The sequence below is a fragment of the Pseudomonas cerasi genome (assembly GCF_027983475.1).
In the GTDB taxonomy this organism is placed as follows: Bacteria; Pseudomonadota; Gammaproteobacteria; order Pseudomonadales; family Pseudomonadaceae; genus Aquipseudomonas; species Aquipseudomonas cerasi.
The window spans coordinates 457,886-573,228 of the sequence record NZ_JAQJVM010000001.1; the positions used below are offsets into that span (position 1 = coordinate 457,886).

98 protein-coding genes (1 of these 98 cut by a window edge) are annotated in these 115,343 nt (G+C 59.3%); 70 read left to right on the forward strand and 28 right to left on the reverse strand.

Features of this window, described 5'->3' with window-relative positions; translation table 11 throughout:
• The first annotated feature begins 12 nt into the window (after window positions 1–12).
• The 4 genes from PI739_RS02125 (at window position 13) to PI739_RS02140 (ending at window position 7,969) form a co-directional block, all read left to right on the forward strand.
• Window positions 13–1,317 carry a homoserine dehydrogenase gene (locus PI739_RS02125; RefSeq protein ID WP_003364985.1) on the forward strand — a complete coding sequence of 435 codons (1,305 nt, stop codon included), beginning with the start codon at window positions 13–15 and terminating at the stop codon, window positions 1,315–1,317.
• A gap of 98 nt (window positions 1,318–1,415) precedes the next feature.
• Window positions 1,416–2,825: a threonine synthase gene (thrC, locus tag PI739_RS02130; protein ID WP_003433427.1), complete on the forward strand. Its 1,410-nt coding sequence runs from the start codon at window positions 1,416–1,418 to the stop codon at window positions 2,823–2,825.
• Between the two features lie 183 nt (window positions 2,826–3,008).
• The gene (locus PI739_RS02135; protein WP_058398140.1) at window positions 3,009–6,575 is read left to right on the forward strand and encodes an ATP-binding protein; all 3,567 of its coding nucleotides are present in this window, start codon (window positions 3,009–3,011) and stop codon (window positions 6,573–6,575) included.
• Window positions 6,576–6,688: 113 nt separating this feature from the next.
• Window positions 6,689–7,969, forward strand: a complete 1,281-nt coding sequence (locus PI739_RS02140; RefSeq protein WP_072365658.1) for an EAL domain-containing response regulator — start codon at window positions 6,689–6,691, stop codon at window positions 7,967–7,969.
• Here PI739_RS02140 and PI739_RS02145 read toward each other — a convergent pair.
• Entirely contained in the window at window positions 7,942–8,604 is a 663-nt protein-coding gene (locus PI739_RS02145) for a response regulator (RefSeq protein WP_003364962.1), read from the reverse strand. The genes PI739_RS02140 and PI739_RS02145 overlap by 28 nt on opposite strands.
• A 289-nt stretch (window positions 8,605–8,893) precedes the next feature.
• Between PI739_RS02145 and PI739_RS02150 the strand changes: the two genes are divergently transcribed.
• Window positions 8,894–9,190 carry a DUF3509 domain-containing protein gene (locus PI739_RS02150; protein WP_003433423.1) on the forward strand — a complete coding sequence of 99 codons (297 nt, stop codon included), beginning with the start codon at window positions 8,894–8,896 and terminating at the stop codon, window positions 9,188–9,190.
• 171 nt (window positions 9,191–9,361) lie between these two features.
• On the opposite strand, the gene PI739_RS02155 is transcribed toward PI739_RS02150, so the two are convergent.
• Window positions 9,362–10,201 (reverse strand): TIGR02285 family protein, encoded by an 840-nt coding sequence (locus PI739_RS02155; RefSeq protein WP_003364958.1) that lies wholly within the window; start codon window positions 10,199–10,201, stop codon window positions 9,362–9,364.
• A 325-nt stretch (window positions 10,202–10,526) separates the two neighbouring features.
• On the opposite strand from PI739_RS02155, the gene PI739_RS02160 reads away from it, so the two are divergent.
• The 3 genes from PI739_RS02160 to PI739_RS02170 all read left to right on the forward strand — a co-directional run bounded on the left by PI739_RS02160 (window position 10,527) and on the right by PI739_RS02170 (window position 14,066).
• The gene (locus tag PI739_RS02160) at window positions 10,527–11,069 is read left to right on the forward strand and encodes a YaeQ family protein (RefSeq protein WP_003314240.1); all 543 of its coding nucleotides are present in this window, start codon (window positions 10,527–10,529) and stop codon (window positions 11,067–11,069) included.
• A 62-nt stretch (window positions 11,070–11,131) separates the two neighbouring features.
• A complete protein-coding gene (gene recJ, locus PI739_RS02165; RefSeq protein ID WP_003364955.1) occupies window positions 11,132–12,847 on the forward strand; it encodes a single-stranded-DNA-specific exonuclease RecJ in 1,716 nt (571 codons plus the stop codon).
• A gap of 112 nt (window positions 12,848–12,959) precedes the next feature.
• Entirely contained in the window at window positions 12,960–14,066 is a 1,107-nt protein-coding gene (locus tag PI739_RS02170; RefSeq protein WP_003391177.1) for an NADH:flavin oxidoreductase/NADH oxidase, read from the forward strand.
• A gap of 65 nt (window positions 14,067–14,131) precedes the next feature.
• On the opposite strand, the gene PI739_RS02175 is transcribed toward PI739_RS02170, so the two are convergent.
• Window positions 14,132–16,219, reverse strand: coding sequence for a response regulator (locus PI739_RS02175; protein ID WP_058398149.1), 2,088 nt, complete (start codon window positions 16,217–16,219; stop codon window positions 14,132–14,134).
• A gap of 299 nt (window positions 16,220–16,518) precedes the next feature.
• Between PI739_RS02175 and PI739_RS02180 the strand changes: the two genes are divergently transcribed.
• Complete coding sequence (locus tag PI739_RS02180) at window positions 16,519–17,265, forward strand: tellurite resistance TerB family protein (protein ID WP_054080746.1); 747 nt, start codon at window positions 16,519–16,521, stop codon at window positions 17,263–17,265.
• A 59-nt stretch (window positions 17,266–17,324) separates the two neighbouring features.
• Here PI739_RS02180 and PI739_RS02185 read toward each other — a convergent pair whose 3' ends face one another.
• The gene (locus PI739_RS02185; protein ID WP_271351455.1) at window positions 17,325–23,297 is read right to left on the reverse strand and encodes an NEL domain-containing protein; all 5,973 of its coding nucleotides are present in this window, start codon (window positions 23,295–23,297) and stop codon (window positions 17,325–17,327) included.
• Window positions 23,298–23,592: 295 nt separating this feature from the next.
• Between PI739_RS02185 and PI739_RS02190 the strand changes: the two genes are divergently transcribed.
• The 13 genes from PI739_RS02190 to PI739_RS02250 all read left to right on the forward strand — a co-directional run bounded on the left by PI739_RS02190 (window position 23,593) and on the right by PI739_RS02250 (window position 38,584).
• Window positions 23,593–25,215, forward strand: a complete 1,623-nt coding sequence (locus PI739_RS02190) for a methyl-accepting chemotaxis protein (RefSeq protein WP_044309239.1) — start codon at window positions 23,593–23,595, stop codon at window positions 25,213–25,215.
• Between the two features lie 7 nt (window positions 25,216–25,222).
• Window positions 25,223–25,759 carry a chemotaxis protein CheW gene (locus PI739_RS02195; protein WP_003364934.1) on the forward strand — a complete coding sequence of 179 codons (537 nt, stop codon included), beginning with the start codon at window positions 25,223–25,225 and terminating at the stop codon, window positions 25,757–25,759.
• Window positions 25,756–27,024 (forward strand): CheR family methyltransferase, encoded by a 1,269-nt coding sequence (locus tag PI739_RS02200; RefSeq protein WP_096108151.1) that lies wholly within the window; start codon window positions 25,756–25,758, stop codon window positions 27,022–27,024. The genes PI739_RS02195 and PI739_RS02200 overlap by 4 nt, the downstream gene beginning before the upstream one ends.
• Window positions 27,024–27,713, forward strand: coding sequence for a chemotaxis protein CheW (locus tag PI739_RS02205; RefSeq protein WP_003433418.1), 690 nt, complete (start codon window positions 27,024–27,026; stop codon window positions 27,711–27,713). Before PI739_RS02200 ends, PI739_RS02205 begins: the two co-directional genes overlap by 1 nt.
• Entirely contained in the window at window positions 27,710–30,079 is a 2,370-nt protein-coding gene (locus PI739_RS02210) for a hybrid sensor histidine kinase/response regulator (RefSeq protein WP_054080748.1), read from the forward strand. The genes PI739_RS02205 and PI739_RS02210 overlap by 4 nt, the downstream gene beginning before the upstream one ends.
• Window positions 30,076–31,086, forward strand: coding sequence for a chemotaxis response regulator protein-glutamate methylesterase (gene cheB / locus PI739_RS02215; RefSeq protein ID WP_003433416.1), 1,011 nt, complete (start codon window positions 30,076–30,078; stop codon window positions 31,084–31,086). The genes PI739_RS02210 and cheB overlap by 4 nt, the downstream gene beginning before the upstream one ends.
• A 45-nt stretch (window positions 31,087–31,131) precedes the next feature.
• Window positions 31,132–32,136 (forward strand): response regulator, encoded by a 1,005-nt coding sequence (locus tag PI739_RS02220; protein ID WP_003364923.1) that lies wholly within the window; start codon window positions 31,132–31,134, stop codon window positions 32,134–32,136.
• A 116-nt stretch (window positions 32,137–32,252) separates the two neighbouring features.
• Window positions 32,253–33,348 (forward strand): peptide chain release factor 2 gene (gene prfB, locus PI739_RS02225; RefSeq protein WP_096105039.1). Its coding sequence is split into 2 segments (ribosomal slippage): window positions 32,253–32,324 and window positions 32,326–33,348, totalling 1,095 coding nucleotides; the frame shifts between segments, so codons are not numbered across the junction.
• A gap of 69 nt (window positions 33,349–33,417) precedes the next feature.
• Window positions 33,418–34,920 carry a lysine--tRNA ligase gene (lysS, locus tag PI739_RS02230; protein WP_003364921.1) on the forward strand — a complete coding sequence of 501 codons (1,503 nt, stop codon included), beginning with the start codon at window positions 33,418–33,420 and terminating at the stop codon, window positions 34,918–34,920.
• A gap of 92 nt (window positions 34,921–35,012) precedes the next feature.
• Complete coding sequence (locus tag PI739_RS02235; RefSeq protein ID WP_003364919.1) at window positions 35,013–35,738, forward strand: TetR/AcrR family transcriptional regulator; 726 nt, start codon at window positions 35,013–35,015, stop codon at window positions 35,736–35,738.
• A gap of 134 nt (window positions 35,739–35,872) precedes the next feature.
• Window positions 35,873–37,150: a flavohemoglobin expression-modulating QEGLA motif protein gene (locus PI739_RS02240; RefSeq protein WP_003433414.1), complete on the forward strand. Its 1,278-nt coding sequence runs from the start codon at window positions 35,873–35,875 to the stop codon at window positions 37,148–37,150.
• 220 nt (window positions 37,151–37,370) lie between these two features.
• Window positions 37,371–38,267, forward strand: coding sequence for an alpha/beta hydrolase (locus tag PI739_RS02245; protein ID WP_003364915.1), 897 nt, complete (start codon window positions 37,371–37,373; stop codon window positions 38,265–38,267).
• The gene (locus PI739_RS02250) at window positions 38,264–38,584 is read left to right on the forward strand and encodes a PA3694 family proteiin (protein ID WP_003364912.1); all 321 of its coding nucleotides are present in this window, start codon (window positions 38,264–38,266) and stop codon (window positions 38,582–38,584) included. The genes PI739_RS02245 and PI739_RS02250 overlap by 4 nt, the downstream gene beginning before the upstream one ends.
• Before the next feature lie 80 nt (window positions 38,585–38,664).
• On the opposite strand, the gene PI739_RS02255 is transcribed toward PI739_RS02250, so the two are convergent.
• Both PI739_RS02255 and PI739_RS02260 read right to left on the reverse strand, forming a co-directional pair.
• Window positions 38,665–39,447: a lipotoxin F family OmpA-related lipoprotein LptF gene (locus PI739_RS02255; protein WP_003364910.1), complete on the reverse strand. Its 783-nt coding sequence runs from the start codon at window positions 39,445–39,447 to the stop codon at window positions 38,665–38,667.
• Window positions 39,448–39,506: 59 nt separating this feature from the next.
• Entirely contained in the window at window positions 39,507–39,920 is a 414-nt protein-coding gene (locus PI739_RS02260; RefSeq protein WP_003409265.1) for a DUF4398 domain-containing protein, read from the reverse strand.
• A 380-nt stretch (window positions 39,921–40,300) separates the two neighbouring features.
• Here PI739_RS02260 and ppc point away from each other — a divergent pair, with 380 nt between their 5' ends.
• The 6 genes from ppc to PI739_RS02290 all read left to right on the forward strand — a co-directional run bounded on the left by ppc (window position 40,301) and on the right by PI739_RS02290 (window position 46,878).
• Entirely contained in the window at window positions 40,301–42,937 is a 2,637-nt protein-coding gene (gene ppc / locus PI739_RS02265; RefSeq protein ID WP_003433410.1) for a phosphoenolpyruvate carboxylase, read from the forward strand.
• Between the two features lie 282 nt (window positions 42,938–43,219).
• Window positions 43,220–43,867 carry an adenylate kinase gene (gene adk / locus PI739_RS02270; RefSeq protein ID WP_003364903.1) on the forward strand — a complete coding sequence of 216 codons (648 nt, stop codon included), beginning with the start codon at window positions 43,220–43,222 and terminating at the stop codon, window positions 43,865–43,867.
• Between the two features lie 92 nt (window positions 43,868–43,959).
• Window positions 43,960–44,634 carry a tRNA (adenosine(37)-N6)-threonylcarbamoyltransferase complex dimerization subunit type 1 TsaB gene (tsaB, locus tag PI739_RS02275; RefSeq protein ID WP_003433409.1) on the forward strand — a complete coding sequence of 225 codons (675 nt, stop codon included), beginning with the start codon at window positions 43,960–43,962 and terminating at the stop codon, window positions 44,632–44,634.
• A gap of 243 nt (window positions 44,635–44,877) precedes the next feature.
• Window positions 44,878–45,189, forward strand: a complete 312-nt coding sequence (locus PI739_RS02280; RefSeq protein ID WP_003364898.1) for a hypothetical protein — start codon at window positions 44,878–44,880, stop codon at window positions 45,187–45,189.
• A gap of 2 nt (window positions 45,190–45,191) precedes the next feature.
• Window positions 45,192–46,055: a DUF72 domain-containing protein gene (locus PI739_RS02285; RefSeq protein ID WP_054080750.1), complete on the forward strand. Its 864-nt coding sequence runs from the start codon at window positions 45,192–45,194 to the stop codon at window positions 46,053–46,055.
• Window positions 46,056–46,188: 133 nt separating this feature from the next.
• Complete coding sequence (locus PI739_RS02290) at window positions 46,189–46,878, forward strand: extensin-like domain-containing protein (protein ID WP_054080751.1); 690 nt, start codon at window positions 46,189–46,191, stop codon at window positions 46,876–46,878.
• Window positions 46,879–46,889: 11 nt separating this feature from the next.
• On the opposite strand, the gene PI739_RS02295 is transcribed toward PI739_RS02290, so the two are convergent.
• Entirely contained in the window at window positions 46,890–47,513 is a 624-nt protein-coding gene (locus PI739_RS02295; protein ID WP_003364895.1) for a hypothetical protein, read from the reverse strand.
• 96 nt (window positions 47,514–47,609) lie between these two features.
• Here PI739_RS02295 and PI739_RS02300 point away from each other — a divergent pair, with 96 nt between their 5' ends.
• The gene (locus PI739_RS02300) at window positions 47,610–48,419 is read left to right on the forward strand and encodes a class I SAM-dependent methyltransferase (RefSeq protein ID WP_003364894.1); all 810 of its coding nucleotides are present in this window, start codon (window positions 47,610–47,612) and stop codon (window positions 48,417–48,419) included.
• A gap of 70 nt (window positions 48,420–48,489) precedes the next feature.
• Here the strand turns inward: PI739_RS02300 and PI739_RS02305 are convergent, their stop codons facing one another.
• From PI739_RS02305 to PI739_RS02330, 6 genes are all read right to left on the reverse strand, one after another.
• Window positions 48,490–49,179, reverse strand: coding sequence for a DUF4197 domain-containing protein (locus tag PI739_RS02305; RefSeq protein WP_003364891.1), 690 nt, complete (start codon window positions 49,177–49,179; stop codon window positions 48,490–48,492).
• A gap of 317 nt (window positions 49,180–49,496) precedes the next feature.
• Entirely contained in the window at window positions 49,497–51,998 is a 2,502-nt protein-coding gene (gene plsB / locus PI739_RS02310; RefSeq protein WP_003364889.1) for a glycerol-3-phosphate 1-O-acyltransferase PlsB, read from the reverse strand.
• Window positions 51,999–52,175: 177 nt separating this feature from the next.
• On the reverse strand, window positions 52,176–52,553 hold the full coding sequence (locus PI739_RS02315) for a hypothetical protein (protein ID WP_003433406.1): 378 nt from the start codon (window positions 52,551–52,553) through the stop codon (window positions 52,176–52,178).
• Window positions 52,554–52,572: 19 nt separating this feature from the next.
• The gene (locus PI739_RS02320; protein ID WP_003433405.1) at window positions 52,573–53,382 is read right to left on the reverse strand and encodes a putative RNA methyltransferase; all 810 of its coding nucleotides are present in this window, start codon (window positions 53,380–53,382) and stop codon (window positions 52,573–52,575) included.
• Window positions 53,382–54,533, reverse strand: a complete 1,152-nt coding sequence (gene dapE / locus PI739_RS02325) for a succinyl-diaminopimelate desuccinylase (protein ID WP_044309249.1) — start codon at window positions 54,531–54,533, stop codon at window positions 53,382–53,384. Before dapE ends, PI739_RS02320 begins: the two co-directional genes overlap by 1 nt.
• Before the next feature lie 99 nt (window positions 54,534–54,632).
• Window positions 54,633–57,128, reverse strand: a complete 2,496-nt coding sequence (locus tag PI739_RS02330; protein WP_080377295.1) for a glycosyltransferase family 2 protein — start codon at window positions 57,126–57,128, stop codon at window positions 54,633–54,635.
• Window positions 57,129–57,429: 301 nt separating this feature from the next.
• On the opposite strand from PI739_RS02330, the gene tcdA reads away from it, so the two are divergent.
• Entirely contained in the window at window positions 57,430–58,260 is an 831-nt protein-coding gene (gene tcdA, locus PI739_RS02335) for a tRNA cyclic N6-threonylcarbamoyladenosine(37) synthase TcdA (protein ID WP_044309251.1), read from the forward strand.
• Here tcdA and PI739_RS02340 read toward each other — a convergent pair.
• Genes PI739_RS02340 through PI739_RS02355 form a run of 4 tightly spaced genes read right to left on the reverse strand, consistent with a single transcriptional unit; the run spans window position 58,251 to window position 61,349 of the window.
• Window positions 58,251–58,658 (reverse strand): SufE family protein, encoded by a 408-nt coding sequence (locus PI739_RS02340; RefSeq protein WP_003364878.1) that lies wholly within the window; start codon window positions 58,656–58,658, stop codon window positions 58,251–58,253. The two genes, tcdA and PI739_RS02340, sit on opposite strands and share 10 nt — an antisense overlap.
• Window positions 58,655–59,860: an aminotransferase class V-fold PLP-dependent enzyme gene (locus PI739_RS02345; RefSeq protein WP_003364876.1), complete on the reverse strand. Its 1,206-nt coding sequence runs from the start codon at window positions 59,858–59,860 to the stop codon at window positions 58,655–58,657. The genes PI739_RS02340 and PI739_RS02345 overlap by 4 nt, the downstream gene beginning before the upstream one ends.
• A gap of 59 nt (window positions 59,861–59,919) precedes the next feature.
• Complete coding sequence (gene dapD / locus PI739_RS02350; RefSeq protein WP_003364873.1) at window positions 59,920–60,954, reverse strand: 2,3,4,5-tetrahydropyridine-2,6-dicarboxylate N-succinyltransferase; 1,035 nt, start codon at window positions 60,952–60,954, stop codon at window positions 59,920–59,922.
• A gap of 47 nt (window positions 60,955–61,001) precedes the next feature.
• Entirely contained in the window at window positions 61,002–61,349 is a 348-nt protein-coding gene (locus PI739_RS02355) for an ArsC family reductase (RefSeq protein ID WP_003364871.1), read from the reverse strand.
• Window positions 61,350–61,581: 232 nt separating this feature from the next.
• On the opposite strand from PI739_RS02355, the gene PI739_RS02360 reads away from it, so the two are divergent.
• Entirely contained in the window at window positions 61,582–61,812 is a 231-nt protein-coding gene (locus tag PI739_RS02360) for a hypothetical protein (RefSeq protein WP_003314288.1), read from the forward strand.
• A 94-nt stretch (window positions 61,813–61,906) separates the two neighbouring features.
• Here the strand turns inward: PI739_RS02360 and PI739_RS02365 are convergent, their stop codons facing one another.
• From PI739_RS02365 to map, 4 genes are all read right to left on the reverse strand, one after another.
• Window positions 61,907–62,752 carry a matrixin family metalloprotease gene (locus PI739_RS02365; protein ID WP_054080753.1) on the reverse strand — a complete coding sequence of 282 codons (846 nt, stop codon included), beginning with the start codon at window positions 62,750–62,752 and terminating at the stop codon, window positions 61,907–61,909.
• 131 nt (window positions 62,753–62,883) lie between these two features.
• Complete coding sequence (gene dapC / locus PI739_RS02370; RefSeq protein ID WP_003433390.1) at window positions 62,884–64,077, reverse strand: succinyldiaminopimelate transaminase; 1,194 nt, start codon at window positions 64,075–64,077, stop codon at window positions 62,884–62,886.
• A 51-nt stretch (window positions 64,078–64,128) separates the two neighbouring features.
• Window positions 64,129–66,825, reverse strand: a complete 2,697-nt coding sequence (locus PI739_RS02375; protein WP_003364865.1) for a [protein-PII] uridylyltransferase — start codon at window positions 66,823–66,825, stop codon at window positions 64,129–64,131.
• Window positions 66,826–66,890: 65 nt separating this feature from the next.
• Entirely contained in the window at window positions 66,891–67,673 is a 783-nt protein-coding gene (map, locus tag PI739_RS02380) for a type I methionyl aminopeptidase (RefSeq protein ID WP_003391089.1), read from the reverse strand.
• A gap of 313 nt (window positions 67,674–67,986) precedes the next feature.
• Here map and rpsB point away from each other — a divergent pair, with 313 nt between their 5' ends.
• The 23 genes from rpsB to ispD all read left to right on the forward strand — a co-directional run bounded on the left by rpsB (window position 67,987) and on the right by ispD (window position 94,282).
• Window positions 67,987–68,730 carry a 30S ribosomal protein S2 gene (gene rpsB / locus PI739_RS02385; RefSeq protein WP_003314293.1) on the forward strand — a complete coding sequence of 248 codons (744 nt, stop codon included), beginning with the start codon at window positions 67,987–67,989 and terminating at the stop codon, window positions 68,728–68,730.
• A gap of 190 nt (window positions 68,731–68,920) precedes the next feature.
• On the forward strand, window positions 68,921–69,784 hold the full coding sequence (gene tsf, locus PI739_RS02390) for a translation elongation factor Ts (protein ID WP_003364858.1): 864 nt from the start codon (window positions 68,921–68,923) through the stop codon (window positions 69,782–69,784).
• A gap of 205 nt (window positions 69,785–69,989) precedes the next feature.
• On the forward strand, window positions 69,990–70,730 hold the full coding sequence (gene pyrH / locus PI739_RS02395) for a UMP kinase (RefSeq protein WP_003364856.1): 741 nt from the start codon (window positions 69,990–69,992) through the stop codon (window positions 70,728–70,730).
• Window positions 70,730–71,287, forward strand: a complete 558-nt coding sequence (gene frr, locus PI739_RS02400; RefSeq protein ID WP_003433381.1) for a ribosome recycling factor — start codon at window positions 70,730–70,732, stop codon at window positions 71,285–71,287. The genes pyrH and frr overlap by 1 nt, the downstream gene beginning before the upstream one ends.
• 16 nt (window positions 71,288–71,303) lie before the next feature.
• On the forward strand, window positions 71,304–72,059 hold the full coding sequence (gene uppS / locus PI739_RS02405; protein ID WP_003433380.1) for a polyprenyl diphosphate synthase: 756 nt from the start codon (window positions 71,304–71,306) through the stop codon (window positions 72,057–72,059).
• Window positions 72,059–72,874, forward strand: coding sequence for a phosphatidate cytidylyltransferase (locus PI739_RS02410; protein ID WP_003415535.1), 816 nt, complete (start codon window positions 72,059–72,061; stop codon window positions 72,872–72,874). The genes uppS and PI739_RS02410 overlap by 1 nt, the downstream gene beginning before the upstream one ends.
• A complete protein-coding gene (gene ispC, locus PI739_RS02415) occupies window positions 72,871–74,061 on the forward strand; it encodes a 1-deoxy-D-xylulose-5-phosphate reductoisomerase (protein WP_003364848.1) in 1,191 nt (396 codons plus the stop codon). Before PI739_RS02410 ends, ispC begins: the two co-directional genes overlap by 4 nt.
• A gap of 117 nt (window positions 74,062–74,178) precedes the next feature.
• Window positions 74,179–75,531, forward strand: coding sequence for a sigma E protease regulator RseP (rseP, locus tag PI739_RS02420; RefSeq protein ID WP_003364845.1), 1,353 nt, complete (start codon window positions 74,179–74,181; stop codon window positions 75,529–75,531).
• Window positions 75,532–75,605: 74 nt separating this feature from the next.
• The gene (bamA, locus tag PI739_RS02425; protein WP_054080755.1) at window positions 75,606–77,981 is read left to right on the forward strand and encodes an outer membrane protein assembly factor BamA; all 2,376 of its coding nucleotides are present in this window, start codon (window positions 75,606–75,608) and stop codon (window positions 77,979–77,981) included.
• Window positions 77,982–78,026: 45 nt separating this feature from the next.
• Window positions 78,027–78,530 carry an OmpH/Skp family outer membrane protein gene (locus PI739_RS02430; protein WP_003364839.1) on the forward strand — a complete coding sequence of 168 codons (504 nt, stop codon included), beginning with the start codon at window positions 78,027–78,029 and terminating at the stop codon, window positions 78,528–78,530.
• 2 nt (window positions 78,531–78,532) lie between these two features.
• A complete protein-coding gene (lpxD, locus tag PI739_RS02435) occupies window positions 78,533–79,588 on the forward strand; it encodes a UDP-3-O-(3-hydroxymyristoyl)glucosamine N-acyltransferase (protein WP_054080756.1) in 1,056 nt (351 codons plus the stop codon).
• Between the two features lie 109 nt (window positions 79,589–79,697).
• On the forward strand, window positions 79,698–80,138 hold the full coding sequence (gene fabZ / locus PI739_RS02440; protein WP_002554719.1) for a 3-hydroxyacyl-ACP dehydratase FabZ: 441 nt from the start codon (window positions 79,698–79,700) through the stop codon (window positions 80,136–80,138).
• Window positions 80,135–80,911 carry an acyl-ACP--UDP-N-acetylglucosamine O-acyltransferase gene (lpxA, locus tag PI739_RS02445; RefSeq protein ID WP_003364836.1) on the forward strand — a complete coding sequence of 259 codons (777 nt, stop codon included), beginning with the start codon at window positions 80,135–80,137 and terminating at the stop codon, window positions 80,909–80,911. Before fabZ ends, lpxA begins: the two co-directional genes overlap by 4 nt.
• Before the next feature lie 2 nt (window positions 80,912–80,913).
• Window positions 80,914–82,056, forward strand: coding sequence for a lipid-A-disaccharide synthase (lpxB, locus tag PI739_RS02450; RefSeq protein WP_003364834.1), 1,143 nt, complete (start codon window positions 80,914–80,916; stop codon window positions 82,054–82,056).
• Window positions 82,057–82,067: 11 nt separating this feature from the next.
• Window positions 82,068–82,721, forward strand: a complete 654-nt coding sequence (rnhB, locus tag PI739_RS02455) for a ribonuclease HII (protein WP_003433370.1) — start codon at window positions 82,068–82,070, stop codon at window positions 82,719–82,721.
• Between the two features lie 68 nt (window positions 82,722–82,789).
• On the forward strand, window positions 82,790–86,311 hold the full coding sequence (gene dnaE / locus PI739_RS02460) for a DNA polymerase III subunit alpha (protein WP_003433366.1): 3,522 nt from the start codon (window positions 82,790–82,792) through the stop codon (window positions 86,309–86,311).
• Window positions 86,312–86,439: 128 nt separating this feature from the next.
• Window positions 86,440–87,387 (forward strand): acetyl-CoA carboxylase carboxyl transferase subunit alpha, encoded by a 948-nt coding sequence (accA, locus tag PI739_RS02465; RefSeq protein ID WP_003364825.1) that lies wholly within the window; start codon window positions 86,440–86,442, stop codon window positions 87,385–87,387.
• Between the two features lie 135 nt (window positions 87,388–87,522).
• Entirely contained in the window at window positions 87,523–88,860 is a 1,338-nt protein-coding gene (tilS, locus tag PI739_RS02470; RefSeq protein WP_054080757.1) for a tRNA lysidine(34) synthetase TilS, read from the forward strand.
• 263 nt (window positions 88,861–89,123) lie between these two features.
• Window positions 89,124–90,755 carry a CTP synthase gene (locus PI739_RS02475; protein ID WP_054080758.1) on the forward strand — a complete coding sequence of 544 codons (1,632 nt, stop codon included), beginning with the start codon at window positions 89,124–89,126 and terminating at the stop codon, window positions 90,753–90,755.
• Window positions 90,756–90,769: 14 nt separating this feature from the next.
• Window positions 90,770–91,615, forward strand: a complete 846-nt coding sequence (kdsA, locus tag PI739_RS02480) for a 3-deoxy-8-phosphooctulonate synthase (RefSeq protein WP_003314314.1) — start codon at window positions 90,770–90,772, stop codon at window positions 91,613–91,615.
• Window positions 91,616–91,754: 139 nt separating this feature from the next.
• Complete coding sequence (gene eno, locus PI739_RS02485; RefSeq protein ID WP_003364816.1) at window positions 91,755–93,041, forward strand: phosphopyruvate hydratase; 1,287 nt, start codon at window positions 91,755–91,757, stop codon at window positions 93,039–93,041.
• Between the two features lie 190 nt (window positions 93,042–93,231).
• Window positions 93,232–93,510: a cell division protein FtsB gene (gene ftsB / locus PI739_RS02490; RefSeq protein WP_003314315.1), complete on the forward strand. Its 279-nt coding sequence runs from the start codon at window positions 93,232–93,234 to the stop codon at window positions 93,508–93,510.
• A gap of 13 nt (window positions 93,511–93,523) precedes the next feature.
• Entirely contained in the window at window positions 93,524–94,282 is a 759-nt protein-coding gene (gene ispD / locus PI739_RS02495; protein ID WP_003364815.1) for a 2-C-methyl-D-erythritol 4-phosphate cytidylyltransferase, read from the forward strand.
• Here ispD and PI739_RS02500 read toward each other — a convergent pair.
• On the reverse strand, window positions 94,242–95,138 hold the full coding sequence (locus PI739_RS02500) for a LysR family transcriptional regulator (RefSeq protein ID WP_003433355.1): 897 nt from the start codon (window positions 95,136–95,138) through the stop codon (window positions 94,242–94,244). The genes ispD and PI739_RS02500 overlap by 41 nt on opposite strands.
• Before the next feature lie 104 nt (window positions 95,139–95,242).
• Here PI739_RS02500 and PI739_RS02505 point away from each other — a divergent pair, with 104 nt between their 5' ends.
• From PI739_RS02505 to rpoS, 8 genes are all read left to right on the forward strand, one after another.
• Window positions 95,243–96,355, forward strand: a complete 1,113-nt coding sequence (locus PI739_RS02505) for an S-(hydroxymethyl)glutathione dehydrogenase/class III alcohol dehydrogenase (RefSeq protein WP_003391047.1) — start codon at window positions 95,243–95,245, stop codon at window positions 96,353–96,355.
• A 96-nt stretch (window positions 96,356–96,451) separates the two neighbouring features.
• Window positions 96,452–97,297 (forward strand): S-formylglutathione hydrolase, encoded by an 846-nt coding sequence (gene fghA / locus PI739_RS02510; RefSeq protein ID WP_003364809.1) that lies wholly within the window; start codon window positions 96,452–96,454, stop codon window positions 97,295–97,297.
• Window positions 97,298–97,350: 53 nt separating this feature from the next.
• On the forward strand, window positions 97,351–97,824 hold the full coding sequence (gene ispF, locus PI739_RS02515) for a 2-C-methyl-D-erythritol 2,4-cyclodiphosphate synthase (RefSeq protein ID WP_003433353.1): 474 nt from the start codon (window positions 97,351–97,353) through the stop codon (window positions 97,822–97,824).
• Window positions 97,821–98,879 carry a tRNA pseudouridine(13) synthase TruD gene (gene truD / locus PI739_RS02520; RefSeq protein ID WP_003433352.1) on the forward strand — a complete coding sequence of 353 codons (1,059 nt, stop codon included), beginning with the start codon at window positions 97,821–97,823 and terminating at the stop codon, window positions 98,877–98,879. The genes ispF and truD overlap by 4 nt, the downstream gene beginning before the upstream one ends.
• Complete coding sequence (gene surE / locus PI739_RS02525; protein ID WP_003364800.1) at window positions 98,867–99,616, forward strand: 5'/3'-nucleotidase SurE; 750 nt, start codon at window positions 98,867–98,869, stop codon at window positions 99,614–99,616. Before truD ends, surE begins: the two co-directional genes overlap by 13 nt.
• A gap of 41 nt (window positions 99,617–99,657) precedes the next feature.
• Window positions 99,658–100,293 carry a protein-L-isoaspartate(D-aspartate) O-methyltransferase gene (locus PI739_RS02530; protein WP_003364797.1) on the forward strand — a complete coding sequence of 212 codons (636 nt, stop codon included), beginning with the start codon at window positions 99,658–99,660 and terminating at the stop codon, window positions 100,291–100,293.
• Between the two features lie 207 nt (window positions 100,294–100,500).
• A complete protein-coding gene (locus PI739_RS02535; RefSeq protein ID WP_003433348.1) occupies window positions 100,501–101,367 on the forward strand; it encodes a peptidoglycan DD-metalloendopeptidase family protein in 867 nt (288 codons plus the stop codon).
• Window positions 101,368–101,470: 103 nt separating this feature from the next.
• On the forward strand, window positions 101,471–102,478 hold the full coding sequence (gene rpoS, locus PI739_RS02540; RefSeq protein ID WP_003364793.1) for an RNA polymerase sigma factor RpoS: 1,008 nt from the start codon (window positions 101,471–101,473) through the stop codon (window positions 102,476–102,478).
• 544 nt (window positions 102,479–103,022) lie between these two features.
• On the opposite strand, the gene fdxA is transcribed toward rpoS, so the two are convergent.
• Window positions 103,023–103,346, reverse strand: a complete 324-nt coding sequence (gene fdxA, locus PI739_RS02545; RefSeq protein ID WP_003433347.1) for a ferredoxin FdxA — start codon at window positions 103,344–103,346, stop codon at window positions 103,023–103,025.
• 259 nt (window positions 103,347–103,605) lie between these two features.
• On the reverse strand, window positions 103,606–106,173 hold the full coding sequence (gene mutS / locus PI739_RS02550; protein WP_195843816.1) for a DNA mismatch repair protein MutS: 2,568 nt from the start codon (window positions 106,171–106,173) through the stop codon (window positions 103,606–103,608).
• A gap of 472 nt (window positions 106,174–106,645) precedes the next feature.
• Here mutS and PI739_RS02555 point away from each other — a divergent pair, with 472 nt between their 5' ends.
• From PI739_RS02555 to recX, 3 genes are all read left to right on the forward strand, one after another.
• The gene (locus PI739_RS02555) at window positions 106,646–107,161 is read left to right on the forward strand and encodes a CinA family protein (RefSeq protein ID WP_003433344.1); all 516 of its coding nucleotides are present in this window, start codon (window positions 106,646–106,648) and stop codon (window positions 107,159–107,161) included.
• A 93-nt stretch (window positions 107,162–107,254) separates the two neighbouring features.
• The gene (gene recA / locus PI739_RS02560; protein WP_002554688.1) at window positions 107,255–108,319 is read left to right on the forward strand and encodes a recombinase RecA; all 1,065 of its coding nucleotides are present in this window, start codon (window positions 107,255–107,257) and stop codon (window positions 108,317–108,319) included.
• 5 nt (window positions 108,320–108,324) lie between these two features.
• On the forward strand, window positions 108,325–108,792 hold the full coding sequence (gene recX / locus PI739_RS02565; RefSeq protein WP_003433342.1) for a recombination regulator RecX: 468 nt from the start codon (window positions 108,325–108,327) through the stop codon (window positions 108,790–108,792).
• A 13-nt stretch (window positions 108,793–108,805) separates the two neighbouring features.
• Here recX and PI739_RS02570 read toward each other — a convergent pair whose 3' ends face one another.
• Both PI739_RS02570 and PI739_RS02575 read right to left on the reverse strand, forming a co-directional pair.
• A complete protein-coding gene (locus tag PI739_RS02570; RefSeq protein WP_054080761.1) occupies window positions 108,806–109,921 on the reverse strand; it encodes an LOG family protein in 1,116 nt (371 codons plus the stop codon).
• 192 nt (window positions 109,922–110,113) lie between these two features.
• Entirely contained in the window at window positions 110,114–110,530 is a 417-nt protein-coding gene (locus tag PI739_RS02575; protein ID WP_003364781.1) for a quorum-sensing-regulated virulence factor family protein, read from the reverse strand.
• Between the two features lie 254 nt (window positions 110,531–110,784).
• Between PI739_RS02575 and PI739_RS02580 the strand changes: the two genes are divergently transcribed.
• The 4 genes from PI739_RS02580 (at window position 110,785) to PI739_RS02595 (ending at window position 112,834) form a co-directional block, all read left to right on the forward strand.
• Entirely contained in the window at window positions 110,785–111,495 is a 711-nt protein-coding gene (locus PI739_RS02580; protein WP_248685298.1) for a tRNA-uridine aminocarboxypropyltransferase, read from the forward strand.
• Window positions 111,496–111,541: 46 nt separating this feature from the next.
• The gene (locus PI739_RS02585; protein ID WP_072365702.1) at window positions 111,542–111,724 is read left to right on the forward strand and encodes a hypothetical protein; all 183 of its coding nucleotides are present in this window, start codon (window positions 111,542–111,544) and stop codon (window positions 111,722–111,724) included.
• Between the two features lie 15 nt (window positions 111,725–111,739).
• The gene (erdR, locus tag PI739_RS02590; RefSeq protein ID WP_003433336.1) at window positions 111,740–112,387 is read left to right on the forward strand and encodes a response regulator transcription factor ErdR; all 648 of its coding nucleotides are present in this window, start codon (window positions 111,740–111,742) and stop codon (window positions 112,385–112,387) included.
• An 81-nt stretch (window positions 112,388–112,468) separates the two neighbouring features.
• The gene (locus PI739_RS02595; RefSeq protein ID WP_003364775.1) at window positions 112,469–112,834 is read left to right on the forward strand and encodes a diacylglycerol kinase; all 366 of its coding nucleotides are present in this window, start codon (window positions 112,469–112,471) and stop codon (window positions 112,832–112,834) included.
• A 20-nt stretch (window positions 112,835–112,854) separates the two neighbouring features.
• Here PI739_RS02595 and PI739_RS02600 read toward each other — a convergent pair whose 3' ends face one another.
• A complete protein-coding gene (locus PI739_RS02600) occupies window positions 112,855–113,781 on the reverse strand; it encodes a LysR family transcriptional regulator (RefSeq protein ID WP_003339525.1) in 927 nt (308 codons plus the stop codon).
• A gap of 123 nt (window positions 113,782–113,904) precedes the next feature.
• Between PI739_RS02600 and fpr the strand changes: the two genes are divergently transcribed.
• Window positions 113,905–114,684 carry a ferredoxin-NADP reductase gene (fpr, locus tag PI739_RS02605; protein WP_002554680.1) on the forward strand — a complete coding sequence of 260 codons (780 nt, stop codon included), beginning with the start codon at window positions 113,905–113,907 and terminating at the stop codon, window positions 114,682–114,684.
• 96 nt (window positions 114,685–114,780) lie between these two features.
• On the opposite strand, the gene tsaA is transcribed toward fpr, so the two are convergent.
• Window positions 114,781–115,343 carry the 3' portion of a tRNA (N6-threonylcarbamoyladenosine(37)-N6)-methyltransferase TrmO gene (gene tsaA, locus PI739_RS02610; RefSeq protein WP_271351731.1) on the reverse strand. The gene runs 130 nt beyond the window's last position, so 563 of the gene's 693 nt are visible here — the last part of the coding sequence; its start codon lies off the right edge, out of view; it ends in the stop codon at window positions 114,781–114,783.

The following is a 115,343-nucleotide window of genomic DNA, read 5'->3' on the forward strand; positions in this document are numbered from 1 at the left end:
GGGAGTTCATCAGTGAAACCGGTCAAAGTAGGCATATGTGGGCTGGGTACTGTCGGTGGCGGTACCTTCAACGTACTTAAGCGTAACGCCGAGGAGATTGCCCGCCGTGCCGGGCGTGGAATCGAAGTTGCGCAAATTGCGGTTCGTACACCAAACCCCAATTGCCAGATTACCGGTACGCCTACCACCAGCGATGTGTTTGCCATTGCGACCAACCCTGAAATCGACATCGTCGTGGAGCTGATCGGCGGCTACACCGTTGCCCGCGAACTGGTACTCAAGGCCATCGAGAATGGCAAGCACGTGGTGACCGCCAACAAGGCGCTGATCGCGGTGCATGGCAACGAGATCTTTGCCAAGGCGCGTGAGAAGGGCGTGATCGTTGCTTTTGAAGCCGCTGTTGCCGGTGGTATTCCGGTCATCAAGGCCATTCGTGAAGGCCTGTCGGCGAACCGTATCAACTGGGTGGCCGGCATCATCAACGGCACCGGCAACTTCATCCTCACTGAAATGCGCGAGAAGGGCCGCACCTTTACCGATGTTCTGGCCGAGGCTCAGGCCCTGGGTTATGCCGAAGCCGATCCGACCTTCGACGTCGAAGGTATCGACGCTGCGCACAAGCTGACCATCCTCGCCTCCATTGCCTTCGGCATTCCGCTGCAGTTCGACAAGGCCTACACCGAAGGCATCACCAAACTGACGACTGCAGACGTCAACTATGCCGAAGCGCTGGGCTATCGCATCAAGCACCTGGGCGTTGCACGCAGCACGGCTCAAGGCATCGAACTGCGTGTACACCCGACGCTGATCCCGGCCGATCGCCTGATCGCCAACGTCAACGGCGTCATGAACGCGGTGATGGTCAATGGCGATGCGTCCGGCTCGACGCTGTTCTACGGCGCGGGTGCCGGTATGGAGCCTACGGCTTCTTCCGTGGTGGCCGATCTGGTCGATGTGGTCCGTGCGATGACCTCGGATCCGGAAAACCGGGTCCCTCATCTGGCCTTCCAGCCCGATTCGTTGTCAGCCCACCCGATCCTGCCGATCGAAGCCTGCGAAAGCGCCTACTACCTGCGCATTCAGGCCAAGGATCACCCGGGCGTGCTGGCCCAGGTCGCGAGCATCCTGTCCGAGCGTGGCATCAACATCGAATCGATCATGCAGAAGGATGTCGAAGAACACGATGGCCTGGTGCCGATGATCCTGTTGACTCACCGGGTAGTGGAGCAGGGTATCAATGACGCCATTCAAGCCCTGGAAGCCCTGCAGGATGTCGTTGGCCCGGTGGTTCGTATCCGCGTCGAGCACCTTAATTAACATCAACTGCAAGCTGTCAGTTCCAGGCCGCAAGCCGATCGTTTCGACCTTGCAGCCCTGGAGCCCTGGCTTTCAGCCCAGACCAAAGGTTTGATCCCATGCGCTATATCAGTACTCGCGGCCAGGCGCCGGCCCTGAATTTCGAAGACGTGCTGTTGACTGGTCTGGCCAGCGATGGTGGCCTCTATGTGCCGGAAAACCTGCCACGCTTCACGCAGGAAGAGATCGCTTCCTGGGCAGGTCTGCCTTATCACGAACTCGCCTTCAGGGTGATGCGCCCCTTCGTGGCTGGCAGCATCCCGGATGCCGACTTTAAAAAGATTCTCGAAGAGACCTACGGCGTGTTTGCCCACAGCGCTGTTGCGCCGCTGCGCCAGCTGCATGGCAACGAGTGGGTGCTTGAGCTGTTCCATGGCCCGACGCTGGCCTTCAAGGACTTCGCACTGCAACTGCTTGGCCGCCTGTTGGACTATGTACTGGCCAAGCGTGGCCAGCGTGTCGTGATCATCGGCGCGACCTCGGGCGACACCGGTTCTGCGGCCATCGAAGGCTGCCGTCGCTGCGACAACGTCGACATCTTCATCCTCCACCCGAACAATCGTGTATCCGATGTACAGCGTCGGCAGATGACCACGATCTTCGGCGACAACATCCATAACATCGCGGTCGAAGGCAACTTCGACGACTGCCAGGAAATGGTCAAGGCCAGCTTTGCTGACCAGAGCTTCCTGAAGGGCACACCGCTGGTCGCGGTCAACTCGATCAACTGGGCGCGGATCATGGCTCAGATCGTTTACTACTTCCACGCCTCGCTGCAGTTGGGCGGACCTGCGCGTTCGGTATCGTTCTCGGTACCGACCGGTAACTTCGGCGATATCTTTGCCGGTTATCTGGCGCGCAACATGGGGCTGCCGATCAACCAGTTGATCGTCGCCACCAATCGCAACGACATCCTGCACCGCTTCATGAGCGGCAATCAGTACGTCAAGGAAACCCTGCACGCCACGCTGTCGCCTTCCATGGACATCATGGTGTCGTCCAACTTCGAGCGCCTGCTGTTCGACATGCACGGTCGCAATGGCGCTGCCATTGCCGGGCTGATGAGCACGTTCCGCCAGGGTGGCGGTTTCAGCGTCGAAGAAGAGCGCTGGACCGAGACCCGTAAACTGTTCGATTCGCTGGCAGTCAGTGATGAGGATACCTGCACGACCATTGCCGAAGTGTTTGCCAGCACCGGCGAGCTGCTCGACCCGCATACCGCTATCGGGGTAAAGGCCGCGCGCGAATGCCGCCGCAGTCTGGACACGCCGATGGTGATTCTGGGCACCGCGCATCCGGTCAAGTTTCCGGAAGCGGTGGAGAAGGCCGGTGTAGGAAAAGCGCTTGAGCTACCTGCACATTTGTCTGATTTGTTCGAGCGTGACGAGCGCTGCACTGTTCTGCCAAATGACCTGAAAGCCATACAGGCGTTTGTCAGCCAGCACGGCAATCGCGGTAAACCGCTCTGACAGAAGCGTCGTGTAACAACTTTAGGCCCGCCACTTGGCGGGCCTTTCTGTTTCTACGTGCCAAACTTCGCTGGTTTTTCGAACCACTGAGTTGAGTCATTCGTAGTGAAGCAGGCAAGTATGCAAGGCGTAGTCAGGGAGGCAGGCAACACATCGAGATGCCGCGCATGGCGCAGGGTATGGGTGTTGCTGGCGCTGGTTTTTGCCGGGGCAGCCAATGCGGCGCAAAGCTTGCCGTTTTCACTGACAGCCCCTTTTGTGGCTTCGGCGGATCTGATCCTCGAAGATCAGGACCGGGCCTGGCTCGACCAGCGCAAGGTTCTTCGGGTCGGCATTGCGATCGCAGACTACGAGCCGATCGATATCACCAGTGACCGCAACCGTTATCAGGGCATCAGTGCCGACTACCTGGGGCTGGTCAGCGACCAGTTGAACCTCCCGGTGCAGGTCACCGGGTTTGCCAAGCGTTACGAGGCTATCGATGCGCTGCGCGACGGCAACATAGACCTGCTGACCAGTGCCAACGGTTTCGAGCGCGGTGTGAAAGGACTGTCCTTCTCGACCGAATACATGCCTGATCGATCGGTGGTCGTTGGCCGCGGCAACGATTTGAGCCCGTTGTCGAGCCTGGCCGGCAAGAAGGTCGTACTGCTTGACGGCTATGCCGATTCGGACGTGGTGCATCGCGTTTACCCTGACAGCCAGATCATTATCGCGCCTAACCTCTACAGTGCTCTGGAAGCGCTAAGTCAGGGTGAAGTGGACGTGTTCATCGGCAACGAAGTCATCGTCCGTACCTATACCGCCCTGCGGCCCTACCTCGATTTGCAGATCAAATTCGAAAGTCGTTTGCCCCCGGTGGGGTTCTCCTTTGCGGTGCGTGACGACGAGCAGCGCCTGTTGACCTTCATCAATCGGGCCCTGGACAGCATTGCACCTTCGACCAGTCGTGAAGTGCTCGGCCGCTGGACCATGGGTCTGGGCGCTGACGTGGAGGGGCAACGCATTCGCCTTACCAGTGCTGAGCGACGCTGGCTGCTCAAGCATCCGAGTGTAACCATTGCGACCGTGCAGCACCCACCGTATATCTACAAAGACAGTAACGGCCACTGGGTGGGATTGAACGCAGATGTGCTGTCACGTATCTCGCGCATGACCGGATTGCAGTTCGTCCATCAGGAATCGCCTTCCACGCAGCAGTCCATCGACATGCTGCGCGCCGGTCAGGCCGACATGAATACCACGCTCGCGGAAAATGCCGAGCGTCGCCGGTTTCTGGACTTCACTTATTCGTTCGGCGGCAATAGCTGGATGTTCGTGGTGCGCTCCGACCGCTCGTCGCGCATATCGCTCGACAGTCTGGCCGGGAAAGTACTGGCCCTTCCGGCCAGGCATGCGCTCGAGGACCTCATCAGGCGCGAGCACCCCTCGATCCAGCTGCGACTGGTGGACACCTACGATCAGGCCCGTGCGCTGGTGGAAAGTGGTGCTGCCGATGCGACCATTCAGAATGAAGTGGGGGCCTACCTGTTTCCGTCCGGACAATTGAAGGTTGCCAGAAGTGTCGAAGGCCAGTGGTCGCCCGACAGATTTTCAGTGATCAAGACCCAACCCGAACTGCTGGGGATTCTGAACAAAGCGCTGGAAGAGTTCCCGGTAGCCGAATTGCGTTCAGTCCGTCTGAAGTGGCTGGGATCGGCGCTGCCTCAGCCGTCGCTCTGGGCGCGCATACCGCAATGGGTATTCTGGGTAGTGTCCCTGGCGTTGCTGACCGGTCTGGTGTCGCTGATTTGGAGCAGTCGCCTCAAGGTGCAGATTCGCCAGCGCCAAAGGGCGCAACGACAGCTCAATGATCAACTGGCCTTCAAACACGCTCTGCTCGACGGTATCCCCAATCCGATTTATGTACGCGATCTCAAAGGGCGTCTGATTTCCTGCAACCGTAGCTACGAGCAGAGTCTGGGCATCAGTTTCGAACAGATGAATGGCCGACGCCTCACGGACGTCAATCTGATCCCGCGCGCGCTGGCCGAGCAGATGCACACCGATTACCTCAATCTGCTGGAAAATCATCAGCCGGTCTTTTCCGATCGCACCATCGAACTGCCTGGCAAACGCATGGACGTCTGGCAATGGACGGTCCCGTTCTTCGCCGCCGATGGACAGTTGCAGGGGCTGCTTGGCGGCTGGATCGATATCACCGAGCGCAAGCAACTGGAGCAGCAGCTTCAGGAGGCCATGCATCTGGCCGCTCAGGCCAACGAGGCAAAAAGCGCTTTCCTGGCCAGCATGAGCCATGAAATTCGCACGCCGATGGGGGCAATCATTGGTTTGCTGGAACTGGAATGCGAACAGGCCTTGCGCCTGGGCAGGATTCCCTCGCAAGGCCTGCAAGTGGCCCACCGCTCAGCTACGGAGCTGGTAGCGCTGATTGGCGAAAGCCTTGATCTGGCCAGAATCGAAGCGGGCGGCATGCAGTTGTCACTGGCTGTCACTTCCCTGGAAGGGCTTTTCGACGGGGTGATCGAGCTTTTTTCCGCGCAGGCTCGGGAAAAGGGGGTGGAACTGCGCCTGGAGTTCTCCGGGCAGGCGCGGGGCGACTACTGGCTGGATCCCTTGAGGTTGCGTCAGGTGCTGCACAATGTGCTGGGCAACGCGTTGAAGTTCACTCGGCAAGGTGCGGTGGTCGTGACGCTTGATGTGACCAGTGACTCGCCTGAGTCCACGCGTCTGCGCATTGGCATTCAGGACAGTGGCGAAGGGATCGATCCGCAGCGTCAGCAGCAGGTATTTCAGCCTTTCACCCAGGCAAATGACGACACGGCCGCACACTACGGGGGCAGCGGGCTGGGGTTGAGTATCACCCGGCAACTGGTTGAACTGATGAAGGGCGACATCAGCCTGCACAGCGAGCCGGGCAAAGGGACGCTGGTCACCATCGACCTGCCGCTGACCAGGGTGAGCGAGCCGGTTTTGCCCGCGGACGATGTTGCGGATGCGCCCGTCGACACGCGTAGCCTTCATCTGCTGGTGGTCGATGACATGTCGGCCAATCGTCTGGTATTGACCCGGCAGCTGGAGTTTCTTGGCCATCAGGTAACGGCGGTCGAGGACGGCAGGGCGGCGTTGTCGAGCTGGTGTGAAGGGGCGTTTGATGCGGTTATCACCGACTGCAACATGCCGGGTATCAGCGGCTACGCATTGACCCAGGCCATTCGCCAGATCGAAGAGAAAGAGCAACGTCAGCGATGCCCGGTCATAGGCTGTACCGCCAACGCGATGAGTGACGAGGCGGCACGTTGCGAGCAGGCAGGCATGGACGGCCTGCTGATCAAGCCGCTGTCACTGGCGCGTCTGGCCCAGGAGCTGGCGGATCGGGTGCGTGAGCCGACGTTCGACATCGGCACGCTGCAAACCATGACTCAGGCTAATCCGCAACAGATGCAACGGTTGCTGGGCGAGTTATGGAAGAATCTGAGGCACGAATACGCTTTGCTGGAGCCTGCGGTGTCGGCCAATGACTGGAAGATGCTGAGCGCCTGTCTGCATCGCCTCAAGGGGGCGGCGAGCCTGGTTGACGCAGTGCCGCTTGCCAAGGCGTGTGCCGCGCTGGACGACAGTGTCCGGCTGCAGAGCACGGCCAGTCTGGCGGAACGCTGGCAGGCACTGGAGGTAGCCATGACCCGTCTGCGCGCTGATATCGAAGTGCAACTGGTGGTCGTGCCGGAGACTGCGGTGCCAGGCGGTTGAATCTTGCGAACAACGTGTGGCGGGTTTAGGACATGTCCTATGGGGCGGGTGTCCGGGACCCGCTACAGTAAGTGTTATCCCGGGCCGCTGGCTCTGACTCCGCAGGCGTGATCGTGCACTCACTCAAGGTTCTGATTCTCGAGGATCATCCCTTCCAGCTGATGGCTCTGCATCAGATGCTCAACGCCAATCAGGTGTTCGATGTGCTGACGGCCGATAGCGTGGAAGTCGCCAGGCTTTCCCTGCAAAGCCGTGGTCCGGTCGACATCGCGATCTGCGACTTGCAGATGGAAGGGCCTGACGGCCTGGAATTGATCCGCTTCATGGCTGAGAACGGTTTGGCGCGTGCGCTGATCATCGTCAGCTGTTCCGCCGCCTGCGTGCTGGAAGGGGCCGCGCAACTGGCGCTCGCCCAAGGCCTGAACGTTCTGGGGTATGTGCAGAAACCTGCGTCCGCCGGGGCGTTGTACGAGTTGCTTGAGGCGTATGGGCCCGGTCGGACAGACTGTGTAGAGCAGGCCCCGACGGGCAGCGCGTTTAGAGCTCTTTCCGCCATCGAATTGTTTGACCCGACGCGCAGCGGACCGATAGACGTGGCGTCCATTGCCGAACAATGGATCACCTATTTTCAACCCAAGGTCAGTCTGCAGGGCGAGTTGCTGGGTGCCGAAGCGCTGGTTCGCTGGCAGCACCCCGTGTATGGGCTGCTGGCACCCGGGCGATTCATCGACGTCATCGAGGCTGAAGGGCTGACCGTTGCATTGACCTGGCGGGTCCTGGATCAGGCCCTGCAGTTCTCTGCGCAGGTCATGCGCGAGCGGGGTGAGCCGCTGTCGGTTGCCGTCAACATTGACCCGCAAGTGCTGCAGCAGCTGGATTTCGCCGAGCAGATCATGCAAGCGCTTGCCCGGCATGGCGTACCGGCCACCGCGCTGACCCTGGAAATCCTCGAGCAGGACGCCGCGCGCCCGGAAACCTGGCAGCTCGAAGGCCTGCTGAGGTTATGCATGCAGGGTTGCAAGTTGTCTATCGATGACTTTGGCATGGGCGCTTCGAACATCGACCGCCTTCTGCAATTACCTTTCAGCGAGCTGAAAATACCAACCGAGTTCGTGCGCGGCATGGCCGACGACGCGCGTAAATCGGCGGTCGTGGCCGGTGCTTTGTTCATGGCGCAGCGGCTGTCGATGTCGGTGGTGGTTGAAGGTGTCGAGACGATTGAAGACGTTGACAGTCTGCTGGCGCTGGGCGATCCCGCCATTCAGGGGTATTTCATTGCCCGCCCGATGCCGGCCTCGGCCTTCATGCGCTGGGTGGCGGAGCGTGACAGCGGCCATCTGCAAGCTGTTTCCAGAGACAACCCGCCTCAGGACAGACCGCTTTCCTGCAAATAAATGAACAGAGCAGCGTCATTGGCCAGTCCGAGCTTGCGCATGGCGGCGACTTTCTGGGCGCTGACGGTCTGTTTGCTGCGATTGAGTTGCGCCGCGATCTGCCCCACCGTGTGGCCAGCCGAGAGCAGGCGTAACACTTCCAGCTCCCTTGGCGACAAGCGATCTGCCTGCAGCAGCGCGTCGGGCCCATGCTGGCGTGCTTCTCTGAGTACCCTGCGTACCGAATCGGCGACAAAAAGCCCACCGCGCCTGACCCCCTTGATGGCAGCAGGCAGTTCTCCGGCAAGGCTGGCCTTGCTCAACAAACCCCGGACACCCAGGTCCAGCATGGACTGAAACAGTCCGGCATTGCTCAGGGTGGTGACAACGATCACTGGCAGCGCCGGGAAATCCCGGCGAATACGTTGCAGCAGACGCAGGCCGTCGTTCTGCCGTTCGACGGGCATCATGAAGTCAGTCACCAGCACATCGCAGGCGTGGCGTTCGAGTACCTGGAGCAGTTCGTCCGGATTGCAGGCCTCGGCGACGACGCTGGCCAGATTGTCCTGCTCCAGTACAACGCGCAGGCCGATGAGAAAAATCGGGTGGTCATCAGCCACGATGACCCGCAACCGGCGATCAGCGGAATCGCTCAAGGGATGGCTCCGTCAAAAGGGCTATACGGGTATTGCACGCGATGGAATTGTTTAACGCAGTGATCAAGAGCATAGGCACCTTGTAGGACGCGTAGCGGAATTGTGTTGGATTCTTCCTACAAGCTCACTTTCGGCTGGCATCGGCGTCCGGTTTTTTCCTTGTCACATTCAGCAGGCATGCTCGAAATGACAGACAGGTGCTGCGATCTGGCGATAGAAAGAACTTTCTGCTGTCGCCGATGGTCATTGGTTAGCACCTTTGCATTCAAACTGTTGAGTGGTGATCCGGATGGAAAATATCAGCTTACTGCTAAGCGAAGCGCTGGCTCCCTATCAGGCCAGTATTGGCCCGGCCGGTTCTCGGGGCGAACGTCTGGTGACTCTGAAAGATAAAGCGGGCACCTGTGTGATCGAGCGCGCATTCAGCGCTGATCAACTGAGCGACAAACGTCAGCTCACCGACGTGGTAGACGGTCTGCGCCGCGATCTTATGGTTGCCGAGGGGCGAATCGAACCCTGCGTCATTGCCGCCATGCGCAATGCTGCAATCAGCCGTACGTTTGTCGGCACCCCATCTTTTGCTTAACAGTTGCTTAACCGGCGTTAAAGGAACTGGAACCTGAAGGGTTCGCTGCACTCCTATGCATTACGTCAGTTTTGATCATTGTGCTCCGGTGATCAACGGCTGACGTCATGACCGATAAGGTCACGTTTACCCCGAGCAGGTCCCCCTCTGCCCGGGGTTTCTTTTGTCCGGTCATTCCTTGTCCAGCAGTGCCTTGACGTCTTCCAGGTAGCTGGCCCGTTGCGCGGGCTCCAGCCACTGCGCATAAAAGCCCATCAGGCTGGTTTCACGCAGCACGCGCATCTCGCGGTTGATCAGTTCAATGGCCTGCTTGCCCTTGGGCGAGTTGCTGCAACTGACATAGACGAACTGGTATGCAGGATTGTCCTTGATCGGCAAGAAGGCCAGTTCCTCCGGCCTTATGCCTTGTTGCATGGCCTGATAGCGCGCTTCCGGCCAGAAGCTGATAAAGGCTTGCAGACGCCCCAGACGCTCCATTTGCAGCAGGCTGCCGACCGCATCGTTACCGTAGTGCGGCACGAGGATATCTTCATCGACGTCGTGCAGCGTGTGGTCGATCATTTCTCCATAGCTGCGTTCGGCAACGATGCCCAATTTGATCGTCCGGCTGGCCATCAAGGCCGCGAAGTCTAGCTTTCCGTCCTCCACGTAGGGCTCGAACTTCGACATCTCCTCCTTGCGCACAATCAGGCCGCTGCTGAGGATGGCGCCGATCGGTATGGAAAAAAGCAGGGTTCTGGCTCTTTCTGCCGTCCACAGCATGGTGGGATCACAACTGAGAGACGTGTCGTCGCTCAGCATTTGCAGAGCCCTGGCGCGGTTGACCCGCATCAGCACGTGGTTGTACTCGGGCATTCGTGCTGTCAGCAAGGGCATCAACTGATCAATTGCACCTTGGCCGCGCATGGCGCCGGAAAAAATCGTTGAAGGGGGGATGTCGCGCATCAGCCAGGTCAGCGTCTCCCTGGCCTGGCTGACGCACGACATGGCAGCCAGCGACAGGGCGAGCATCAATCGAGCCGTTGTACAGCACGAGGCAGGAAGGGGCATTCGCGGGTGTCATCCTCGAAAAGGGTTCAACAGTCTGAGGTAGGGTTGGCAGCTCTTTGAATGGTGCTGCGCCAGTGGCGTCACATTCAGGTGCCCCGGTTGGGAGTTCGGGTGCTCGCTGCAGATCGTCTTTAGCACAGATATGTATCAGAAATTTGTTTCAAATTATCGATTTTTGTTCGTCCTGCAAATGGGGGGCAAGCACATCCTTGCGCGAGCAAGTTCGTTCACAGGCCCGGCATCGGGTAGACTTGCTGTCTTCCCTCCAGACTCTAGAAGCCCGTTCATGGCCCAGCCGTCCACGACCTACAAATTCGAACTCAACCTCACCGACCTTGATCGCGGCGTGTACGAGAGCGTCAAGCAGACCATTGCCCGTCATCCTTCGGAAACCGAAGAGCGCATGACCGTGCGTCTGCTGGCCTATGCCTTCTGGTACAACGAACAGTTGTCGTTCGGTCGCGGCCTGTCTGATGTGGACGAACCCGCGCTGTGGGAAAAAAGCCTCGATGACCGCGTTCTGCACTGGATCGAAGTCGGCCAGCCGGACGCCGACCGACTGACCTGGTGCTCGCGCCGTACCGAACGCACCAGCCTGCTGGCCTATGGCAGCCTGCGCGTCTGGGAAGGCAAGGTCATCCCGGCGATCAAGAACCTGAAAAACGTCAATATCGCCGCCGTCCCGCAGGAAGTGCTGGAAGTGCTGGCCAAGGACATGCCGCGGGTCATCAAGTGGGATGTGATGATCAGTGAAGGGACGGTGTTCGTCACTGACGACCGCGGCCAGCATGAAGTCCAGTTGCAATGGCTTGCGGGCGAGCGCGGCTGATAGCCGCCGGTTCCGATCGAAAACACATTCATCGACACTGCAAAGAGAATCAGCTGACCCGCATGCGCATCGAACCTCGTCTATTGCCCGACACCTTGCCGTTCCTCGGCGACCTGCCGCCCTTGCTCACTCGACTGTACGCAGCACGAGGTGTGGCCTGCGAGGCCGAACTGGACAAAAGCCTGGCGCGGCTGATTCCTTATCAGCAACTCAAGGGGATCGATGCTGCGGTGGACCTGCTGGTGACTGCGCTACGCGAGGGCCAGCGTATGCTGATCGTCGGCGATTTCGACGCCGATGGCGCGACCGCCAGCACCGTGGGTGTTCTGGGCCTGCGTCTGCTGGGCGCGGCGCATGTGGATTATCTGGTGCCCAACCGGTTTGAATATGGCTACGGCCTGACGCCGGAAATCGTCGAAGTGGCGTTGCAGCGCGAACCTCAGCTGTTGATCACCGTGGATAACGGTATTTCGAGCGTCGAGGGCGTGGCGGCGGCCAAGGCGGCCGGCTTGCAGGTACTGGTGACCGATCACCATTTGCCTGGTCATGAGCTTCCTGCCGCAGACGCCATCGTCAACCCGAACCAGCCAGGCTGTACCTTTCCCAGCAAGTCGCTGGCCGGTGTCGGGGTCATTTTCTATGTATTGATGGCCTTGCGTGCGCGTCTGCGCGAGACCGGCTGGTTCGAGAGCAATCAGCGTGCCCAGCCCAATCTGGGCGAGCTGCTGGACCTGGTTGCGCTGGGCAGCGTGGCCGATGTGGTGCCGCTGGATGCCAACAACCGCATTCTGGTTCATCAGGGGCTGATGCGTATCCGTGCCGGGCGTGCCCGACCCGGGCTGCGCGCCATTCTGGAAGTGGCCCGGCGTGAACCTTCGCGCATCACCTCCACCGACCTGGGGTTCATCCTCGGGCCACGCCTGAACGCGGCAGGGCGTCTGGATGACATGAGCCTGGGCATCGAATGCCTGCTCTGTGACGACCCGACACTGGCGCGGGAAATGGCCGTGCAACTGGACGAGTTGAACCAGGATCGCAAATCCATCGAGCAGGGCATGCAGCGTGAAGCGCTCGCCCAGCTCAAGGACCTGCCGGTAGAGTCGATGCCGTTCGGCCTCTGCCTGTTCGATGCCGAATGGCATCAAGGGGTCATCGGCATCCTCGCTTCGCGTCTCAAGGAGCGTTACCACCGACCTACCATCGCGTTCGCCAGCGCCGGGGAGGGTGTGCTCAAAGGTTCGGCCCGCTCGGTGCCGGGGTTTCACATTCGCGATGCGCTGGACGCTGTGGCGGCCAGCCATCCGCATCTGATCAGCAAGTTTGGCGGCCACGCGATGGCGGCAGGTCTTTCGCTGCCTGAAGAGAACTTCCCGGCGTTTGCCGAAGCGTTCGATCTGGAGGTGCGTCGTCAACTCGATGAGCAGGACCTGACCGGACGTCTGCTGTCCGACGGCTCGCTGGCCGTTGAGGAATTCCACCTGGAACTGGCCCGCGCGCTGCGCAATGCCGGTCCCTGGGGGCAGCACTTCCCCGAGCCCCTGTTCCACGGCGTGTTTCAGCTGGTCGAGCAACGGGTGGTGGGCGAGCGTCACTTGAAGATGGTGCTCAAGACCGAGTGCGGCAGCGTCAAGCTCGATGGCATTGCGTTCGGCGTCGACCGGGATGTCTGGCCCAATCCGAATATCCGCTGGGTCGAGCTGGCCTACAAACTCGACCTCAACGAGTTTCGCGGCAACGAAACCGTGCAGCTGATGGTGGTGCATATCGCACCGCGTTGACGATAGCAGGAACCCCGCTCTCCACCGGGTTGTCGACACTACACGGTTTGCCAAACCTGTTCTTTGAATGAACGGAACCTGGACACCTGAATTTTCATTACGAGAGGTTGCCATGAGCCTGCTGCTTGAACCCTATACCCTGCGCCAATTGACCCTTCGCAATCGCATCGCAGTGTCGCCGATGTGCCAGTATTCCAGTGTCGACGGCCTGGCCAATGACTGGCATCTGGTTCACCTTGGAAGCCGTGCCGTCGGCGGTGCCGGACTGGTCATCACCGAAGCGATGGCGGTGACGCCGGACGGCCGCATCACTCCCGAAGACCTTGGGCTGTGGAACGACGAACAGATCGAACCGCTGCAACGCATCACGCGCTTTATCAACGCTCAGGGCGCAGTTGCAGGCGTCCAGCTGGCGCACGCCGGCCGCAAGGCCAGCACCTGGCGCCCGTGGCTTGGCAAGCATGGCAGTATTTCTCTCAATGAAGGCGGCTGGACGCCAGTCGGGCCTTCAGCGATTGCATTCGATCCGCAGCACACGACCCCTGTGCAATTGAGCGAAACGCAGATTCAGGAGTTGATCAAGGCGTTTGTCGATTCTGCGCGGCGTGCCTTGGAGGCGGGCTTCAAGGTAGTGGAAATCCACGCCGCCCATGGCTATTTGCTGCATCAGTTCCTGTCGCCTCTGAGCAACCAGCGCACCGACGAGTACGGTGGTTCATTCGAGAACCGCATTCGCTTCACACTGCAAGTGACCGAAGCCGTGCGTGCGGTATGGCCTGCAGAGCTGCCAGTGTTCGTTCGCGTGTCCGCCACCGACTGGGTGGAAGACGGCTGGAACGCCGATGAAACCGTCGAGCTGGCGCGTCGCTTGAAAGCAATCGGGACGGACCTGATCGATGTCTCATCGGGCGGTACGTCAGCCAATGCGGAAATTCCGGTTGGCCCAGGCTACCAGACGCGCTTTGCCGAGCGGGTTCGCAAGGAGTCCGACATCGCGACGGGCACGGTGGGCATGATTACCGATCCGGCTCAGGCAGAACATATTCTGCGCACCGGGCAGGCCGATATCATCCTGCTGGCGCGTGAGCTGCTGCGTGATCCGTACTGGCCACTGCGCGCCGATGAAGACCTGGGTGGCCGCCTGGCAACCTGGCCTGCGCAGTATCAACGCGCTACGCATCGTGATCAGCCCATTCATGAGTCTGACCTGCGCGACTGATCGCCAATCGATTCTCTGCTGGCAATACCCGATAAATGAGCGCCGCACGGCGCTCAATTTTTTTGTTACTCGCCTTCCAGCAGTTCGGTGACGCGGCCGATCAGTTCGGCAATCGCGAACGGCTTGGGCAGCACATGCATGCCAGGCTCAAGCGTGTCATGCGCCAACGCGGCGTTTTCAGCATAACCAGTCACGAACAGGATTTTCAGGTCGGGCCGGACATCCCGCGCCGCGTCTGCGACCTGACGACCATTCATGCCGCCCGGCAGACCGACGTCGGTGATCAGCAGGTCGATCGCCGCTTTGGACTGCAGAATGGCCAGGGCATCGGCACCCCGTTCAGCCTGCAAGACAATATAGCCAAGGTCTTCAAGCAACTCGGCAATGAGCAAGCGCACGGCGGGCTCGTCATCGACGACCAGAATGGTTTCGTCACTCGTGCTGGAAGCGGGGACTTGCAACGGGCTGTCATCGAAGACCACCGTTTCAGCTTCGCCTTCGTGCATCGGCAGCAGAATGCAGACTTTCGAACCCTCGCCAACCTTTGATGTAATGTAAACGCCGCCACCGGACTGCCGTGCAAAACCGTAAATCATCGACAGCCCCAGCCCGGTGCCCATGCCTGTCGGTTTGGTGGTGAAGAACGGGTCGAAGGCCCGCGCCATGACGTCGTTGCTCATGCCGGTGCCGGTGTCGCTGACGGACAGTTCCACATAACGGCCTGCGGGCAGTTGATACTTGGTCGCCATGACTGCCGTCAGGTGGCGATTGCCCGTCTGGATCAGCAGTTTTCCGCCATCGGGCATGGCGTCCTTGGCGTTGATGCACAGGTTGAGCAGCGAATTTTCCAGTTGATGCGGATCAACCAGGGTCGCCCATAGCCCGCGTGAGGTATTGACCTGCATATCGATGGCCGGACCTACGGTGCGCCGAATCAGCTCGTCCATGCCCGCGACCAGAAGATCGATATCCGTGGCCTTGGGGGCCAGCGTCTGACGGCGCGAGAATGCCAGCAGCCGATGTGTCAGGGATGCCGCGCGTCTCGAGCCTTCCAGCGCTGCGTTGATGTAGCGGTCCAGTTCCGTGAAGCGTTCCTGTCTGATCCTCGACAGCAGCAGCTCCATGTTGCCGGTGACGCCCATCAGCAGGTTGTTGAAGTCATGAGCCAGCCCGCCGGTCAGTTGCCCGACCGCTTCCATTTTCTGCGATTGAATCAAGGCCTCTTCGGCAATACGCAATGCTTTGATGCGGTCCTTTTCGTGGGTCAGGTGCTTGCCCAGCGCAAAAATGATTCCGTTGCCGGGTGCCGCAGTCCAGCCGAACCAGTGGTAGCTGCCGTCGACATGCTGATAACGATTTTCAAACAGCGGCAGTACATGGTTGACAGTGTGTTTCAGAGCATTCTGGGTGTTGCTGACATCATCCGGATGCAGCAGGGTCATGATGGAGGTGCCCAGCAGCTCTTGTTCCGGGTGGCCCAGCAGCGCTGTCCAGGCCGGGTTTACCCGCAGAAAGATACCGTTGAAATCGAGTATCGCCAGCGGGTCAGGAGATATTTGCCAAAACGTGTCCAGCTCCAGCGTCCGTTGTTCAAGTCTGGCGGTCTGCTGTCGTTCCAGACTGACCAGATCATCAATCAGTTTCAGGCGTTTGCGCTCGCTTTCCTGCAGCGCTTGCTGATTGAGAACATGCGCAGTGGTTTCGTTGGTAATGCAGAACATGCCGACTACCACGCCATGCTCGTCGATGACCGGTGAAAACGAGAATGACCACCATGTCTGCTCGACCTCGCCGTAGCGTGCCATGGACAGCGGCAAGTCCTGGTAGTGGCAGGGCTTGCCGGCGAGGGCGTCGATCACCAGCGGCGCGACCTGGTCCCAGACGTCTGCCCACAGATCCGGAATGAGTGCGCCGATAGCGTCGTCCTTGCGCGGGCCGAGGATCGGGGTATAGGCGTCATTGTGGAAAAACACCAGATCCGGTCCCCAGAGCAGGTACATGGACTCCGGAGAATTGAGGATCAGATTCAGGGTGTTTTTCAGCGATACCGGCCAATGCTCGATCGGTCCGAGTGAAGTCTGACTCCAGTCCCTGGATCGGATAATCCCGGCGGCCTTGCCGTTGGCGGTCGGGAAACCAGTGGGCGATATCACTTCGGACAAGCTCCTGAAAATCTGCATGAAGAGGCAAGGGTATTCATATGAATAGGGATGTGTGTTTGCTCAGTTCAGGAAAGGGGCTGCATACCTGCTTTTACCTGCAGCCTGTACTTTATTGACTCTTCGCCACAGGTGCGGGTTGCACGCAGTTCGCCAATAGGCGGGGCAGATTGACGAACGGGTATCTGCTCAAACCCGTAACATCCGGAAGCACACCGGTAATAGCCAGACAGTGACTTCTCTTCAACTTGTTGGTCAATGACTCATCTGACAAACCTTGTAGGAGGCTTCCTGTGAATACGCGTGGTTTACTCGATCAATTGCTCAAGTCCGGACAAAGCATGTTGCAGGACAAGAACAAAGGCAAATCCGGCAAGCAATCGTCGGGCAGCGACTCACTGATCAATGGCCTCGGCAGCCTGCTTGGCGGTGGCAAAGGACAGGGCGGTTCCCAGAATGGACTGGGTGGTCTGCTGTCCGGCGCCGGTGGTGGCGCCCTGGCCGCAGGTGCCATGAGTCTTCTGCGCGGCAAGCGTACCCGCGGGATGGGCGGCAAGGTGTTGACCTACGGAGGCCTGGCGGCGCTAGGAGTACTGGCTTACAAGGCATACAACAACTGGCAGTCCAGCCAGGGGCTTGCCGCTCAACGTGAACCGCAAACCATCGACCGGCTGCCCGAGGCTGAAGCCGAGCAGCACAGCCAGGCAATCCTGCGCGCATTGGTCGCCGCCGCAAAGGCCGATGGCCATGTCGATGAGCGTGAGCGCGAACTGATCGAAGGTGAGTTCACCAAACTGAACAACGATCAGACGCTTCAGCAATGGCTTCACGCCGAGCTTAACAAGCCGCTGGACCCGGCAGAGGTGGCCCGGGCCGCGACCACGCCGGAAATGGCGGCGGAAATGTACATCGCCAGTGTGATGCTGGTGGATGAAGAGCACTTCATGGAACGCGCCTACCTCGATGAGTTGGCGCGTGAGTTAAAGCTGGAACCCGGCCTCAAGACCGAGCTTGAAGGCCAGGTGCGGAACGCTGAGTAAACCGGCTCTCCGGCCAGTGAGTTGCCTGGCACGCCTTGTGTGCCAGGCAACTGCCCCGATCAGGGGTGTTCCATTCCTTCGGCGTTGGTCAGTTCCCTGATCAGCGCTGTCTGCTGCTCCTTGAATGTGGCTTCGAACTCTACAATCCGTTCTTCATACTCCGGGTCTTCGAGACTGATATTGCGTTGTTCGAACTCGTCGGTGAGCTGGTTCAGTTCAGTCCTGTAGGTACGTTCGAGTGCTTCGAAGCGTCCAGTGTGGGTTTCACGCAGGTAGCTGATCCAGTAATCCTGCTGCTGAGCGAAGCGCAGGAAGGGCTCGCCGCGTTCTCCGTTTTGCACGCGAAGCATTGCAGTGTCGAACTCCCCGGGTCTGATGGCTGCGTGAGCCTGGAAAAGCATGCCTTCCGGTGGTACTGGCAAGTCCAGCGCGCTGGCCCAGTGCGTGCGATACGCCAGACGCACCTCGGCTTCATCACGGCCCCCGGACTGTTCGCGGGCTGCGGCATCCAGCTCGGAGAGGCGATACAGCCGGACGGTCAGCCGATACAACAGGGCGCCGCGCTGCTCCGCTACGACGTCCTGCAACGACTGCCGGACGAACACCAGCACCTCCATCTGGTTGAATTCCAGAAGAATGCCGTCCGGGCAAGTGTCGTTGTCACGAAACAGCCTGAGCGGTTCTTCGGCGATGGCGTTGAGGGTCTCTCCAAGTTGAGGCTCCTGACTCACTGCGGTCAGTACCCGCCAGACGCGCTCGCGCAGTGCTGTGCGGCTGGTGATGTTGCGATAATCGGCGCTGCGACGCAGCGAGTCGATCAGGTCGAGCAGGTTGCGGGTGTGCTCGCTGGCCTCCAGTTGCTCCCACATCTCACGCCGCCCGGCGCTCAACGGGTTGCTGTCGTCCAGCCAGGGCTCGACGGTGACGGGCTCCGGAGTCGATGCCCGACTGTCATCTGATGACAGATAATCAGAGATCGATGCGTCCGAGTCATGGTGTTCCGTCCAGTCCATCGCGCTGAGCTCGGGCGGCAGATCCATGTCGAAGGTGAAAGAGCGTCCATAACGTTCTGACAGATGTGCCCGGCGCATGGTGTCTTCGGAAAGCGGATTGCTCAGCAGGCTTATTTCCGTGTGCGAAAACTCGCTGCCGGGATTGGCGAGTATGTGTTCTGGCAGTTCGCTGATCAGATTGCCTTCCAGCAACAGTGTCCTGATCTGGGCTGGGACCATGCTCTCCACCCAGGTTGGCCATTCGACCAATCCGATGTTGTTCAGTGACAGCCAGTTAAGTGCTGTGCCACTGAGGCTGGCCAGGTCGCTGATGGCACCGATCCGGTTGCCATCCAGCTCCAGCCTTTCAAGCGTCGCAATCCGGCCGAAGAAATCGATGTGCTGTTGCTCTACCAGCATCCCTTGATCCATCAGCGATAGTGTACGAAGAGATCGAAGCTCGAGCAGCGCCGGTGGCAGTTGCAGCAGGGGGGCGACATGCCCGCTTATTTCCAGCGAGGTCAGATCCGTCATGCGGCGCAACAGTTGATCCAGATCAGCGGCTGTGCCAATGATTCTGCTCAGATGCAGATAGCGTACCTGGCGATAAAAGAAATCCGGCAGGTGTCGGGGAAAGTCGGCCAACGCAATGTCTGCGAGGCGCAGTGGACTGTGGATTTGCCCCAGGCTGAAGGTTCGCCAGTGATCGGTCAGAAGCCTGCCGATCTGACGGCGTGATTCGAGGGTCTGCTCGCTCGGTAAGGCCATCGAGCTGGAGGCATGCGTCCACCGATCAACGGCGGCAAATAATTCTGCACCTTCGTTCAATTGCCTGTTTACAGCGGCCTGCACGGCAACCGGAGTGTCCATGACAAAACTGAAGGAACTGCCGGCTACCGCTTCATTGATACGTGCATGCATCGCAGTGTGTCGGGACAGGATGTTGCCGCGCAAGTCAATCACTGTCCGATGCTCAGGGCTGGGAGGATTGTCGAGGATCCACCCGGGCAGTTCCGTCAGGTTATTGTGCGCCACCGACAGTTCGCGAATGTTGTTCGGGATTATGTCGGTCAGCCAGGACGGCCAGCGGTGCATGCTGACCCGCTCCAGCACCAACCGGTCGAGGTGCAGCCAGCTCAGGTCCATGGGCAGCACGCTGATCAGGCGATTGCCACTGAGGTTCAGCATCCTCAGGCCAGGCATGCTGCGCAAGGGGTCCATTTGCGCCTGGTCCAGAAAAATGCCCTGGTTGATCAGCCCCAGTTCGGTCAGTTGGGGCAGCACACGGGACACTTGCTGAGGCAGGTTGAGAAAGATCGAGGGCTCGGGGGCCAGACGGGAGGCGGGCTCACTGATCAGGTTCAGTGCGCGGGTATGCGGGAAGCGCTGCAGGAAGGCGCCAAGTTCGACGCTGTTGGTCGACTGTCGGGGCAGGTTCATGCCTGCTGGCGTTATATCCGCTGGATCGAGTCGCGCTCCGGACTCGACCGATATGTTTTCCAGGTGCAGTGCGGTAACGCGGTTGAAGACGAAGTCCGGCAGATGTTGCGGAAAATCACTCAGCGAGACATGGTGCAGGCGCAGCGGCTCAAGCGTCCGTCCTATCTCGGGGAGGTTGTTGAGGCGCCAGTGGCTCCAGATCGCTTCGTGGATGCGCGTGCGACTGTCGATATGAGCCTGACTCATGGGGGGCATTGCCACGGATTCATAGGTCCAGGCGTCGAGACTTGCGCGCAACAGCATTTGCTCGCCCAGCAGGTCGTTGAGTCGCGTATCGATGGTTCTGTTGTCCCAGCCGGCGTGGCGCAGACGGTCGAGGATGTCTTCGGGAAACGCATCCTCCAGCTCAAGTGTGCGGATCTTGTCCAGCAGACTCTCGTCGGTCATGTGCCAGTCGACTCTGCCGCTACCGCTCAGAGGGTAGCCAAGGCGACCGTCAGCCAGGCGCATGGGGGATTTCGAGCCTGGCTTGATCGCCTGCATTTTCAGCAATGGTGCCAGGTGCTGGCGGGGCAGGGGATTGTCCTGAATCAGCGCTGCCAGCGTCTGGCCCTCGCTGGTCCGGGCAAAGCCCAATTGCTTGCGTTGGGCATCGGGCAGGGCGTGCAGCACGGACGAGTACAGATCGTCCAGCCCGTGCAGGTGCTGGTCCTCAGCGTCACGGGCCTGGTAACGATTGCCGTCCTTGATCAGTACTTTGCGTACGGGGGCATCCTCGGGGCCGATGCTGTCGATCAAGCGGCCACCGAAATACCGGTCATGGACCTCAAGTCTGACCTGGGGCGGCCATTGCGGCAGGGCTTCAAGGCTGTGCAATGCAAGGCAGTCAGTGTCGGCACTGTAGACCGAGGTCAGATAAAGCCCTTCATAGGCCCGCGCCAGCCTTACCTGTTGTAAATAGGCGCTGGCCTCTTCGGCAATGGTCAACGGTACACGTCGTTCTGCCACGAGTTGCAGTCTTTCGGCAGGCGAGGCATGGCTGGCCAGTTCCTCGGTTACCAAAGGCGGCAGACCGGGAAATGCCTTCTGCAGGGTTTGCGCACCTTGCGCCTCGGTGGTGTTCAATGCGCGGTAATGAGACTCGAACAGCCAGCCCCGCGTGGTACGGGCGCGTGCCGCCAATTGCGCCCGTAACGTGATCAGTCGCGGTGACATGCCAAGCTGGCCTGCACCGAACTCTTCGTTGAGCAGGGTGCGGATTTCGTTGTTGCTCAGCTTTTCCAGCACCTGGCGCAGGGCATCCGGCTGGTCGGCATGAACAGTGATGTTGAGGGTGTCAGACACGACCGGCTGATAGGCCGGAGCGAATGTCTGCAGCGTGCGGCCCTCGGCATCCACCAGTACCAAGGCGCGATTGCTCGGCCAGCCACGGTCCTGGCTCAACAGTTCAAGTTGAAGGGGCGCCGCGGCGTTCGTATCGTTGGCTTCCAGCTGTTCGATGAAACACTCGATCTCCTGGTCCAGCCTGAACCGGCGCGCCGTGTCCTCAAGCAATGCCGGAGGACGACGCTGATCGGTCAGTGCCTCGCGCATCACGGATTCAGGCGTGTTGCTGACCTTGACGATGCGCCTGGCGGTACTGTCCGAAAACGTTTCACTGGAATAGCCCAACCGTCGAAACAGGTTCAGGCCTTCCATCTCCAGCGGCTGATCGAGCTCATGCAGCCATGCGCCTGCGCCGTTGTGCCGCAAGGCGGGCCGATAGCTGTCCGCGCGGGTCGGGTGCTCGATCAGGTAACCGTCGCCGCTCGTGGCAGGGCTGACTGAATAGGTACGTCCTTCAAGTGGCAACCACTGCTTGCCTTGCCAGGTGTACAGCCCGGTAGCGTCGGGCTGCAGACCCTTGGGCAGTACGATGTCATGGGCAAAGGGCGTCAGGTCAGGCTTCCACAGGCGGGTCGTGCCGCCCGGCAAATCCACGGGCTTGAGGCTGTTTACGAACTCGGGCGCCTGTACCGCCGGGATACCTGCGGCGCCCGTCGATGCAGCGCCAAGAGCCGATATCAGGGCAACGTTCTCGACTACATCGAACAGGTAGGCGAACGCCTGCTGTTTCTCGTCCTTGGCCCAGCTTTCCACGCCCTCATACACTTCGTGAACCAGCTGAATGGCGGTGACGGCCATCATCACTTCGCCCAATACCGGAACGACGAAGCCTGCGATATTCAGGACATTGAAGGCGGTGTCCATGAAGTACTGCACGCGCTCATCGAAGGTTTTCTGATCCTGTTCTGCTGTAGGCACACCATGAAACAGTGCGTCGTCGCGCAAAGCCTCGCGTTTGCGCTCGTGCAGGTTGTCCAGCAGTGGACCTTGCAGCACGGTTTCTCTCAGGTGGAGTCGGGCGTTTCGGTCCGCCTCACGCTCCAGCCACTTGCGCTCGAAAATGCCGCCTTTCTTGACTTTGGGGTATAGGCGCTCGGATAACTTTTCAAACAAGGCACTTCGATGGCGCGCCGGTATGAAGCGCATGAAGAAGTTCAGGTAGTCGTTGATGAACATCCGGTCGCGTAATTCATTTATGAAGACTTCGACCGAGTCGTATTCCTTCAACGGCGCAACGGGATCATCCGGGATATACACCACAATCCGCTCTGCCTGAGTGGCAATATCCCGGTCCTTGCCAATAACCAGAAGACCGCTCAGTTCGATATCGCCCAGGCACACAACGCTGCAGTTGACTGGCCGGTTATCGAGGCGGACTTGTTGCTTGCCATCGAGAAGCTCCAGTAATGCGCCTTGCAAATCCGGGCTGATCTGTTGTTGCAGGGATGCAATCTGCAACTGCAGCCGGATCGACGATGCTTCCAGCTGCATGAAGGTCTGGCGCAGCCTCGATGCCGCAGCGTCTTCCGTTTCGTCAGGGGTCGAAGGCGTGCTGAAGGCGGTCTGGATATGCGCTTGATATTGGCCGCCCAGGTCCAGCTCACGGCACAGCGCCGCAAAGCCGGCCGGGGAAATAGGCAGGGACTTGCCGGTGATCTGTGGGCCGAGGATTTCAAAGGAAGAAAACACCTGGGCCTTGATACCGGTGCTGGCGTCCATTGCGCCCGGTGCGGTTTCCCAGGCTTCGAAATTCTGTAGCGCAGCCTTGAGCAGGCTCTGGGTCGCGGCCCTCAGTGCAATGTTTGCCTGCGTTAGAGGGTCTCTGGATGCCGTATTGAACGATTGATCGACCCGCGCCCGACTGGCGTGGAACAGCCAGGTGTCGGTGACGTCCACCTCCAGCCCGAAGCGGTCCTTGATGGCGGCTGTCAGCAAGGGCCTTGCGAAGTCCTCCAGCGTCGACAGGCGATCCAGCGTCGGGCGAACCAGGTGCTCGTGCTTTCGGTGCTCGGCATACAGGCGCTGCAGTTCGGCGACCTGATCAGGGCTGGACTTGCGTGCGCCTTTCAGCCATTGCACGGGGCGCCGAGAGGCCTTGCGCAAGGCCGCATGGGTTGGCGGCTCAGCCTGAAGCAGCCACTCCGGGGCTTTGTCTTTTATCAGTTGCAGATGCGGGAGTGCAGAAGCCTTGCCCGACAGAGATAGATCCAGCATTTAAGTGCCTTGTCGTGAATGAACAACGACAAAGCTTACGGTCGTGACTTGCCGTACAAGTGCTAACTATCTATGTGCTTTCGCTGTTTCTGAAGACCATCGCTCAAGTAGTGGTGGCGATGGCCGACAAGACATTGGATGGGTGAAGGAGCGGTGATCGATAGCGGCCGTGACTTCGTTCTGTATTACCCATGTAACGTTTTACGGCTGGGCTATACTCACGCCGTTTGGACCGTCCGTCGGTCCACTTCTTGAACACGGCCCGACGCCGTCGTTGAACTCTTGAGGGCTGACTGTGAAGAACTGGACCTTGCGCCAACGGATTCTGGCGAGTTTCGCCGTCATCATCGCAATCATGCTGTTGATGGTCGTTGTATCTTATTCACGGTTGTTGTCCATCGAGTCCAGCGAGGAAGATGTGCGTCTGGATGCGTTGCCCGGCGTGTATTACAGCACCCTGGTGCGCAGTGCCTGGGGCGAGAGTTACATCCGCACGCTGGAGCTGATTGCCGAAGGGCAGGCGCGGCCGTTGACCAAGCAGGAAAAGGACCAGTTTCAGGGCTTTGACGAAAACCTGCAGGCACAGATGGACGGCTACAAAAAGTCCATCTTCGATGATGCAGACAGAGACAGCTTCGCGCTCTTCGAAAAGCGCCGCGAAGCCTATTCGCGCATGCTCGCCGATGTTCACGCCAAGTACGATAGCGGCGACTACGCAGGCGCGCGCGCCGAATTCTATGGCGAAGTGAACCCGGTCTGGCTCACGGGACGCAAGCAGCTCAATGATCTCATTGTGGCCAATAAACAGCTGGCTGATCAGGCCACCGCCAACATTGTCAACGCCGTGCTGGCTGCCAAGATCAGCATGATCCTGTCGCTGCTGGTCGCCGTGCTGGCGGCTGCGGCCTGCGGTCTGCTGTTGATGCGTTCGATCACGGCACCGATGCAATTGATCGTTCGGATCCTGGACGTCATGCGTACCGGCGACCTGAGCACTCGATTGAACCTGTCGCGCAAGGACGAGTTCAATGCGGTCGAGACCGGCTTCAACGACATGGTCACCGAGCTCACCGCGCTGGTTGCCCAGGCGCAGCGCTCCTCGGTACAGGTCACTACCTCGGTCACCGAGATCGCTGCAACGTCACGCCAGCAGCAGGCTACCGCCACCGAGACCGCTGCAACCACCACCGAGATCGGCGCCACGTCGCGGGAAATCGCCGCCACCTCGCGGGACCTGGTGCGCACCATGACCGAAGTCACTTCGGCGGCGGATCAGGCGTCGGTTCTCGCCGGTTCCGGCCAGCAGGGCCTGGCACGCATGGAAGACACCATGCATCAGGTGATGGGCGCTGCCAATCTGGTCAACGCCAAGCTGGCGATCCTCAACGAGAAGGCCGGCAACATCAATCAGGTCGTCGTCACCATCGTCAAGGTCGCCGACCAGACCAACCTGCTGTCGCTCAATGCCGCCATCGAGGCCGAGAAGGCCGGTGAATACGGTCGCGGGTTTGCAGTGGTTGCCACCGAGGTCCGTCGCCTGGCCGACCAGACTGCCGTCGCCACTTATGACATCGAGCAGATGGTGCGGGAAATCCAGTCTGCGGTGTCTGCGGGTGTGATGGGCATGGACAAGTTTTCCGAAGAGGTGCGCCGTGGCATGTTCGAGGTCACCCAGGTCGGTGAGCAGCTGTCGCAGATCATCCATCAGGTTCAGGCGCTGGCACCTCGTGTGCTGATGGTCAACGAAGGTATGCAGGCCCAGGCCACCGGCGCCGAACAGATCAATCAGGCGCTGGTACAACTGGCGGATGCCAGCAGCCAGACCGTCGAATCACTGCGCCAAGCCAGTTTCGCGATCGACGAGTTGAGTCAGGTCGCGGTCGGGCTGCGCAGCGGCGTTTCGCGTTTCAAGGTCTGAAGGATCAATGAGCGATCAATCGCCGAGGCGCAATGGCACGCCACTGACCGCCAGCAAGCTTTTTCTGCTGTTTTGCATCGGCGAAGACCGCTATGCGCTGGACGCGACCGAGATCGCCGAAATCCTGCCGCGGGTAAAACTCAAGGCGATTGCCCAGGCACCGCACTGGGTGGCGGGAATCTTTGCTCATCGCGGCGAGATTGTCCCGGTGATCGACATCAGCGCGCTGAATTCCGGTCAGCCAGCGCGCTCGCGTACCAGTACGCGCATGGTGCTGGTGCATTATCGCTACGACGACGCGCACCCGGCTCAGTTGCTCGGGCTGATTCTGGAGCAGGCGACCGAAACGCTGCGCTGCCCGGTTGCGCAGTTCAAGGCGTACGGGCTGGACAATCGCCTGTCACCTTACCTGGGGCCGGTCCGCGAGGACGAGCAGGGCCTGCTGCAGTGGATTCATGTTCACGAACTGTTGAGCGAGCCGGTCCGCGAGTTGTTGTACCCGGTGCCGCCGATTGACCTTGAGCTGCTCGAGGACGCGCGATGAAGGTGGATGATTCGCGCTTCTTCAGCTTTCTCAAGGAGCGTATCGGACTGGATGTGACGTCCGTCGGCGAAGCGATCATCGAGCGCGCCTTGCGTCAGCGTGCGACGGCTGTCAATTGCCCTGACAGTGATGCGTACTGGCATCTTCTGGTCTCGTCGCCGCAGGAGCAGCAGGCGCTCATCGAAGCGGTGATCGTTCCCGAGACCTGGTTCTTTCGTTATCCCGAATCATTTGTCACCCTGGGTATGCTGGCCCGCGAGCGTATCGCCGGTATTGCCGGTGCGCGCCCCTTGCGCATTCTCAGCCTGCCGTGCTCGACCGGTGAGGAGCCGTATTCCATTGCCATGGCGTTATTCGACGCCGGTGTCGACGCCCGGCAATTCAAGGTCGATGCCATCGATATCAGCCCTGTTTCGATTGCCAAGGCCGAGCACGGTGTCTACGGCAAAAACTCGTTTCGTGGCAGCGACATCAGTTATCGCGAGCGCTATTTCAGTCCTGTCGCTGACGGCTTTGAAATCGCTGACAGTGTTCGCGACTCTGTGAGTTTTCAGCCGGGTAACCTGCTCGACCCGAAACTCGCTTCACAAGTGGCCTATGACATCGTCTTCTGCCGCAACCTGGTGATCTATTTTGATCGGCAGACCCAGCAACATGTATTCAAGGTCCTCAAACAACTGACCCGTGAAGACGGCCTGCTGTTTATCGGTCCGGCGGAGGGCAATCTGCTGGCGGGTATCGGCATGCGCTCGACGGGTATCGCCCAGTCCTTCGCCTTCCGGCACGCGCCCGTCGATGCGGTGGTGCCGGTGCCTGTCGCTGCACCGATGGCATCGCGTCCGGTGGTCGAGGCACCTGCCAGAGCGGTCGCGCCACGACCTGCGCCGCGAACATCCGCAGCTTTTGCGCCCGTCGCGAAACCCGTCGCTGCGGCAGGCAACAGCGATGTTTCGGCCTTGCTCGACAGGATCGCGGGGCTGGCCAACGAAGGTAAAAGTGCTGAGGCTCGGGCTGCGTGCGAGCGTTACCTGCAGCAGCATGAGCCGGTCGCGCAGGTGTTTTACTGGCTGGGTCTGCTCAGCGAAGTGGAAGGCCAGGTGCCACAGGCGCAGGGCTTCTATCGCAAGGCGCTGTATCTGCAACCGCAGCACTCCGAATCGCTGGCCCAACTGGCAGCATTGCTGGCTGCCCAAGGTGACACTGCTGGCGCCCGGCGCTTGCAGGACCGCGCAGCACGTGGCACGAATAAACAAGGAAACCAATGATGGCGGGCGTGTCCGGTTTTTCCAGTCTGACCCATGATCAGGCCCTGGATATCGATGATTGCTGGAACCGCATCGGCATTCACGGCGATCGCTCCTGCCCGTTGCTTGCAGAGCATATCCACTGCCGCAATTGCGCGGTTTATTCGGCTGCCGCCACCCGTCTGCTGGACCGCTACTCGCTGGTCCAGGAGTCGCCTGAGCAGTTTCAGGGTTCGGTGTTGCTGCGCGACATCGAGACGCGCTCGATTCTGGTATTCCGGCTTGGTGAAGAGTGGCTGGGGCTGGCGTCGCGCTGCTTCTCGGAAGTCGCTCCCAGTCAGACCATCCATTCACTGCCACACCAGCGTTCGCGTGCATTGCTGGGTGTCGCCAATGTACGCGGCGCTCTGGTAGCGTGCATCTCGCTGGTCGAGCTGCTCGGGCTGGACAGCACCGCGGTGAGTACCCCGTCGACGCGGGTGGTACCGCGCATGTTGATCGTCAGCGTCGAAGGCGGCCCGGTCGTGGTGCCGGTCGACGAGGTGGACGGTATTCACGCCATCGACGAGCGTGAGCTGGAAGCTGCTTCGGCATCCGGCACGCATGCCAATGCCCGTTTCACCCGTGGCGTGCTGCAATGGAAGGGCCGCAGCCTGCGCTGGCTGGACGAAGAAGAGTTGTTGTCGGCGGTGTATCGGAGCCTCACATGACGCCAGATCAAATGCGTGACGCCTCGCTGTTCGAACTGTTCACGCTGGAAGCCGACGCGCAGACCCAGGTATTGAGTGCGGGCCTGCTGGCACTCGAACGTAACCCGACCCAGGCGGATCAGCTGGAAGCCTGCATGCGTGCTGCTCACTCGCTCAAGGGCGCAGCGCGGATTGTCGGCGTCGATTTCGGCGTGAGTGTCGCGCATGTGATGGAAGACTGTCTGGTCAGCGCTCAGGAAGGGCGCCTGCTGCTTCAGGCCGAGCATATCGACGCGCTGCTGTCGGGGACCGACCTGTTGATGCGTATCGCCACGCCCGGCAGCGACGGTATTGGTCAGCCTGATATCGACAGTTATGTCGAAAGGCTCAATACGTTGCTGGCTTCCGGCGCTGGCACGGCGCGTACGGTCAGTACACCACTGCCGGATCCAGCCTCGGAGGCCTTGCTGGCCAGCGCGATGCTGCAGCTTGAGACGTCAAGCGGGTCGGTTGCGCCAGCGCCTGAGTCTGTCGCAGCGCCGTCGGCCGCCGCGTCGCCTGCCAGTCCAGCCGCCATGCCGGCTTCGGAACCAGAGGCACCGTTCACGCCCTTGCGTGAACGCCGTGTGGCCGAGGGCGGCGAACGCGTGTTACGAGTCACCGCCGAGCGCCTCAACGGGCTGCTGGACATGTCCAGCAAATCGCTGGTCGAGACTCAGCGCCTCAAGCCTTTGCTGGCTGGTATGCAGCGTCTCAAGCGCCTGCAAAGCAGCAGCGACCGTGCGCTGGAGGTATTGGGGGCCAGCTTTGGTGAAGAAGGTCCTTCGGCCGATGTGCAAAAAGCCCTGGAGGACGCGCGCAACCTCCTGTCCCAGGCGCAGCAGGTGTTGGCCCGGCAGACTGCCGAGCTGGATGAATTCGGCTGGCAGTCGGCACAACGTGCGCAACTGTTATACGACACGGCACTCGCGTGCCGCATGCGACCCTTCGCCGACGTACTGAATGGTCAGGCGCGCATGGTCCGGGATCTGGGGCGTGAGCTGGGTAAACAGGTCCGCTTGCAGATCGAAGGCGAGAAGACCCAGGTCGATCGCGATGTGCTGGAAAAGCTCGATGCACCCTTGACTCACCTGCTGCGCAACGCCGTGGACCACGGCATCGAGTCGCCCGAAAAGCGCGTGGCGTCCGGCAAGGACCCTGAAGGTCTGATTCGTCTGCAGGCGTCGCATCAGGCTGGCTTGCTGGTCGTTGAGTTGAGCGATGACGGTGGCGGCGTGGACCTTGAACGTCTGCGCCAGAACATTATCGACCGCAAGCTTTCGCCGGCCGAGACCGCTGCGCAGCTGAGCGAGGAGGAACTGCTGAGTTTTCTGTTCCTGCCGGGCTTCAGCATGCGCGACAAGGTCACGCAGATCTCCGGCCGTGGTGTCGGCCTCGATGCCGTGCAGCATATGGTTCGCCAGATGCACGGCAGCGTCGAGCTGCAGCAATGGGCGGGCGAGGGCAGTCGCTTCAGGATAGAAATGCCGCTGACGCTTTCAGTGGTACGCAGCCTGGTCGTGGAAGTGGGCGGTGAAGCGTATGCCTTCCCGCTGGCTCATATCGAGCGCATGCGCGACCTGCAGCCTGACGACATTCTGCAACTGGAAGGGCGTCAGCATTTCTGGGATGAAGAGCGCCATGTCGGTCTGGTTTCGGCCAGTCAGCTGTTGAATCGACCGGCTGCGCAGAAGGCCGGAGAAACCCTCAAGGTTGTGGTGATTCGTGAGCGTGATGCTGTTTATGGCGTGGCCGTTGAACGCTTCATCGGTGAGCGCACGCTGGTGGTGATGCCGCTCGATGCGCGCCTGGGCAAGGTTCAGGACGTGTCGGCGGGGGCCTTGCTCGACGACGGTTCGGTGGTGCTGATCATCGATGTCGAAGACATGTTGCGCTCGGTGGAAAAACTTCTGAATACCGGCCGCCTGGAGCGCATCGACCGACGCACTCGTCAGGCAGACCAAGTGTCACGCAAACGCGTGCTGGTCGTCGATGATTCTTTGACCGTGCGCGAGCTGGAGCGCAAGCTGCTGCTCAGTCGCGGCTACCAGGTGTCGGTGGCCGTGGACGGAATGGACGGCTGGAACGCGCTGCGCGCCGAGGACTTCGACCTGCTGATTACCGACATCGACATGCCGCGTATGGACGGTATCGAGCTGGTGACCCTGTTGCGCCGCGATACCCGCTTGCAGTCCCTGCCGGTCATGGTCGTGTCCTACAAGGACCGTGAAGAGGACCGGCGTCGCGGCCTGGACGCTGGCGCCGATTATTACCTGGCCAAGGCCAGTTTCCACGATGATGCCTTGCTCGACGCTGTCGTCGAATTGATAGGAGACGCGCAAGGATGAAGATTGCCATCGTCAACGATATGCCCATGGCCATCGAAGCCCTGCGCCGTGCACTGGCTTTCGAGCCCGCGCATCAGATCATCTGGGTGGCGTCCAATGGTGCCGACGCCGTGCAGCGTTGCGTCGAGCAGACCCCGGACCTGATCCTGATGGATCTGATCATGCCGGTGATGGATGGCGTCGAAGCCACCCGCCGGATCATGGCCGAAACACCCTGCGCTATCGTTATCGTGACCGTCGACCGCGAGCAGAACATGCGCCGCGTGTTCGAAGCGATGGGGCACGGCGCGCTGGATGTGGTGGACACGCCGGCCATTGGTGGCCCCAATCCAAAAGAGGCGGCGGCGCCCCTGCTGCGCAAGATCCTCAATATCGACTGGCTGATCGGCCAGCGTGTCGGCGTTGAACGGGTCGCGGTTGCGCCGGTTTCCGCGCCGTCGAAACGTGACCGGCTCGTGGCGATCGGTTCCTCGGCAGGCGGGCCTGCAGCGCTGGAGATTCTGCTCAAGGCGCTTCCGGTGAGTTTCCCGGCAGCGATTGTCCTTGTACAGCACGTCGACCAGGTCTTCGCCGCCGGTATGGCCGAGTGGTTGAGCTCGGCCTCCGGCCTGCCGGTACGTCTGGCAAGGGAAGGCGAAACGCCACAGCCGGGTGTGGTGTTGCTGGCAGGCACCAATCATCATATCCGTTTGCTCAAGGACGGCACGCTGGCGTACACAGCGGAGCCGGTGAATGAAGTTTACAGGCCCTCGATTGATGTGTTTTTCGAGAGCGTTACCCGATATTGGAGTGGCGAGGCGGTCGGCGTTCTGCTGACCGGGATGGGGCGCGACGGTGCACAGGGACTCAAGGCCATGCGTGAGCGGGGGTTTCTGACCATCGCTCAGGATCAGGCCAGTTCTGCTGTTTATGGCATGCCCAAGGCTGCCGCAGCCATTGATGCTGCCGTGGAAATCTGCCCATTGCCCGCCATAGCACCTCGCTTGATCGAGGTATTTACTCAATGACTGCTCTGCTGAACTCAGTGGCAGTCGGCGATCAGGAGAAAGATCATGAATGACCTGCAAACGGATGAGCTCAAGACGCCGGATGAAAACAGCGCAATGGTGCTTTTGGTGGATGATCAGGCCATGATTGGTGAAGCCGTACGACGCGGCCTGGCCGGCCATGAGTCCATCGACTTTCATTTTTGTGCCGACCCGCATCAGGCGATTGCACAGGCCGTGCAGATCAAGCCGACGGTGATTCTGCAGGACCTGGTGATGCCGGGCCTGGACGGGCTGACGCTGGTTCGCGAGTACCGCAGCAACCCGCTGACCCGCGATATCCCGATCATCGTGCTGTCCACCAAGGAAGACCCGCTGATCAAGAGCGCGGCGTTCACGGCCGGGGCCAACGACTATCTGGTCAAGCTGCCGGACAACATCGAGCTGGTGGCGCGCATTCGCTATCACTCGCGCTCGTACATGACCCTGTTGCAGCGCGACGAGGCCTATCGGGCCCTGCGCGTCAGCCAGCAACAACTGCTCGATACCAATCTGGTTCTGCAGCGCCTGATGAATTCCGATGGCCTCACGGGGCTGTCGAACCGCCGCCATTTCGACGAGTATCTGGAACTGGAGTGGCGCCGTGCAGTTCGCGAGCAGACCCAGTTGTCGTTGCTGATGATCGATGTGGACTACTTCAAACCCTACAACGACAACTTCGGGCATCTTGAGGGTGACGAGGCCCTGCGTCAGGTCGCCAAGGCAATCCGCAACAGTTGCAGTCGCCCGTCGGACTTGCCGGCTCGCTACGGCGGCGAGGAGTTCGCCATGGTCCTGCCCAACACCTCGCCGGGAGGGGCGCGTCTGCTGGCTGAAAAGCTGCGCCAGAGTGTCTCCGGCATGAATATCCCGCATATGGCGCCAGCGCCTGGCTCCAGCCTGACGGTGAGTATCGGCGTGGCAACCGTGACGCCGCAGCTCGGAATGCACAGCCGTCAGCTGATTCTGGATGCCGACAAGGGGCTTTATCAGGCCAAGAATAACGGGCGCAATCAGGTCGCGGCAGGCTGACGCCGGCAGCGACCGGTAAATAGGCCTCACAACGCCCGCTCGACGGGCTGCTTTCGTGGCCTTGCCTGGGGTATACTCTCCGGCTTTGAAAATTTCGCCTGCGAGTGCTGCCTACCATGGAAATCAACCCGATCCTAAACAGCATCAAGGATTTGTCCGAGCGCTCCGAAACCATTCGGGGGTATCTTTGACTACGATCACAAACATGATCGTCTGACCGAAGTCAACCGCGAGCTCGAAGATCCAAACGTCTGGAACAACCCGGCCTACGCCCAGGAACTGGGGCGCGAGCGCTCCCTGCTGGCGCAGATCGTAGAAACCCTGGACGAAATGTCCTCGGGTCTGGTCGATGCCAAAGACCTGTTGCTGATGTCTGCCGAAGAAGAAGACCAGGCTGCCGTCGATGACGTCGCCGCCGAAGTCGAGCGCCTGCGCGAATCGCTGGAAAAGCTCGAGTTCCGCCGCATGTTCAGCGGCGACATGGACCCCAACAACGCTTATCTGGACATCCAGGCCGGCTCCGGTGGCACCGAAGCGCAGGACTGGGCGAACATCCTGCTGCGCATGTACCTGCGCTGGGCTGACAAGCGCGGTTTCGACGCTACCATCATGGAACTGTCTGCCGGTGAAGTCGCCGGTATCAAGGGCGCTACCGTGCACATCAAGGGCGAATACGCCTTCGGCTGGTTGCGTACCGAGATCGGCGTTCACCGTCTGGTGCGCAAGAGCCCGTTCGACTCCGGCAACCGTCGCCACACCTCGTTCTCGGCCGTATTCGTTTCGCCGGAAATCGATGACAACATCGAAATCGACATCAATCCGGCGGATCTGCGCATCGACACCTACCGTTCTTCCGGGGCCGGTGGTCAGCACGTAAACACCACTGACTCGGCGGTGCGGATCACCCACGTTCCGACCAATACCGTGGTCAGCTGCCAGAACGAGCGTTCCCAGCATGCGAACAAGGACACCGCCATGAAAATGCTGCGGGCCCGTTTGTATGAGCAGGAAGTGCAGAAGCGCAATGCAGCGTCCCAGGCACTCGAAGACACCAAGTCCGATATCGGCTGGGGTCATCAGATTCGCTCCTACGTACTGGACGCCTCGCGTATCAAGGACCTGCGGACCAACATCGAACGCAGCGACTGCGACAAGGTGCTTGATGGCGATATCGACGAATACCTGATCGCGAGCCTCAAGCAAGGGCTGTAAACCGTCAGCCGACACCTCAAGTCCCTCGTCGCAAGGCGAGGGCGAACCTGTGATGGAATCTTTAAAGACATGAGCGACCAACAACTCGACCCGCAAGCCCTGCAACAGGAAGAAAACACCCTGATCGCCTTGCGCAAGGAAAAGCTTGCAGCAGGCCGTGCCAAGGGTCAGGCCTTCCCCAACGACTTCCGCCGCGACAGCTACTGCAATGACCTGCAGAAACAGTACGTCGACAAGACCAAGGAAGAACTGGCAGAGGCAGCGATTCCGGTCAAGGTTGCCGGTCGCATCATGCTCAACCGTGGCTCGTTCATGGTGATCCAGGACATGACCGGGCGCATCCAGGTCTACGTCAACCGCAAGACCCTGCCTGAAGAAACCCTGGCCGAGGTGAAAACCTGGGACCTGGGCGACATCATCGCTGCCGAAGGTACTCTGGCACGCTCCGGCAAGGGCGATCTGTACGTCGAGATGACCAGCGTTCGTCTGCTGACCAAATCTTTGCGTCCGCTGCCCGACAAGCACCATGGCCTGACCGATACCGAACAGCGCTACCGTCAGCGTTACGTCGACCTGATCGTCAACGAAGACGTGCGCGAGACCTTTCGCGTGCGCTCGCAGGTTATCGCTCACATCCGCAGCTTCCTGATGAAGCGCGACTTCCTCGAAGTCGAAACGCCGATGCTGCAGACCATTCCCGGTGGCGCGGCGGCCAAGCCGTTCGAAACCCATCACAATGCGCTGGACATGGAAATGTTCCTGCGTATCGCCCCGGAGCTGTACCTCAAGCGATTGGTGGTCGGTGGTTTCGAGAAGGTCTTCGAGATCAATCGCAACTTCCGTAACGAAGGTGTTTCGACCCGGCACAACCCCGAGTTCACCATGCTCGAGTTCTACCAGGCCTACGCCGATTACGAAGACAACATGGACCTCACCGAGGAACTGTTCCGCGAACTGGCGCAACTGGTTCTGGGTACCACCGACGTGCCTTACGGCGACAAGGTGTTCCACTTCGGCGAACCGTTCGTGCGCCTGTCGGTGTTCGACTCGATCCTCAAGTACAACCCCGAGCTGACCGCTGCCGACCTGCAGGACATCGACAAGGCCCGCGCCATCGCGAAAAAGGCCGGTGCCAAGGTGCTGGGCTTCGAAGGTCTGGGTAAATTGCAGGTGATGATTTTCGAAGAGCTGGTCGAGCACAAGCTGGAACAGCCTCACTTCATTACCCAGTACCCGTTCGAAGTGTCGCCACTGGCGCGCCGCAATGACGAAAACCCGAATGTTACCGACCGTTTCGAGTTGTTCATCGGCGGTCGCGAAATCGCCAATGCCTACTCCGAGCTCAACGACGCCGAAGATCAGGCTGAACGCTTCCAGGCTCAGGTGGCCGACAAGGATGCCGGTGACGACGAAGCCATGCACTACGACGCCGACTTCGTCCGCGCGCTGGAGTACGGCATGCCGCCGACGGCAGGCGAGGGGATCGGTATCGACCGGTTGGTGATGCTGCTCACCGACTCGCCATCGATCCGTGATGTGATCCTCTTCCCGCACATGCGCCCGCAAGCGTAATCAGTGGAAAAACAGCCGCCTTCATTGGGCGGCTTTTTTTTAAGTGTTTTTTCAGATCGACTCATTTCAGAGCGACTTATAAGGAAGCTGTCGTGACGATTGCCAGAGAAGGGGCCGCCGGAGTAGCGAGCGCGGTGGCCAAAAGTGTCAAGTATCAGGGGCGCAAGGCTGCGCGTGAGGGCAGTGAGCAACGCAGGCAGGTCATTCTCGATGCCGCCATGCGTATCGTGGTGCGTGACGGCGTACGCGCCGTACGCCATCGTGCAGTGGCCGCCGAAGCCAGCGTACCGCTGTCGGCAACCACCTATTACTTCAAGGACATCGATGATCTGCTGACCGATGCCTTCGCCCAGTATGTACAGCGCAGTGCCGACTATCTGGCGCGGCTGTGGCAAAACACTGAAGGCATTCTGCGCGAGATGATGAGCCGCAGTTCCGGGAGCCCGACTGACCGGTTTCGTCTGGCGGACGACATTGCGCGTATGGTGACGGAGCATATTCGCCATCAATTGCTGACCCGGCGTGACTATCTGATCGCCGAGCAGGCGTTCTACCACGAAGCATTGATCAACCCGCGCCTGACGCCGCTGGTCATGGCCCATCAGGAAATTCTTCTGCAAGGCAGTTGTCAGTTCTTTCAGGTGATCGGTTCCCTGCAGCCCTATCAGGATGCTCAGGTGTTGACGGGGCTTATTCGCCGCATTGAGTATCAAGGTCTGCTGCATGGGCCACAGCGTCAGGCGGACGAAGAAATGCTCTGTATCCTGACGCGGCAGATGCGTCTGGTCCTGGGGACCCCGCAGCCGCTTCGAGGGTGACTATACTGCTGCGCGAGTGCCTGGGATCGGCTGTTCAGATGGCTTGACGATCCTGCCGGTTTCGATATTTTCCAGAGGTGGCGTGTTGTTCGGCGCCGCCATGCAGTAGCGTGACAGCCAGCCAAGGAGTACCGGTGGACGAGTATCAACAGACTATTCGTGCTTTATCGGATCGGATCGTCGTTGCACAGACGCCGATTCGCATTCTGGATGCAGTTAAATGGGATGAGAACGTCCGCAAGGAGTTTCTGGCCGCCAAGGGCAAGGCGCTTCCTGCCGTGGACCGCGCCTACTACGAAAACCGTCCGCTGGGTTTCGACTCTTCCGCCTTGAAGCAGGAGTTTCAGAACATCGAGCGCGACGTCACGCGTCAACTGGGGCAGTTCAATCCGGTCGGTCAGATCATGCGCCGCATGTGCCGTGAGTACCGCATGGTGGTGCGTATGCTCGAGGCCCGCGGTACGTCCGACTTCGGCCTGATTTCTCAGGAACTGTACGGCGCGGCATCCGACGCCTTTCATGCGGGTGACCCGACGCTGGCCGATCTTGGCTTGATGCTTTCGGATTACCTGAACAACATTGCCGGACGCGGCGACCTGAAGGACGAGCCGAAAACGCTCACCGCCAAGGACGCCGTTTCGCTGCTGCAATCGCGTTTGAACCGCGTGTTCGGTGAGGCCGAGGAGACCATCCGGGTTTTCGAATCCGATGGGATCGTCGCTGATGCGGCTGCCGGTGCCGACTACATCAAGATCCGCACCGACGCCATGTTCAACGAGCGCGACGTCCGTGCGCTGGAAGTGCACGAAGGGCTGGTGCACGTGGGTACCACGCTGAACGGGCAAAACCAGCCGATCTGTACGTTCCTGTCAAAGGGGCCGCCGTCATCGACGGTGACGCAGGAAGGCCTGGCGATTCTCATGGAAGTCATCGCCTTTGCATCCTATCCCAGCCGCCTGCGCAAGCTGACCAACCGCACGCGCGCCATTCACATGGCCGAGCAGGGCGCTGATTTTCTGCAGGTGTTTGAGTTCTATCGCGAGCAGGGTTTTGGCATGTCGGAGAGCTACGGCAATGCCAGTCGCGTCTTCCGCGGCTCGGTGCCCAACGGCTTGCCGTTCACCAAGGACCTGTCCTATCTGAAAGGCTTCATCATGGTCTACAACTACATTCAGCTCGCCGTGCGCAAGGGCAAGCTTGAACAGGTGCCGCTGCTGTTCTGCGGCAAGACCACGCTGGAAGACATGCGTACCCTGCGCCAACTGGTGGACGAAGGGCTGGTGGTTGCACCCAAGTACCTGCCCGAGCAGTTCCGGGACATGAACGCCCTGTCGGCCTGGATGTGCTTCTCCAACTTCCTCAACCACCTGAGCCTGGACCGCATCGAAGCGGACTACTCGAATATTTTGTAGGCCGAACTGACTATCGTGCCAATGCTCCGCGTTGGCACGCAGTGGGTGACGCTCGGCGTCACAAATCTGCGCCGCGCTGCACAGTCAGGATCGGACGCAGAGCGTCCAGAACGGCATTCCCACGCTGGAGCGTGAGGAACGATAATCTTGTAACTATCGTGCCATTGCTCTGCGCCAGCACGGCGGTGATGTGGCGATGAAAACAACAAGGAAACCTCATTTGAAACTGCTCGGCATCTTCACCCTGATCCTTGCGCTCACCGGTTGCAGTTCGATGTTGTTCTACCCCGAACCAGGTGTTCCGTTCACGCCTGACAAGGCGCGCCTGCAGTATCAGGACGTGAACCTCACTGCGGCCGACGGTACACGCCTGCATGGCTGGTGGCTGCCCGCCAGGGAAGGCGTGCCGGTGAAGGGTACGGTGCTGCATCTGCATGGCAACGGTGGCAACCTGTCCTGGCACCTTGGTGGCGTCTGGTGGTTGCCCGAGCAGGGTTATCAAGTGCTGATGCTGGATTACCGCGGCTATGGCGAGTCGCAGGGCGAGCCGAGCCTGCCGGCGGTCTATCAGGATGTTCAAGCCGCTTTCGACTGGTTGAACACTGCACCGCAAGTGCAAGGCAAACCCCTTGTGGTTCTGGGACAAAGTATCGGTGGAGCACTGGCGGTGCATTATCTGTCCGAACACCCGCAGGAGCGCTCGCGGCTCAAGGCATTGGTGCTGGACAGCGTGCCGGCCAGCTACCGCAGCGTCGCGCGAAACTCGCTGAGTAAATCGTGGCTGACCTGGCCATTGAAAACGCCCTTGTCCTGGCTGATCCCGGAGGCAGACAGTGCCGTCAACGGCCTGCCACGATTGGCCGGCACACCGATGCTGATCTTTCACAGCATGGACGACACACTGGTGCCACTCGCCAACGGCATCGAGCTGTACAAGGCCGCGCCGCCACCGCGCGTATTGCAATTGACCCGGGGCGAGCACGTACAGACATTCGCAGACCCTCTCTGGCGTCAGGTGATGCTGCGCTATCTGGACGATCCGACGCATTTCAACGGCCTGCGCCGCCTTGCGGAAGTGCCCAACTACCCGACCCCCGCCACACCGCCAGCGCCATGAGTGGCGACCGTAACCTCAATGGCATGATCCTCAGCGCTGTCGGTGCAGTCATCGGCACGGTGGGCTGCCTGTGGTTTTACGGTTACCTGCACTTCGCAAAGCCAGAAGATGCGCTGCTGCTCGGTGAATTCACACTGCTAAAAACCGTACCCGGCGAGGATTACAAAGTCGCTGCCACGCCCGCCGCCGAGGTGGCGCAGTGCGTTGATGGCGTACTGGTGTTGTTCGATACATCACGAAAAGGTCTGTCGGGCGTATTGATCGATGATCGCAGGCAGGCAGTACGCTGCCTGGGTCAGCAAACGCCTCGGCAATAAAGACAGCGGTAAAAACCCTCGCCCATGAAAAAGCCCCGCCTGTATGCGCAGGCGGGGCTTCGGTGCAGCAGCTCAGTCGCTTATTTCATCGAAGAGCGTGGTGCAACAGGCTGGTTGTCGTTGGAGATGGTGACTTCCACACGACGGTTCATGGCGCGGCCCGAGTTGCTGGAGTTGTCAGCAACCGGGTATTCCTTGCCATAACCCATGGTCACAACGCGCGCTGGGTCTACACCCATGCGTACCAGAGCCATGCGCACCGAGTTGGCGCGACGCTCGGACAGCGACTGGTTGTAGGAAGCCGAACCGGTGCTGTCGGTATAGCCTTCGACAATCACTTTACGGTCCGGGTTTTCCTGCAGGAAGCCAGCCAGCTTGCCAATGTCGCCCTGGGCGGTTGGCTTCAGTTCGGCCTTGTTGTAGTCGAACAGTACGTCACCGAAAGTCACCAGCGTACCGCGTTCGGTCTGCTTGGCGTTCAGGCTGTTTTTCAGTGCAGCGATCTGCGCGTCACGCGCTTCCAGACGGGCCTTGGCGCGGTCGGCAGAAGCGTTTTGCAGAGCTGCTTCAGAGGTACGCAGAGCGATGGTCTGCTTGGCCAGCTCGATACGCTGGTTGGTCAAGTACGACAGTTGATCGACTTTCTGTACGTCTTCATCGTTACGGAAGGCCTGTTCTGCCTTGGTCAGCCATTCGCTGGCGTCCTTGGTTTCCAGGGCTGCGACTTGAGTGGCCTGAGGGTTGGTCTGCAGCGCGGTGAAGTTGCTGCGAGCCTGTTCCAGGTTAGGGTTCGGCTTGGTTGCACAGGCTGCCAAGGCAACGCTCATGGCCAGCAGAGCAGGGATCATCAATTGTTTACGCATAATAGGGTCGTCCTTTAATCAGTTACGAATTCATGAAAACAGAAGGGGGCGCAGGGCAATCACTGCACCTGGCGCAGGCCTTCTTCACGGAGTTCGTTGACGCCTTGACGAGCGTCCTGCACGGCCTTGGCAGCTTTGGCGGCCTGAGATTTACGTTCTGCTACGCGAGCGTCCCACTCGGCTTGTTCAGCCAGACGGCGTGCTTCATCGTATTTGTGATCCTGCATGGCCAGATCAGCAGCTTTGAGCTTGTCCTGAGCCGACTTCATTTCTACCGCCGCGAACTCGGTACCGCCAGCGCTGACAGCGCTGTTGACGGCCGATTGCGAAACCGCGTACTGCTCGGAGGGCGGGTTACCGGCACAACCGGCCAGGATAAAGGTGCTACCGAGTGCCAGCGCAGCCAGCTTGAGACCGCGCAGGCCTTTGAACTTGGTTTTGGCAGTTAGGGTGTTCATGTTGATCAACTCCAATGTCTGACTCCAACGTGGTTATCCATGACAGTCGTTGCATCAAGTCCGGGCATCAGGTTGTACAACCGCCTACTGCCTTTCGGGCTTTCCTGTAATGGTTAATCGTTCCGACCTGCGCGGTTTTTGAATAGTTCAGATAAATATCTACTGAGCGGTCAGGATTTTTCAGAGGCCTTCAGATGAATGCCAATATGTTGTCCATCATATGAAGGGGCGTGAAGCCACGATCAATAACCCTGATGGCGTTCAGGTTTTTGCTGAAGCATTTGTCCAATTGCAGGCTTTTGGTGCACTGTTGGCACAGCGGATTTGAATTCACGTATGCCCGTGCTGCCGAGCGGGTACGCAACTGAGCCCAGATAAAAAACGGGAGAGGAACGATGGCCGATATCGATGCGCGTCTGCGCGAAGACGTTCACCTGTTGGGTGAGCTGTTGGGGAATACGATTCGTGAGCAGCGGGGCGCTGAATTTCTCGACAAGATCGAGCGTATTCGCAAAGGTGCCAAAGCGGGCAGGCGCGGTTCCGCAGAAGGGGCCGAGCAACTCAGTTCCAGCGTCGACGGGCTGGGTGATGACGAGCTTCTGCCGGTTGCACGTGCGTTCAACCAGTTTCTCAACCTGGCCAATATTGCCGAGCAATATCAGCTCATGCACCGCCGCGACGATAAACAGCCGCTGCCGTTCGAGTCGCGAGTACTGCCCGAGCTGCTTGATCGCCTGAAGGCCGAAGGCCATTCACCTGCTGCCCTGGCACGTCAGCTGAGCAAACTGGAAATCGAGCTGGTGCTGACTGCGCACCCCACCGAGGTCGCACGCCGTACGCTGATTCAGAAATACGACGCCATCGCTGCGCAGTTGGCAGCACTCGATCATCGCGATCTCAACAGCACCGAGCGCACACAGATTACTTCGCGCCTGCAGCGGCTGATCGCCGAGGCCTGGCACACCGAAGAGATTCGGCGCATCCGACCTACGCCGGTCGATGAAGCCAAATGGGGTTTCGCGGTCATTGAACACTCGCTCTGGCACGCCATTCCAAACTACCTGCGCAAGGCTGACCATGCGCTGCATGCGGCCACCGGCCTGCATTTGCCGCTGGAAGCCGCGCCGATCCGTTTTGCCTCCTGGATGGGCGGCGACCGTGACGGTAACCCGAATGTCACGGCTGCGGTCACCCGCGAAGTGCTGTTGCTGGCGCGCTGGATGGCGGCTGACCTGTATCTGCGTGACGTGGACAATCTCGCCGCAGAACTGTCGATGCAGCAAGCCAGTGACGCTTTGCGTGCCAGCGTGGGTGACAGTGCCGAGCCCTATCGGGCGGAGCTCAAACGTCTGCGCGAGCGTTTGCGTGCGACGCGCAACTGGGCCAATGCCTCATTGAGCGAAACCTTGCCTGCGCCGGAAGCGGTGCTGCGGGACAACCGTGAACTGCTGGACCCTTTGCTGCTGTGCTTCCAGTCGCTGCACGAATGCGGCATGGGTGTGATCGCCGACGGGCCGCTTCTGGATTGCCTGCGTCGCGCAGTCACATTCGGTCTGTTTCTGGTGCGTCTGGATGTTCGCCAGGATTCCAGCCGTCACTGCGCAGCGATGACCGAAATCACTGATTACCTGGGGCTGGGTCGTTACGAAGAGTGGGATGAGCAGGCCCGCATCGACTTTCTATTGCGTGAATTGAATAACCGCAGGCCGCTGCTGCCGAGCTACTTCAAGCCGGCAGCCGACACCGCAGAGGTGCTGGCAACCTGCCGGGAGGTGGCAGCCGCTCCAGCGGCGTCCCTGGGGTCTTATGTGATCTCGATGGCCGGCTCGGCCTCGGATGTGCTGGCCGTGCAGCTGCTGCTCAAGGAGTCGGGGCTGCAGCGGCCCATGCGTGTGGTGCCGTTGTTCGAGACACTGGCCGATCTGGATAACGCCGGGCCAGTGATCGAGACGCTGCTCGGGCTGCCGGGCTATCGCTCGCGTCTGCACGGCCCGCAAGAGGTGATGATCGGCTATTCCGACTCGGCCAAGGATGCCGGCACGACGGCGGCGGCCTGGGCGCAGTACCGCGCTCAGGAAAGGCTGGTGGAGATCTGTCGCGAGCAGCAGGTCGAATTGCTGCTGTTCCACGGCCGTGGCGGTACAGTCGGTCGTGGCGGCGGTCCCGCGCACGCGGCGATCCTGTCGCAACCGCCGGGTTCTGTGGCCGGGCGTTTTCGGACCACCGAGCAAGGGGAAATGATTCGTTTCAAATTCGGCCTGCCGGACATCGCCGAACAGAACCTCAATCTTTATCTGGCCGCCGTGTTGGAAGCGACCCTGTTGCCGCCGCCACCTCCACAACCGGCGTGGCGGACGATGATGGACCAGATGGCCGGCGACGGAGTCAGCGCCTATCGCGCGGTGGTGCGTGAGAACCCTGAATTCGTCGAGTATTTCCGCCAGGCGACACCCGAGCAGGAACTGGGGCGTTTGCCACTTGGCAGTCGTCCGGCCAAGCGCCGCGAGGGCGGTGTAGAGAGTCTTCGTGCCATTCCGTGGATCTTCGCCTGGACGCAGACGCGTCTGATGCTGCCCGCCTGGCTGGGTTGGGAAGCGGCACTGAGCAAAGCCCTGGAGCGCGGCGAAGGTGAGGTGCTGGCACAGATGCGTGAGCAGTGGCCGTTCTTCAGAACCCGTATCGACATGCTGGAAATGGTCCTCGCCAAAGCCGATGCGGACATCGCCCGACTCTACGACGAACGTCTGGTCAGCGCCGAGCTGCAACATTTGGGCGCACATTTGCGCGACCTATTGTCGCAGGCGTGCAATGTGGTTCTGGGGTTGACCGGCCAGAAGCAACTGCTGGCCCACAGTCCTGAAACACTGGAATTCATCAGTCTGCGCAACACCTACCTTGACCCGTTGCATTTGCTTCAGGCAGAGCTGCTGTCGCGCTCGCGTAATCGTGAAGCCAGTCTGGACAGTCCTCTGGAACTGGCGCTGCTGGTGTCTGTAGCGGGGATTGCTGCCGGTCTGCGCAACACCGGCTGATGGATGAGGCCCATGCCATCGTCTGGCCTTTTCGGTCCGGCGATGGCCAGCGCCGGATTTGCAGGCTGGCCTGCCGTAAACCTTGATACAGGTCATATCACTCTGAAATCAAGGCTGACAAGGCGGTACGCCTGCGCTTACTGCGACTTTCGGCGGCTTGTGCGGCCTCGGTCTGCTGTGTATCTTGATCAGCCTTTCGGCCTATTGGCCTGATTCATTTTTTAGATTGGCCCCCGAGGCGAATCCGATGATTTCACTATAAAAAATTTGAGGAGCATGACGATGCGCGTGATTCTGCTGGGAGCTCCCGGGGCCGGTAAAGGTACTCAGGCAAAATTCATCACTGAAAAGTTCGGCATCCCGCAGGTTTCGACAGGCGACATGCTGCGCGCTGCAGTCAAGGCTGAAACCGAGCTGGGCCTGAAGGCCAAAAGCGTCATGGACTCGGGCGGTCTGGTTTCCGATGACCTGATCATCGGCCTGATCAAGGACCGTCTGGCCCAGCCGGACTGCGCGAACGGCGTGCTGTTCGATGGCTTTCCGCGCACCATTCCACAGGCCGAAGCCCTGTTGAAAGCCGGTCTGGAAATCGACCATGTGCTGGAAATCGCCGTCGATGACGAAGAAATCGTCAAGCGCATGTCCGGCCGCCGGGTTCACGAAGGTTCCGGGCGCATCTACCACACCATCTTCAATCCGCCGAAGGTTGAAGGCATTGATGATGTGACCGGCGAACCACTGCTGCAGCGCAAGGACGACGTCGAAGAGACCGTGCGTCATCGCTTGTCGGTATACCACGCCCAGACCAAGCCGCTGGTCGAGTTCTACAGCAAGCTGGAAGCGAAGAACGGCAAGCCCAAGTGCAGCCATATTCCGGGTGTCGGTTCGGTTGAGGACATCACTGCGAAAGTACTGGAAGCCCTGAAGTAAGGCTCTCGGCCTGAACAATAAATGGCCCGCTTGCGGGCCATTTGTCATTTATACTGCTGCACTTTTTCACATTGACTACGACGGAAACACCGATGACCACCTTGCTGGCCCTGGACACCGCCACTGAAGCCTGCTCGGTCGCTTTGCTGCATGACGGCAAGGTGCTGAGCCACTACGAGGTGATCCCGCGCCTGCATGCCCAGCGGCTGCTGCCCATGATCAAAAGCCTGATGGCCGAGGCGGGCATTGCCATGTCGGCGCTGGACGCCATCGCTTTCGGGCGCGGTCCCGGCGCGTTTACCGGCGTGCGTATTGCCATCGGCGTCGTGCAAGGCCTGGCATTCGCCCTTGAGCGTCCGGTGCTGCCCGTGTCGAACCTCGCCGTGCTGGCGCAGCGCGCCTTGCGCGAACACGGCGTGTCGCAGGTGGCATCGGCTATCGATGCGCGCATGGACGAGGTGTACTGGGGTTGCTATCACGAGGCCGCCGGGGAAATGCGCCTGTTGGGCGAAGAGGCGGTGATGGCGCCCGAATTGGCCGCGCTGCCTGCGCACGCCAGCGGGCAATGGTTTGGCGCCGGTACGGGCTGGGGCTATGCAGAGCGTATTCCGCTCAGTCTGACAGGCCATGATGCAGCCATGCTGCCGCACGCGCAGGATCTGTTGACGCTGGCAACCTTTGCCTGGCACCGCGGCGAAGCCCTGCCTGCGGATGACGCTCAGCCGGTTTACCTGCGTGACAAGGTGGCTACGCCGAAGGCGCGTTGACGCAAGGGCGGGGCTTGCACAACAGCCTGCCGCATTCCATGCAGATGTCTTTCAATACTCGCCAACCGCGCAGCCAGTATTTAAAAATATCAGTTTGCCATCTACCGTTTATCGTCTGAATGGTCTTTAATCTCATTTGGCGATAACAAGTTGCAAGATATGTGGTCTAGTTATCGTTACGCAATTTGCGAACTACAAGGCAGTAACGCTAAATTGCCACTATCGACGCCGAGTACATAATCGATGCGCATAGACGGAACCTCATCACGCTCGTATCCCATCAAGCGAAAGCCGCAGAAAACGCCTTCGACCGTCGAAGGGTCTTTTGAGGAAGTCGTAGTTGATGCCGAGTTGCCGCCGCCCCCAGCGCGCGCTCGCCGTGAAACGGGTGATTCACCGATTGGCAGCACTGCCAACGTGCCTGCGCGTCCGCAAGACATCATTTTCCCACGCTCCATGAGCTCTCGTGTCGCCCACGCGCTGGCCAGTTATATGGCCACTGCCAGTTTTGTCGATTGGGACCTTGAAGTATCGGGGCTCGATCTGCACGTTTGATTGTGTCCCGTCTGCCTTACTACGTTGGTTGTCCGTCATGGAGTGAAAACGCCTGGCGCGATTCGTTGTACCCCGAAGATGCCCGCCCCAATGATTTCCTGAATCTTTACACTCAGGTATTCAACGCTGTCGAAGGTAACACCACTTTCTACGCCCGTCCCGCCGCCACCACGGTGCAGCGCTGGGCAGAAACGATGCCCGACGATTTTCGTTTCACCGCCAAATTCCATAAAGACATCAGTCATAACGGCGACCTTCGTGAGCAGGTCGGCGCCGCTGAGGAATTCATCCGGTTACTTGCGCCTCTGGGCGGGCGGATAGCGCCGTTCTGGCTGCAGTTGCCCGCCAGCTTCACGCCGCAGCGTCTGGCCGAGCTGGCCGGCTTTCTCGACGAACTCAACGTGCCGCTTGCCGTAGAAGTGCGCAATATGGCGTTTTTCCTGAAAGGTGATGAAGAGCGCATGCTCAATCGCCTGCTGCTGGACCGAGGCGTCGAGCGCATCTGTCTCGATTCCCGCGCGTTGTTCAGCTGCGTCTCAAGCGATCCCGCAGTCCTGCACGCCCAATCGAAAAAACCCAAGGTGCCACCTCGTCCGGCCGCGCTGACCCTGTTTCCTCAGGTCCGTTTCATCGGCGGTCCTGACCTGGAGGCCAATGATCAGTTTTTGGTGCAGTGGGTGGAAAAGGTCGCCGTGTGGATCGAAGAGGGGCGCACGCCTTATGTCTTCCTGCACACCCCGGACAACATCAAGGCTGCCGAACAGGCCATGCGCTTTCATCAGCAACTGATGGCGCGATTGCCTGGCCTGCCGGCATTGTTCGAACTGGATCGCGGGCCTCAGGTGGAACAGTTGGGCTTGCTCTGAGGTCTTCCAGGTGTGGGCTGACAGAGTCCGACCTTGTGGAGAGCCCGCTTATGGATTCGCAACTGCGCTGTTTTGTCCCTATCCATAGATTTTCTGTTCGATTCGCACCCGTGGCGCGGGTCAAGGGTTAAGCATGCGCGTGCTGCTGGTATTCCTGCTGCTCTGTGCAATGGGGGCGTTCGCCGTCTGGCGCGGTTGGGTCGATGTACCCGAGCGCTGGAACCCGTGGGCGCCGTTGGATGTGCGGGCCGAGCCCAACTTTCTGACGTCTTACAAGCTGTCGCGACTGCAAAATGATCCCGCGCTGTGCGATCAGGTGCTGAGTTCGTCAGGGTTGCGTTTCAGTCGCCAGGCCGACAGTGATCCTTCTGCCCGTTGCCCCCTGGAAAATACCCTGCGCATTCAGGGTGGCGACGTGGCGCTGAGCAGCAGCTTTCTGGCCAGTTGCCCGTTGGCGGTCGCCTATGCGCTGTTTGATATTCACACCTTGCAACCCGCCGCCCAGGCTGTTTTCGGCCAGCGGGTAGCGCGGATCGATCATTTGGGCAGCTTTGCCTGCCGCAACATCTACAACCGCGCCAATGCTCGGCTCAGCCAGCACGCCACGGCCAATGCGCTGGACATGGCAGGTTTTCGCCTGGCAGACGGTCAGCGCATTGTTGTTCTCAAGGATTGGGGCGACGAGGGGGAAAGGGGGCGTTTTCTGAGGCTGTTACGTGACGGTGCCTGCAAAAACTTCAGCACGGTGCTCGGGCCTGAGTACAACGCGGCGCATCGCGATCATTTTCACGTCGACATGGGGCGCTGGTCGGTGTGCAGGTAAGTGTTCGGGGCTTATGCCGCCATCCGCAGGTTCTGCAGGATCAGCGGACGTGCCCAGCCGTTCTCGTAGTCGAACTGGCGCTGTTGGGCGGCGATGGTCTGCTCATCCAGAGGTTGGGCAGGCTTGTCGGCCAGTTCCCATTCGAATTCGGCAATCGGCAGATGCAGCGGGCGTGGCTGCGGGCCTGGGCCTGGTTTGACGCTATCGTCATAAGGGTTCAGAACGGTAGGGCGTACCCAGTGGCTCTCGAACTCCAGATGGCGTTGCTGTTCGATCATTTCAGCCATGCTGAACGGCTCTGCAGGCGGAGGCAGCAGATCAAGGTCAAACTCGGCAATCGGCAGGAACAGCGGCTCTGGAGGCTTGACCTCGGTATCGGTGACCGGGCAGGTACGTTGCTCGACGATCTTGCTCAGGGTTTTCGCGCCAGCGACCGGCTCGCCTGTTTCTACATCCACCTCAACAGCCGTCGGGTGTACGGGTACTGAAGCGCTTTCACTGACCTGATCCGCCATCGCCCGGGCAAATGCATCCGACCACAGCTGTGTCACACCACCCAGTGTGCGGCTGTTGCGAACGCTAAAGTCGCCTGAGTGCGACAAATAGCCGATGGATGATTGAACAATCTCTGACATAGCGATCAGTACTGGCCTTGGGTCTGGCAAAATGCCGGATACTTGGTTATCGGCAGACTTTGCCGATCATTAACAATTTTTGAGTGTGTAGACGCAATGATTGAGCAGCAAGCAGGCAGTCGTATCCGGGTCGAAGCCCTGGCCGTTGGCGAGCAGGAGCAGGCGGCGCAATGGGCGCAGCGCCTGGGCCTGCCGTTGAGCGATGCGCACGCTGATTTTGCACTGCAACTGACTGACGACGGGCTGCAATTGCAGCAGTTGGGCGATGATGCACCGGGCGCTGTACGTGTCGACTTTGTCGAGGGCGCAGTCGCTCACCGGCGGCTGTTCGGTGGCGGGACCGGGCAGATGATTGCCAAAGCGGTCGGTATTCAGCCAGGCATTCGCCCCAGCGTGCTGGACGCAACGGCAGGCCTTGGCAAGGATGCGTTCGTGCTCGCGAGTCTCGGTTGCGACATGAGCCTGATCGAGCGTCAGCCGATCATCGCTGCATTGCTGGAAGACGGTCTGGCCCGTGGGCGCGGTGATCGTGATGTCGGTTCTATCATCGCCCGGATGCGCCTGTTGACCGGCAACTCGATCGATATCATCCGCGCCTGGACAGGGGAGCCGCCTCAGGTGATCTACCTGGACCCGATGTTTCCGCACCGGGAAAAGACCGCACTGGTGAAAAAGGAAATGCGTCTGTTCCGACCATTGGTCGGTGATGACATGGACGCGCCTGCGTTGCTGGAGGCAGCACTGGCGCTTGCCACCCACCGCGTGGTGGTCAAACGCCCGCGCAAGGCGCCCTGCATCGACGGCCTCAAGCCAGGTTATGCGCTGGACGGCAAATCCAGCCGCTACGACATTTACCCGAAGAAGGCCTTGAAGCCCAAGGCAGCCGCAGAGGAAAGCGGTGCATAGCGCCTGTTCTCAACGGCCTGGGCCCGAGTCAAACGCAGAGGCGCCCGTGAATACAGGCGCAGACTTGCACTCAAAGCGCGCCAAATACCTTCTTCGCCAGGCCCGTAGCGGCAGCAGCAGGGTTGGCGCGGATGCTTTCTTCCTGTTTGGCGATCATTTCGAACAGCCCGTTCAGCGCTTGTTCGGTCACGTAGCCTTCAAGGTTGGCACTTTTGCTGTCAAGCGCGCCAAGCGCCGCCGCTTTGCCGGCAAAGGCATTGTACTTCTGGGCCAGACCCACCTGATCGGTGGACTTCTTGACGATAGGCAGGAACCTGGCGCGGATCTGCTCGCGGCTGGTGCTGCTCAGGTACTGGGTGGCCGAGTCCTTGCCGCCGCTGAGAATGGCCTTGGCGTCGGTTACGCTCATCTTTTTCACTGCATCCACAAGCAGTGCCTGAGCTTGAGGCACGGCGGCTTCGGCGGCCTGGTTCATGCTGGTTTCCAGCTGATCGACCTGAGTGCCCATGCCCAGCATTTTCATCTTCTTCGCGATCTGGCCGAGTTTGCCCGGCAGCTCGATGCGCACCTCTTCATTTTTGCTGAAACCACCGGGAACGCCGAGCTGTTTGACGGCGACCTGTGCGCCCTGAGTCAGGGCATCCTTGAGTCCACCGGTTGCGTCCGATTGCGAGAGGTCGCTCAACGACAGAGCGAAAACGTTGGCCGACAGCAGAAGGCCAGCGCACAGGCCGGCCAGGGAGAACGAAAAACGAAGCATGAGAGCGTCCTTGTTGAAGTGGGTTCTGACCTGAACCCGGGGCGATAGTGGTGCGGTGCGTGAGCAAGCGTATCAGGAAGTCGCGACAGGCACTTGCACCCGTTAGCGATGGACGTCAATCGATGTCGAGGGGATGAAGCTTTGTGAAACGACAACGGCGCGCCGAGGCGCACCGTTGAAGGGAGCATTCAGTGTTGAACGGATCAGCAGGCTGCCTGAGTTGATAGGCACCAGTCATTGGTACACACCCAACCCTGGCAGGGGCCAGACAGCACAAAATACTCGTCTAAAGATCCCTGCCAGATTACGGAAAAGCCCTACGCTGGCTCTTGATCGCTTCCCACGTCCTGCTCCTCTTCATTGCTGTGCAAGGCCACTTGCCGTATCGAAAGACGGATTTCGGCAGGCAATACGCGCTTGGCCGCTCCTTCCGCCAGTTCGCCCAGCATCGGGTGATAGCTCAGCTTGCCAGCACTGTCCTTGCGCAGCACGCCCAGGTCCAGCAGGGTCTGGATGAAGTGCCGGAACAGGCTCTTGTCGAAAAACTCCGGCGCATTGAGGCCGTGCAGAATCGACAGGCGCTGGGCCATGACCGTGCACAGGTCCTCGAGCTGTTCGGGACTCAGCGTGTTCTGCCCGCTGTTGAGCAACAAGGCGATCGCCATGTAGAAGCGCTGCAGGGTCTGGGCGATGGCGCGCGACAACAGGGTCAGCAAGACGAACTCGCGCGAGCTGGGCTCGGGGCGCACGTAGGCGTCCTTTTTGAAGCGCAACAGACCTTGTTCCACGAACGCAGCGAGCCATTGATCGACCACCTCATCCAGTTCGTTCAGCGGCCAGCGAATGAACAGCTCCGATTGCAGGAACGGGTACAGCGCACGTGTGTAGCGCAGGATCTGATCGCGGGTCATGCGCGACGAGCTCTGGAAAAAGCTCGCCAGCAGCGACGGCAGGGCGAAGATGTGCAGAACGTTGTTGCGGTAGTAGGTCATCAACACCGCATTCTGTTCGTTCAGGTACAGAATTTTGCCCAGCGCGTCTTTTTGCTCGGCGAGCAGGTCCATGCCTTTGACATGCTCGATCAGCGAACGGCCGTCGCCTTCGGGCAGCGTTGTGTGCGGGGAGTACGGAACGGCGCGTAGCAGGGTCAGGTACAGGTCGAGAACCCGCTCCATGGCCTGATCGTCCAGCGCCAGCCTTTGCGTCGACAGTAACGCCACGGCAACCAGGTTCATCGGGTTGACGGCAGCGGCTTCGTTCAGGTGCTGGGCCACACGCTCACCCAGGCGGTGCGTGGTCTCGCTCAGCCATTCGGGGCGAAATTGCGGGTCCAGTTGCTGTTCACGCCAGTCCGGTTGCTCGCCATCGAGGAACTCGGCCAGTTTGATGGGCGCACCGAAGTTCACCGAGACCTGGCCGAAGCGCTTTTTCAGCGCGCCAATGACTTTGAAGATATCGAAGATCGACTCTTTCTTCTTGGTTGCCCCGCGCAGCTCGCCCAGGTAGGTGCGGCCCTCCAGAACACGCTCGTAGCCGATGTACACCGGAATGAAGACGATGGGCATCCGCGAGTTGCGCAGGAAGCTGCGCAGGGTGATGGCGAGCATGCCGGTTTTCGGTTGCAGCATGCGCCCGGTGCGCGAACGGCCGCCTTCGACAAAGTATTCGACCGGAAAGCCCTTGATGAACAGCGTGTGCAGGTACTCGGTGAACACCGCCGTATACAGCGGGTTGCCCTTGAACGTGCGGCGCATGAAAAATGCCCCGCCACGTCGCAGCAGGCTGCCGACCACAGGCATATTCAGGTTGATGCCGGCGGCGATGTGCGGCGGCGTGAGGCCGTTGCGAAACAGCAGGTAAGACAGCAGCAGATAATCGATATGGCTGCGGTGGCAAGGTACATAAATGACCTCATGTCCCGGCGCGACTTCCTGAACGCCTTCGATGTGGCTGACCTTGATGCCATCGTAGATCTTGTTCCAGAACCAGCTGAGGACCACTTCCATGAAGCGGATCACCGAATAGGTGTAGTCCGAGGCGATCTCGTTGCCGTAGCTCAGTGCCCGTTCCCGCGCCTTTTCCTGGGTGATGCGTTCACGCTCGGCCTCTTCGATGATCGCCTGCTTGACCAGTGGCTCATCCAGCAGACCCTTGACCACCGTGCGCCGGTGCGAAACGTCCGGGCCGATCACGGCGCTTTTCAGGTTGCGAAAATGCACGCGCAGCAGACGTTGAGTCATGCGCAGCGTCAGTTCGTAACCCTTGTTTTCACCCACCAGTTCGCGCATGTGAATCGGCGCAGAAAACTGCACGCGGGTCTTGCGGCCCAGAATCAGGATGCTGACCAGACGGCGTAAGCGACCGGTCACCGCCCAGCTGTCGGCAAACAGCAGCTTCCAGGCACTGGACTCGCGGTCAGGTGACTGGCCCCAGAACACGCTGACCGGGATGATCTGCGCGTCTTCGCCGGGGTTCTGGCTGATGGCTGCAACCACACGCTCCAGCGTCGGGGGCGCACCGCGCTTGTCCTGGCGACCGAGCCAGTCAGGGGAGGGGGTCAGGTAAAAGAATGCGGCGGGCTCAATCAGGTTACCGACCGCCACCGACAGCACCGGACGAGGCAGACCGGCCTTGCGGCATTCTGTGTCGATCACTGCCAGATCGCTGATCGACGGCGATTGCAGTGCATAGAACACTGGGCGACTGCGGTCCAGATTCAGCGTGAAAGACGATTGATTGATGGTTTCCGAGCGAACCCAGAGATACAACAACCGGCGCAGGGTGCCGAACACAAGACGACGGAATGGAGAACGGGTCATACGGCTTCTGCTGAGTGAGGGGCGGGCGATTGCCCTGGATGGGCGCCAGTGTGACGTATGCCGCAGCGATCGGCAAAAGCGCCGTATGCCGGCTGAACGGATCAAGTCTGAATGACCGCGTACCGAGCCGGGTTCACCTCACGACGGCACGCATCGGCAACGTCGCAGCGAAAAATCCTACGAGGTTCTCCAGGTTATCTCTTCTTCGCCGTCGGCACTCACGCGTATCCAGCGATCGGCAGTCTCGTCGCTTTCTTCTTCAACCCAGGTGCCCGGGGCGCAACGTACTTCAACGTTCAAGGCCTTGAATGCAGCGCGGGCGCAGGCGATGTCGTCTTCCCACGGGGTCTGGTCGCTGTCCAGATGCAGGCTGTTCCATTTGCCGACCGCTTTGGGCAGCCAGGTGACGGCCACAGTGCCCGCTGTGCATTTCCAGGTCTGGCCTTTCTGCTTCCATTCGCTGCAGGAGCCCAGCGCGTCGCCGAGCCATTGGGCGATGGCCTTGTGATCGACGTCTTCGTCTTTCAGGTAAATCTCGATATCGGGTTGGCGCATGGGGGCCTCTGTTGAATGCTTATTGCAGCACGAAATAATCGTAGCGCATGGAAACGGTGACCTTGAAAGGTCCTGGTTGCTCGATGACCGCTGCCCGACGTTCGGCGCTGGCGCGCCAGCCGTGCGGTGTCATGGCCAGCAGATCGGCGCGGGACTGGCCGTCGATCAGCTTCAGCGTGTAGCGCAGGGTTTCGCTGTGTTGCAGCTGCATGCCTTGCGGCACCAGCGACAGGTGCTTGTCATCGGCATAATCGCGCACTTCATCATAGAGCCGCTGACGCAGCTCCATCAGATGCTCATTGGTCGGGCCGACCCGCATCAGTCCGCCGCCTGGGGTCAGCAGGCGTTTGGCTTCCTGCCAGTCCAGGGGGCTGAACACGCTGGCCAGAAACTGGCAACTGGCATCCGGAAGTGGCACACGCGCCATGCTGGCGACCATCCAGGTCAGCGTCGGGTCACGACGGCAGGCGCGCTTGACCGCTTCACGGGAGATGTCCAGCGCATAGCCATCGGCATGAGGCAAGGCTTCGGCAATCTGCGCGGTGTAATACCCTTCGCCACAGCCGATGTCCAACCAATGCGCGGGGGATCGCTCGGCGGCCAGTTCAGCCAGACGCCGGGCTACCGGAGCGTAGTGCCCGGCGTTGAGAAAGTCGCGTCGCGCCTCGACCATGGCCTGATTGTCGCCAGGGTCGCGGCTGTTCTTGTGCTGCACCGGCAACAGGTTCAGATAACCCTGACGGGCGCGGTCGAAGCGATGATTGGCCGGGCACACAACGCCGTTGTCGGCAGTGCTGAGCGGCGCTGAGCAGATCGGGCAGGTCAGCATCAGGCGAGCAACTTGACCAGGGTCTGGTAGTAGATCTCGGTCAGCACATCCAGATCGCTGGCCAGAATACGTTCGTTGACCTGGTGGATCGTCGCGTTGACCGGCCCCAGCTCGACCACTTGGGTACCGAGTGTGGCAATGAAGCGACCATCGGAGGTTCCGCCGCTGGTCGAGGCTTTGGTGTCACGGCCCGTGACGCTTTTGATGCTTGAGGACACGGCGTCCAGCAACGCGCCCGGCTCGGTCAGGAATGGCAGGCCGGACAATGCCCAGTCCACGTGCCAGTCCAGTTCATGCTTGTCGAGGATGTCGGCAACGCGCTGCTGCAAGCCTTCGACGGTAGATTCGGTGGAAAAGCGGAAGTTGAAGACCGCCACCAGATCGCCCGGGATGACGTTGGTGGCGCCGGTGCCAGCGTTCAGGTTGGAGATCTGGAAGCTGGTCGGCGGGAAGAAATCGTTGCCATGGTCCCAGTGCTCGGCGGCCAGTTCGGCCAGGGCCGGCGCGGCCAGATGAATCGGGTTCTTCGCCAGATGCGGGTAAGCCACATGGCCTTGCTTGCCGCGCACCGTCAGCGTGGCCCCCAGCGAGCCGCGTCGACCGTTCTTGACCACATCGCCGACCAGTGTGGTGCTCGAAGGCTCACCGACGATGCACCAGTCCAGACGCTCGTTACGGGCCGCGAGGCGCTCTACGACAGCCTTGGTGCCGTGATGCGCCGGGCCTTCTTCGTCGCTGGTGATCAGAAATGCCACCGAGCCCTTATGATCAGGATGATCGGCGACAAAGCGCTCGGCCGCCACCAGCATGGCCGCCAGACTGCCTTTCATGTCTGCCGCGCCGCGCCCGCAGAGCATGCCGTGCTCGTCGATCAACGCATCGAACGGATCGTTCTGCCAGTTCTGTACCGGACCGGTCGGCACCACGTCGGTATGACCGGCGAAACACAGCACCGGGCCGTCGGTGGTGCCGTGGGTGGCCCAGAAGTTGTCGACGTCTTCGATACGCATTGGCTCCAGCTTGAAGCCGGCATCGCCCAGGCGCTGCATCATCACGGTCTGGCAATCGGCATCGACCGGCGTCACTGAAGGACGGCGGATCAGATCGCAGGCGAGTTGGAGGGTGGGCGAGAGGTCGGCTGGGGCCGTCATGTACAGAACTCCGGTAGCAAGACTTTGGGCGCGAAAAGGCAGATATCTTAAAGCAAAACGACGACCTGAGGCCGTCGTTTATCGTGCGCTGTGAATAGGTCAGGTTGTGGATGGGGCGGGGCGAGTTGCGCGAGCGGACAGGATTGCCATGGTAATGGCTGCCAGATAAGGGAGTGATTGTGCGAACAGCATGGTTATCCAGAAACCGGAATTCGTATCGATGGATGCCCTGCCTGTGAGCAAAAGCACAATCGCGATCCAGGAGATCGCCAAGGTAGACAGTTCTTCCCTTACATCGAGCAGGTTTTGTCCGATCCGGTTTGCAGAGGTATGTTTGGGCGTTCTGTAGAAAGGCATTGCCGAGGTGAAAAGCCCCGCCAGCACTGCCTTGCCCAAGGTCGGATAAAGCGCCATGCCGGCCAGTATCGCCGCCAGTGCCTCTTTGGTATGTGTGCTGACCAACTGCCGGTAGAGCACAATCATCTTTAACGAGCGCAGGGCAAACATCAGTATCAACGACGTGGAAAATATCCATGGCAGCGGCCCGAAAGTCTCGGGCTTAAGGATCATTGCCATCGACCAGGCCAACGCAGCCAGCGTTAACAGATAGTTCATTCCTTCTGCCACCCACGGCATCCACCCCGCGATGAAATGGTAGCGTTGCATCGCGCTCAGGGACTCGCAGTTTCCTGCAATCAGGCTTCCGGCGTGCCGCTTGACGATCTGCATAGCTCCATATGCCCAGCGATATCGTTGTTTCTTGAAGTCCATGAACGTATCGGGAGTCAGCCCTTTGCCATAGCTGATAGCGGCGTAACCCGTGGAGAAACCACTTTCCAGCATACGCAGGCCAAGTTCGGCGTCTTCGCATATACACCATTCCGCCCAGCCCAGTCGGTCCAGTGCTGATCGGCGGATCAGTGTCATGGTGCCGTGCTGGATAATTGCATCGTGATCGTTACGGATCACCATGCCGATGTTAAAAAAACCTTGGTACTCGGCCTGACAGCAATACTTGAACAGGCTTTCGTGACCGTCGCGATAATCCTGCGGCGATTGAATGACTGCAACCTTCGGGTCCGTGAAGTGGGGCACCATATGTTTGAGCCACTGTCGATGGACGCAGTAATCAGCGTCGATGACTGCCACTACTTCTGCGTCTTCAGCGGTATGTCTCAGGAGATAGTTAAGTGCACCCGCTTTGAATCCGGGAAGTGGACTGACATGAAAAAACTGGAACCGAGGGCCGAGCTGCTGACAGTATCGCTCGATAGGCTTCCAGATGGCCGGGTCCTGAGTATTGTTGTCGATGACCAGCACCTCGAAGTCCGGGTAGTCCAGCTTTTGCAGCGAGTCGAGGGTCCGTTTCACCATATCCGGAGGTTCGTTGCAGCACGGAACATGCAGGGAAACTTTCGGGGCGGGACCAACAGGACGATGGACGGGGCGGAAAGACCGTGGGGTTTCCGGTCCCCAGCAGGCTTCGAGGAATTCGTGCGTTTCGATACCCACGTAAGTCAGCACGCTGGCAGCCCAGATAAAGGCGACAGGCAGCGCGAGCCAGGCGGGCAGTGGCTGTGAGTAGTGCATGCCGAACCCTGACAATACGCAATAAGCCAGCACGATTATCAAGGCGCCTGTAGGCCACGACTCCGGTTTAAGGCGGGTGATAAGCCTGAGTATTTCCGAGAGCATGTTGACCGGCATTTTTACCGGGCCGTTGATGTGCAGTTTTAATCTGCGCTTTGCATCGAACAAACCCCAATTAGGCCCGGGCAGACCTTCTTCAGTCTTCCAGTGCTGATCGAAGGCTTCTATCACGAAATAGTCATGGCCGTGCTGATCCAGTAATGGAATCTGGTTGCGCAGGTATATCGAGTGCTCTGCGTCAGAGGTCGTCATCCGCCTCTTGGCGATGGCCTTGCTCGGCCAGCCAATCTCGGAAAGTATGAGGGGGGTGTCGGGGAATCTCGTTCTCAGTTCGTTCGCGTGAGCCAGAGTGATCGCGGTCGCGTCCAGCGCTGAAACGCTTTCCCAGAAAGGCAAAATATGGGCGGCAATGAAGTCGACATGCCTGACGAGTTCCGGCGTCTCGTACCATTGTGTCCATATCTCGGAGGTCGAAACAGGCACATTGACGGCGCGTCGTGCGGTCTGCAGATAGAGAATAAGCAGGTCGATGGGAACATCATCACGAAACAGGACTTCATTTCCCAAGACCAGGCGTTGCACGCTGGAGTAACGGTTGGCGAGTTCGATCCCTGCATTTATTTCCTCGATATTGTGCGTTTCATCCTCTGTTATCCACACGCCAAGCGTGACATTCATGCCAAGTGCTTCGGCGAGTTCGGGGATATGCATCAATGTCCCTCCCACCGAGTAAGTTCTTATATTCCGTGTAATGCTTCGAAGTAGCAGCAGGTCTTCTCTTATCTGATCACGCGTCGGAAAAATCTGTTTGTAGGGGCTTTGGCCCGGTCGAAAAGGGGCGTAGGCCACGCCAGAGATCATTGCAGGCCAGTTGGGCGGATAGTTGAACCTGGTTTTGAACAGGTTTTTCAGCCACGTGCCTGCCTTGTTTGAATATTCATCCATGTCTGCAATGTGCTCCATGCTTGTTGCGCCGGTGCCGCGAGTTCCCTTCGCGTTGATTAACCTTAGTCGTCCTCGTTCATTGCCGTTTGCAATGCTTAGACTCTTTTCCTCGGGCTTTTCCAAAAACGGTATGGCGTTTAAGCAGTCAGCGTTGATCGCGTTCTGAGATCATTATTTTTTACTTCCCTTGAGTCTCTGGGGCAGCTCGTCAACGGACAACGACCTCGCCTGCCGGGAACAAGTCAGGTGTCTTGCCGTCGACAAACCCCTATAATGCGCGCCGGTTTTTGAGGTATTGATCATGAGCGCAGAAGATCCACGGTTCGCGGGTATCGCCCGTCTATATGGCATCGAGGGGTTGGCACGCCTGCGCGCGGCTCATGTGGCGGTGGTGGGTATCGGCGGTGTGGGCTCCTGGGCGGCGGAAGCGATGGCGCGCAGTGGCGTGGGCGAGATTTCGCTGTTCGACATGGACGATGTCTGTGTCAGTAACAGCAACCGCCAGTTGCATGCGCTGAGCGGTACGGTCGGCCAGCCGAAAGTCGAGGTGATGGCTGAGCGTATCCGCGCGATCAACCCAGATTGCATTGTCCACGCCGTGGCTGATTTCGTGACCCGCGACACCATGGCCGAGTGCATTACCCCTGACATGGACTTCGTGATCGACTGTATCGACAGCGTCAATGCCAAGGCTGCGCTGATTTCCTGGTGCAAACGACGCAAGATTCAGATGGTCACCACCGGCGGGGCGGGTGGGCAGATCGATCCGACCCTGATTCAGATCGCCGACCTCAACCGCACCTTCAATGACCCGCTGGCCTCCAAGGTGCGCTCGACCCTGCGTCGGGATTATGGTTTTTCACGTACGCCGAACCGTCACTACAGCGTGCCTTGCGTGTTTTCCAGCGAGCAACTGCGCTACCCCAAGCCGGATGGCAGCATTTGTCTGGAAAAGAAATTTGTCGGCGAGGGCGTAAAGCTCGATTGCGCCGGTGGTTTCGGTGCCGTGATGATGGTGACCGCGACCTTTGGCATGGTTGCCGCCACCCGTGCAGTGGACAAGTTGGTGGCGGGCACGCGACGGCCTTCGGAGCGGGTCAAGCCAGCGGCTGCAACGCCCGATCAGGCTTGAGTCAGATGGCGCATCTTCTGCAGTACGGCATTCAGGCCGTTGCTGCGCGAGGGTGAGAGTTGGCGGGCGAGTCCCAATCGATTGAACCAGTCAGGTAAATCCACGGCTGCCAGTTCTCGTTCCGACAGGCCGTTGACACGCGCCAGCAGCAGCGCTACCAGACCGCGAATCAGTCGAGCGTCGCTCGCAGCTCGAAACAGCCAGGCGTCGTCGCTGACTTCGCCGGTCAGCCAGACCTTGCTTTCACAACCGTGCACCAGATTGTCGTCGGTCCTTTCTTCGTCACTCAACGGCGCCAGTTGATCGCCCCATTGCATCAGCAGGCGCGCGCGCTGTTCCCAGCCTTGTTGCCGGGAAAAACTGTCGAGCGCAGTTTGCGCCAATGCGGGCAGGCTCATCGAAGCAGCTCCAGTGCCTGATCCAGTGCGCTGAAGAACTGCAGCAGATCGTCCGAATCGTTGTACAGCGCCAGTGACACCCGAATTGCGCCGGGCAGGCCAAGGGTCTTGAACAGCGGCATCGCGCAGTGATGACCGGCGCGTACGGCTATGCCCTGTTCGGTCAGCAGGTGGGCCACATCGGCATTGTGAATACCGTCGACGACGAAGCTGACCAGTGCCAGATCCGGCGAGCCCAGGACCTGAATGCCGTCCCGCTGCTGCAGGCCCTCGAGCAGGCGACGGTGCAGTCTGGCTTCATGTTCTGCAACCGCCTGATGGTCGAGACTGTCCAGATAACCCAGCGTAGCGCCCAGACCGATCACGCTGGCGATGGGCGGGGTGCCGGCTTCGAAACCCAGGGGTGCCGGACGAAATTTCGCGTGCTGATAATCGGCCGTCAGCACCATCTCGCCGCCGAACTGCCAATGCGCGAGGCTGGGCAGCGCCTCGTTGCGTCCGTAAAGCACGCCGAGTCCTTCCGGGCCGTACAGTTTGTGGCTGGAAAACACATAAAAATCGCAACCCAGCGCCTGCACATCGTGGCGTCCGTGCACCACGCCTTGTGAGCCGTCCACGACGGTGAGTGCGCCTTGGGTCTTGGCCAGTGCGATGAGGCGGGCCAAGGGTTGCCAGGTGCCGAGCACGTTTGAGAGCTGGGTGACTGCGAGCAGGCGTGTGCGCGGTCCGATCAGGTTGGCTGCCGCATCGCAGTCGATCACGCCATCAATGTCCAGCGGCAGAATTACCAGTTTCAGGCCGCGTCGCTGAGCCAGTTGCTGCCATGGCAGCAGATTGGCGTGATGTTCCAGCGCGCTGATGGCGATTTCGTCGCCCGCAGCGAATTCATGTTCCAGCCCGTAGGCCAGCAGGTTCAGCGCAGACGTTGCGCCGTGGGTGAAGATGATCTGGCCGTGTTCACCGGCATTCAGCCAGTGGGCGACCTTGCCACGGCTGGCCTCGAACGCCTGGGTGGCGTGCGCGCCGGGCAGATGCTGGGCACGATGCACGTTGGCGGCACCGTTGGTGTAGTAATGAGTCAGGGCGTCGATCAGCGCCTGAGGCTTCTGCGTCGTGGCGGCATTGTCCAGATAGGTCTGGCCTTGCCGTTGCAGAGCGGCGAGTGCGGGGAAGTCGCTGCGCCAGGGAGAGAAGAGGGGCATTGTTCGTCCAGCGTGTGGAGGCGGGTTCAACGCCATCGGCCTCGAACCCGCACACAGCATCAGTTATGAGCGTGCAGTGCTTCGTTCAGCTCGATGGCCGACTTGTGGGTTTTGCATTCCACTGCGCCGGTCTGAGAGTTGCGACGGAACAGCAGGTCTGTCTGACCTGCCAGCTCACGGGCCTTGACGATCTTGACCAGCTCATTGTTTTCGTCGAGCAGCGCGACCTTGGTACCTGCGGTCACATACAGACCCGACTCCACGGTGTTGCGATCACCCAACGGGATGCCGATGCCGGCGTTGGCGCCAATCAGGCAGCCTTCACCGACCTTGATGACGATGTTGCCGCCACCGGACAGCGTACCCATGGTCGAGCAGCCGCCGCCCAGATCCGAACCCTTGCCGACGAATACGCCGGCGGAAACGCGGCCTTCGATCATGCCCGGGCCTTCGGTGCCGCCATTGAAGTTGACGAAGCCTTCGTGCATGACGGTCGTGCCTTCGCCGATATAGGCGCCCAGACGCACGCGAGCGCTGTCAGCGATACGAACGCCGCTCGGCACAACGTAATCGGTCATTTTCGGGAATTTGTCGACCGAGAATACTTCCAGCAGCTCGCCCTTGAGGCGTGCTTCGAGTTGACGCTCGGCCAGTTCGACCAGGTCGACCGCGCCCTGGCTGGTCCAGGCCACGTTTGGCAGCAGAGGGAAGATGCCTGCCAGGTTCAGACCGTGCGGCTTGACCAGGCGGTGCGACAGCAGATGCAGCTTGAGGTACGCCTCGGGAGTCGACGTCAGTGTGGCGTCTTCAGCCAGCAGGGTCGCGACCAGCGGCTTCTGGCTTTCGGCCAGGCGAGTCAGCAGTGCGGCTTGAGTCGTGTCCACGGATTTGACCGCTTCGGCCAGCTTGTAGGCCAGATCGACATTGAAGGTGATTGCCTGGTTGCCGCCGGTGTAACCCAGAACCGGTGCGATGGCCGCGACCAGTTCCGCAGAAGGATTGATCAGAGGCTGAGCATAAAATACTTCAAGCCATGCGCCTTGACGATTTTGGGTGCCGACGCCGAAGGCCAGGCTGAACAGGGTGGTGGACATGTAAATACCTCGTGGCTTTATCAAGGGGCTTTCAGTAGCGCTCTGGCTTACTGTAAAGCCGCTGCATACAGGTCAGGCTTGAAGCCGATCAGGGTTTTATTGCCCAGATCAAGCACTGGACGCTTAATCATGGACGGCTGCGCGAGCATCAGTTCTATGGCTTTCGCCTGGTCGAGATCGGCCTTTTGTCCGTCTTCGAGCTTGCGAAAGGTCGTGCCTGCGCGGTTCAGCACAACCTGCCATCCGTGTTCATTGCACCACTGCTCGAGGTGCTCGCGGTCGATGCCCTGGGTCTTGTAGTCGTGAAATTCGTAGCTCGCCGAATGCTCGTCGAGCCAGGTACGGGCCTTTTTCATCGTGTCGCAGGCTTTGATGCCAAACAGAGTGTAAGTCATTGTTTAAGGTGGGGTGGCTGATCTTGCTCGATACTCCCCACGTCCTCTCCTCGCAATTTAGCCGGCTATTATGCCACGTCATTCCGTTCAGTGTTGTGACAGCGCCAGTACGGAGACTGAACGGAAACTAGATAATAAGGCTAACCATCATTAAGAAAACTTCACCCGCTCACGCTTGAGTCGCTGGCTGCTGCGGGCAATTATTACCCGTCATTTGAAGTTTGGGTGCGTTATGTCTGAGCAAGAGAAGAAGCGTCAGGAAGCGCTTGTCCGGCAGCGTTATTACAGGGAGCGTCAACGTGCCGAGGGATTCAAGCAAAGTACCCTCTGGATTCACGGTGAAGCCGAAGCCCAGGGCCGGCTGGCTGCTCGTGAAGGAAAGCCGTTGCTGCCCATGCAGTCTCATGATCCTGTCAGTTGGGCGGTCGGCTGGGTAGCTGAAAAGCTGCGAACCCGAGAATAGTCAGCACTTTTCTCAGGCGGTCACGCCACACGTGCGAAACGTATGGCGCACTGTTGATTGCAGCAGGATCAGCACCTGTTCGAACGCTGTCCTGTCAGGGCGTTTCGAATTTCGAGTTGCTCCGGTCCGCGTAGATGGCGCTCATCACGGCGATATCATTGCTGCTGAGCGTCTTGCCCACATTGATGATCTCGAAATCGCCGAGGGTCAGGCCGTTGGGGATATCGAAATGCATGACCGAATCACGATCGTAAGCCGAATGGTGGAAATCGGCGGCCTCGTACCTGTCGAAGAAATTGATATTGATCTCTTCGTCACTCAACCCGGTTTGCGAAAGCAGTGAGCGCACCAGTGGTTCGTTCCAGGGGATGTTTGCCTGCGGATGTTGATGCTCGTGAACCGCGCCCAATGCGTGTCCGAATTCATGCAGAACGATACGCGTCAGGTCCGGCATTGGTTTCAGGTCCGCCGCGTACAGTTCTTTGACGTTGAACTCCATGGTCGATTCATCAGGCTCGGCCAGCAGGGTATCGGTGCCTATGGCGCTCCAGTTCAGATGTTCATTGAAGCCAATTCGGATATCGCTCGCTCCGTCCGTCACGAACTCGAATTTCAGGTTTATGTGCGGCAGCCATTTGCTTGCCGCTTCCACGATGGGGGCTGTGAGGGTGGCTGGAGGATTCTTAAGGAAAAGAACTTTCAGGGTTCGCCCGCGAGCCCAGTATTTGCTGAACGAAACCAGCAGGCGCGCCTGCTGCCTTGGCTGGCCGGTGTCGTCGGTTTCCGAGTTGTACGCAGGGTTGATAGCCGCGTTGGCGGGATTTTCGTGAATCGCTGCTTCATACGAAGCCTGGTGATTTCCAGCGCTGCGCATGCAGCAGGATGCGGGCAGTTTTACGCCTTTGGGAGCAGTGGATGCGGGCATGGGATTGGCCTTCATGGTGATTCGCTCCGTGTCCGGAAGCATGAAAAATGAAGGTTGAGAGTACGTTCACGCAGCGGGCGGGAGGTGGTAACTAATTACCCCGCCGCACATTGCATGCGGCGGGGTGATTTTTTTGGGTTTGGCTTTTACTTGCTCAGGAAGGCGCGGATACGTTCGGCCGCTTCGATGCATTCCGCCAACGGTGCCACGAGTGCCAGACGCACCCGGCCTGCGCCAGGGTTGACGCCGTCCACTTCGCGGGAAAGGTACGAGCCCGGTACTGCGGTGACGTGCTGATCGACGAACAGATCGCGGCAAAATGCAGCGTCATCGGTACCAACATTCGGCCACAGGTAAAAGCCGCCGTCCGGGCGCTGAACGTCGAGCACCGGGCTCAGGATGTCGAGCACCGCAGCGAACTTCTCGCGGTACAGATCACGGTTGGCGCGTACGTGCTCCTCATCATTCCAGGCCGCGATGCTGGCCAGTTGAGTCTGAACCGGCATGGCGCAGCCGTGGTAGGTCCGATACAGCAGGAAGGCCTTGAGGATCTCCGCGTCACCCGCCACAAAACCGGAGCGCAGGCCCGGCAGATTGGAGCGCTTGGACAGGCTGTGGAAGACCACGCAGCGTTTGAAATCCTTGCGGCCCAGCTCGACGCAGGCGCTGAGCAGGCCCGGCGGCGGGGTTTGTTCGTCGAAGTACAGCTCGCTGTAGCACTCGTCCGCAGCAATGACAAAGTCATGTTCGTCAGCCAGGGCAATGAGCTTTTTCAGGGTTTCAACCGGGATCAGTGCACCGGTCGGGTTGCCTGGCGAGCACAGAAAGAGGATCTGGCAACGCTTCCAGATATCCGGGCTGACGGCATCGAAATCGGGATTGAAACCGTTCTCGCTCAGGCATGGCAGGTAGTGCGGCTGGGCTCCGGCCAGAAAAGCGGCGCCTTCATAGATCTGGTAAAACGGATTCGGGCTGATCACCAGGCCGTCATCACTGCGATTGACCACGGTCTGGGTGAAGGCGAACAGCGCTTCGCGCGTGCCATTGACCGGTAGTACATTGCGCGCCGGATCGATCCAGTCCTGTGGCACGTCGAACCGACGGCTGCACCAGCCGGCAATGGCTTCGCGCAGTGCCGGAATACCCAGCGTGGTCGGGTAAACCGCCATCTGATCAAGGTTGTCGGCCAGCGCCTTGGCAACGAAATCGGGGGAGCGGTGCTTCGGTTCGCCAATCGACAGCGCTACCGGACGCTTTTCCGGATTGGGCGTTACGCCGGCCAGCAAAGCGCGCAGCTTCTCGAACGGGTAAGGCTGAAGCAGTTGCATGGCGTTATTCATGGAACGTGTTCCTCAATGAGCTGCGTTGAGTCGATTCGTATGACCGAGTATTCATATGCTGATCCGCAAATCGCCGCCTGGCTCTGAGTTGACGCTCAGTTGCTTGACGATTGCATCCTGCAACTGGCGGCACAATTGTGGATCGGACAGTGGGTGATTGTTGGCGTCGGTGATGAAGAACACGTCTTCCACACGTTCGCCCAGCGTCGCAATCTTGGCGTTTTGCAGGGACAGGTCGAATTCCAGGAAGATTTTGCCGATGCGCGCCAGCAGGCCGGGGCGATCCGGTGCCAGCAGTTCGAGTACCGTCACCGGACGCTGGGCGTCGTTGTGAATGGTGACTTGCGGTGCGAAAGCAAAGTGCTTGAGCTGCCGTGGCACGCGGCGCTTGATGATTGTCGGGTAATCATCCGGGTTGCGCAGGGCCTCGGTCAGGCCTTCGCGGATATCCTGAATCCGCTCCGGATTGTTGCCGATCGAACCGCCTTCATGGTCGAGAACGATGTAGGTGTCGAGTGTGAATTTGCTGCTGGACGTAATAATACGCGCGTCATGAATGTTCAGGTTCAGCTGGTCCATCGCCGCCACGGTCACCGCGAAGAAATCATGCTGATCCGGGGCGTAAATGAAGATCTGTGTACCGCCCTCGAATTCACGCTGTGTGGTCTCCTTGATCAGCACCAGCGGACCGCCGTCGGCCGGTTGCTGCAGAATTGCATCGCTATGCCAGGCCACATCGCCTGCGGTGTGACGCAGGAAGTAATCGTCGCCCAGCGCTGACCAGAGCTGCTCGACGTCATCCGGATCGGTGCCGTTGCGTACCAGAATATCCAGCGCGGCAGTCTGTGTGCGACGAATCTGTTCTTCGCGGTCGACCGGATTTTCCAGGCCGCGGCGCAAGGCTCGCTTGGTCTCGGTGTACAGCTGGCGCAGCAGGCTGGCACGCCACGAGTTCCAGAGCGTCGGATTGGTCGCATTGATGTCGGCGACGGTCAGCACATACAGGTAATCCAGATGCACTTCATCGCCCACGAACTGGGCAAAGTCGTGGATGACCTGCGGGTCGGAAAGGTCCTTGCGCTGGGCTGTGGTCGACATCACCAGGTGGTTGCTCACCAGCCAGACGATGAGCCGGGTGTCCCACGCAGGCAGATGATGGCGCGTGCCGAACGCCTGTGCGTCGATTGCGCCCAGCTCCGAGTGATCACCGCCACGACCCTTGCCGATGTCGTGATAAAGCCCGGCCAGGTAGATCAACTCCGGCTTGGGCAGACGGCCCATGATCTTGCTGGCCAGCGGAAATTTCTCGGACACTTCGGTGTATTGCAGCTTGCGCAGGTGTTTGATCAGATTCAGCGTGTGCGCATCGACGGTATAGATGTGAAACAGGTCATGCTGCATCTGGCCGACGATATGGCCGAACTCGGGCAGGTACAGGCCGAGAATGCCGTAGCGGTTCATCCGGCGCAGGTTGCGATGAATGCCGATTTCGCACTTGAACAGCTCGATGAACAGGCTGGTGTTGCGAATATCATTGCGGAAGTCATCGTTGATCAGGTGACGATGTTCACGCAGCAAACGAATGGTATCGGCACGCACACCCTTTATTTCCGGATGCTGGGCCATGAGCACGAAGATTTCGATCATGGCAAACGGGGTGCGCTTGAAGACGTTCGGGTGGGTAGCTTCTATATAGCCGTCGTGCAACTGAAAGCGTGAATTGATCGGCTGTGCCGTACCGCTGTCGTCGGAAAGAATCACTTCTTCGAAATGCTGGATGATCAGATCGCTGAGTTCGGCGATGCTCATGACCACTCGGTAGTACTTCTGCATGAAGCGCTCTATGGCCAGCTTGGCATCGTTGTCTTCATAGCCCAGCAAGCCGGCGATGCGTACCTGATAATCGAACAGAAGCCGGTCCTCGGAGCGTCCGGCCAGCATGTGCAGCGCGTAACGCACCTTCCACAAAAACTCCTGAGAGGAGGCGAGCAGGGCGTTTTCGCTGCCCAGCAGGAAGCCTTCGCCTGCCAGCGCATGCAGGTTCAGCGTGCCGTACTGGCGTCGCGCTACCCAGAGGATGGTCTGAATATCGCGCAGGCCGCCTGGAGAACCCTTGACGTTGGGTTCCAGGTTGTATTCGGTGTCGTTGTACTTGTGGTGACGTTTTTTCTGTTCCGCGTGCTTGGCGAGGAAGAACTCCTTGCTCGGCCACATGTGCTCGGTGCTGGTGACTTCCAGCATGCGCTGGCGCAGATGCTCGGGGCCGGCGATGGTGCGGCTTTCCATCAGATTGGTGATCACGGTCAGGTCGGCGCGGCCTTCCTGTGCGCATTCGTTGACCGAGCGTACGCTCTGTCCGACTTCCAGGCCGATGTCCCACAGCAGCGTCAGAAACCGCTCGATGGGTTCGCGGAAAACTTCGTGGTCGTCGCTGTCCAGCAGGATCAGCAGATCGATGTCCGAGTACGGGTGCAGCTCGCCGCGGCCATAGCCACCCACTGCCAGGAGCGCGATGTCGGCGTCTTCACTCCATTCGAACTGATCCCAGGCCTTTTGCAGGATGTTATCGACAAACCATGCCCGGTCCTCGATCAGTCGTCGAATGTCACGGCCCGACCGGAAGCGCTCATCAAGGACGTCTCTCGCTTTGCGGATGGCCTTCTTGAACGCAGCGATGGGGCTGGCTTTCAAGGCCAGTTCGGCCTGGAACTGGCCACGATCGAACAAGTCTGGATCTACTTGCGGCATTGAGCAGTATTCCTCGTGTCGGGCTGTGCAAGTGACGGGCCTGGGTTCAGCGGGGCAGACTCGGGTCAGGGAGCCTTTTGGGCAATGGTGTCGTCGCTGCGCAAGGTGAAGATTTCGTAACCGTCGGCGGTCACCAGCAGCGTGTGTTCCCATTGCGCCGAGAGCTTGCGGTCCTTGGTGATCGCCGTCCAGCCATCGCCGAGGATCTTGGTTTCAGGGCGCCCCTGGTTGATCATCGGCTCGATGGTGAAGGTCATGCCTTCCTGCAGTTCGATACCGGTTCCGGCTTCGCCAAAGTGCATGACCTGCGGCTCTTCATGAAACACCTTGCCGATGCCATGACCACAGAACTCGCGAACCACGGAGAAACCGTTCTTTTCAGCGTGTTTCTGGATGACGGCACCGATGTCCCCCAGGCGCGTGCCGGGCTTGACGATTTCGATGGCCTTGTACAGGCACTCCTGAGTCACCTTCGACAGGCGCTCGGCCCATACCGGAACGGTGCCGACATGGAACATCCTGCTGGTGTCGCCATGGTAGCCGTCCTTGATGACAGTGACGTCGATGTTCAGCGAGTCACCGTCCTTCAGCTTCTTGTCGCTCGGGATGCCGTGGCAGACCACCTGGTTGATCGAGGTGCAGATCGACTTGGGGAAGCCCTTGTAGTTCAGCGGGGCCGGGATCGCCTTCTGTTCGTTGACGATATAGTCGTGGCAGAGGCGGTCCAGCTCTTCGGTGGTCACACCGGGCTTGACGTGCGGCGCTATCATTTCCAGAACATCGGCGGCCAGGCGACCGGCGATGCGCATCTTTTCGATGTCTTCCGGGGTTTTGAGGGTGATGGTCATACGAATTCTCTCGGCGTGGCAGGCACGCGGTTGGTGCGCAAAGGCGCAATTCTATCAGACCGCCGGTGCCGGGTAATCATCGCTTCCTTCTATAGGCTGTCCATGAAGCTGCAAAGTCACCGCAAAACAAGCACTTGATGGGAGTTCCGTTCTCTTCCCTTTTATGATATAAAATGCGCCGCTTTCCAAGGTCCGTCCTTGAAGCACAAACCCACACACGTGTCGACACGATGACCTGGGTGCCCTTGGCAGATGCCATTGGTTGGTCATTGGGATACGTGGAGGCCTAACCCGACTTATCAAGGAACTATTTATGTCCCAAGTCAATATGCGCGATATGCTGAAGGCTGGTTGCCACTTCGGCCACCAGACCCGTTACTGGAATCCGAAAATGGGTAAGTACATTTTCGGCGCGCGTAACAAGATTCACATCATCAACCTTGAAAAAACCCTGCCTATGTTCAACGAAGCTCTGACTTTCGTTGAGCGCCTGGCTTCGGGCAAAAACAAGATTCTGTTCGTCGGCACCAAGCGTTCCGCTGGCAAGATCGTTGCTGAAGAAGCAGCACGTTGCGGTTCGCCGTACGTCGACCATCGCTGGTTGGGCGGCATGCTGACCAACTTCAAGACCATCCGTCAGTCGATCAAACGTCTGCGTGAGCTGGAAGTACAGGCTGAAGACGGTACTTTCGCCAAGCTGACCAAGAAAGAAGCCCTGATGCGTACCCGTGATCTGGAAAAACTGGATCGCAGCCTGGGTGGTATCAAGGACATGGGCGGTCTGCCGGACGCTCTGTTCGTCATCGACGTTGATCACGAGCGCATCGCGATCACCGAAGCCAACAAGCTGGGCATCCCGGTTATCGGCGTCGTCGATACCAACAGCAGCCCGGAAGGCGTCGACTACATCATCCCGGGCAACGATGACGCAATCCGCGCCATCCAGCTGTACATGGGTTCGATGGCTGATGCTGTTATCCGTGGTCGTAACAATGTTGCTGGCGGCACCGACGTTTTCGTCGAAGAAGCTCCAGCTGCAGCTGCTGTAGAAGGCTGAGTACAAACGCCTGGCGTTTACTCAGTACGCGAAAAGGGGGCTTAGCCCCCTTTTTGCCACCTAGGAAATGATTTGTCGGTCTGTAACCATGACCTCGCTGTCATGTGTTGCTGCCACCCTGATTTTTCAAGAATTGCACGCCCGGCCTGTCGGGTGGAATGGTTGAAGACCTATCCAAGAGGATTTTGAAATGGCAGAGATTACTGCAGCGTTGGTCAAAGAACTGCGCGAGCGTACCGGCGAAGGCATGATGGATTGCAAAAAGGCCTTGACCAAGGCTGGCGGCGACATCGAAAAAGCAATCGACGATATGCGTGCTTCCGGCGCCATCAAGGCCGCCAAGAAAGCAGGTAACGTGGCTGCTGAAGGCGCTATCGCCATCAAGGACGACGGTAAAGCCGCTGTCATCATCGAAGTCAACTCGCAGACCGACTTCCTGGCCCTGCAAGACGACTTCAAGGCTTTCGTTGCTGCAAGCGTCGAAAAAGCCTTCGCTGACAAGATGACTGATGCCGCTCCGTTGATCGAAGCTCAGGAAGCTGCACGTCTGGTACTGGTCGGCAAGGTTGGCGAAAACGTCAACATCCGTCGCCTGAAGCGTATCGAAGGTGATGTTGTAGGTACTTACCTGCACGGCAACAAGATCGGCGTAGTTGTTACCCTCAAGGGTGGCGACGTCGAGCTGGCCAAAGATATCGCCATGCACGTAGCGGCAAGCAACCCTGAGTTCCTGTTCCCTTCGGAAGTGTCTGCTGAAGCGATCGAGCGCGAGAAGAATGTCTTCCTGCAACTGAACGAAGACAAGATCAAAGGCAAGCCGGCTGACATCGTTGAGAAAATGGTTGGCGGTCGTATCACCAAGTTCCTGGCAGAAGCCAGCCTGGTCGAGCAAGCCTTCGTCAAGAACCCGGAAGTCAAGGTCGGTGATCTGGCCAAGAAAGCCGGCGCTGAAATCGTTTCCTTCACCTACTTCAAAGTAGGCGACGGCATCGAGAAACCAGTTGATAACTTCGCTGATGAAGTGGCTGCTCAACTGGCTGCCGCCAAGCAGTAAGACGGTTTTTCAACTGTCGCCCCAAAGAGGCTGCCCGCTCACGCGTGCGGCCTCTTTGTCGAAAGAGAAAGGGAAATTTTCCTTGGAGATTGTGCCCACAAGGCTGCATTCTCCCGACGCGCGCAAAGCGTCAAGCTAAAGTAAGCGCAGGCTTGAAATAGCCCGCACAGATTTTTTTCAGAAAACGCCGCAGGAGAGATTCGCAATGGCTCAGCAGGGCAGTGGTTATCAGGCTCGCTATAAACGCATTCTACTCAAGCTTAGCGGTGAGGCCCTCATGGGCTCGGAAGAGTTCGGCATCGATCCCAAGGTGCTGGATCGCATGGCGCTGGAAGTCGGCCAGCTGGTCGGTATCGGCGTTCAGGTCGGTCTGGTGATCGGCGGCGGCAACCTGTTTCGTGGCGCGGCCTTGAGTGCTGCGGGCATGGATCGGGTGACAGGCGATCACATGGGCATGCTGGCCACTGTGATGAACGCCCTGGCAATGCGCGATGCGCTGGAGCGCGCTAATATCACCGCCATCGTGATGTCGGCCATTTCCATGGTAGGCGTGACCGATCATTACGACCGCCGCAAGGCCATGCGCCATCTCAGCTCGAAGGAAGTGGTGATTTTTGCTGCCGGCACTGGTAATCCGTTCTTTACGACCGACTCGGCTGCCTGCCTGCGAGCGATCGAGATCGACGCCGATGTAGTGCTCAAGGCCACCAAGGTGGACGGTGTCTACACTGCAGATCCGTTCAAGGACCCGAATGCCGAGAAGTTCGATCATCTGACCTACGATGAAGTGCTGGATCGCAAGCTGGGTGTGATGGATCTGACCGCAATCTGCCTGTGTCGCGATCACAAGATGCCATTGCGCGTCTTCAACATGAACAAGCCGGGTGCTCTTCTGAATATCGTCCATGGTGGCGCTGAAGGGACCCTGATCGAGGAAGCACAATAATGATCAACGAAATCAAGAAAGACGCTCAGACCCGCATGCAGAAGAGTCTGGAGTCGCTGACCCATGCGTTCACCCGTATCCGTACCGGCAAAGCGCATCCGAGCATCCTCGGTGGTGTCATGGTTCCTTACTACGGTGCCGATACCCCGCTCAGCCAGGTGGCCAACGTCACCGTCAAGGACTCGCGTACCCTTCAGGTCGTAGCGTTCGAGCGCAACATGCTGGCCGCTGTCGACAAGGCCATCCAGAGTTCCGGTCTGGGTTTCAACCCGACCAACCTGGGTGAGTTGCTGCTGATCTCCATGCCGGCGCTGACCGAAGAAACCCGTAAGGGCTTCACCAAGCAGGCGCGTGATGCCGCAGAAGATGCCCGTGTGGCCGTCCGTAACATTCGCCGTGACGCCTTGAGCCAGTTGAAAGACCTGGTCAAGGAGAAGGAAATCAGCGAAGACGAAGAGCGTCGTGCGGCTGACGACATACAGAAGCTGACTGACAAGTTCGTGGCGGAAATCGAAGTTGCGGTCAAGCAGAAAGAAGCCGATCTGATGGCTGTTTAAGGTTTCGGACGCTTTCATGGAAAAGATAAAACCGGCCATGACGCCCTCGGTGCCGCGCCATGTCGCGATTATCATGGATGGTAATAATCGCTGGGCCAAGAAGCGCCTGCTGCCAGGCGTTGCAGGCCACAAGGCGGGTGTCGATGCTGTGCGGGCCGTTATCGAGGTCTGCGCTGAAGCCCGGGTCGAAGTGCTGACACTGTTCGCGTTTTCCAGTGAAAACTGGCAGCGCCCGGCCGAAGAGGTGGGTGCGCTGATGGAGCTGTTTTTCACGGCGTTGCGCCGTGAAACCAAGCGCCTGAACGAAAACGAGATCAGCCTGCGTATCATCGGCGACCGCTCGCGCTTTCACCCTGAACTTCAGGCGGCCATGCGCGAGGCGGAAGTGCGCACCTCCGGCAATAGCCGCTTCGTGCTGCAGATCGCTGCCAACTACGGTGGGCAGTGGGACATCGCGCAGGCCGCCCAGCGGCTGGCGCGTGAGGTTCAGGCCGGACATCTGCAGCCGGAGGACATTACTCCCCAGTTGTTGCAGACCTGTCTGGCCACCGGCGACCTGCCGTTGCCGGATCTGTGCATCCGCACCGGCGGTGAGCACCGCATCAGCAACTTCCTGCTTTGGCAGCTGGCCTACGCCGAGCTGTACTTCTCCGACCTGTTCTGGCCGGACTTCAAACACGATGCCATGCGCGCTGCGCTGGCAGATTTCGCTTCTCGCCAACGTCGCTTCGGTAAAACCAGCGAACAGGTAGAAGCTGGAGCCCGGGCTTAATGCTGAAACAACGGATCATCACGGCACTCATTCTGTTGCCGATCGCCTTGTGCGGGTTTTTCCTGCTGACCGGCATGTACTTCGCCCTGTTCATCGGGGTGGTCGTGGTTCTGGGTGCCTGGGAATGGGCACGACTCGCAGGTTTTGCCGCACAGTCGATGCGTATCGGCTATGCGGCTGTGGTCGCTGTTCTGCTTTTTCTCATGTACCTGCTGCCGGGGCTGGAGCCCTGGGTGCTGGTTGCCGCAGTCATCTGGTGGGGCGTTGCGACCTTTCTGGTCCTTACCTATCCGGACTCGAGCAGTCACTGGGCAAGTGCAGCGTGCAAGCTGGTCATCGGTCTTCTGATTCTGCTGCCTGCATGGCAGGGTCTGGTTCTGATCAAGCAATGGCCGCTGGGTAACTGGCTGATTCTGTCGGTAATGGTGCTGGTCTGGGCCGCCGACATTGGTGCTTATTTCTCCGGCAAGGCTTTTGGCAAGCGCAAGCTTGCGCCCAAGGTGAGCCCTGGCAAGAGCTGGGAGGGCGTATATGGCGGTCTGGTGGTCAGTCTGGGCATCACGGCAGCAGTGGGCTTTTCCCGCGACTGGACGGTTGCGCAGTTCATTGCGGCGCTCTTCGGCGCAGCGGTGATCGTATTCATCTCGGTGATTGGCGACCTGACCGAAAGCATGTTCAAGCGCCAGTCCGGGGTCAAGGACAGCAGCAATCTGTTGCCTGGCCACGGCGGGGTGCTGGACCGTATCGACAGCCTCACGGCGGCCATCCCGGTATTTGCCGTTCTGCTCTGGGCCGCTGACTGGGGTGTCATGTGAGTGGGCCGCAACAAATTACCATTCTGGGTGCAACCGGTTCCATCGGACTGAGCACTCTGGATGTCGTTGCCCGTCATCCAACGCTTTATCAAGTGTTCGCGCTCACCGGCTTCAGCCGTCTGAACGAACTGCTGGCCTTGTGCATCAGGCACACGCCGCAATACGCCGTAGTGCCTGATCAGGTGGTCGCCCGCAAACTGCAGGATGACCTAGCGGCTGCCGGGCTCGATACCCGGGTGCTGGTCGGCGAGGGCGGTTTGTGCGAAGTGGCCGCTGACCCACGGGTCGATGCGGTCATGGCCGCCATTGTCGGGGCTGCCGGCTTGCGTCCGACGCTGGCTGCGGTGGAAGCGGGCAAGAAGGTATTGCTGGCCAACAAGGAAGCGCTGGTCATGTCCGGCGCCCTGTTCATGCAGGCTGTTCGGCAAAATGGCGCTGTGCTTTTGCCCATCGACAGCGAGCACAATGCGATCTTCCAGTGCCTGCCCGGCGACTTCGCCCGCGGGCTGGGTGCCGTCGGTGTTCGGCGGATCATGCTGACTGCCTCGGGCGGACCGTTCCGCGAAACGCCGCTGGAGCAGTTGCAGAATGTTACGCCAGAGCAGGCCTGTGCCCATCCGGTCTGGTCGATGGGTCGCAAGATCTCCGTCGATTCGGCAACCATGATGAACAAGGGGCTCGAGCTGATCGAAGCCTGCTGGCTGTTCGATGCGCGTCCGGATCAGGTCGAGGTGGTCATTCACCCGCAAAGCGTGATCCACTCGCTGGTCGATTATGTCGATGGCTCGGTGCTGGCTCAATTGGGAAATCCCGACATGCGTACCCCCATCGCCAATGCACTGGCATGGCCTGCGCGTGTAGACTCTGGCGTTGCGCCACTGGATCTGTTTCGTATCGGCCAGCTTGATTTTCAGGCGCCGGACGAGGAACGATTCCCTTGTCTGCGGCTGGCCCGACAGGCGGCGGAGGCTGGGGGCAGTGCACCTGCCATGCTCAACGCGGCCAATGAAGTGGCCGTTGCGGCATTCCTCGAAGGGCGTATCCGCTACCTGGAAATCGCCGGTATTATCGAGGAGGTTCTCGATCACGAGCCTGTCACCGCGGTCGAAGGGCTGGATGCGGTGTTCGCAGCTGACGCGAAGGCGCGTTTGCTGGCAGGCCAATGGCTTGAGAGACACGGGCGATAGCGACCTGAAAACCCGTCAGGATGTGAGTGAAAGGGTTGATGTGGTGCGTCAACGGCGGGCCTGAAGGCCTGCAATGATTAACACACTGGCCGACCAGTCGGTACCCGGAGAAGACTGATGAGCGCTTTATACATGATTCTCGGCACCCTGATTGCGCTGGGCGTGCTGGTGACCTTCCACGAATTCGGCCACTTCTGGGTGGCGCGTCGTTGTGGCGTCAAAGTGCTGCGTTTTTCAGTAGGCTTCGGCACGCCTCTGCTGCGCTGGCATGACCGTCAGGGCACAGAATACGTGGTGGCTGCCATCCCTCTGGGCGGCTATGTGAAAATGCTCGACGAGCGCGAGGGTAATGTTCCGCCCGAGCTCGCTGACCAATCGTTCAATCGCAAGACAGTAGGGCAGCGCATCGCCATCGTGATCGCCGGCCCGACAGCCAACTTCCTTCTCGCCATCGCATTTTTCTGGGTGCTGGCGATGATGGGCAGTGAGCAGGTGCGTCCGGTTATCGGCGCAGTGGAGGCCGGAAGTATCGCCCAGCAGGCTGGCCTGACGGCTGGACAGGAAATCGTCGCTGTCGATGGCGAGCCTACTTCTGGTTGGGCCGGGGTCAACCTGCAACTGGTCCGTCGTCTGGGTGAAAGCGGTACTATCGCTTTGAAGGTCAGGGATCAGGGTTCTACGGTCGACACCTCCCGTGAGCTGGTACTCAATGACTGGCTGAGGGGCGCAGAAGAGCCTGATCCTATCAAGTCGCTGGGTATTCGTCCGTGGCGTCCCGCGCTGTTGCCGGTGCTGGCAGAAATCGATCCGAAAGGTCCCGCGCAGAGCGCGGGGCTTAAAACAGGTGATCGTCTGGTTTCGATGGACGGTCAGCCGCTCAATGAGTGGCAACAGGTTGTCGATCGGGTACGCGAGCGTCCTGAGGCGAAGATTTCGCTGCGCATCGAGCGCGACGGCGTGCAAATGGACGTGCCGGTGACTCTCGCGGCCAAGGGCGAGGGCAAGGCTGCCGCGGGTTACCTCGGTGCTGGTGTGAAAGCTGTCGATTGGCCACCGGAAATGCTGCGCGAGGTCAGTTACGGGCCTTTCGCGGCGATGGCCGAGGGTGTGAAGCGCACCTGGAACATGAGTGTGCTGACCCTGGACTCGCTGAAGAAAATGTTGTTCGGCGAGCTCTCGGTAAAAAACTTGAGTGGACCGATAACCATTGCTAAAGTGGCGGGCGCTTCGGCCCAGTCGGGCATCGGAGATTTTCTGAACTTCCTCGCTTATCTGAGTATTAGCCTGGGTGTTCTGAATCTGCTGCCCATTCCCGTCCTGGACGGGGGGCATTTGCTGTTTTATCTGATCGAGTGGGCGCGTGGTCGTCCCCTTTCGGAAAAGGTTCAAGGTTGGGGGGCGCAGATCGGTATCAGTCTGGTAGTGGGCGTAATGTTGCTCGCGCTGGTCAACGATCTGGGCCGACTGTAAAGCGTTGCCGAGTTGCGAATCTGCCGCATTTTGCGGCAGTTTGTTTATTGCCAGTTGGAATAAGAAAGGACTTCATGAAACGTCTGCTGCTAACTGCGGTTCTTTCCGCACTGATGATCGCTGAAGTTCACGCCGAGTCCTTCACCATCTCCGATATCCGTGTCAACGGCCTGCAGCGGGTATCCGCCGGCAGTGTCTTTGGTGCATTGCCGCTGAACGTAGGCGAGCAGGCGGACGATGGTCGTTTGGTCGATGCTACCCGTTCGCTGTTTAAAACCGGTTTCTTTCAAGATATCCAGCTGGGTCGCGACGGCAACGTGCTCGTCATCAATGTCGTCGAGCGCCCTTCGGTTGCGAGTATCGAAATCGAGGGTAACAAGGCCATTTCCACCGAGGACCTGATGAAGGGGCTGAAACAGTCCGGTCTGGCCGAAGGTGAGATTTTCCAGCGTGCAACCCTCGAAGGTGTGCGTAACGAGCTGCAACGTCAATACGTTGCCCAGGGCCGTTACTCTGCCGAGGTTGACGCCGAGGTCGTTCCTCAGCCGCGCAACCGCGTAGGCCTGAAGATCAACATCAATGAAGGCACCGTAGCCTCCATTCAACACATCAACGTGGTGGGCAACACGGTCTTCTCCGATGAAGACCTGACCGACCTGTTCGAGCTCAAGACCAGCAACTGGCTGTCGTTCTTCAAGAATGATGACAAGTACGCCCGTGAAAAGCTGTCGGGTGACCTTGAGCGTCTGCGTTCGTACTACCTCGATCGCGGCTATATCAACATGGATATCGCCTCGACCCAGGTGTCTATCACGCCTGACAAGAAGAACGTGTACATCACGGTCAACATCAACGAAGGCGAGAAGTACAGCGTTAAGTCGGTCAAGCTGAGCGGTGACCTCAAGGTCCCTGAAGACCAGGTCAAATCCCTGTTGCTGGTGCAGCCGGGCCAGGTCTTCTCGCGCAAGGTCATGACCACGACGTCCGAACTGATCACCCGTCGTCTGGGTAACGAAGGCTATACCTTCGCCAACGTCAACGGCGTGCCGACGCCGAATAACGAAGACCACACGGTCGATATCACCTTTGTCGTCGACCCGGGCAAGCGTGCCTATGTCAACCGTATCAACTATCGCGGCAACACCAAGTCGGAAGACGAAGTGCTGCGTCGCGAAATGCGTCAGATGGAAGGCGGCTGGGCATCGACCTACCTGATCGACCAGTCGAAAACCCGTCTGGATCGTCTCGGCTTCTTCAAGGAAGTCAACGTCGAGACGCCGCCTGTTCCAGGCACCGACGATCAGGTCGATGTGAACTACGCCGTTGAAGAGCAGGCATCCGGTTCGATCACCGCCAGCGTCGGCTTCGCGCAAAGCGCCGGTCTGATCCTCGGTGGTTCGATCAGCCAGAACAACTTCCTGGGTACTGGTAACAAGGTCAGCATCGGTCTGACCCGCAGCGAATACCAGAGCCGTTACAACTTCAGCTACGTCGATCCGTACTACACGCCGGACGGTGTCAGCCTGGGTTACAGCGCGTTCTACCGCACCACCAACTACGATGACCTCGACGTTGATGTTGCAAGCTATGCGGTTGACAGCCTGGGTGCCGGTATCAACCTCGGCTACCCGATCAGCGAGACTTCGCGCCTGACCTACGGCCTGACCGTGCAGCAGGACGAAATCAAGACCGGCAAGTACACCGTTGACGAGATTTTTGACTTCGTCGAGAAGGAAGGCGACAAGTACCTGAACTTCAAGGGCTCGATTGGCTGGTCTGAATCGACTCTGAACAAAGGCGTGCTGGCGACCCGTGGTCACTCGCAAAGCCTGGTGTTCGAATCCACCTTGCCGGGCAGCGACCTGTCGTTCTTCAAGCTGGATTACCGTGCTCAGTACTTCCATCCGATCACCGATAACTACACCCTGCGTCTGCACACCGAGCTGGGTTACGGTGACGGATACGGTTCGACCTCGGGTCTGCCGTTCTACGAGAACTACTACGCGGGCGGTTTCAACTCGGTACGTGGCTTCAAGGACAGCACTCTTGGTCCACGCAGTACGCCTAGTAATGGTTCCAAGCCAGGTACATTGGCGGACCCGGATCAGGATCCACTGCCGTTCGGCGGTAACGCCTTGGTTCAGGGTGGTGTAGAAGTCATGTTCCCGCTGCCATTCGTCAAGGATCAGCGCTCGCTGCGTACGTCTGTGTTCTGGGACGTGGGTAATGTCTTCGATACCAAGTGCGACTCGACCAGAACAAGCTCGTCAGGCAAGAAAGTCGAATGTAACGACATCGACCTTTCCGGCATGGCCAGCTCTGTGGGTATCGGCGTCACCTGGATCACCGCACTCGGCCCGCTGAGCTTCGCTCTGGCGATGCCGATCAAGAAGCCGGACGACGAAGCCGAAACGCAGGTTTTCCAATTCTCCCTGGGTCAGACCTTCTAAGCGTCTGATCTTTGATAACGCAACGAATTTTGTAGGAGTTGTATTGTGCGTAAGTTGACTCAACTGGTAATGCTGGCAACCGTACTGGTCGCAAGCCCTGCATTCGCCGACATGAAAATTGCGGTACTGAACTATCAGATGGCCTTGCTGGAATCTGACGCTGCGAAGAAATACGCTGTCGATGCCGAGAAAAAATTCGGTCCGCAACTGACCAAGCTGAAAAGTCTGGAAAGCAGCGCCAAGGGTATCCAGGATCGTCTGGTCAGCGGTGGCGACAAGATGGCTCAGCCTGAGCGCGAGCGTCTGGAGCTTGAATTCAAGCAAAAGGCCCGCGACTTCCAGTTCCAGTCCAAGGAACTGAACGAAGCCAAGGCAGTTGCTGACCGTGAAATGCTCAAGCAGTTGAAGCCGAAGCTGGATCAGGCTGTAGAAGAAGTCATCAAGAAAGGTGGTTTCGACCTGGTTTTCGAGCGCGGTGCGGTGATCGACGTCAAGCCTCAGTATGACGTGACTCGTCAGGTCATCGAGCGCATGAACCAGCTGAAGTAACCATGAGCATAACCATCAAACTCGGTCAGTTGGCCGAGTTCCTTGGTGCCACGTTACGTGGCGACAAGGACAAGGACATCACCGGGCTGGCCTCTTTAGAAGAGGCTGGCCCTGGTCAAATCAGTTTTCTGGCAAAATCCAAATACCGTCAATTCCTGGTCGATGCCCAGGCTGCTGCCGTGCTGCTCAAGCCCGCAGATGCCGACAGCTACACCGGAGATGCGCTATTGGTCCCGGATCCTTATCTGGCTTATGCCCGTATTTCGCATTTTTTCGATCCCAAGCCTAAAAGCAGCGCAGGCGTTCATCCGACGGCCTTGATTGCCGAGGATGCACTGATTGATCCTGCCGCCAGCATTGGCGCTTTTGCCGTGATCGAGAGCGGTGTGCGCATTGCAGCAGGTGTCACCATCGGTGCGCACTGCTTCATCGGCGCTCGCTGCGAGATCGGTGAAGGCGGCTGGCTGGCACCCCGTGTGACGCTTTATCACGATGTGCGCATCGGCAAGCGTGTGGTCATTCAGTCGGGTGCTGTGCTGGGCGGTGAAGGTTTCGGCTTTGCCAATGAAAAGGGTGTCTGGCAGAAAATCGCACAAATCGGCGGCGTCACCGTGGGTGATGACGTCGAGATCGGTGTTAATACGGCGATCGATCGCGGTGCACTGGCTGACACACGCATTGGCAATGGCGTGAAACTGGATAACCAGATTCAGATTGCTCACAACGTTCAGATTGGCGACTACACGGCGATGGCCGCGTGTGTCGGCATTTCCGGAAGCACTAAAATCGGCAAGCATTGCATGCTTGCTGGTGGTGTTGGTCTGGTAGGGCATATCGAGATTTGTGATGGTGTTTTCATCACCGGCATGACGATGGTGACGCATTCCATTACCGAGCCGGGTTCCTACTCGTCCGGTACGGCCATGCAGCCGGCCGGCGAGTGGCGCAAGAGTGCAGCTCGTCTGCGCAAAATCGATGATATGGCGCGACGTCTGCAAAAGCTTGAAAAGGCCATAGAGACGGTGACCTGCGCTGATAATCGCTCATCTGATGGCTGATACCTTTTTAATATCAAGCGTGCTCAGTCGATAAACTGCCTCCTTGATGTAGAGGGGTGCTGCGCAGTCGCGACGCACTCCTAATCTTTACTACAGGCTTCCCCTCGAAATGATGGACATCAAAGAAATTCGCGAATACCTGCCTCATCGTTACCCGTTCCTGCTGGTGGATCGCGTGACCGAGCTGGATATCGAGAACAAGAACATTCGCGCCTACAAGAATGTCAGCGTCAATGAGCCTTTCTTCAACGGTCACTTTCCCGAGCATCCCATCATGCCCGGCGTGCTGATCATCGAAGCGATGGCGCAGGCTGCCGGTATTCTTGCGTTCAAGATGCTCGACTCCAAGCCTTCCGACGGCACGCTCTATTATTTCGTGGGCTCGGACAAACTGCGTTTCCGTCAGCCGGTCCTGCCGGGCGACCAACTGGTTCTTGAGGCGAAGTTCCTGAGCAGCAAACGTCAGATCTGGAAGTTCGAATGCAAGGCTACCGTTGATGGCAAGGCAGTCTGCTCTGCTGAAATCATCTGTGCGGAACGCAAACTATGAGTTTGATTGACCCTCGCGCAATCATCGATCCGACGGCCGTTCTGGCCGACAATGTTGAGGTCGGCCCTTGGTCGATCATCGGACCCGGTGTGGAAATTGGCGAGGGTACAGTTGTCGGTCCTCACGTTGTCCTCAAGGGGCCAACCAGAATCGGCAAGCACAACCGTATCTACCAGTTTTCATCGGTGGGTGAAGACACGCCTGATCTGAAATACAAGGGCGAGGAAACCCGCCTTGTCATCGGCGATCACAACGTTATCCGCGAAGGCGTGACCATTCACCGCGGGACCGTTCAGGACCGTGCCGAAACCACGCTGGGCGATCACAACCTGATTATGGCCTATGCCCATATCGGGCACGACAGCGTGATCGGCAACCACGTGATTCTGGTCAACAACACCGCCCTGGCAGGCCATGTTCACGTGGATGACTGGGCTATCCTGTCGGGCTTTACTCTGGTCCATCAGTTCTGCCATATCGGTGCGCACAGCTTCTCCGGCATGGGCACTGCGATCGGCAAGGATGTACCTGCGTTCGTCACGGTGTTTGGCAATCCGGCCGAGGCGCGCAGCATGAACTTCGAGGGCATGCGCCGTCGGGGTTTCTCCGAAGAAGCCATTCATGCGCTGCGCAGAGCCTACAAGACGGTTTATCGTCAGGGGCTGACCATCGGCCAGGCGCTGGCCGATCTGGCAGAGCCTGCGGCGCAGTTTCCTGAAGTGGCCATATTTCTTCAGTCCATTCAGACGTCGACTCGCGGCATCATTCGCTAATCATGACCAGTCCACTCTGTATCGCTCTGGTCGCGGGTGAAGCATCCGGCGATATCCTCGGATCCGGTTTGATGCGTGCCCTCAAGGTGCGCCATCCCGATATCCGCTTCATTGGTGTCGGTGGTCCGTTGATGGAAGCCGAAGGCATGCAGTCCTTCTTCCCGATGGAACGCCTGTCGGTGATGGGGCTGGTTGAAGTGCTCGGGCGACTGCGCGAGCTGCTGGCCCGGCGCAAGCTGCTGGTCCAGACCCTGATCACTGAAAAGCCGGACGTCTTCATCGGCATCGACGCCCCTGATTTCACGCTCAATATCGAACTTCAGCTGCGTCGCGCCGGCATCAAGACCGTGCACTACGTCAGCCCCTCAGTCTGGGCCTGGCGCCAGAAGCGTGTGCTGAAGATTCGTGAAGGCTGTGATCTGATGCTGACCCTGTTGCCGTTCGAGGCGCGTTTCTACGAAGAGCAGGGCGTACCGGTGCGCTTCGTCGGGCATCCGCTGGCAGACACCATCCCCCTGGAGTCCGATCGTGCAGGTGCTCGCGCTGGCCTGGGATTCGCGCAGGATACGCCGGTTGTGGCATTGATGCCGGGCAGCCGGGGCGGTGAAGTGGGGCGTCTGGGCGCATTGTTTTTCGACACGGCCGAACTGTTGCTTGCCCGGCGCCCGGGCCTGCGCTTCGTACTGCCGTGCGCCAGCCCGCAGCGGCGGGCTCAGGTGGAACAGTTGCTGCAGGGTCGTGATTTGCCCGTCACGCTGCTCGACGGCCAGTCGCACGTTGCTCTGGCCGCCTGCGATGCGGTACTGATCGCCTCCGGCACGGCGACCCTGGAAGCGCTGCTTTACAAGCGTCCCATGGTGGTTGCCTACCGCCTGGCGCCGCTGACCTTCTGGATACTCAAGCGAATGGTCAAGAGCCCTTATGTGTCGCTGCCGAACCTGCTGGCCCAGCGTCTGCTGGTGCCTGAACTGCTGCAGGACGACGCTACGCCAGAAGCCCTGGCGCGTACGCTGCTGCCATTGATCGAAGACGGTCGCGAGCAAACCGCCGGTTTTGACGCTATTCACCGGGTTCTGCGCCGCGATGCGTCCAATCAGGCCGCCGATGCGGTATTGAGCCTGCTCGGACGGTCGCCTTCACTGTGAGGTCGCCCATGATGCAAACAGGTCTGGATTTTACCCTCGTCGAGGACCTGGTGGCGGGTGTCGATGAAGTGGGTCGCGGTCCGCTGTGCGGTGCAGTGGTAACCGCCGCCGTCATTCTCGATCCGGCCAGGCCCATTCGCGGTCTCAATGACTCGAAGAAACTGACCGAAGCCAGGCGCGAAAAGCTCTACGTCGAAATTCAGGAGAAAGCCCTGTGCTGGTTCATCGCCAGGGCTGAAGTCGAAGAGATCGACCAGTTGAATATCCTGCACGCCACGATGCTGGCCATGCAGCGCGCCGTCGAAGGGTTGAGTATCACGCCCAGACTGGCGCTTATCGACGGCAACCGCTGCCCGCAGTTGTCGGTGCCTTCGGCGCCGGTGGTAAAGGGTGACTCCAAGGTACCCGCCATCGCCGCCGCATCGATTCTCGCCAAGGTAAGCCGGGACCGGGAAATGGCGGCGTTTGAACTCATCTATCCGGGTTATGGCATCGGTGGGCACAAGGGTTATCCTACGCCGGTGCATCTGGAAGCACTGGCCCGGCTTGGGCCTACGCCCATTCATCGGCGTTCCTTCGCTCCGGTGCGTGCAGCCCATGAAGCGCGCGCCACGCTGATGCTCGGCGGCTCGCTTCCGTTGTCAGCCGGTTTGCTGCAGGACTGACGTTTCACTCCGGGCCAGCTACAATCCTGCCCTTCGTTTTTTGTATTTTCGCGTTTTATAGGATCACCATGCCGGCTTCTTTCGTTCATCTACGCCTGCACACCGAATATTCTCTGGTTGACGGTCTGGTCCGGGTCAAACCGTTGATCAAGGCGCTGACCGGCATGAACATGCCCGCCGTGGCGGTGACCGACCAGAACAACATGTGTTCGCTGGTCAAGTTCTACAAGGCTGCCCAGGGCTCCGGCATCAAGCCGATCTGTGGCGTCGACCTATGGCTGGCAGGCAGGGACGAAGATGCCGCGCTCAGCCGCATCAGCCTGCTGGCCATGAATGCCCAGGGCTACCGCAACCTGACCGAGCTGATTTCCCGAGGCTTTATCGAAGGCCAGCGCAACGGTCAGATCGTCATTCAGCGCCAGTGGGTCGCGCAGGCCAGCGAAGGCGTGATTGCGCTTTCCGCGGCCAAGGAAGGCGAGATCGGCATGGCCTTGCTCGGCGGCAATCCGGGGGAGGCCGACGAACTGTTGCGCGAGTGGCTGGAAGTCTTTCCTGACCGCTTCTACATCGAAGTACAGCGTACCAACCGCGCCAATGACGAAGAACACCTGCACGCTGCGGTGGCCCTGGCCGAGCGTCACGGCGCGCCGTTGGTGGCGACCAATGATGTGCGCTTCATCAAACAGGCCGATTTCGAAGCCCACGAAACCCGCGTATGCATCGGTGAAGGCCGTGCGCTGGACGACCCGCGTCGCTCGCACAATTACAGCGATCAGCAATACCTGAAAAGCCCGGAAGAAATGGCCGAGCTGTTCAGCGACCTGCCGGAAGCGCTGGAAAACACCGTCGAGATTGCCAAGCGCTGCAACATCGACGTCAAGCTGGGCACGCACTTCCTGCCCAACTTCCCGATTCCCGATGGCATGACCATCGATGAGTATTTCCGCAAGGTCTCCTTCGATGGCCTGGAAGAGCGTCTTGCAGTCCTGTTGCCCAAGGACACGACCGAAGATTACGAAGCCAGGCGTCAGGTGTATGTCGACCGGCTGAATTTCGAGCTGGATATCATTATCCAGATGGGCTTCCCCGGTTACTTTCTGATCGTGATGGACTTCATCCAGTGGGCCAAGAGCAACGGCGTACCGGTGGGGCCGGGTCGTGGTTCGGGGGCCGGCTCGCTGGTTGCCTATGTGCAGAAGATCACCGACCTCGACCCGCTGGAATACGACCTGCTGTTCGAACGCTTCCTGAACCCGGAACGGGTGTCCATGCCCGACTTCGACGTCGACTTCTGCATGGATGGTCGTGACCGGGTGATCGAGTATGTGGCCGAGAAGTACGGTCGCAACGCGGTCAGCCAGATCATCACCTTCGGTTCCATGGCCGCCAAGGCGGTGGTGCGTGACGTGGCGCGGGTGCAGGGCAAGTCTTACGGGCTGGCGGATCGTCTGTCGAAGATGATCCCGTTCGAAGTCGGCATGACCCTCGAAAAAGCCTACGAGCAGGAAGAGATTCTTCGCGATTTCCTCAAGGTGGATGAGGAAGCTGCGGAAATCTGGGAGATGGCGCTCAAGCTCGAAGGCATCGTGCGTAACGTCGGTAAGCACGCCGGTGGTGTGGTAATTGCCCCGACCAAGCTGACCGACTTCTCGCCGATCTATTGCGACGAGGCCGGTGACGGTCTGGTGACCCAGTTCGACAAGGACGATGTCGAGGCTGCGGGGCTGGTGAAGTTCGACTTCCTCGGTCTGCGTACCCTGACCATCATCGACTGGGCACTCAAGACCATCAACCGCGACCGCGCCAAGGTCAACGAAGAACCGCTGGACATCGCGTTCATCCCGCTCGACGACATGCCGACCTATCAGTTGCTGCAGCGCGCCGAGACCACGGCGGTGTTCCAGCTCGAGTCGCGCGGCATGAAAGAGCTGATCAAAAAGCTCAAGCCCGACTGTCTGGAAGACTTGATCGCACTGGTGGCGTTGTTCCGCCCCGGCCCGCTGCAATCGGGCATGGTGGACGACTTCATCAACCGTAAGCACGGTCGCGCCGAGCTGTCCTATCCGCACGTCGATTACCAGTACGAAGGCCTCAAGCCGGTACTCGCACCGACCTACGGCATTATCCTGTATCAGGAACAGGTGATGCAGATCGCTCAGGTCATGGCCGGTTACACCCTTGGCGGTGCGGACATGCTGCGTCGCGCAATGGGCAAGAAAAAGCCCGAGGAAATGGCCAAGCAGCGCGGTGGTTTCATCGATGGCTGCAAGACCAATAACATCGACCCGGACCTGGCCGGTAACATCTTCGACCTGGTGGAAAAATTCGCCGGTTACGGTTTCAACAAGTCCCACTCCGCGGCCTACGGGCTGGTGTCGTACCAGACTGCCTGGTTGAAGACTCACTACCCGGCGCCGTTCATGGCGGCGGTGTTGTCGGCGGATATGCACAACACCGACAAGGTCGTGACCTTGATCGAAGAAGTGCGCACGATGAAGCTGCGCCTCGACGCGCCGGACGTGAACACCTCGGAGTTCAAGTTCACGGTGAGTGACGATGGCCGCATTCTTTATGGCCTTGGCGCGATCAAGGGCGTAGGCGAGGGGCCGGTCGAGGCGATTACCGATGCGCGCCAGAACGGGCCGTTCAAGGACTTGTTCGACTTCTGCGCCCGCGTCGACCTCAAGCGCGTCAACAAGCGAACGCTGGATGGCCTGATTCGCAGCGGTGCGCTGGATCGTCTCGGGCCGTACTTCGAACTCGAGCCCAAGGCTTATCAGGCCAATATCGATCGTAACCGTTCGGTGTTGCTTGCGGCGCTGGAAGAGGCCATTCAGGCTGCCGAGCAGACAGCGCGCAGTCGCGACAGTGGTCACTCGGACCTGTTCGGCGGCCTGTTCGTCGAAGCGGACGCCGATGTTTATGCGAATCATCGCAAGACCCGTGAGCTGAGCCTCAAGGATCGTCTGCGTGGTGAAAAGGAAACCCTGGGCCTGTACCTGACCGGGCACCCGATCGATGAATATGAAGGCGAGATCCGCCGTTTCGCCCGGCAACGGATCATCGATCTCAAGCCCGCAAGAGACACCCAGACGGTCGCAGGCCTGATCATTGCCCTGCGCGTCATGAAGAACAAGAAGGGCGACAAGATGGGGTTCATTACCCTGGACGATCGCTCGGCGCGCATCGAGGCGTCGCTGTTTGCCGAAGCGTTTCATTCGGCTCAGTCACTGTTGCAGACCGATGCTATGGTGGTGGTCGAGGGCGAAGTCAGTAATGATGACTTCTCCGGTGGGCTGCGCCTGCGGGCCAAGCGTGTCATGAGTATCGAGGATGCCCGCACCAATCTGGCCGAGAGCCTGCGTGTGACGGTGCGTGCCGAAGCGCTCAAGGGCGACCGGCTGCGCTGGCTGGGCGATCTGTGCAAGCGCCATCGCGGTGCCTGTCCGATCACGGTGGACTACACGGGGCAGGACGCCCGCGCATTGCTGCAATTGGGAGAAGCATGGCGGATTGATCCTGCGGACAGCTTGATTCAAGCTCTGCGTGACCAGTTCGGACGTGAGAACGTCTTTCTCCAGTATCGTTGAACGTCGCAGGCTCGACTTGCGCTCAACCCTGAATTTTAATTTCGACCTGAACGCGCCGGTTCCGAACAGGAACGGCGCAGACGGATCAACCGGCCGGCCTCTTGGCCGTCGACCCAAGACGGATGCCTATGAACCCGAATTTTCTTGATTTCGAACAGCCTATCGCTGACTTGCAGGCCAAAATCGAAGAACTGCGCTTGGTGGGTAATGACAACTCGCTGAACATCGGCGACGAGATCTCCCGGCTGCAAGACAAGAGCAAGACGCTCACCGAAAGCATCTTCGGCAACCTGACCAGCTGGCAGATCGCGCGCATGGCGCGCCATCCGCGTCGTCCCTACACGCTGGACTACATCGAAAACATCTTTACCGAGTTCGATGAGCTGCACGGTGATCGTCATTTCTCCGATGATGCGGCGATCGTCGGCGGTATTGCCCGTCTCGACAACCAGCCAGTCATGGTTATCGGTCATCAGAAAGGCCGGGAAGTGCGCGAGAAGGTTCGTCGCAACTTCGGCATGCCGCGCCCCGAAGGCTATCGCAAGGCCTGCCGCCTGATGGAAATGGCCGAGCGCTTCAAGATGCCGATCCTGACCTTTATCGATACGCCGGGCGCTTATCCTGGTATCGACGCGGAAGAGCGCAACCAGAGCGAGGCAATTGCCTGGAACCTGCGTGTCATGGCCCGTCTCAAGACCCCGATCATCGCTACTGTTATCGGTGAAGGCGGTTCCGGTGGTGCGCTGGCAATTGGCGTATGCGACCAGTTGAACATGCTGCAGTATTCGACCTACGCGGTAATCTCTCCGGAAGGCTGCGCGTCGATTCTGTGGAAAACCGCCGAGAAGGCACCGGATGCTGCCGAAGCCATGGGTATCACCGCTGACCGCCTGAAAGGCCTGGGTATCGTCGACAAGGTCATCGCCGAACCACTGGGTGGCGCGCATCGTGATCCGGTCGCCGCCGCTGCCTTGATTCGCGAAGAGTTGAGCAGTCAGCTGGCGATGCTCAAGGAGTTCGATAACGATGAGCTGCTGGCCCGCCGTTATGACCGCTTGATGAGCTACGGTCTGTAAGCTGCGTCGCCCGATTGCTTCCACGTCTTGCGGGCTTCTGCCCGGAAGGCGTGGGAGCGAACCTGTTCGCGAAAGGACTGGCTTGAGCACTGAAGCGTTTAGTGTGCGAACCCGCCAGACCGGTGAAAAACACCCATGACCACTCTCTCACGCGCCGGTCATGATCTTTCTGTCAGGCTTCTTCAAGTTCTGGCCCCCTGGCGCAATGCGCCTGTCTGGCATGTCGGTTTCTCCGGCGGCCTCGACTCAACCGTGCTTTTGCATCTTCTGGCTGAACTCGCCGGCCGCGAAACCCTGCCTGCGCTCAACGCAATCCATGTGCACCACGGTCTGCAGACCGCTGCCGATGCCTGGCCAGAGCATTGTCAGCAGGTCTGCAAGGCGCTCGGCGTGGCATTCGAGTCTGTTCGCGTTCAGGTCGAGCCTGCTGCAAGTCTCGAGCAGGCTGCCCGTCAGGCGCGTTACGGCGCCTTCACTGAGCGGCTGGGTGAGGGCGAGGTGCTGCTGACCGGGCAGCATCGCGATGATCAGGCCGAGACCCTGCTGTTCCGTCTGCTGCGCGGCGCAGGCGTTCGTGGTCTGGCTGCCATGCCCTATCAGCGAGTGCTGGGCCGTGGGCATCTACTGAGGCCGCTGCTGGATGTATCGCGTATGCAGCTGGAAGATTACGCGCGTCGACATGGACTGAACTGGATCGAAGATGCCAGCAATGACGATCAGCAGTTTTCGCGCAATTTTCTGCGCAATCAGGTACTGCCGTTGCTGACCTCCAGATGGCCGCAGGCAGCCGCCAGTCTGGCACGTACCGCACACCACCTCGGCGAAGCGCAGCAATTGCTCGATGAGCTTGCGCTGCAGGATATTGCCAATGCTCAGGCTGCTACGTCGTTTAGCTGGGTTGGCCTGCCGGTGTTGAGTCTCGGGCCGATTGCCGCTTTGTCCGCAGCCCGGCAGCGCAATGCAGTGCGTCATTGGCTTGCGCCACTGACGCGTCTGCCGGACACCGATCACTGGGCTGGCTGGGAGGCGTTGCGCGATGCGGCGCAGGACGCGGGTCCGCTGTGGCGGCTCGCCGATGGAACGTTGCACAGGGCGCAGGGCTGCATCTGGTGGGTGCCGGCTGCCTGGGAGCCGCTCTGTCATCAGGCAATGGACTGGACGGACCCTGGTGTGGCGCTGGACTTGCCCGGCAATGGCCGCGTGGTTCTGGAGGGCGAGGCGCCGTCGGGGTGTCTGCAAGTCCGCTATCGGCAGGGCGGTGAAGTGTTACGCCTGGACGGACGTGGCAGCCGTGATCTCAAGCGCCTGCTCAACGAACAGTCAGTGCCGGCGTTTCTGCGCGGCAGATTGCCGCTGCTCTACCTCGATAACGTGCTGCTGGCCGTCGCCAACCTGCCTGGACTGGACGGTTCGCCCAATGAAAACTGGCGTTTGCGCTGGGTTGTGCCGACCGGCGACCAAAGTTTGAGCTGAAAGGCCCTTTCAGGTAGACTACGCTCCCTTCTTGATACAGCTTCTGTCGGTTCTTTTGAAACGACATGAGTTGCCGGTTACCAACCAGTATTTACTGGGTAATTCTTAAAATGTAGCGCACACCACACTGGCTTCGGCCGGTCGGTTTCAACGCAGCAGTTTCGGGAGTGCACCGTGAATTTTGTCGGTAATCGGGGGCTTCGGCCTTCCTTCGCTATCCCCGGCGGCTCTGACCGCTTTAACGCAGACTTCTAGGGTTTTTCATGACGCGCTACATCTTCGTCACGGGCGGTGTTGTTTCTTCATTGGGGAAAGGCATTGCCTCGGCTTCATTGGCGGCCATCCTGGAGGCGCGGGGACTCAAGGTCACCATGCTCAAACTGGATCCCTACATCAACGTGGACCCAGGCACCATGAGCCCGTTCCAGCACGGTGAGGTGTTCGTCACTCACGACGGCGCCGAGACCGACCTGGACCTTGGTCACTACGAGCGGTTCATCCGCACCACCATGACCCAGAACAACAACTTCACCACCGGCCGTGTGTACGAGCACGTCCTGCGCAAAGAGCGCCGTGGTGATTACCTGGGCGCGACCATTCAGGTCATCCCGCACATCACCGATGAAATCAAGCGCCGTATCATCAAGGGTGCAGGCGATGCCGATGTGGCGCTGGTCGAGATCGGCGGTACCGTAGGCGACATCGAGTCCCAACCGTTCCTTGAAGCCATCCGCCAGTTGCGTTTCGAAGTCGGCGCACGCCGCGCAATGCTGATGCACCTGACGCTGGTGCCGTACATCGCTACTGCCGGCGAGACCAAGACCAAGCCGACCCAGCATTCGGTGAAGGAACTGCGCTCCATCGGCCTGCAGCCTGATGTGCTGGTCTGCCGCTCCGATCACCCGATCGACGTTTCCTCGCGTCGCAAGATCGCTCAGTTCACCAACGTCGAAGAGCGTGCTGTCATCGCCCTCGAAGACGCGGACACCATCTACAAGATCCCGGGCATTCTGCATTCGCAAGGCCTGGACGATTTTGTGGTCGAGCGCTTCGGTCTGCAATGTGGTGGTGCCGACCTGTCCGAATGGGACAAGGTTGTCGACGCCAAGCTCAACCCGGAACACGAAGTGACTATCGCGATGGTCGGCAAGTACATGGAGCTGCTCGACGCCTACAAGTCGTTGATCGAAGCCATGAGCCACGCCGGTATCACCAATCGCACCAAGGTCAACCTGCGCTACATCGACTCTGAAGACATTGAAAACCAGGGCACCGGCCTGCTGGAAGGCGTGGACGCGATCCTGGTTCCGGGTGGCTTCGGTCTGCGCGGCGTCGAAGGCAAGATCACTGCCGTTCAGTTCGCCCGTGAGAACAAGGTTCCGTACCTCGGCATCTGCCTGGGCATGCAGGTCGCGGTCATCGAGTTCGCGCGCAACGTGCTGGGCTGGAAAGACGCCAACTCCACCGAGTTCGACCGTACCAGCGCACACGCTGTAGTGGGTCTGATCACCGAATGGGAAGACGCCACCGGTGCAGTCGAAACCCGTACCGAAAGCTCCGATCTGGGCGGCACCATGCGTCTGGGCGCACAAGAGTGCCAGCTTGAAGCCGGTTCGCTGGTCCACAATTGCTACACCAAGGACGTGATCGTCGAACGTCATCGTCATCGCTATGAAGTGAACAACAATCTGTTGCCGCAACTGATCGAGGCGGGCCTGAAGATCTCCGGCCGCTCGGGCGATGGCGCACTGGTTGAAGTGGTCGAAGCACCGGATCATCCATGGTTCGTCGCTTGCCAGTTCCACCCGGAATTCACCTCAACGCCCCGTGACGGTCATCCGCTGTTCAGCGGCTTCGTCAAGGCGGCATTGGCTCAACATCAGAAAAATTCCTGACAGGGACTGCAGACATGGCTCAGAAAATCATCCGCGTAGGTTCGATCGAGATCGCCAACGACAAGCCAATGGTGCTGTTCGGCGGCATGAACGTACTCGAATCCCGGGATATGGCCATGCAGGTCTGTGAAGAATACGTAAAGGTCACCGAAAAGCTCGGTATCCCTTACGTGTTCAAGGCCAGCTTCGACAAGGCCAACCGCTCTTCGGTGAACTCCTACCGTGGGCCGGGCCTTGAAGAAGGCATGCGTATTTTCGAAGAGATCAAGCGCACCTTCAACGTGCCGCTGATCACCGATGTTCACGAGCCTCATCAGGCCGCCGTGGTGGCCGAAGTCTGCGACATCATTCAACTGCCGGCTTTCCTGTCGCGGCAGACCGATCTGGTCGTCGCGATGGCGAAAACCGGTGCAGTCATCAACATCAAGAAAGCCCAGTTCCTTGCACCCCAGGAAATGAAACACATCCTGACCAAGTGCGAAGAGGCGGGGAACGATCAGTTGATTCTCTGTGAGCGGGGCTCCAGCTTCGGTTACAACAATCTGGTCGTGGACATGCTTGGCTTTGGCATCATGAAGCAGTTCGAGTACCCGATCCTGTTCGACGTGACCCATGCCCTGCAGATGCCGGGCGGTCGCTCCGATTCTGCGGGCGGGCGCCGCGCCCAGGTGCTGGATCTTGCCAAGGCCGGTATCAGTCAGAATCTGGCCGGTCTGTTCCTTGAAGCCCATCCGGATCCTGACAACGCCAAATGCGACGGGCCATGTGCCCTGCGTCTGGACAAGCTCGAGCCGTTTCTGGCCCAACTCAAGTCCCTGGATGAACTTGTAAAGAGTTTTCCGATCGTAGAGACCGCTTGAACAGGGTTCTCCAGTAAAGTGCCGTTCCCCGTCATTCGTGACGGGGTTGTCGCATTCAGACCTGCCTTTTCCCGCGTCTGATTGCGAGCATTGTTTTCCCAGCTGCGTCGTTTTCGTCAATCTTGGAGTGTTTACAACAATGGCAAAAATCGTCGACATCAAAGGTCGTGAAGTTCTCGACTCCCGTGGCAATCCCACCGTGGAAGCAGATGTGCTCCTCGATAACGGCATCATCGGCAGCGCCTGCGCGCCGTCCGGTGCTTCAACCGGCTCGCGCGAAGCGCTGGAGCTGCGTGATGGCGACAAAAGCCGTTACATGGGCAAGGGCGTTCTGAAAGCTGTGGCCAACATCAATGGCCCTATCCGTGACCTGCTTCTGGGCAAGGATCCGGTCGACCAGAAGGCGCTGGATCACGCGATGATCGAGCTGGACGGCACCGAAAACAAGGCAAGCCTGGGCGCAAACGCCATCCTCGCGGTCTCCCTGGCAGCTGCCAAGGCGGCGGCACAGGATCAGGACCTGCCGCTGTACGCGCACATCGCCAACCTCAATGGCACCCCGGGCGTGTACTCCATGCCGGTGCCGATGATGAATATCATCAACGGTGGCGAGCATGCCGATAACAACATCGACATCCAGGAATTCATGATCCAGCCTGTCGGCGCCAAGTCCTTCGCTGAAGGCCTGCGCTGGGGCACCGAGATTTTCCATCACCTCAAGGCGGTCCTCAAGGCGCGTGGCCTGAACACCGCAGTGGGTGACGAAGGTGGCTTCGCGCCTAACCTGGCATCCAACAAGGAAGCGCTCGACGCTATCGCCGAGGCTGTTTCCAATGCGGGTTATACGCTGGGCACCGACGTGACCCTGGCGCTGGACTGCGCAGCGAGCGAGTTCTACAAGAACGGCAAGTACAAACTGAGCGAAGAGGGCGAATACAGCTCTGCCGAGTTCGCTGAATACCTTGCCGAGCTGACTCGCAAGCACCCGATCATTTCCATCGAAGACGGTCTGGACGAGTCCGACTGGGATGGCTGGAAAATCCTCACCGACAAGATCGGCGAGAAAACCCAGCTGGTAGGTGACGACCTGTTCGTGACCAACACCAAGATCCTCAAGGAAGGCATCGACAAGAAGATCGCCAACTCGATCCTGATCAAGTTCAACCAGATCGGTACGCTGACCGAAACCCTGGAAGCCATTCAGATGGCCAAGGCTGCCGGTTACACTGCGATCATCTCTCACCGTTCCGGCGAGACCGAAGATTCGACCATTGCCGACCTGGCTGTGGGCACCTCTGCCGGTCAGATCAAAACCGGTTCGCTGTGCCGCTCCGACCGCGTGTCCAAGTACAACCAATTGCTGCGCATCGAGGAGCAATTGGGCTCCAAGGCTGTGTATCGTGGTCGTGCCGAGTTTCGCGGCTGAGCCATAGATGGTAAAAAGACGCAGAGTGCTGCACGGATTCGAGTCCCCTGACTTGCCCGTGCAGCTCCGATGCTGACGCTCCGCGGTAATCTGGAGTGATTGAGCCTGGCTTATGTCAGGCTCAATGCCCTCAGTCGTTTGTTGTTCACGTTGGCTCTGCTGTCTTTTTTACTGGGTACCTGATATTTCAATGCGCAGTCCTAACTGGTTGTTCCTCGTCCTGCTCCTGTTGCTGGCTGGCTTGCAGTACCGCCTTTGGGTCGGTAACGGAAGCCTTGCGCAAGTGGCCAGCCTGACTCAGCAGATTGCCGACCAGCATGCTGAAAATCAGGTGCTGCTGGAGCGCAACCGCGTGCTTGATGCCGAGGTCATGGAATTGAAAAAAGGCCTGGAAACCGTCGAAGAGCGTGCCCGACATGAATTGGGCATGGTCAAGGACGGCGAAACCCTTTACCAGCTCGCGCAATAATCAAGTTGGTGCGATGAAAGACTTTCTTCCTGCCTTCTGGGCAGTGATACCTGCAGCGGGCATTGGTGCTCGCATGGCAGCCGACCGTCCCAAGCAGTACCTGCCACTGGGCGGCCTGACAATTCTGGAACACAGCCTGCTTTGCTTTCTCGATCATCCCCGGCTCAAGGGGTTGGTGATCAGTCTGGCTGTGGACGACCCTTACTGGGCTGCATTGCCCTGCGCGCATGACACTCGCATTCAGCGCGTGGACGGCGGCAGCGAGCGCTCAGGCTCGGTACTCAATGCGCTGCTGCACCTGCATGCGCAGGGCGCCAGTGACAATGACTGGGTGCTGGTTCATGACGCTGCGCGTCCGAACCTGGCGCGCAGCGATCTGGACAATCTGCTCGGCGAACTGGCCGATGACCCTGTCGGCGGCCTGCTGGCCGTGCCGGCCCGCGACACGCTCAAACGTGCCGACAGCAGCGGTCGCGTGCTGGAAACAGTGGATCGTAGCCTGATCTGGCAAGCCTTCACGCCGCAGATGTTTCGTCTTGGTGCCCTGCATCGCGCCCTGGCGGACAGCCTGGTATCTAACGTCAGCATCACCGATGAGGCATCGGCCATCGAGTGGGCGGGGCAGTCGCCACGCCTGATCGAGGGACGTTCCGACAACATCAAGGTCACGCGTCCCGAAGACCTGGAGTGGCTGCGCCAGCGCCACAGCAAGTTCGGGCGCCAGGTTTCCGCTACTGGCGATATTCATCCCTCATCGCCAACCCTTCCTTAAGATAATCCACCAGCTTGCGCACCTTGGGTGACAGGTGCCTTTGCTGCGGATAGAGCGCCCATACTGCAGTGTTGGGCGGTTGATGCGCCTCCAGCAATGAAACCAGCGTGCCGTCGTTGAGATGTTTCTGCACGTAGTAATCCGGCAACTGACACAAACCGACTCCGTGCAGTGCGGCATCCAGCACGGCCTGGCCGCTGTTACAGCGCCAGTTGCCTTGTACACGCTGGGAAAACTCACGCCCGTTCTGCTGAAGCTGCCAGGTATCGCTGCCTCCGATCAGGCAATTATGGCGATTCAGTTCCGAAAGGCTGTGCGGTCTGCCGTAACGCTCGATGTAGGACGGCGAAGCGCACAGGTACATCTGCCGTGGCGCGAGGCGGGTCGCGACCAGACGCGAGTCCTGTAACCGGCCAAGCCGAATCGCCAGGTCCATGCCTTCATGAACCAGGTCCAGCGTGTCGTTGCTCAGCTCGATATCGACCCGCAGGTGCGGGTAAACGTCCATGAAACGCGTGACCAGCGGCGTGATGAAGCGCTCGCCATAGGCCACCGCGCAGGTCATGCGCAACAACCCCTTCGGTTCGCTGGCCAGATCGCCCACGGCGCGCAGAGCTTCTTCGCGGCCGTCCTGCAGGCGCTGGCAGTGGTGCAGAAAGGTTTGCCCGGCTTCCGTCAGCGCGACCTTGCGTGTGCTGCGGTAGAGCAGACGGGTCTGCAGGCGCTCTTCAAGACGAACGATTTGACGGCTCACATGCGACGAGGAGACCCCGAGCCGCTGAGCTGCCGCCGTGAACTGCCCGCATTCTGCAACGGCAACGAACTCATCCAGACCTTCCCAGCGATTGGTGTACATCGATTATCCCTGTACAGCATTAATGTTTTGCTTTTAGCCGCATTACTCGTCAATTGGCACTGTACTACACTGCAATCCTTGTTTTTACCCGTCGGAGAAGATTGATGATCAAGTCGCGCGCTGCTGTCGCTTTTGAAGCCAAAAAGCCATTGGAGATCGTTGAAGTCGATGTCGCCATGCCCAAGGCGGGAGAAGTGCTGCTCAGAGTAGTAGCCTCCGGCGTCTGCCACACCGATGCCTACACCCTGTCCGGGGCTGACCCTGAAGGGATTTTCCCGTCGATCCTCGGTCACGAAGGCGGTGCGATTGTCGAAGCGGTGGGAGAGGGCGTGACCTCGGTGATGGTCGGCGACCACGTGATTCCGCTGTACACCCCGGAATGCCGTCAGTGCAAGTTCTGCCGCTCGGGCAAGACCAACCTGTGTCAGGCGATTCGTGCCACTCAGGGTAAAGGCCTGATGCCGGATGGCACCACGCGCTTTTCCTACAAGGGCGAGCCGATTTTCCACTACATGGGCACATCGACCTTCTCCGAGTACACCGTACTGCCGGAAATCTCGGTGGCCAAAATCGACAAGCAGGCACCGCTGGAAAAGGTCTGCCTGCTGGGTTGCGGTGTCACCACCGGTATCGGTGCGGTGCTCAACACCGCCAAGGTCAAGCCTGGCGATACCGTGGCCATCTTCGGCCTGGGCGGTATTGGCCTTTCGGCATTGATCGGTGCGGTCAAAGCCAAGGCAGCTCGAATCATTGCCATCGACATCAACCCGGCCAAGTTCGAAATCGCCAAGCAGCTGGGCGCGACTGATTGCGTCAATCCGAAGGATTTCGACCGTCCGATCCAGGAAGTCATTGTCGACATGACCGATGGCGGCGTCGACTTCTCGTTTGAGTGCATCGGTAATGTGCAGCTGATGCGTGCAGCGCTGGAATCCTGCCACAAGGGCTGGGGCGAGTCGGTCATCATCGGCGTGGCCGGTGCCGGTCAGGAAATCGCTACTCGTCCGTTCCAACTGGTGACCGGGCGCGTCTGGCGCGGTTCGGCATTTGGTGGCGTGCGTGGTCGTACCGAATTGCCAAGCTACGTGGACATGGCGCAGACCGGTGAAATCCCGCTGGATACGTTCATCACCCACACCATGGGCCTGGAAGACATCAACAAGGCATTCGACCTGATGCATGAAGGCAAAAGCATCCGCACGGTCATTCATTTTTAAGGAGCAGCGGCAGGCGCTCGGCTTCAAGCAGCAAGCAGGATGCTCTGGTCCATGCCTGCAGCCTGAGGCTTGACGCCTGCAACTGGAGGAAACCCTATGCCTTTGGAAAATATTTCCTGCCAAAAGAGTTTCGGCGGCTGGCACAAGCGCTACAAGCATCATTCTCAAGTGCTCGGTTGCGACATGGTGTTTGCCGTCTACCTGCCGCCACAGGCGGAGCAGGGCGGCAAGCTGCCGGTGTTGTACTGGCTATCCGGCCTGACCTGCACGGATGAAAACTTCATGCAGAAAGCAGCGGCCCATCGACTGGCGGCCGAGCTGGGCATCATCATCGTGGCGCCTGATACCAGTCCGCGCGGTGCCGACGTGGCAGATGACCCTGACGGCGCCTGGGACTTCGGTCAGGGCGCGGGCTTCTACCTTAACGCTACCGAGCAGCCTTACGCGCGGCATTACCAAATGCATGATTACGTGGTCAAGGAACTGCCGGCGTTGATCGAGGGGCATTTCCCGGCGTCGCAGGTGCGCAGTATCAGCGGCCACTCGATGGGCGGTCACGGCGCGCTGGTCTGCGCATTGCGCAATCCTGGCCGCTATCGCTCGGTGTCGGCGTTTTCGCCGATCAGTAATCCGATCGATTGCCCCTGGGGGCAAAAGGCATTCTCCCGTTATCTGGGCGAAGACCGTTCTCGCTGGCGCGAGTGGGATGCCAGCGTGCTGATTGCGCAGGCGTCCGAAAAGCTGCCGACCCTGGTCGATCAGGGCGATCGTGATGATTTTCTGGTCAATCAGCTCAAACCCGAGGTGCTGGTTCAGGCGGCCAAGGCTGCGGATTACCCGCTGACCCTGCGCATGCAGCCAGGTTACGACCACAGCTATTTCTTCATCGCCAGCTTCATCGAAGACCATCTCAGGCATCACGCTGCAGCCTTGAACAGCTAACGCGCGCCAAAGCAGGTAGAATCACGCCCTGACTTTTTTCAGGGCGTTTTTTTATGCGTATTGGCCATGGCTATGATGTGCACCGTTTCGCTGAAGGCGACTTCATTACCTTGGGCGGCGTGCGGATTGCACACGGGTTCGGCCTGCTGGCCCATTCCGATGGCGATGTCCTGCTGCATGCCTTGAGCGACGCGCTTCTGGGCGCCGCAGCGCTGGGCGATATCGGCAAGCACTTTCCTGACACTGATCCGCAGTTCAAGGGCGCCGACAGCCGCGTGCTGCTGCGTCATGTCCTCACGCTGATCCATGGCAAAGGCTTGAAGGTCGGTAATGTCGACGCGACCATCGTCGCTCAGGCACCGAAAATGGCGCCGCATATCGATGCCATGCGTGCATTGATCGCCGAAGACCTTCAGGTTGAGCTGGATCAGGTCAACGTCAAGGCCACAACGACCGAAAAGCTTGGCTTTACCGGGCGTGAAGAAGGCATCGCGGTGCATGCCGTTGCGTTGTTGCTGCGCGCATGAATGAACTTGAACTGCTGGGCCCGCGAGCTTACGGCGATGCACTGGGGCGTGCAGTGCTCAAGGCGACTGCCGAAGACTTTCAGGTCGATGAAGTGCTGGACATTCCGCTTTCCGGGGATGGCGAGCACTTGTGGCTATGGGTCGAGAAACGCGGCCTGAACACGGAAGAGGCGGCGCGCCGGCTGGCCCGGGCTGCGGGCGTTCAGTTGCGCACAGTCAGCTACGCCGGTCTCAAGGATCGCCAGGCATTGACCCGTCAGTGGTTCAGTATTCAACTGCCGGGCAAGGCCGATCCTGATCTGTCTGCTGCGCAGGACGACACGCTGAAGATTCTCAAAAGCGGTCGTCACAAACGCAAGCTGCAGCGTGGCGCCCATGCGGCCAATGGCTTCACCCTGCGTCTGACTCAGCTGGATGCAGACCAGGGCGCGTTGAATCAGCGCCTTGAAACCATTGCCCGGCAGGGCATCCCCAATTATTTCGGCACGCAGCGTTTTGGCTATCAGGGCGGAAATCTTGGCGAGGCACGCGATTACGCCGCCCGCAAGGCGCTGCCTGAGCAGCGCGCCGTGCGTTCGCGACTGTTGTCCACGGCGCGCAGTTACCTGTTCAACCGGGTGTTAGCCGCCCGGGTTGCCGATGGCAGCTGGCAGAAGGCTCAGGTCGGGGATTTGCTTGCGTTCACCGACAGTCGCAGTTTTTTCCCGGCCGGATTGGATGAATGCAGCGATCCTCGTCTGGCGATCCTCGATCTGCACCCCACCGGTCCTCAGTGGGGTGAAGGCCCTTCGCCAGCTGGCGGTGCGACGGCAGCGCTGGAAAATACCGTTGCCGATGACGAATCCGTGTTGCGTGACTGGCTGGTCAGAGCGGGCATGGAGCACGAACGTCGCATCCTGCGACTGCCCATTGGGCGGCTGACGTGGCATTATCCCGAGTCTGACATTCTGCAACTGGAATTCGTCCTTCCGCCCGGATGCTTTGCGACCGTCTTGGTACGCGAACTCATCGATCTGGTGCCGGTTGGGCAGACGGACAGCTCATGCGTATTCTGATATCAAATGATGACGGGGTGAATGCGCCCGGTCTTGTCGCGCTCCATGCGGCGTTGGCGAACTACGCCGACTGCGTGGTGATTGCGCCTGATCAGGACAAAAGTGGTGCCAGCAGTTCTCTGACACTCGACCGGCCCTTGCATCCGCACACCCTTGAAAACGGCTTCATCAGTGTCAACGGTACGCCCACCGATTGTGTGCATCTGGGCATTCACGGGCTACTGGAGCGGCAACCGGACATGGTGGTTTCAGGCATTAACCTGGGGGCCAATCTGGGCGACGATGTACTGTATTCCGGAACGGTCGCCGCAGCGCTTGAAGGGCGTTTTCTGCAGCGCCCGTCGTTTGCCTTTTCGTTTCTGTCACGTCAGCCGGATAATCTGGCGACGGCGGCGCATTACGCGCGCTTGCTGGTCGAGGCCCATGAGCAACTCGACCTGCCACCCCGCACGGTATTGAACGTGAATATTCCCAACCTGCCGCTCGAGCACATCCGCGGCATTCAACTGACCCGATTGGGGCATCGTGCCCGCGCTGCGGCGCCGATCAAGGTCGTCGACCCGCGTGGCCGCGCTGGCTACTGGATCGCTGCTGCCGGTGATGTCGAGGACGGCGGCGCCGGGACCGACTTTCATGCGGTCGTACAAGGCTATGTATCGATCACGCCGTTGCAGCTGGATAGAACCTATCAGGACGGATTCAGCAGCCTGAACACCTGGCTGGAGGGACTTCGTTGATGTCACGCGAGCAGGATGATTTATTGCGTCGAGGGATCGGAATGACATCGCAGCGTACCCGCGAGCGTCTGATTCAGCGCCTCTGTGAAGAGGGCATTTCCAACCAGCGGGTACTGGACGTCATTCGCAAGACGCCACGGCATCTGTTTGTCGATGAAGCGCTGGCGCATCGCGCCTACGAAGACACCGCATTGCCCATCGGTCACAACCAGACCATTTCCCAGCCTTACATGGTCGCGCGGATGAGCGAGCTGCTGTTGGCAGCCGGGCCGCTGGACAAGGTCATGGAGATCGGTACGGGGTCAGGCTATCAGACTGCTGTGCTGGCGCAGCTGGTAGAACGAGTGTTCTCGGTCGAGCGCATCAAGGTGCTTCAGGATCGCGCCAAGGAACGTCTGGTCGAGCTCAATCTGCGCAATGTGGTGTTCCGCTGGGGTGACGGCTGGGAAGGCTGGCCAGCCCTGGCGCCCTATAACGGCATCATCGTCACCGCGGTGGCAACCGATGTACCGCAGGCATTGCTCGATCAGCTGGCACCGGGAGGCCGTCTGGTCATTCCCGTGGGCTCGGGGGAGGTTCAGCAGTTGATGCTGATCATCCGTGAAGAACACGGTTTTTCCCGGCACGTGCTGGGGGCTGTGCGCTTCGTGCCATTGCTCAATGGACCCATCGCTTGAAGATTGTCTGCGGTAAACAATGAATTCTGGCGTCAGTCATCTGTCTACAGCGCGCGGCCCGGAATGTTGAATGGCCTGATGGCATCATTTCCATGCAGCTGATTGATACTTAACAGCGTTTTTCAGCGGATATCACTGGCTGCCCGTCGCTATTACGGCACAATAGGCATCTTTTTTGAATTCAGTCACCAGTAAAGGGAGTGGCGGGTGAGTCTCACAGTCATTCAGCAGCTCAGGTCTTCAAGAAGTTATCAGCGTCTGGTGATTGGCATTGCTCTCAGTGTCCTTTTGGTCGGCTGCTCCAGCTCGCCCTCAGGCGGCGTTCGCGTCGTTGATCGCAACGGCAATGCCGTGGCCCAGCGCCCGACGGTGACCACTGGCCAATACGTGGTCAGGCGCGGTGACACACTTTTTTCCATTGCATTTCGTTACGGCTGGGACTGGAAGGCGCTGGCTGCCCGTAACCAGATCCCGGAGCCGTTTACCATCAAGCCTGGTCAGACAATTCGCTTTGACGGACGCTCCTCTTCAACACCGAGCGTGGTTTCAACGTCGAGCGCCGGGCGTCCAGTGACGTCCACGTCAACCACTACCAGCAGTTCCGGATCCGTCAAAACCACGGTCATGTCCAAGCCTGTTGCGGTTGTACCTGTGGTTATACCTCCCTCGGCGACCACCGGGACAGGCCCGGCCGGCAAGTCCCCGACAGGTTGGACCTGGCCTTCGAGTGGCATTTTGATAGGAAAATTTTCCTCAAACGGCAGTTTGAATAAAGGAATTGATATCGCTGGTGATTTGGGACAGCCTGTTTTGGCAGCGTCTGATGGTTCAGTTGTTTACGCCGGAAGTGGATTACGGGGCTACGGCGAATTGATCATCATCAAACACAGCGATACCTACGTCAGTGCCTACGGTCATAACCGCAGGCTTTTGGTACGGGAAGGACAACAGGTCAAGGCAGGGCAGACGATTGCCGAAATGGGGTCAACAGGAACTGACCGGGTGAAACTGCATTTTGAGATTCGCCGCCAAGGGAAACCTGTAGATCCGTTAGGATTCTTGCCACGTCGTTGATAGTTGCCAGCCTGTTCCAGGCGTAATAGGAACAGGCTCAAGCGTTGCCATGGAACCAGGCGATGCTGGAGCTTGAGGTCGAACTCACCAAAGGACTAAAACAATGGCTCTTGGCAACGAAGCGCCGGAGTTTGACATCGATGATGAAGTGCTCCTTATGGAAGCCGGCATTGTCCTGAAGGAAGCGTCAAACGAGAAGCAGCCAGCCGCTGTCTCGGGACGTACCAAGGTCAAGCAATCAACATCGCTCAAACAACACAAGTACATTGACTACACGCGGGCGCTTGATGCTACCCAGCTGTACCTCAATGAAATCGGTTTTTCTCCTCTATTGTCCCCGGAAGAAGAAGTGCATTTTGCGCGTCTGTCGCAAAGTGGAGATCCGGCCGGGCGCAAACGCATGATTGAAAGCAATCTGCGGCTGGTAGTAAAAATTGCCAGACGCTATGTCAATCGTGGGCTGTCATTGCTTGATCTGATCGAGGAGGGCAACCTGGGGTTGATCAGGGCGGTTGAGAAGTTCGACCCGGAGCGCGGTTTTCGTTTCTCCACCTACGCCACCTGGTGGATTCGTCAGACCATTGAACGCGCGATCATGAATCAGACGCGGACCATCCGACTGCCGATTCATGTGGTCAAGGAGCTGAACGTTTATCTGCGTGCGGCCAGAGAGCTGACCCAGAAGCTGGATCACGAACCTTCTCCTGAAGAGATCGCCAACCTGCTGGAAAGACCGGTAGGCGAGGTCAAGCGCATGCTGGGCCTGAACGAGCGTGTTTCGTCAGTGGACGTTTCGCTGGGCCCGGATTCGGACAAGACGCTGCTCGATACCTTGACCGACGACCGTCCGACAGACCCCTGCGAGTTGCTGCAGGACGACGATCTCTCACAGAGTATCGATCAATGGCTGTCTGAACTGACCGAGAAGCAGCGCGAGGTGGTGATTCGCCGCTTCGGCTTGCGCGGGCATGAAAGCAGCACGCTTGAAGATGTAGGGCTTGAGATCGGCCTGACGCGTGAGCGTGTAAGGCAGATTCAGGTTGAAGGACTCAAGCGTCTGCGTGAGATCCTCGAGAAAAATGGTCTGTCCAGCGAATCCCTCTTCCAGTAATCCCCCCTCTGCAGCATCCATCCAGGGCCGATATAACACAGTGTGTGTATATCGGCCTTTTTATATGTCTTTCGTCATTTTAATATTGCTGCTCACGGGACCCGCCAATACGGTTTTGCCTGTTCAATCTCGCGGTCGGTGTACTTGGAAGGTTCAAAGCCTGTAAGTCATTGCGCACGCTTGCTGTAAGTCATTCAGGTAATCGGAGTAAGGCTAGTCGCCAATTTCACGGTTTTTTCGTTGCAAGGCTTTGTTTTTGAAAAGGTTTAATCCTGTAAGACAATCGACCGGGAAATATTCTGGAGCGTTTCGGGTGTTGCTCTCCAGGGTTAAATCTCTAATATCGAAGCTGTGCCAACGGACAGGCACGGGCCATCAAGGATGACGGTCAAGGACATCGCGGGATGCGATTCATCAGGATGATGACAAGGGAATACAGGGATCAGGGAAAAACGTGGGCGGGTCATACCGCCCCTTTTTTTGTCTGCAGAAAAGCGCATTCAATAAAAAAGGCCCTCTTGAGGGCCTTTTGTCTGTCTGGAATCTAGCGTTCCAGATCAGCGATCTTGCCGGTTTTGCCATCCCACTCTGCCGCTTCCGGCATAGCGTCTTTCTTTTCGGTGATATTGGGCCAGACTTCGGCAAGCTCGGCGTTGAGCTCGATGAAGTTTTCCATGCCGGCAGGGATCTCGTCTTCCGAGTAAATGGCTACGGCAGGGCACTCTGGCTCGCAGAGCGCGCAGTCGATGCACTCGTCCGGGTGGATCACCAGGAAATTCGGGCCTTCGTAAAAGCAGTCCACCGGACAGACTTCTACGCAGTCGGTGTACTTGCACTTGATGCAGTTGTCGGTGACGACGAAGGTCATTTCTAATTTTCTCCTCAGGCGGCTGCGGCAGAGCCCTTCCAGACAGGGGTGCCAGGTTCGGGAGGTTTCCCGGCCCTATGAAAACACGTGCTTTTGGTGGGTGGCCTTGAAGCGGTAAGACTGCGGCGTCTGCTACCTGTCCCTGCTACCTACCGATGGTTCGCTGCATTTTCACGCGGCTCGAAAAACGCCTCGACCAGGCTAAAAGCCGAGAGCGTCCCAAACCGCGCGGGATTCTAACAGTATGTAACGCTTCGCGTCACAGGCGAGTTTGCAATGTGTATAGCAAATCCAGCGCCTGCCGCGGGGTCATATCGTCGACCTTGACCTTCGACAGCTCGTCGAGCACCGGGTGCGGCAGACTTGCGAACATATCGCTCTGCTGCGGGACTGCGGGCTTGCCGGGTTTGGCGCGCGGCTGCTCGTGCGGCAGGCTGGTGGTTTCCAGACGCTGCAAGTGTTCCTTGGCGCGGCTGATGACCTTGCCCGGCACCCCGGCCAGTTGCGCCACGGCCAGACCGTAGCTCTGGCTCGCAGGCCCTGGCAGGACGCGGTGCAGGAACACGATGCGCTCATTATGCTCGGTGGCGTTGAGGTGCACATTGGTCACCAGCGGTTCGCTTTCCGGCAACACCGTCAGTTCGAAATAGTGCGTGGCGAACAGTGTATAGGCGCGCAGCTGCGCGAGGCACTCGGCTGCCGCCCAGGCCAGCGAAAGGCCGTCGAAAGTACTGGTGCCGCGCCCCACTTCGTCCATCAGCACCAGACTTTTATCGGTAGCGTTGTGCAGGATGTTTGCCGTTTCGCTCATTTCGACCATGAACGTCGAGCGTCCTCCCGCCAGGTCGTCGCTGGAGCCGATGCGCGTGAAGATCCGGTCGACCAGCGACAGTTCGCAGCTGGCAGCGGGCACGAAGCTGCCGATATGGGCCAGCAGCACGATCAGCGCCGTCTGACGCATATAGGTCGATTTACCGCCCATGTTCGGGCCGGTGATGACCAGCATGCGAGTGCTGTCGTCCAGCGCCAGGTCGTTGGCAACGAAAGGCGTGCTCAGAACCTGTTCCACCACCGGATGACGGCCTTGCTCGATGCGCATGCAGGGTTCGGCGACAAAGCGTGGGCAATTGAGGTCCAGATTCAGCGCGCGCTCCGCAAGGTTGCTCAACACGTCCAGTTCGGCCAGCGCCGCCGCCGTATCCTGAAGCGGCGCAAGATGACCGATCAGGTCTTCGAGGAGCGTTTCGTAGAGCATCTTTTCCCGAGCCAAGGCGCGGCTCTTGGCCGACAACGCCTTGTCTTCGAACTCCTTGAGCTCGGGCGTGATAAAGCGCTCGGCGCCCTTCAGGGTCTGGCGGCGTATGTAATCAGCCGGCGCCTGCTCGGCCTGCTTGCTTGGCAGCTCGATAAAGTAGCCATGTACGCGGTTGTAGCCGACTTTCAGGTTGCCGAGACCGGTGCGGGCTTTTTCGCGGGCTTCCAGGTCGATCAGGAACTGGCCGGCGTTTTCGCTCAGAGACTGCAGATCATCCAGCTCAGCGTCGTAGCCAGTCTTCAAAACGCCACCGTCACGAATGACGGCTGGCGGGTTGTCGATGATCGCGCGCTGCAGCAGATCGGCCAGCTCGGGATAGGTGCTGGCGGTCTGCGCAAGTTGCTGCAGATGCGGCGCTTCCAGATCGGTCATCGCCTGTTGCAACTCGGGCAGGGCGCTCAGGGCGTCGCGCAGGCGAGCGAGGTCACGTGGCCGCGCGTTACGCAGGCCGATGCGCGCCAGAATCCGCTCAATGTCGCCGATTTCCTTGAGCTGTGGCTGCAGGTTTTCAAAGCGATAGCGTTCCAGAAAACAGGTGATCGACGTCTGGCGTGCCTGAAGGATGGTCAGGTCGCGCAATGGCCGGTTCAGCCAGCGGGTCAGTAACCGTGTCCCCATTGCGGTCTGGCAGCGGTCCATGACCGATTGCAGGGTGTTGTCACGGCCTCCGGACAGGTTGGTGTCCAGTTCCAGATTACGGCGACTGGCGGCATCGAGGATCACGGTATCGTCGAGACGTTCGTGACGCAGGCTGCGCAGATGGGGCAGGGCGGTACGCTGGGTTTCCTTGGCATAGCTCAGCAGGCAGCCGGCAGCACCGATGGCCAGCGTCAGGTTTTCGCAACCGAAACCCGTCAGGTCCTGGGTTGCAAACTGCTGACACAAACTTTTGTGCGCTGAGTCGCGCTCGAAATCCCAAGGCGCGCGACGTCGAGAACCACGGCGCTTCTCGGCAGGCAGACCTTGTGGCCAATCGTCCGGGATCAACAGCTCGACCGGGTTGATGCGCTCGAGCTCGGCCAGCAGGTTCTCCCAGCCCTTGATCTCCAGCACACTGAAGTTACCGCTGGTGATATCCAGTACCGCGAGGCCGAACAGGCGTTCGTCACCCAGCACTGCGGCGATCAGGTTATCGCGGCGCTCGTCGAGCAGGGCCTCATCGCTGATGGTCCCTGGCGTGATGATCCGCACCACCTGACGGTCCACCGGCCCCTTGCTGGTAGCCGGGTCGCCGATCTGCTCGCAGATCACCACCGATTCGCCCAGTTTCACCAGCTTGGCCAGATAACCCTCGGCTGCGTGGTAGGGAATCCCGCACATGGGAATGCTCTGACCTGCCGACTGGCCGCGTGCGGTCAGGGTTATATCGAGCAGCTTGGCGGCTTTCTTCGCATCTTCGTAGAAGATCTCGTAGAAATCGCCCATGCGATAAAACATCAGTTGATCCAGGTGCTGGTTTTTCAGTTTCCAGTACTGCTGCATCATCGGAGTGTGTGCGGAGAGGTCGGAAATTGCTTTATTCATCAGTGGCTTAGGCAAGTTCTTGAGAGGAGTGAGGCAACCTTGAGACGCGACGGGTGTCCCTTGTCTGAAGCAAGGGGCGTCTGCCGGGTATGTGCGATGGCGGCAAGGTTATCACGCTCGACCGGGTGGTGCAGTGACCGCGTGGCTTCCCGCGTATTGGTGACCGGGCGTTTCCAGACAGCCATGCATCCCGATTTGGCGTATAGACTTTCATCGCTGCCACCCGATAACCGGACGGTAACTTATAAAAAAGGACTTTTATATGAAGAACAAACGAGCAAGGGACTCTGTCAGCGGGCGCTTCATTCCTTTGGAAGAAGCCAGAAAAAGGCCGAGAGAAACCACGGTGGAAACGGTCAAAAAGCCCGGGCGCAGGAAAAATGACCAGTAAAGCAGCATGCTCAGCCCCGTTGCGCGGCAGGTGCGCTGCCTCAGGATTCACCTTTACAGGCTTTTTAGCATGAACGATTACACCGAGGATGAGATAACCGGGCTTGCCGATACGCTTGGCAGGCTTCTGGGTGCAATGGGCGCGCAAGTGACCACTGCCGAATCCTGTACGGGGGGCGGAATAGCCGAAGCGATCACGCGCATTGCCGGCAGCTCGGCGTGGTTCGAAGCGGGCTACGTGACCTATTCGAATGCCCAGAAGACCCGCCAGTTAGGGGTGCCCGAGGTGTTGTTCGCACAGGTCGGGGCGGTCAGTCAGCCGGTTGTCGAGGCCATGGTGCGAGGCGCACAGCGTGAAAGCGGTGCACGATTCGCCGTCGCGGTCAGCGGTGTCGCGGGGCCTGGCGGCGGTTCGCCGGACAAACCGGTCGGTACTGTGTGGCTGTGCTGGGGCAAGGATGATGCGCTGATCGCCCGGCGTTGCCACTTCGATGGCGACCGTGATCAGGTCCGTCGACAGACGGTCGAAGCCGCGCTGCACGGGCTGATACAGCTTGCACGCGGAGAAATGCCAAAACAGGGGTAGGCGCGCGCTCACTGCTGTGGAATAATACTGTCTACTTATACAGGTGTTGTGGCCATCAAGGCCCTAATTGAATTTGATTACGTGAGGACTTCAATGGACGACAACAAGAAGAAAGCCTTGGCTGCGGCCTTGGGTCAGATCGAGCGTCAGTTCGGTAAAGGCGCCGTGATGCGCATGGGCGATCATGATCGCCAGGCGATCCCTGCCATCTCCACCGGTTCGCTGGGTCTGGATATCGCACTCGGTATTGGCGGTCTGCCGAAAGGCCGGATCGTGGAAATCTACGGTCCTGAGTCTTCCGGTAAAACCACACTGACGCTGTCGGTCATCGCTCAGGCCCAGAAAATGGGTGCTACCTGTGCCTTTGTCGACGCCGAGCACGCACTGGATCCGGAATACGCCGGCAAGCTGGGCGTCAACGTCGACGACCTGCTGGTTTCGCAGCCGGATACCGGTGAGCAGGCGCTGGAAATCACCGACATGCTGGTGCGCTCCAATGCCATCGACGTGATCGTGGTCGACTCCGTTGCTGCGCTGGTACCCAAGGCAGAGATCGAAGGCGAAATGGGTGACATGCACGTGGGTCTGCAGGCGCGTCTGATGTCGCAGGCGCTGCGCAAGATCACCGGTAACATCAAGAACGCCAACTGCCTGGTGATCTTCATCAACCAGATCCGCATGAAGATCGGCGTGATGTTCGGCAGCCCGGAAACCACTACCGGTGGTAACGCGCTGAAGTTCTACGCTTCGGTACGTCTGGACATCCGCCGTACAGGCGCGGTCAAGGAAGGCGATGAAGTTGTCGGCAGCGAAACCCGCGTCAAGGTCGTGAAGAACAAGGTAGCTCCGCCGTTCCGTCAGGCCGAGTTCCAGATTCTCTACGGCAAGGGTATCTACCTGAATGGCGAAATCGTCGATCTGGCCGTTCTGCATGGTTTTGTCGAGAAGTCCGGCGCCTGGTACAGCTACCAGGGCAGCAAGATCGGTCAGGGTAAGGCCAACTCGGCCAAGTTCCTGGCAGATAACCCGGAAATCTGCAAAGCGCTTGAGAAGCAGATCCGCGACAAGTTGCTGACCCCTGGCGTTGATACCAAGGCTGTCGGCTCCCGTGAAGCAGTGGCTGCCGATGACATGTCTGAAGCAGATGTCGATATCTGATAGCCATGCCTGCCGTGCTCGATACACCCGTCGCCGTCAGGCGCACTGCAATGGACCTGCTCGCACGTCGCGAGCATGGTCGAGTCGAGCTGACGCGTAAACTGCGTCAGCGCGGCGCTCCCCCCGAGCTTATCGATGCAGCCCTTGATCGTCTGGTCGAGGAAGGTTTGCTCTCCGAGTCCCGTTACCTTGAAAGCTTCGTTTCTTATCGGGCACGTTCGGGCTACGGTCCTGTTCGTATTCGAGAAGAGCTGGGTCAGCGTGGTTTACAACGTGCCGACATCGAGCAGGCGCTCAGGGAGTGCGGCATTGATTGGCAGGAGAAGCTTCACGAGCTCTGGCAGCGCAAGTTTGCCGGTGCTCTGCCTGTCGATGCTCGTGAGCGAGCCAGGCAGGGGCGTTTTTTGAGTTATCGCGGCTATCCGCTGGAAATGATCGGCCGCCTGTTAAGCGGCCGTGGCGGGGATGACTGATCTATCCGGGCGCTTACTGTGGCGCCCGGTTCCGAGCTGCGTCCCTTGGCGCTGAAGCGTCGTCTTCCCAGTTTTCCTGTTGATTGATGTAATCCACCAGTTCCCGAAGCCCGCCCTGATTGCGTCCTGTGAACGTGAACGCCAGCCGTGTCAGGTGACTGAATTGCGCTTCATCGTGCTCTTCGCCCTGATAACTGTGCTGATGAAAGTTTTCATTGATGCACAGGTCAGCGAACGCGTCCTGCATGTGCTCCAGGGCCTGTTCGTTCAGCGCATGATGCATACGGATCACGAACTTGTTTTTCAGCCAGCGGCTGGAATGGAAGTTGGCATAAAACCGGTTGATCTCTTCCACCGCTTCATCGGCGCTGTAAACCAGTCTCATCAGCTTCATGTCGGCTGGCAAAATGTAGTGATTGTCCTGCAACTGATGCTTGATGAAGTCCAGTGCACCTTGCCAGAAACTTCCGCCAGGCGTATCCAGCAATACAACAGGCACCAACGGGCTTTTGCCGGTTTGTATCAATGTCAGCACTTCCAGGGCTTCATCCAGAGTTCCGAAGCCGCCGGGGCATAGCACCAGCGCGTCGGCTTCCTTGACGAAGAACAGCTTGCGCGTAAAGAAGAAGTGGAAGGGCAGCAGGTTTTCGCTGCCCTCAACTGTCGGATTGGCGTGCTGTTCGAAGGGCAGGGTAATGTTGAACCCAAGGCTGTGTTTCAAGCCTGCACCGGCATGGGCTGCCGCCATGATGCCGCCGCCCGCGCCGGTGATGACCATCATGTCGGAGCGGGCCAGCTTTTCACCCAGCTCTCTGGCCTGTGCGTACAGCGGATGTTCCGCCGGTGTGCGAGCGGAGCCGAATACAGTGACTTTGCGGCGGCCCTTGAAACGTTCGAGCACCCGAAAGGCCTTGTCCAGTTCGCGCAGGGTTTGCAGCGTTATCTTGACGTCCCAGCGGTTGCGGTCATCCTGGGCCATGCGCAACACCGTGAGCATCATGTCGCGGTACAGCGGCAGGTTTTTCGTGCCCGGAGCCACCTCATTGATGTGCTCTTCAATCTGGCTGGTCAGGTCGAGACCATCGCGTTGGAAGTGTCGGGATAGAAGATCGTCAGGTACATACGGCATTCGGGATTTTTCCTCCTGCTGGATCAATGGCCCGATGGGGCGTGTTGAATCGATGATGTCCCGGTTTGAAGCGAAAGGCTACCCATTCCCTGTTCATTGCCAGGGTGGATTAGTTGCAGGATGTCTTGAGAGTTGCTCGACTGACGCGCCTGAGGGACAGGCGCGCGGGGGAGGTTACATGTCGGATATGGCTTATTGCTTGGGTTTTACAGTGCAGTCGGAAGCCTGAAAGGTTTGCGTCGCAACCGGGCGGTTGGTCTTGTACTCAGTGAACTGATACTTGAGGACGGCACCCTTGGTCATCAACTGGCGGAAACCATTGTTGTGGCAAACGCTGTTGCCCAACTGGTTGCGCATCACGTCCGGATTGGCGCGCATCTGCTGAGCCTGGCCTTCACGAACGCTCAAGTGGTTGATCAACTGGTTGCCGGTGACGGTGTAACCCTGATCAAGGATGTCTTCGTTGATCGCTCTCGGCGTGCCGACACTGCTTTCCTTAGCGACTTTTTCCAGCATCTTGCTGAGTTCGAACTCCTGTTTCGACGCCGCCTGGGCGCACAGTGGAGCAACGAGCAAAAGCGTAAGGGTGGGTACGATAAGGCGCAGCATTAAACTCTCCTGGTTAAGTAACTGGCCGTTGGACCAGCGACTTCAAAGTGCGTTCCGGGCAGCCCACCGATAGCGCGGGGTGCGATGGCGCAGCAGTATAGAGCAGGAGCCTTCATCGGGCCTAGGCTCTGTACGAAAACAGGCCTGCGGACCGAAAGCGCGTTGAAGTGCCGGGGCTCTGATAAACTGCGCGGACTTTAATCCTGCCGAGTCTTTGTGGTGTCGATGTCTTTCCCCCGCAGGCGTGTCCTGTAATGAGCCATGCCGTTTCCCGCCTGCGCGATGAGCGTCTGGCCCGCAGTACCAGGCCTTTCATTGCCCGAGGCTCGCGCGCGCCGCGCTGCCCGGATTGCCGGGTGATTTCCAGCTATTGCCTGTGCGAATGGCGACCCAGCGTCGCTGCCGAGTCAGGCATCTGCCTGCTGATGTATGACACCGAGCCCTTGAAACCGACCAACACCGGCTGGCTGATCGCCGACGTCATCAAGGACACTCATGCCTTTCTCTGGTCGCGGATAGAGGTCGATGAGCAATTGCTCGCCTTGCTGGATGACCCGCAGTGGCAGCCTTACATCGTTTTTCCCGGTGAGTTTGTTGCCGAGGACCGCGTGGTGAATACGGTTTCGCGCCTGGATGGCAAGCGCCCGCTGTTCATTCTGCTGGATGCCACCTGGACCGAAGCACGCAAGATGTTTCGCAAGAGCCCTTATCTGGAGCGTTTTCCAGTATTGAGTCTGGAGCCCGAGCAGATCTCGCGCTACCGTTTGCGTCGATCAAGGCGCGACGATCACTTCTGCACGGCGGAAGTGGCCGCCCTGTGTCTGGAGCTGGCCGGTGATGCCAGCGCCAGCGGAGTGCTGGATGCTTATCTGGACGTGTTCAGCGCTCATTATCTGGGCGCCAAGTATCAGAATCCGATTGATTCCGACGACGTGGCGCATACCCATTTGAAAGCGTTCATTTGAAGGCTGTTCATAACAAGGGGCTGCCGAAGTCCACTGGTTTGGCTAATTGCCATCTATGTTCTCGGGTATCGACGCTTCGCGCTTGACCGTCATGGCCATGCTGGGCATGCTTGGCGCCGCCTGGAAGCCGATTCATCTGGTCTGGCATTGCGCCGGCGCCCGTTTTGGGTTGCGCACTGCGCGTTCGCCAGCCTCGCTGGGTGGCCGATTCGTCGGTCCCTCACTATAAAAACAGGATCATTACATGACCTACGACATCCTGATCGCCGATGATCATCCCCTGTTTCGCAGTGCGCTGCATCAGGCGCTGAGCATCGGTCTGGGGCCTGACGCACGGCTGGTCGAGGCAGAAAGCATTGCCCAGCTTGAGTCGCGCCTGGCGGAGAAGGCTGATTGGGATCTGGTTCTGCTGGACCTGAACATGCCAGGGGCCTATGGCTTCTCTGGGCTGGTCCTGTTGCGTGGCCAGTATCCGCAGATACCGGTGGTGATGGTCTCGGCGCAGGAAGAAGCCTCCATCGTGGTGCGCTCCAGAGAGTTTGGTGCCAGTGGCTTCATTCCCAAATCCAGCTCGCTGGAAGTCATTCAGCAGGCGGTACGCACGGTGCTTGATGGTGACGTCTGGTGGCCGCCGCAGGTCAATGAAGTGATCAGTGTTTCAGACGAGGCAAAGGCCGCCAGCGCAGGCCTTGCCAGCCTGACGCCGCAGCAGTTTCGAGTGTTGACGATGGTTTGTGAAGGCTTGCTGAACAAGCAGATTGCTTCCGAACTCAGCGTGTCCGAAGCCACCATCAAGGCACATGTCACGGCGATTTTCCGCAAGCTTGGCGTACGCACGCGCACCCAGGCAGCATTGTTGTTACAGCAGCTTGAGTCCATTTCGTCCAGCTGACGGCTTTCAGGTTCCAGTATTCACGCTTTTTTGACCTTTATTGCCTTAGCTTTCCTCATCTTTTTACACAGCAGCCTCTCTATGTCGCCCTTCAAAGGCCAAACCGGTCTGAAACGTATTCTTAATGCCGCAGGTTATTCACTGGACGGTTTATGCGCTGCCTTCAAAGGTGAAGCGGCTTTCCGTCAGTTGGTACTGCTCAACGTGGTCCTGGTCCCGCTGTCGTTTTTCCTGCACGTCAGCAAGGGTGAGCATGCCCTGCTGGTTGCCGTGTGCCTGCTGGCGCTGATCGTCGAGCTGCTCAACTCGGCCGTAGAGGCGGCCATTGACCGCATCTCGCTGGACCTGCACCCGCTGTCCAAGAACGCCAAGGACATGGGCAGCGCTGCCCAGTTCATCGCTCTGAGCATGATCGGTCTGGTGTGGGCGATCATTCTGCTGGGCTGATGCCTTTCGATACAGACGCGTCAATACAGGCTTGGCAGCACGATTTCGTCGCTGCGCTGAACTCCGGCGGTGAATGCGCGGCACAGCTCAAGAAACTCGCGCATGGCTGAGGTCTGGTATTTCTGTTTGTGCCAGATGAAATAGAACTGCCTGGCCAGGTCCAGCTCGGGCGTGGCCAGCTCCACCAGATTGCCGCGACGAAAGGCATCGCGCAGCGCCAGTCTGGAGATGCAGCCAATGCCCAGCCCGGATTCGACTGCACGTTTGATCGCTTCGGTGTGCTCAAGCTCCAGCCGGACATTCAGCCCGTTACGGTGATGACGCATCGCCTGATCGAACGTCAGGCGCGTGCCCGAGCCTTGTTCCCGAAGGATCCAGGCTTCGTGGGTCAGCTCTTCCAGCGTAACCTGAGCGCGTTTGGCCAGCGGATGCTGCGGGGCACAGAACACCACAAGTTCGTCTTCGACCCAGGATTGCACTTCGATGTCCGGGTGGCTGCAATCGCCTTCGATAAGGCCCAGATCGATCTCGTAGTGAGCGACCTGTTGCACGATATGCGCAGTGTTCTGGACATGCAGCTTGACCTGGCTTTCCGGGTGGCGCTGCATGTAGCCGCCGATCAGCAGCGTCGCCAGGTAATTGCCGATCGTCAGCGTAGCCCCGACCGCCAGGGAGCCGAAGCCTGACTTGCCATTGAGCAGGTCTTCGATTTCCTTGGCCTGATCGAGCAGCGCGACGGCTTGCGGCAGCAATTGCCTGCCGGTGGCGTTGAGGCTGAGGCGCTTGCCGGCGCGGTCAAATAGCTGGCAGCTCGACTGGCGCTCCAGCTCGGTGATGGAGGTGCTGGCAGCCGACTGCGAAAGCGAAAGCAGTACCGCGGCTTTGGAGACGCTTTCCTGCCGGGCGACGGCCACAAATACCTGGAGCTGACGGAGAGTAAATCGCATATCTATATAACCGATAACCTATATCTTGATAATTCATTTAACAGATATTGTGTCTGCCACTAGAATGTCGCGCAATAGCGCAGTGCTTCTGCGCGCACTATTTTTTCAGGAGTCCTCACGTACATGAGCAACATGAACCACGAGCGTGTCCTCAGCGTCCACCACTGGAACGACACCCTCTTCAGTTTCAAGTGCACCCGCGACCCTGGTTTGCGTTTCGAGAACGGTCAGTTCGTGATGATCGGTCTGCAGCAGCCAAACGGTCGTCCGCTCATGCGTGCCTATTCGATTGCCAGCCCGAACTGGGAAGAGCATCTGGAATTCTTCAGCATCAAGGTGCCGGACGGCCCGCTGACCTCCCAGTTGCAGCACCTCAAGGAAGGTGACGAAATCATCATCAGCAAGAAGCCTACGGGTACGCTGGTGCTGGACGACCTCAAGCCGGGCAAGCATCTTTACCTGCTGAGCACTGGCACCGGCCTTGCGCCGTTCATGAGTGTCATCCAGGATCCCGAAACCTACGAGCGTTTCGAGAAGGTCATCCTCTGCCACGGCGTGCGTTACGTGAACGAAGTCGCCTATCGCGAATTCATCACCGAGCATTTGCCGCAGAATGAATTCTTCGGTGAAGCGCTGCGTGACAAGCTGATCTACTACCCGACGGTCACCCGCGAGCCCTTCGAGAACGAAGGTCGTCTGACCGACCTGATGCGCAGCGGCAAGCTGTTCAGCGACATCGGCCTGCCGCCGATCAACCCGCAGGACGACCGTGCCATGTTGTGCGGCAGCCCAAGCATGCTCGACGAGACCAGTGAAGTGCTCAACAGCTTCGGCCTGACCGTATCGCCGCGTATGCGCGAGCCGGGCGACTATCTGATCGAGCGTGCTTTCGTCGAGAAGTAAACCGGCTGCACAAGACCCGCCTCGTCCTTGACTGGATCAGGCGGGTTTTTGTTGCGCGGGATTTGTCACCTCGATCAGTTTAGGCAAGCAGCAGCTTCAGGCGAGCAGCACTTCCAGCACGCAAATCACACCCGCTTGCGGGTAGTGCCAACGCACGTCCAGATCCCAGAACTGAGCACCATAGCGACGTTCCGGCGTGGGCAGCTGATAGGCCGGGCGCGGGTCCTGGGCCAGACACTGCTCGATCAGTTCGACCAGCGGCTCATTCAGGCGCAGCGCGTGTTCGCGAGCCTGTTGCAGCGCGGCGTCTTGCCAGTGCACCGGTATCAGGGCTGGCGCAGCACTGGCGATGCAGTTGGTCGCACCGCCAATTGCATCGGCGTAGGGTACGTAGGGCTTGATGTCCAGCACCGGCGTGCCATCCAGCAGGTCGATGCCGGACAGCCAGAGCCGCCCAGGCTCGACCTTGTCCAGCTTGACCACTGACTGGCCGATGCCATTGGGACGATGGGTTGCGCGGGTAGCGAACACGCCCATCGACTGGTTGCCACCCAGGCGCGGCGGGCGCACCTTCAGGCGTGGCTTGTCTTCCAGCGCCAGGTGGAACAGAAACAGCAGCCAGACGTGACTGACCTGTTCCAGCCCCTGAACCGCTTCAC

Bases quoted from the DNA above. Each gene is read 5' to 3' on its own strand.
- thrC (WP_003433427.1), top strand. From the start codon at position 1,416: ATGCGCTATATCAGTACTCGCGGCCAGGCGCCGGCCCTGAATTTCGAA.
- PI739_RS02150 (WP_003433423.1), top strand. From the start codon at position 8,894: ATGGAAAATATCAGCTTACTGCTAAGCGAAGCGCTGGCTCCCTATCAG.
- PI739_RS02155 (WP_003364958.1), bottom strand. From the start codon at position 10,201: ATGCTCGCCCTGTCGCTGGCTGCCATGTCGTGCGTCAGCCAGGCCAGG.
- PI739_RS02160 (WP_003314240.1), top strand. From the start codon at position 10,527: ATGGCCCAGCCGTCCACGACCTACAAATTCGAACTCAACCTCACCGAC.
- recJ (WP_003364955.1), top strand. From the start codon at position 11,132: ATGCGCATCGAACCTCGTCTATTGCCCGACACCTTGCCGTTCCTCGGC.
- PI739_RS02170 (WP_003391177.1), top strand. From the start codon at position 12,960: ATGAGCCTGCTGCTTGAACCCTATACCCTGCGCCAATTGACCCTTCGC.
- PI739_RS02185 (WP_271351455.1), bottom strand. From the start codon at position 23,297: ATGCTGGATCTATCTCTGTCGGGCAAGGCTTCTGCACTCCCGCATCTG.
- PI739_RS02195 (WP_003364934.1), top strand. From the start codon at position 25,223: ATGAGCGATCAATCGCCGAGGCGCAATGGCACGCCACTGACCGCCAGC.
- PI739_RS02200 (WP_096108151.1), top strand. From the start codon at position 25,756: ATGAAGGTGGATGATTCGCGCTTCTTCAGCTTTCTCAAGGAGCGTATC.
- PI739_RS02205 (WP_003433418.1), top strand. From the start codon at position 27,024: ATGGCGGGCGTGTCCGGTTTTTCCAGTCTGACCCATGATCAGGCCCTG.
- PI739_RS02210 (WP_054080748.1), top strand. From the start codon at position 27,710: ATGACGCCAGATCAAATGCGTGACGCCTCGCTGTTCGAACTGTTCACG.
- cheB (WP_003433416.1), top strand. From the start codon at position 30,076: ATGAAGATTGCCATCGTCAACGATATGCCCATGGCCATCGAAGCCCTG.
- PI739_RS02220 (WP_003364923.1), top strand. From the start codon at position 31,132: ATGAATGACCTGCAAACGGATGAGCTCAAGACGCCGGATGAAAACAGC.
- lysS (WP_003364921.1), top strand. From the start codon at position 33,418: ATGAGCGACCAACAACTCGACCCGCAAGCCCTGCAACAGGAAGAAAAC.
- PI739_RS02250 (WP_003364912.1), top strand. From the start codon at position 38,264: ATGAGTGGCGACCGTAACCTCAATGGCATGATCCTCAGCGCTGTCGGT.
- PI739_RS02255 (WP_003364910.1), bottom strand. From the start codon at position 39,447: ATGCGTAAACAATTGATGATCCCTGCTCTGCTGGCCATGAGCGTTGCC.
- ppc (WP_003433410.1), top strand. From the start codon at position 40,301: ATGGCCGATATCGATGCGCGTCTGCGCGAAGACGTTCACCTGTTGGGT.
- adk (WP_003364903.1), top strand. From the start codon at position 43,220: ATGCGCGTGATTCTGCTGGGAGCTCCCGGGGCCGGTAAAGGTACTCAG.
- tsaB (WP_003433409.1), top strand. From the start codon at position 43,960: ATGACCACCTTGCTGGCCCTGGACACCGCCACTGAAGCCTGCTCGGTC.
- PI739_RS02280 (WP_003364898.1), top strand. From the start codon at position 44,878: ATGCGCATAGACGGAACCTCATCACGCTCGTATCCCATCAAGCGAAAG.
- PI739_RS02290 (WP_054080751.1), top strand. From the start codon at position 46,189: ATGCGCGTGCTGCTGGTATTCCTGCTGCTCTGTGCAATGGGGGCGTTC.
- PI739_RS02295 (WP_003364895.1), bottom strand. From the start codon at position 47,513: ATGTCAGAGATTGTTCAATCATCCATCGGCTATTTGTCGCACTCAGGC.
- PI739_RS02300 (WP_003364894.1), top strand. From the start codon at position 47,610: ATGATTGAGCAGCAAGCAGGCAGTCGTATCCGGGTCGAAGCCCTGGCC.
- PI739_RS02305 (WP_003364891.1), bottom strand. From the start codon at position 49,179: ATGCTTCGTTTTTCGTTCTCCCTGGCCGGCCTGTGCGCTGGCCTTCTG.
- plsB (WP_003364889.1), bottom strand. From the start codon at position 51,998: ATGACCCGTTCTCCATTCCGTCGTCTTGTGTTCGGCACCCTGCGCCGG.
- PI739_RS02315 (WP_003433406.1), bottom strand. From the start codon at position 52,553: ATGCGCCAACCCGATATCGAGATTTACCTGAAAGACGAAGACGTCGAT.
- PI739_RS02320 (WP_003433405.1), bottom strand. From the start codon at position 53,382: ATGCTGACCTGCCCGATCTGCTCAGCGCCGCTCAGCACTGCCGACAAC.
- dapE (WP_044309249.1), bottom strand. From the start codon at position 54,533: ATGACGGCCCCAGCCGACCTCTCGCCCACCCTCCAACTCGCCTGCGAT.
- PI739_RS02330 (WP_080377295.1), bottom strand. From the start codon at position 57,128: ATGGATGAATATTCAAACAAGGCAGGCACGTGGCTGAAAAACCTGTTC.
- tcdA (WP_044309251.1), top strand. From the start codon at position 57,430: ATGAGCGCAGAAGATCCACGGTTCGCGGGTATCGCCCGTCTATATGGC.
- PI739_RS02340 (WP_003364878.1), bottom strand. From the start codon at position 58,658: ATGAGCCTGCCCGCATTGGCGCAAACTGCGCTCGACAGTTTTTCCCGG.
- PI739_RS02345 (WP_003364876.1), bottom strand. From the start codon at position 59,860: ATGCCCCTCTTCTCTCCCTGGCGCAGCGACTTCCCCGCACTCGCCGCT.
- dapD (WP_003364873.1), bottom strand. From the start codon at position 60,954: ATGTCCACCACCCTGTTCAGCCTGGCCTTCGGCGTCGGCACCCAAAAT.
- PI739_RS02355 (WP_003364871.1), bottom strand. From the start codon at position 61,349: ATGACTTACACTCTGTTTGGCATCAAAGCCTGCGACACGATGAAAAAG.
- PI739_RS02360 (WP_003314288.1), top strand. From the start codon at position 61,582: ATGTCTGAGCAAGAGAAGAAGCGTCAGGAAGCGCTTGTCCGGCAGCGT.
- PI739_RS02365 (WP_054080753.1), bottom strand. From the start codon at position 62,752: ATGAAGGCCAATCCCATGCCCGCATCCACTGCTCCCAAAGGCGTAAAA.
- dapC (WP_003433390.1), bottom strand. From the start codon at position 64,077: ATGAATAACGCCATGCAACTGCTTCAGCCTTACCCGTTCGAGAAGCTG.
- PI739_RS02375 (WP_003364865.1), bottom strand. From the start codon at position 66,825: ATGCCGCAAGTAGATCCAGACTTGTTCGATCGTGGCCAGTTCCAGGCC.
- map (WP_003391089.1), bottom strand. From the start codon at position 67,673: ATGACCATCACCCTCAAAACCCCGGAAGACATCGAAAAGATGCGCATC.
- rpsB (WP_003314293.1), top strand. From the start codon at position 67,987: ATGTCCCAAGTCAATATGCGCGATATGCTGAAGGCTGGTTGCCACTTC.
- tsf (WP_003364858.1), top strand. From the start codon at position 68,921: ATGGCAGAGATTACTGCAGCGTTGGTCAAAGAACTGCGCGAGCGTACC.
- pyrH (WP_003364856.1), top strand. From the start codon at position 69,990: ATGGCTCAGCAGGGCAGTGGTTATCAGGCTCGCTATAAACGCATTCTA.
- frr (WP_003433381.1), top strand. From the start codon at position 70,730: ATGATCAACGAAATCAAGAAAGACGCTCAGACCCGCATGCAGAAGAGT.
- uppS (WP_003433380.1), top strand. From the start codon at position 71,304: ATGGAAAAGATAAAACCGGCCATGACGCCCTCGGTGCCGCGCCATGTC.
- PI739_RS02410 (WP_003415535.1), top strand. From the start codon at position 72,059: ATGCTGAAACAACGGATCATCACGGCACTCATTCTGTTGCCGATCGCC.
- rseP (WP_003364845.1), top strand. From the start codon at position 74,179: ATGAGCGCTTTATACATGATTCTCGGCACCCTGATTGCGCTGGGCGTG.
- bamA (WP_054080755.1), top strand. From the start codon at position 75,606: ATGAAACGTCTGCTGCTAACTGCGGTTCTTTCCGCACTGATGATCGCT.
- lpxD (WP_054080756.1), top strand. From the start codon at position 78,533: ATGAGCATAACCATCAAACTCGGTCAGTTGGCCGAGTTCCTTGGTGCC.
- fabZ (WP_002554719.1), top strand. From the start codon at position 79,698: ATGATGGACATCAAAGAAATTCGCGAATACCTGCCTCATCGTTACCCG.
- lpxA (WP_003364836.1), top strand. From the start codon at position 80,135: ATGAGTTTGATTGACCCTCGCGCAATCATCGATCCGACGGCCGTTCTG.
- lpxB (WP_003364834.1), top strand. From the start codon at position 80,914: ATGACCAGTCCACTCTGTATCGCTCTGGTCGCGGGTGAAGCATCCGGC.
- rnhB (WP_003433370.1), top strand. From the start codon at position 82,068: ATGCAAACAGGTCTGGATTTTACCCTCGTCGAGGACCTGGTGGCGGGT.
- dnaE (WP_003433366.1), top strand. From the start codon at position 82,790: ATGCCGGCTTCTTTCGTTCATCTACGCCTGCACACCGAATATTCTCTG.
- accA (WP_003364825.1), top strand. From the start codon at position 86,440: ATGAACCCGAATTTTCTTGATTTCGAACAGCCTATCGCTGACTTGCAG.
- tilS (WP_054080757.1), top strand. From the start codon at position 87,523: ATGACCACTCTCTCACGCGCCGGTCATGATCTTTCTGTCAGGCTTCTT.
- PI739_RS02475 (WP_054080758.1), top strand. From the start codon at position 89,124: ATGACGCGCTACATCTTCGTCACGGGCGGTGTTGTTTCTTCATTGGGG.
- kdsA (WP_003314314.1), top strand. From the start codon at position 90,770: ATGGCTCAGAAAATCATCCGCGTAGGTTCGATCGAGATCGCCAACGAC.
- eno (WP_003364816.1), top strand. From the start codon at position 91,755: ATGGCAAAAATCGTCGACATCAAAGGTCGTGAAGTTCTCGACTCCCGT.
- ftsB (WP_003314315.1), top strand. From the start codon at position 93,232: ATGCGCAGTCCTAACTGGTTGTTCCTCGTCCTGCTCCTGTTGCTGGCT.
- ispD (WP_003364815.1), top strand. From the start codon at position 93,524: ATGAAAGACTTTCTTCCTGCCTTCTGGGCAGTGATACCTGCAGCGGGC.
- PI739_RS02500 (WP_003433355.1), bottom strand. From the start codon at position 95,138: ATGTACACCAATCGCTGGGAAGGTCTGGATGAGTTCGTTGCCGTTGCA.
- PI739_RS02505 (WP_003391047.1), top strand. From the start codon at position 95,243: ATGATCAAGTCGCGCGCTGCTGTCGCTTTTGAAGCCAAAAAGCCATTG.
- fghA (WP_003364809.1), top strand. From the start codon at position 96,452: ATGCCTTTGGAAAATATTTCCTGCCAAAAGAGTTTCGGCGGCTGGCAC.
- ispF (WP_003433353.1), top strand. From the start codon at position 97,351: ATGCGTATTGGCCATGGCTATGATGTGCACCGTTTCGCTGAAGGCGAC.
- truD (WP_003433352.1), top strand. From the start codon at position 97,821: ATGAATGAACTTGAACTGCTGGGCCCGCGAGCTTACGGCGATGCACTG.
- surE (WP_003364800.1), top strand. From the start codon at position 98,867: ATGCGTATTCTGATATCAAATGATGACGGGGTGAATGCGCCCGGTCTT.
- PI739_RS02530 (WP_003364797.1), top strand. From the start codon at position 99,658: ATGACATCGCAGCGTACCCGCGAGCGTCTGATTCAGCGCCTCTGTGAA.
- rpoS (WP_003364793.1), top strand. From the start codon at position 101,471: ATGGCTCTTGGCAACGAAGCGCCGGAGTTTGACATCGATGATGAAGTG.
- fdxA (WP_003433347.1), bottom strand. From the start codon at position 103,346: ATGACCTTCGTCGTCACCGACAACTGCATCAAGTGCAAGTACACCGAC.
- PI739_RS02555 (WP_003433344.1), top strand. From the start codon at position 106,646: ATGAACGATTACACCGAGGATGAGATAACCGGGCTTGCCGATACGCTT.
- recA (WP_002554688.1), top strand. From the start codon at position 107,255: ATGGACGACAACAAGAAGAAAGCCTTGGCTGCGGCCTTGGGTCAGATC.
- recX (WP_003433342.1), top strand. From the start codon at position 108,325: ATGCCTGCCGTGCTCGATACACCCGTCGCCGTCAGGCGCACTGCAATG.
- PI739_RS02570 (WP_054080761.1), bottom strand. From the start codon at position 109,921: ATGCCGTATGTACCTGACGATCTTCTATCCCGACACTTCCAACGCGAT.
- PI739_RS02575 (WP_003364781.1), bottom strand. From the start codon at position 110,530: ATGCTGCGCCTTATCGTACCCACCCTTACGCTTTTGCTCGTTGCTCCA.
- PI739_RS02580 (WP_248685298.1), top strand. From the start codon at position 110,785: ATGAGCCATGCCGTTTCCCGCCTGCGCGATGAGCGTCTGGCCCGCAGT.
- erdR (WP_003433336.1), top strand. From the start codon at position 111,740: ATGACCTACGACATCCTGATCGCCGATGATCATCCCCTGTTTCGCAGT.
- PI739_RS02595 (WP_003364775.1), top strand. From the start codon at position 112,469: ATGTCGCCCTTCAAAGGCCAAACCGGTCTGAAACGTATTCTTAATGCC.
- PI739_RS02600 (WP_003339525.1), bottom strand. From the start codon at position 113,781: ATGCGATTTACTCTCCGTCAGCTCCAGGTATTTGTGGCCGTCGCCCGG.
- fpr (WP_002554680.1), top strand. From the start codon at position 113,905: ATGAGCAACATGAACCACGAGCGTGTCCTCAGCGTCCACCACTGGAAC.